The following is a 114,747-nucleotide window of genomic DNA, read 5'->3' on the forward strand; positions in this document are numbered from 1 at the left end:
GGCCGTTTGGGGGGGGGGGGGGGGGGGGGGGGGGGGGGGGGGTGGGGGGGGGGGGGGGGGGGGGGCCCCCGCCCCGGGGGGGGGGGGGGGGCACCGCCGCGACCAACCCCCACATACCCGCAGCCGCCCGCGTGCCGTAGCGGCCCCCTACCTGCAGCGCCCCTCCGGCACCCCGTCCACCAGCGTGTCCAGCAGTCCGCCGAGCACCTCGCGCTGCTCGTCCGTCAGTGGTGCCAGGATCTCCGCGGCGGCGGAGCGGCGCGCCCCGCGCAGCTCGCGCAGCGCCTTGTGGCCGTCGTCCGTGAGCTCGATGCGGATCACCCGGCGGTTGGTCGGATCGGGCACCCGGCGCACCTTGCCGTTCGCCTCCAGACCGTCGACCAGCGAGGTCACGGCACGGGGGACCACCTCCAGGCGCTCGGCGAGATCGGCCATGCGCGGCGGCGAGCCGTAGTGCGCCAGCGTGCGCAGCAGCCGGGACTGGGCCGGGGTGACGCCGAGGCCCGCCTGCTCGATGTGGCGCTTCTGGATCCGGTGCACACGGCGCGTGAGCCGCAGCAACTGCTCGGCGAGCGGGCCGTCGGGATCGGGGGTGGTCATACGGGAACAATATCAGGACCTATTTCATTGTGAGCGTAGGTAACAATGAGCTAAGGTCCGTCAGTCGGCGCCGCATCTCACCGCACCGCGCCGGCCAACGTCGTCGAAACCCGTAGGAGCCCATGCACCCCGACCGTGAACCCAGATGGACACCACCTGCCGACTCCAAGGAACAGCCCCGGCAGGTGCGCCGCATCCTGAAACTCTTCCGCCCGTACCGCGCCCGCCTCGCCGTCGTCGGCCTGCTGGTCGGCGCCTCGTCGCTGGTCTCGGTGGCCACGCCCTTCCTGCTGAAGGCAACGCTCGACGTCGCGATCCCCCAGGGCCGCACCGGTCTGCTCAGCCTGCTCGCGCTCGGCATGATCGTCAGCGCCGTGCTGACCAGCGTCTTCGGCGTCCTGCAGACCCTGATCTCGACGACCGTGGGCCAGCGCGTCATGCACGACCTGCGCACCGCGGTCTACGGCCGCCTGCAGCGCATGTCCCTCGCCTTCTTCACGCGCACGCGTACCGGCGAGGTCCAGTCCCGCATAGCCAACGACATCGGCGGCATGCAGGCCACCGTCACCTCCACCGCCACCTCCCTGGTCTCCAACCTGACCAGCGTGGTCGCCACGATCGTCGCGATGATCGCCCTCGACTGGCGCCTGACCGTCGTATCGCTCCTGCTGCTGCCGGTCTTCGTGTGGATCAGCCGCCGCGTCGGCAGGGAGCGCAAGAAGATCACCACCCAGCGCCAGAAGCAGATGGCCGCGATGGCCGCGACCGTCACCGAGTCGCTCTCCGTCAGCGGCATCCTGCTCGGCCGCACCATGGGCCGCTCCGACTCGCTGACGAAGTCCTTCGCCGAGGAGTCCGAGGGGCTCGTCGACCTCGAGGTCCGGTCCAACATGGCCGGGCGCTGGCGCATGGCCGTCATCACCATCGTCATGGCCGCCATGCCGGCCGTCATCTACTGGACCGCCGGGATGACGCTCCAGATGGGCGGCCCGCAGGTCTCGATCGGCACCATCGTCGCCTTCGTCTCGCTCCAGCAGGGCCTGTTCCGCCCGACCGTCAGCCTGCTGGCGACCGGCGTCCAGATCCAGACCTCGCTCGCGCTCTTCCAGCGCATCTTCGAGTACCTCGACCTGCCGATCGACATCACCGAGCGGGACGACGCGGTCCACCTCGACCGCATCAAGGGCGAAGTCCGCTTGGAGGACGTCGAGTTCCGCTACGACAACAAGGGCGGCCCGATCCTCGACGGCATCGGCATCGAGGTCCCCGCGGGCAGCAGCCTCGCGGTCGTCGGCCCGACCGGCGCCGGCAAGTCGACGCTGGGCTATCTGGTTCCGAGGCTGTACGACGTCACCGGCGGCCGTGTCACCCTCGACGGCGTCGACGTCCGTGACCTCGACTTCGACACCCTCGCGCGCGCGGTCGGCGTCGTCTCCCAGGAGACGTACCTCTTCCACGCCTCCGTCGCGGACAACCTGCGCTTCGCCAAGCCGGACGCCACCGACGAGGAGATCCACCAGGCGGCCAGGGCGGCCCAGATCCACGACCACATCGCGGCCCTGCCCGACGGGTACGACACCGTCGTCGGCGAGCGCGGCCACCGCTTCTCGGGCGGTGAGAAGCAGCGCCTGGCCATCGCCCGCACCATCCTGCGCGACCCGCCGGTGCTGATCCTCGACGAGGCGACCAGCGCCCTGGACACCCGTACCGAAGCGGCCGTCCAGGACGCCATCGACGCCCTGTCGGCCAACCGCACCACCCTCACCATCGCGCACCGTCTGTCCACCGTCCGCGATGCCGACCAGATCGTCGTCCTCGACTCCGGACGCGTGGCCGAACGGGGCACGCACGAGGAACTGCTGGAGCAGGACGGGCGGTACGCGGCCCTCGTACGCCGGGATGCCCAACTGGAACCGACAGGGTGAACATATGCCGTGTTTGTGACGGTGTGCGGGTTACCGTGCCCGCATGTACCAGAACACTCCGCCACGGAGAACGATTCGACTGACGCGCAGGGGCCGGTTCGCCCTCATCGCGACCGGCGCGGTCGTGGCCGGCACCGCCGTGGCGGTGCCGCTGCTGACTCTGGAGAGCGACGGCGACGACCGGCCCTCGTCCCTGGTGATCCCCGAGGGCTGGCGGTCGGGTCAGGTCTACGCCGCCGTCGACAAGGCCCTCGTCCTGCCCGCCGGAACCACCAAGAAGTCCCTCGGCAAGGCCGGGCTGAAACTGCCGAACGACGCCGAGGGCAACCCGGAGGGCTACCTCTTCCCGGCGACGTATCCGCTGGCCGAGAAGACGACCCCCGAGTCCCTGCTGACGTCCATGGTCGACACCGCCAACAAGAAGTTCAACGGCGCCCCGATGGCGGCCGGCGCGCAGCGCAACGCCATGAACGTCTACCAGGCGGTCACCATCGCGAGCATCGTGCAGGCCGAGGCCGCCTCGAAGGCCGACATGGGCAAGGTGGCGCGGGTCGTCTTCAACCGGCTCGAGCGCGGGATGCCGCTGCAGATGGACTCGACCATCAACTACGCCCTGAACCGCGCCACGTTGAAGACGACCGCCGACGACACGAAGCTCGACAGCCCCTACAACTCGTACCAGCGCATGGGCCTGCCGCCGACGCCGATCGACAACCCGGGCGAGGACGCGATGCGTGCCGCGATCAGCCCGACCCCGGGCGACTGGCTGTACTTCGTCACGGTCAAGCCCGGGGACACCCGCTTCACCGCCGACTACGCCGAACACCAGCGCAATGTCGCCGAGTTCAACGCCGTACAGAAGAAGGCGAGTTCGGCCCAGTGACGGGCTGCGGCATCACGCCGCGACCGGCTGGTCGGCGAGCAGTCGCCTGATGTCCCGCACTGCGGCCCGGCCTGCCCGGTTGGCGCCGATGGTGCTGGCCGACGGACCGTAGCCGACCAGATGGATCCGCGGATCGGCGATCGCGCGTGTGCCCTCGACGCGGATGCCGCCGCCCGGCTCGCGCAGCCGCAGCGGCGCCAGGTGGTCGATGGCCGCCCGGAATCCGGTGGCCCAGAGGATGACGTCGGCGTCCACGCGCTGCCCGTCGTTCCACTCCACCCCGTCCGGGGTGATCCGGTCGAACATGGGCCGACGGTCCAGGACCCCGTCCTCGATGCCCTGCCGGATCGCGTCGTTGAGCGGCAGCCCGGTCACCGACACCACACTCCTGGGCGGCAGCCCCTGCCGCACCCGCTCCTCGACGAGCGCGACGGCCGCCCGGCCCACGTCCTCGCTGAAGGGCCCCTCGCGGAAGACCGGCTCCCGGCGGGTGACCCAGGTGGTCTCGGCCGCATACGGGGCGAGCTCCAGCAGCTGCTGAGTGCCTGACGCACCCCCGCCCACCACGACCACCCGCTTCCCGGCGAACTCCTCCGGCCCGGCGTACTGCGCCGTGTGCAACTGCCGCCCCCGGAAGGTCTCCTGGCCCGGATAGCGCGGCCAGAACGGCCGGTCCCAGGTGCCCGTCGCGTTGATCAGCGCCCGAGTCGACCAGGTGCCGTCCGAGGTCTCGACGAGCAGCCGCCCGTCCTCCCCCTCGCGTACCGCACGTACGTCGACGGGCCGCCGTACCCGAAGGTCGAAGGCGCGCTCGTACGCGGCGAAGTACTCGGCGATCACCTCCGACGAGGACCGCGCCGGATCGGCGTCCGTCAGCTCCATGCCCGGCAGCGCGTGCATCCCGTGCACCTTGCCGTACGTCAGCGACGGCCACCGGAACTGCCAGGCACCGCCCGGACCGGGGGAGTGGTCGAGCACCACGAAGTCGCGCTCCGGCTCGAAACCGGTGCGCCGCAGGTGATAGGCGCCGGACAGACCCGCCTGACCGGCGCCTACGACGACCACCTCGACCTCACGCGTGTTGTTCACGCTTCTACCAACCGCGTCGAGACCGTGGATCTTCCCACGTGGTTCCCCGTGATCCCCCCGTGAGACGGGCGTCACCGCCCGGTCGTGTCCTCAGCCCACGGAGGCGCGGGCAGGCGTCGTCGAGGGCGGCAGGTCGCCGTTGTACCGCGTGTCCACGAAGTCCCCGAACCCGACCTTCTTCGGGATCAGCTTCAGCTCGGTGAAGGCGTCGGCGATCTGCTGCTCGGAGGCGATCAGCGGCTTGTCGACGGCGACCGAGATGCGGGTGGCGTTGGTGCGCTTCACCGAGGCCAGTGCCACGTCGTAGGGCAGCCCGGTGTCCTTCGCCCAGACCCTGGCCCACTCCTCCTGGTGGCCGTAGACCCAGGCGGTCGCCCGCCGCAGCCGCTCCAGGTAGTCCTTGATGGCGGCGGCCTTCTTCTTGTCCTGCAGTGCGTTCGGCGCCGCCACCTGGAAGGTGAGCCCGTTGGTGACGCCGTCGCCGGTCGTCAGGATGCTGCCCTGCTTGGCCTGGAGCACCTGCGAGGTGTACGGGTCCCACACCGCCCACGCGTCCACCTTGCCGGAGGTGAACGCGGCGAGTGCGTCGGCCGGCTGGAGGTACTTGACCTTGACGTCGCTCAGGCTCAGCCCGGCTGCCTTGAGGGAGGCGACCAGCTGGTAGTGCGCGGACGAACCCTGGGCCACGGCGACGGACTTGCCCTTGAGCTGCTCGGGCTCGGTCAGCTTCGAGCCCTTCGGTACGAGGATGGCGTCGCCCTTGGAAGTGCCGTGGAAGGCGGCCACCACCGTGATCTTCGAGCCGGCGCCGGCCGCGAAGACCGGCGGTGTGTTGCCGACGCCGCCGATGTCGACGGCCTTGGCGTTGACCGCCTCGAGGAGCGGCGGCCCGGAGGTGAAGGTCGACCATTTGATCTTGTAGTCGAGGTTCTTGAGCTCTCCGGCAGCCCGCAGGATCGCTTCCGAACCGCCCTTCTGGTCACCGACGTTGAGGGTGAGGGAGCCCTTGCCGTCGGTGTCGGTCCCCGTGCCGGCGGATGCGTTTCCGCCGCAGGCGGTGAGCAGGAGGGCGAGGGGGAGGAGCAGTGCGGCGGGGACGAGGCGTCGTCGCATGGCGGATCGGCTTCCGTTCTCTGGAACTGGACTTGGGGTGGGGGGAGTTCAGGCGGCTTCGGCGGCGGTGTCGACGCCGAGGCGTTCCAGCAGGCCGGCGCGGAGCTCGGCGAACCGGGGGTCGGCGATGTCGCGCGGGCGCTCGAGGTCGATGTGCTGCTCGTGCGCGATGACGCCGTCGTCCATGACGAGGACGCGGTCGGCGAGCAGCACGGCCTCCTCGACGTCGTGCGTGACCAGCAGTACCGCGCAGCCGCGGCGCTGCCACAACTCGCCCACCAGGCGCTGGGCCTTGATGCGGGTGAGCGCGTCGAGCGCGCCGAACGGCTCGTCGAGCAGCAGCAGGTCGGGCTCGCGGACCAACGCCCGGGCTAGGGAGGCGCGTTGGGCCTCGCCGCCGGAGAGGGTCTTGGGCCAGGCGTTCGTACGGTGGCCGAGTCCGACCTCCTCCAGCGCCTGGTCGGCGACGGCGCGTTCGGGCTTGCCGGGCAGGCCGAGCAGGACGTTGCGCCAGACCTTCTTCCATGGCATCAGACGCGGGGCCTGGAAGGCGACGGCCTTGCGGCGCGGGACCAGGACGGTGCCCTGGATGTCGCGGTCGAGACCGGCCAGGATGCGCAGCAGGGTGGACTTGCCGCAGCCGCTGCGGCCGAGCAGGGCGACGAACTCGCCCGGCCTGACGTCGAGTTGGAGGTCGTCGATGACGGCACGGCCGTCGAAGGAGCGGGTCAGCCCCTCGACGTGCACCGCGTGAGACGTCTTGGACACCTGCGGGCTCACCGGCCGGTGAACGTCGGTCGCCATTGCAGCAGCAGCCTTTCGAGGGAGCGGACGATGAAGTCGGCCAGCAGACCGAGGAAGGCGTAGACGATGAGGCAGACCACGATCACGTCGGTCCGCAGGAAGTCCCGTGCCTGCACCATGAGGAAGCCGATGCCGGCGTCCGCGTTGATCTGCTCGGCGAAGACCAGCGCGAGCCAGGCGATGCCGAGCGAGTAGCGCAGCCCGGTGAGCGCACCGGGCAGCGCCCCCGGCAGCACGACATGCCGCACCAGGCCCCAGCGGGAGAGCCCGAGGGATTCCCCGGCCTCGATCAACTGGGCGTCCACGCCGCGGATTCCGGCGTAGACGTTGAGGTAGAGCGGGAAGGTCACGCCGAGCGTGATGATGGCGACCTTCGGGGCCTCGCCGATGCCGAACCAGATGATGAACAGCGGGATCAGCCCGACGAACGGCACGGTCCGCAGCATCTGCACCGGCGCGTCCACCAGGTCCTCGCCGATCCTGAACAGTCCGGAGACCAGGGCGAGTCCGGTCCCGATGACGGTCCCGAGCAGCAGCCCGAACGCCACGCGCTGCAGCGAGGTCCCCATGGCCGAGGTCAGCGAACCGTCGGAGATCAGATCCCCGGCGACCTGCGCGATCCGACCGGGCGAGGCGAGCACGTCGGACGTCAACACACCGGTGCCGCTGAGGAGTTGCCACAGGGCGAGCAGCAGCACGGGGCCGGCGGTGCGGCGCAGCCAGCGGGGGACGCGGGTGCGGCGGGAGGAGGCGGGGACGATGGGGGTGAGGTCGAGGGAGGCCGGGTCGAGGGAGTCGGCCTCGTCACCCTTCGACGTGGATATAGGCGAAATATCGGGTTCGGAGGAGCCCGGCGGGGCATGGCTGATGCTCATGGGTGCTCCACGGGAGGAGAGCGGCCGGTGGGGGACAGGAGGACGCGACGCCTCGGCGTCGCCACGTCACGGTCACGGCTGGACGTGCGGGCGCGGCGGAACGCGGGTCAAAAGGGAGGGGGAGAAAGGAGAAAGGCGTCAGCAGCCGCGACGACACGCGGCGGAGGCCACCCGCAGCAGGTCGATGTGACCGCGCGTGGTGAGCATGGCTGAACGCAACATGCGGCTGAAAGTAGCCAGCTGGTCGGTGCACGGTCAATGGCGTCTCGCGGAATGGACCCCTCGTATCAACCGGCGGGCGGCACTTCGCATACGGAACCCGGCGAATGGGTCAGGATGGGGTCATGTCAGATGCCTTCACCACCCGAGTGCTGAACGTCGCCACCGGCTCCACGGAGAGGATCGTCGACCTGACCCGCGACTGCGAGGCCTTCCTGCGGGAGGTGGCCGCCGACCGCGACGGCCTGCTCAACCTCTTCGTCCCGCACGCCACCGCCGGAATCGCGATCATCGAGACGGGCGCCGGCAGCGACGACGACCTCCTGACCGCCCTCCACACACTCCTCCCGGCCGACGACCGCTGGCAACACCGCCACGGCAGCCCCGGCCACGGCCGCGACCACGTACTCCCGGCGATCGTGCCGCCGCACGCGACGCTGCCGGTGCTGGGCGGGCAGCTGGAGTTGGGGACCTGGCAGTCGGTCTGCCTGGTCGACACGAATCGCGACAATCCGGATCGCAAGGTGCGGCTGTCGTTTCTTGCGGGTTCCTGAATCCTTGCGCCCGCGGGGATGGTTCCGGCACTGCGCGCCCGTGTGCGGGCCCCGGGGATCCGCATCCTCGGAACGACCAGGAGTGCGCTCCTGGACATCGGCGTCGTGGACAAGAAGGGCGAGGCGCCGGTCAGCGCATCCTGAACCGGCCGTCACCGGGTGTCCGCTGCTCCCTCCTTCTCGTACACGTTGCCGATCGTCAGCCGAGGTGGAGGGTGGCCAGGGCGGTGGTCCAGTCGGTGACGATCGCCTGCTGTGCGGCCGCGAGGGTGATCCGGCCCTTGCAGACCGCGGTGTGCAGCTTGGTCTCGACCGGGTCCTTCTTGTTGTTGACGCCCGAGCCCGAGCGGTGGCCGGGGTCGGCGGGCTCCACCCACAGATTGCGGTAGTCGTTCGGGTCACCGCCCAGCTGAAGGCTTATCAAGTGGTCGTACTCGGCGTCGCCCATGCGACCGGTGAAGCCGTAGGAAGCCGCGTTCAGCCGCTTCTCCTTGCCCGTCACGTACGCCGACGGCCGGATGTCGGCGGTGTAGCCGCCCTTGCGGCAGATCGTCGACTTCAGGTTCGCCTGTGTGACCGCCGGCGAAATCGCGCCCGGAGTGCACTTGCGGTCCTCGAGCGGCTCCCCGTTCTCGTAGCGGTAGTGGCAGGAGCCCGCGGCCGGCTGCTGCTGCACCGTGTAGTGCCTCTGCGGACCGGCCCCCACGGCTACCTTCCCGGCTGTTGCCGACGGTTCCTCGACCGGACTACGGCTGCTCGATGCCGACCCGGTGCCGAGCGAGACGGAACAGCCGGACAGCAGCAGGCAGGCGAGCACCGCGGATGAAGCGGCAACGCGGCGGGTGGAACCCATGACGACCCCTCACGGTCAGGCAACGGTTGAGCAGATGCTGCCCCACCCGTTCGGCGACCTGTCGGCCGGGGGCCGTATGTGCCGGGCCGAGCCCGCCGCGATCGCCGCACCCCCGGCGGTGAGGCAGGCGGAAAGTGCCGCGGCGGTAGCAATACGGCCGGTCATCATGGTCTTCATATCCACCCGTGCCGCGAGGGCACTGCGGATAACGACAGCAATTGACGCTTTGTCAAATACAGTTATTAGAAAGGCTGTTGATGGTCGGCATGCGAAAGTGAAAGGGCGTACGCACTCCTTTCTCGCCGTGTAACTTCTACCCGTCAGTAAGGGCTTGAGCGAGGGTGGATGTGTGGTTGCCTCTCCGCATACGGAAAAGTTCGCCGCCTACCTTCGGATGCTGAAGGAACGCAGCGGCCGGGGCTACGACCGTCTCGGCAAGGAAGCGGGCGTCAGTGGTTCCAGCCTGCACCGGTACTGCTCCGGCCTCGGCGTTCCGACCGACTACCGGGTGGTGCACGCCTTCGCCAAGGTGTGCGGCGCCAGTGCGGAGGAACTCCGCGAACTCCACCGGCTGTGGGCGCTGGCGGACACCGACCGGGATGCACCGGTCGCGACCGCCAAGGAGAACCCGGAACCGGAGCCGCGATCGGACGAGCCTGCCGCGCCCGCGCCTGAGAGCACCGGACCGGACGACGTGACTCCGTCGGAGATCACCCCTGACGGGACCGACGAGCCGCGACGGTCCCGGATCCCCGAGAAGCTGTCCTCCCGTCTGGCGGTACTGGCCGCCGTGGTCGCCGTGGTGCTGGTGGCCGGCTTCGTGTGGCTGCCCGGCAGCAGCCCCGACGGTGCCTCGCCGGCGGCCGGTGACAGGCTGCTGGAGTCGCCCGCGTGCAAGTCGGTGAGCATGGGGCAGCACGACGACTGCGTGCGCGAGGTCCAGAACCTGTTGGTGCGGGCGAAGGGCAGGCTCGCCGTCGACGGGGACTTCGGGCCGGAGACCCTGCGCCGGCTGACCGCGTTCCAGGTGCTGGCGGGTCTGCCGGCCACCAGCGTGGCCGACGAGGCCACCAAGAAGGCGCTCTACGCGCAGAAAGTGAGCATGACGACCTGGTCGCCGGCCAGGGTGGCGAAGCGGATCCGTGAGGTGTTCGTCGAGGATCCCGACATCGCGGTGGCCATCGCCCGCTGTGCGTCGTTCCTCGACCCGCTGTGGGTGCTGCCCAACACCAACGGCAGCCGCAACTGGGGCGTGTTCCAGATCTCCGACGCCCGCCTGCGGGATCTCGAGGGCACGCCCCTGCGGGCGTTCGACCCGGAGTGGAACATCAAGGCGGCCCACCGTCTGTGGAGCGTCCGGCACGACTTCCACGACTGGCCCTCCTGCGAGGCGGCGCTGAAGAAGGACACACCGAAGAGCTGACACCCCTAGCCCTTGGGCACCGCCGGAGCGGCACCCAAGGGCCCCGGATCCCCGGTCGCGGCGTCAGATCGTGCCGTTCTCCCACCACCAGTCACGGCCGAGGTCGGCCCTGCTGTCGACGTGCTGGTGGTCGACGGTGTAAGTCTCCAGCCCGGAGAACCCGCAGGTCTCCGCCTTCTGGTAGACGGTCTTGTTGGCGACGCCGGGCACGTCGAGGTCGGCGGCGGTGCCGTACAGGTGCATGCTGTCGCTGGCTCCGCCGATCTCGGCGTTGTGCGCGATGCTGCGGAAACCGGAGTTGACCGTGATCGGCTTGTCGCCGAGCTTCTTGCGCAGCGCCTCCAGCTTGTACATGCAGCGGCGGACGTTCTCCTTCACCTGCGCGGCGCTCAGCTTGCCGCCGTTGAACGTGCCGTCCGACTGGTTCACGAACTCGCTCCAGTTGAAGTGGAGCGTGGAGCCGTCCGACTGCTCCAGCGCGTTGAGCTTCGCCTGGGTGTTGGGTCCGGCGCTGGCGTCGGCGGTGAGACCGTACGCCGTCTGGAACCGGCGTACGGCCGCCGCGGTACCGGGACCGAAGTCCCCGTCGATGCTCACCCGGCTGTGACCGGCGCTGTCCGCCGCCCAGCCCGCGACTCTGATCTGCAGTTCGGTCACGTCGGCGCCGGTGTCGCCCTGGTTCAGGGTGCGCGACCAGGAATAGGCCTGGGCGACGCCCGAGAACATCAGCTGACCGAACGCGATGCCGGCGCCGGCGGCCAGCGTGCCACGCAGCATGGTGCGGCGGTCGATGGGACGGAAGGAGGAAGCCATCGTCGTCCTTTCGGAACGTGGGAACGGTGGTGCGGGAGGAAGTCAGTAGGCGATCTGGAACGAGACGTTCTGCGCGTCGGTGTCGTAGGCGTGCACACGCAGGACGAAGTGGGTGCCGTCCTTGACGTCGGTGGCGACGGTTCCCCACTCGGTGCCGTGCGTGGTGTACGCGTCGCCGTTGTTGCACTTGGTGGTGTGGTCGACGAACACCACACAGGCGTCCAGATACACCCCCGGCTCGTCGGTGATGAGCCGCAGGTTGATGTCGTTGCACCGCGAGGACGTGGTGTAGGTGCCGTACTCCTTGGCGGCCGCCTGGTAGTGGTACGTCAGCGGCTTGGCACCGCCGTAGCAGCTGACGGCGGCGGCCGAGGACTGTGCCGAGGCCGGCGCCACGCCCGCTCCCAGCAGTGCGGCCGCGGTGAACAGAGCCGAGGCGATGGTCCTGCTCCGGATCATGGTGGTCTCCGTTCGACGAGGTGGGGTCAGAAGGCGATCTGCATGACGGCGTCGTCGCCCTCCAGGGGCACGCCGACGGGCACCGTGAACTTGCTGCCGTCCAGGACGTCGGTGGCGATGGTCGTCCAGCTCCGGCCGACCTTGGTCCAGCGGTTGCAGGTGCCGGTCTTCGCGAACTTCACGCAGGCGTTGACGTAGTCGGCGGTTCCACCGATGACGCGCATGTTGATGTCGTTGCAGCGGCTCGTGGTCCAGTAGGGGCCGAACTCGAGCGCGTCCCCGTAGCGCACCGTGACCGCCCCGCCGTAGCAGGTCGTTGCCGCGGTGGCTGTGGCGGCCGAGGCGGAGGCGGGCGCCGGGGCGGTGAATCCGAGGGCGGCGAGCAGGGCGACGAGGGACGCGCGTGCGAACCGGGTGGTCATGTGGTCCTCCTTGGTCCGGCGGCGGTCAGCGGTTGGCCAGCCGGTCCAGATCGGCCTGGGTGCCGTTGAACACGTCCGCGGTCGCCGGTGCCTGGATGCCGGGGAAGAGCGCGGCGTCGGTGTACTGCCACATCGCCCAGGTCGTCGAGCCGTTCGGCAGCGGCGGCTGGGTGATCGACTGGCGGTAGTCCGCGAGTTGCAGCGGATACCGTGCGAAGGCGGTGGTCGAACCCAGGCAGTCGTCCAGGAAGGACTTCTGGGTGTAGATGATCGGAGTGCGGCCGAAGGCCGCCTCCACCCGGTCGAGCCAGGCCTTGGCGTCGTCCACCGTGCCGTAGGTGGGACAGCGTCCACTGCCGTCGTCCATGCGCTCCAGGTCGAATACCGGCGGCAGGTCGCCCGCACGCTGCCCGGTGTAGCCGGTCGCCCGCACGGCGGCGATGAACCGGTCGGCCTGTGCGGCACCCGTGTCGGGCGAGGTGCCCGTGTAGAAGTGGTAGGGCGCGACGGCCAGCCCCGCCGTCCTGGCCGCTTCGAGGTCGGTGGCGAGGTATTCGTCGGTGACGTTCGTGCCCCGGGTCGCCTTGACGGTCGCGAACTCGACACCCGAGGCCCGTACGGCCTTCCAGTCGATCGGCGCGCCACCGGGGTGCTGGTACTTGGCCGTGTCCAGGCCGTCGATCGGGTGGCCGGCGGGACGCGGTGGCGTGCAGTACGTGTTGCGGCTGGACCAGTCCACCAGTTTCGCCCAGGTGTTGGGGCCCACGACGCCGTCGGCACTGAGGCCGGCGCAGTTCTGGAGCTCGATGACCCGGCCCTCGGTCCCGCCCCCGAAGTCACCGTCGATCGTCAGCGGTGGATAGTGGAACGGCTCCATGGCCAGGTTCAGACGGCACTGCAGCTCTTTGACCTCAGTGCCCTTCGCGCCCTTGCGCAGGGTCGGACGGGTGTCGGTGTGGCCGCACACGGTCGACTGTGCCGTGGTCGACGTCCCCTGAGTGGCGCAGCTGTGCGGCCCCGCGGCCCAGGTGTTCAGCGCCGCCCAGGTCTGCGGGCCGAGCACACCGTCCACGCCCAGCCCGGCGCACCGCTGGAACTCCTTGACCCGTGTCTCCGTCGCCGGCCCGAACGAGCCGTCCGCCGCGATCGGCGTGTACCGGCTCGGCTTTGTCGCCAGATTGAGCTCGCACTGTGCCTCGACCGCCGAGTCACCGGTCGATCCCCGCTGCAGAGTGGGCTGTGCGCTCGTGTGCCCGCAGACCGCGACCGCGGTGGTCGCGGACTCCGCCGCCTGCACCGCCGTTGGCCCGTACAGGGGCAGGACCGCTGCTGCGGTGAGGGTCAGTCCCCGCAGTAGCGTCGTCCTCTTTCCCATCTGGTGTTCCCCCTCGTGTGAGTGGCCGGGAGCCCCGGCGCCGATCATGCTGGCAGCGGTTGCTCCGGAGGGGGATCCTCTCGCACCGGATTGGGACGCCAGGACAGTCATACGCCTGTGACCTGGGGGGACGGGTCGGCGCTGGGATGCACTTGGGACACCGACGGCGGCTGGGGCACGCGATATGCCGAGAGGGCCGCCGCGGGGTGCGGCGGCCCTCTCGGTGACGGTTCGTCAGGACAGCGTCCACTGCTGGCTGGTGGCACCGGTGCCGGTCAGCTGGACGACGCCGGCGCCCGCTGTGGTGGAGGAGGAGTCCACCCCGATGTTCAGCCCGCTGTTGACATTGACGAGCATGAACTTGGTGCCGGTGAGGCTGCCCACGAGGTCGGCGGCGAACTGCTGGTTGGCACCGCCGTTGCAGGTCCACTGCTGCAACTGGACGTTCTCCGCGGTCGACTTGTTCGGCACGTCCAGACACAGGCCGCTCTTGACGCTGACGAGCGTGTAGACGTTGTCCGCCACCCGGTTCAGCGTCCATTTCTGGTTGTCACCACCGTTGGACTGCCACTGGATGATCTTGGCGCCGGTCGTGGTCGAGCCGCTGGAGACGTCCATCAGCATCGAGCTGCCCGCGTTGGTCAGTGTGTGCACCGCGTTGGTGGGCACACCGGAGTTGGGTGTCCAGGTGCCGGCGGTGGTGTCGAGGGACCAGCTCGGGTACTGGCCGACGTTGACCACGGTGCCGCGGATGGTCATCGGCAGCCAGATCAGCTGGGAGTTGCCGAGGTCGCTGGTGTTCCACCGGTCGCCGGCGTAGATGTACGTGGTGCCGGAACTGCCCTGCACGGTGATGATGTTCGCCGTCTGGCTGTTGTACGTGTGGGTGCCCGGCGCCGCGAAGTTCCGCATCGGCGCCCATGTCCCGCTCAGCGACGTGGCGGTGGTGTAGACGTTGTCGTTGGTGCTCCAGCCGGTCAGGTGGGAGGCGAGGAGGTAGTAGGTGCCGTTGCTCTTCACCATGGCGGGCGCCTCGTAGCTGGCCGAGCCGCTGCTGCCCAGCAGGGCCACGCTGCTGTCCACGGAGAGGTAGTCGGCGGAGAGCTTGTAGATGTGCAGGCCGTTGTTGCGGTCCTCGCTCAGCAGGTAGCCGGTGCCGTCGGTGTCCTGGAAGAGGTTCATGTCACGGCTCAGGTTGCCCATCGGGCGGAAGCTGCCCCGGTAGCTGTAGGGCCCGCAGGGGGTGCTGCTGGTGGCCACCCCGACCCGCGCGTCGCCGTAGTTGGTGCTGTCGATGTGCATGTACATCACGTACGTGCTGGTCGACGCGTTGTAGATGACCTTCGGCCGCTCCACGATCCGGCTCGGACCCAGGTCGCCGCTTGCCTGCTTGGCCAGGGCCACGCCCTGGTAGGTCCAGCTGGAGAGGTCGGTGGAGGAGTAGCAGGGGATGTCCTGGAAGGACGTGTCGGACGAGGTCTCGCCGGTCTTGTCCTCGCCGAAGCCGTACCAGGTGTTGCCGACCTTGATGATGCCCAGGCCGTGCAGCTGGAGCGTGTTGCCGTTCTGGTCGGTCCGGGTGGCGCCCAGGGTGAAGGAGGCGGTGGCGGCACTGGCGGGCGCCGCGGGCAGCAGCACTGCCACGAGGCCTCCGAGCAGGGTGAGGAATGCGGCGGCGGCTGCCCGCAAACGGCCACGCGAGGGTCTGTGGTGGGGTGCTCGATTCGGCATGCTCTGCCTCTCCTTCGAGGTGCTGACATGACCGTCGTCCGTACGACGCGGGTGCCTGACGGTGTGCCGGGGAGTTGAAGCCGTGAAAGGTGACGAACGCGGCGAACGTGCGCAAGCGGCTGCGATGTTCAGTGGGAAATGAGAGCTTCCTGATCGTCGCGGTGTCAATAGAAGCGATCGATTTTGTTCGTTCATGACGGAAAGCCGAGCAAGGTCGTTGTCCGGACTGTTGACCCGTCGTCCCCACTGCCGTACAACTGCCCGATGTCGGTAGGGAACCGTTGGTTACTGTTCGGTTGTGTTGAGTCGAGAGGTGCACCGCCATGCAGGTTCCAGCACGCCCGGTGTCCCGGCGCGGACTGCTCAAGGGCGCGGCCGTAGTCGCCGGCGCCGCTGCTGCCGGGATCGGTACGACGGGCACGGCTGCGGCGGCGGACACCTCGGTCACCGCGACCGCCCCCGACGGCAGTACCACGATCACGATGTCGCTGACCGGCGGCGTACTGACCTGGTCGGCCAAGCGCAGGGGCGCGACCGTCGTCGACACCTCGGCCCTCGGCCTGAGGCTGAGCGACGGGACGATGCTCGGCCGCGGCGGCACGGTCGTCACCAACTACCAGCACTGGACCGTCGACAACACCTGGACCCCGGTCTACGGCCGCAACGCGACCGTCCACGACCGGTACCAGGAGATGCGCTGGAATCTCCAGGACACCGCCACCCTCATCAACTTCGGCGTCCAGATCCGCGCCTACCCCAGCGGTGTCGCCTTGCGGTACGTGCTGCTCGACAAGGGCACCGCTACCATCGCCGACGAGCTGACGACGTTCGTCTTCCCCGACAGCACACTCGTCCACGGTGCCCGGGACGAGGACGTGTACAACCCGGTCGCCCCGGGCGCGATCCCGTCGACCGGGACCTCCGGCACCGACACGGGCCCGCTGACCGACCTCCCGCTGACCGCCACGTACGCGAGCGGCGGTCTGATCGCCTGCATCTGCGAGTCGTCCCGGGTCAACTTCCCGCGGCTGATGCTGAGTTCGGTGTCAGGGCGGCCCAACACGCTGGCCGCGTTCCTGATGGAGCACACCGCCCGCGGGAGCGGGACGGTTCAGGCGGCCTCCACCGTGACCACCCCGTTCGCCACCCCCTGGCGCGCCGTAGTGACCGGCTCCACGCACGCCGAACTGGTCGACAACGCCGAGCTGGTGCTCAACCTCGCTCCCGCAGGCGCGCTGGCCGACACCTCGTGGATCAAGCCCGGCAAGGTCTTCCGCTGCAACCTGACCACCGCCGCCGGCACGGCAGGCGTCGACTTCGCCGCCGCCCGCGGGCTGCAGTACATCGAGTACGACGCCGGCTGGTACGGGCCCGAGGGCAGCACCACCGACGCCACCAGGCCGATCGACGCCATCGACCTGCCGTCGGTGATCTCCTACGCCACGGGCAAGGGCATCGGCGTCATCCTCTACGTCAACCGCATCGCGCTGAGCAGCCCCGACAGCCTCTTCGCCCTCTACCGGAGCTGGGGCGTCGCGGGTGTGAAACTGGGCTTCATCAACGACGGCACGCAGGCCATGACCAACCAGATCACCGGATGGGCGAAGACCGCGGCCGCGCACAGCCTGCTGATCGACATGCATGACGACGTACGGCCGTTCGGCTACGAGCGCACGTACCCCAACTGGGTGAGCCTGGAGGGCGTGCGGGGCAACGAGCACTTCCCGACCGCTTCCCACAACGTCACGCTGCCCTTCACCCGGAACATCGGCGGGCCGATGGACTACACGATCTGCTACGGGCAGTCGCGCGACCAGACCACCAACGTCCACCAGATGGCGATGGCCGCGGTCTACTACCAGCCGCTGAACTTCCTCTACTGGTACGACTCGCCGTCCAAGTACGCCAACACCGCCAACTGGCCCGGCCTGCCGTGGTTCGACGCCATCCCCACCACCTGGGACGAGAGCCGCACCCTCGACGGGGCGATCGGCCAGTACGTCGCGGTCGCCCGCCGCAAGGGCACCACGTGGTACCTGGGCGCGATGACCGACGAGTCGCCCCGGACGCTGTCGCTCCCGCTGTCCTTCCTCGGCGGCGGCAACTGGACGGCGACCGTCTACGCCGACGGCACGCCCGGCACCAACGCCTACCAGACCCCTGTCGTGGTGAGCACTCGGACCGTCACCTCGGCGACCGTGCTCAGTGTCGCCATGGCCCCCTCCGGCGGCCAAGCGGTGGTGCTGAAGCAGAGCTGACGCCGACAGCTCGGTCACCGAAGCGCCAGTCGACCGCGGAAGTTCTCCGGCACCGGTGCGAACCGGAGGGCCATCGTGATCTCCTCCGGCCGATCGACGCTCAACCGGTAGCGGGTGCACAGGAGATGGCACAGGGCCATCAACTGAACCGTGCCGAGATTCGCGCCGATGCACTTCTTCGGTGCCCAGCCGAACGGCACATAACAGCTGCGGTCCGCCGGACCGTGCGGCGCGCCCGGCAGGAAGCGGTCCGGGTCGAAGACGTCGGGCTGCTTCCAGACCCGCTCGTCGCGATGGATCAGATGCGGGCTCAGCAGATACCACTGCCCCGGCTCCAGCCGGGTCCTTCCCAGGTCGAACCCGAACTTGGAGCGCCGCACCAGCAGCAACGGCGGGCTCCACATCCGCAGCACCTCCTTCACGAAACGGTGCGTCTGCGGGGCGACACGGGTGGGCGAGGTACGGAACTCCGCCGGGTCCACGGCGCCCAGTTCGTCCGTGAGCCGGCGCTGCCATTCGGGCTGCCGTACGAACTCGTAGAGCAGGCTTGCCGCGGCGGTGCCGGGCGGGCCTCCGATGGCGGTCAGGACGGCGGTCACCACGTCCAGGGCGCGGTCCATGCCGAGTTCCGGCAGCAGGTCCACGAAGGGGTCGGCGAGGTCCGGCTCGCGCTCGCGCCGGCCGCGGGCGCGCTGCCGCAGGACCCGGCGCACCACGAGCCCCGAACGCACCTGGACGGAGATGAACCGCAGGTGGTGCCAGGTGCTGCCCGGCTCGGGCGAGACCAGCCGCAACAACTTCATCTCGAGGTCCCGGCGCACCAGTTCCGCCTCGGCGGAGGTGAGGCCGGTGAGCGCGACGGGCAGCAGCGACCGCAGCGTCACGTCCTGCATCAGCATGGTCAGATCGACGTCCTGTCCGACCCGCGCGTCCATGACGCGTTCCATGCGTTCGATCAGCCGGCCGTGGTGCTCCTGTGTTGCGAGGGTGTGGAGTTGGCCCAGCCATGCGGAGCGGATCCGGCTCCACCGCATCTCGGGGCTGTGACGCCGGCGCACCATGTCGACGAGGCGGTCGTGCATCACGAACCGGTGCCAGTTGGTGGCGCTGACGTGGCGCGCCGCCTCCGGCTCGAACACGCCGAGCCGTTGGTCGTCGACCCAGAAGATCCCGTCCTCCTGCGCGCTGCGCATCCGCATGAAACGCAGGAAGTCCTCGGGGTGTTGTGGGGTGGTCATCGCGAACGTTCCCCTCGTGCAGCGCGGGGAGCCGACCGACTGGCGCCTCCCCGCGCAGGGCCGGTCAGATGTGGTGGTACAGGTACCAGAAGTATTCGTACTGGCCCCGGATGTTGAGGACCGACTTCGCCTTGAGGTACAGCGCGCGCATGCTGGTTCACCTCCTTTCGGGACGGTCGTCGGGGAGGCTCAGCGTCGCGGTGAAACGCGGCGGAGCCAGCGCCGGGCCCACCTGGGGCCCGCCGCCGTCAGGGGTGACCGACACGCGCCAGTCACGGGACAGAAGACCGACGAGGTCCTCCAGCAGCCGTACGGTGACGGTCGCGCCCGCGCAGGTGTGCGGCCCGTGTCCGAACGGCAGGTAGGCAGCGTCGGGCACCCCCGTGGCCCAGCGCTGCGGGACGAACTCGTCGGGCCGCTCCCAGTGTTCGGGGTGCCGGTGCACCAGATAGCTGCACACCACGAGCCGGTCCTGCGGCGTCACCCGCGTCCCGCCCAGCTCCTGGACCCGGGTCGGTGTGCGGGCGAACAGCCACGCCACCGGCCACAGCCGCAGTGCCTCGCGCACGGTCCAGCTCGGCTCCGCCGCGGCCCGGTCCGGGTGCGTGCCCAGCAGGTGGACCGCCCAGCCCAGCGCGAACCCGATCGACCCGACCACGGCGAAGAGGAAGGACAGGTAGACCTCGACGAGATCCCGCGGATCGGCCGTCGGACCGCCGCCGGCGACGACGACGTCGACCAGGTCGCGCGGTTCGCCGACGCCGCCGAGCTGCCGCAACCGGCTCTGCCGGGAGCACACTTCGGTGTGCAGTGCCCGCAGCGCACGCCGGCGGAAGAGCAGCCGGGAGGGGGCGGGGTGACGCCGTCGCGCACCCGCCAGTACCGCACGGGCGACGATCGCCTCGACGGTCGTGTGCAGGTCGGCCGGCGCGTCCCCGTTCAGCAGGACATCGCGCAGATGCCGCAGGACGAGCAGGTTGCCCGCGTCCGGCCACTCACTGTGCGGTGCGAGTTGCTCGGCGACCAGACCGGGCAAGTCCTGCCGCCGGGCGTCGAGATGACGGCGCATCAGGTCCCGCGCGGCACGGCCGATGGCGACCTGCGCGGAACGCGGCCCGAAGACGCCGTGCCGGCCCTGGAAGAAGTCGGACGTCTCCGCGACGGCGGCGTGCCGGTTGCCCATCACCGCACGGGCCGCCTCGGGATCGGCCACGCACACCGCGCCCATGGCGGAGTGCCACACGTCGTGCACGCCGTCGAACTCCGCCCGCAGCAGGGCCAACGGGTCGCTGTGGTGTTCCTGCGAGGTCGGCGACGACTCCATGGCGCCCTCCGTAGGCGGTGTGCGGTTCATCGAGAGCCGCGCGACGTCGGCGACACGTGCTGCGCGATGGCGCTTCGGCCGACGGGCTCAGCCTGCTGAGGGGGCATCGCCCTGTCGCCCGATGTGCCGCTGAGCGGAACGGCCGAGCCCCGCCGTGACGGCCGACGCCGCGCGGCGAGCTGTGTCGGCGAGGCGTTCCAGGCGGTGGTCCGGGTCGGTCAGGACGCTCAGCGCCGCCACCGGAACGCCGTTCGCCGCATGAATGGGCACGGCGGCGCAGCACACCCCCTCCAGCACCTCCTCCCGGTCGTAGGCGGCCCCGCACTCCCGGATCCGCCCTGCCTCCTCCGGCCAGGTCCGGGGCAGCGGGCCGAGCGGCAGGTCGGGGCGGGCCGAGGCGGCCAGGACCTTGCCGGCCGCCGTGTACCACGGCCAGGTCTGCCGGTCGTCGGGCAAGGGGACTTCCGCGGCGGCCGTCCAGTCCAGGACCAGCGTCTGGCCCTGGTGCAGTACGGCGAGGGCGACCGTCATGCCGGTGACGGTCGCCAGCCGCTGCAGGGGCCGTAGGGCGGCCGAGCGCAGGCCCGGGTACGGCTGCCACCCGTGGCCCAGCCGGAACATGCCCGGGCCGATGCGGTAGCGGCCCGCACTGCGTTCGACGGCCCCCAGCTCCGCGAGTTGGTCGAGCAGCCGGTATGCGGTCGTCTTGGGCAGTCCGCAGGCGGAGGCCAGCCTGGTCACGCCGGCGTCCTCCTCTTGGCGCAGGGCGTTCAGCAGTGCGAAGGCGCCTTCCAGGACACTGCGTCCGGCCAGTGGTCCGTCCGGGCCGGGCAGAGGCGCCGTCGTGAGCGGTCCGGTCCATACGGGCGCCGGTTCCGTCGCGGTCGCCGTGTTCGATCGATGCACGTGTCAACCCCCGTGTTCCCCTGTGGTCGCGTGCCGCGCCGCCGTACCGGCGCGGGCGCCGCTCGCATCAGGGTGGGGGTCGTGGATGGGCCGAGATTTTGCCGAAAGGTTGTCGCCCTGCTCAGGGATGTGAGGAGACTGTGGAGGCAGCGTGAACGGGGGGTGGGGGCGATGCTGCGGCTGTGTCTGTCAGGACCGGTGGAAGTACTGGTGCGGGGAACGCCGGTGGACCTGGGGCCGCCCCAACGCCGGGCAGTGCTGGCCGCGTTGGCCGTGGATGCCGGCCGCCCCGTACCGATCGAGGTGCTCATCGACCGGATCTGGGGCGCCGATCCACCGACAGGCGCGCGCCGCGCCCTCTACGCACACATCGCCCGCCTCCGGCGGCTGGCGGAACGCCTGGACGACGTCGGCGAGGGGCGATTACCGGTGCTGCGCCGGTCCGGCGGGTACCAACTGGACCTCGACCCCGACCGGGTCGATCTGCACCGCTTCCATCGCCTGGTCGCGCTGGCCCGCGACAGCGCACAGCCCGCCCCGAGGCGTGCCGCGCTGCTGCGCGAGGCGCTCGAGCTGTGGCGCGGCGAGCCCTTCGCCGGGCTGCCCGGGACCTGGCCCGCCCGGATGCGCGAGACCTGGCGGCGCCAGCGGGTGGATGCCGCCGTACGACTGGCGGACCTGGAGATCCACAGCGGCGACCCGGCAGCCGTCGTAGGTGAGTTGACCGACCTGCTGGGCGAGTACCCCCTGACGGAGCCCCTGGCGGAAGCCCTCATGCGGGCCCTGCACGCGGCCGGCGACAGCGGTGAGGCGCTGCGCTGCTATGCGCAGACCAGGCGGCGCCTGGTGGAGGAGCTCGGCACGGAACCGGGGCGCCGGCTCTGGCAGTTGCACCAGGAGATCCTCCGGGAGCGGCCCCTCGGAGCCGCCCACGAACACGAGGTACCGCCTGCCACCGTCCCGCCCCCTTCGGGCGGCAGCGCACCCTACGCCGCACCCGCTCAACTCCCCCCAGGCGTACCGGGTTTCACCGGCCGTACCGACGAACTCGCCCGCCTGGACGCGTTGCTGGCGGACACCGGACGGCATCCGGCGGCGGTTGTGGTGTCGGCGCTGTCGGGCATGGGCGGCGTGGGCAAGACCGCCCTGGCGGTGCACTGGGCGCGCCGGATGCGCCCGGCGTTTCCCGACGGGCAGTTGTATGTGAACCTGCGCGGCTTCGACCCGGGCGGTGCGCCCCTCGCGCCGGAGCGGACCGTGCGCGGATTCCTCGACGCGCTGGGCGTTCCCGCCACCCGTGTGCCGGAGTCGCTCGACGCGCAGGTGGGCCTGTATCGCAGCCTGCTGTCCGGCCGCCGGGTCCTGGTGGTCCTCGACAACGCGTGTGACGCCGATCAGGTACGGCCGCTGCTGCCGGGCGCGCCGGGCTGTCTGGCCCTGGTGACAAGTCGTGGCCCGCTGACGGGACTCGCCGCCGCCCAGGGAGCGCACCTGCTCGCGCTCGACCTGCTCACCGCCGAGGAGTGCCGCGATCTGCTCGCCGCCCGCCTGGGTGCCGCGCGGGTGGCCGCCGAGGCCGCCGCGGTCGACGAGATCGTCGTACGCTGTGCCGGGTTGCCGCTCGCGCTCGCAGTCGTCGCCGCCCGCGCCGCCGCCCGTCCCCAGACGCCGCTGGCCGGTTTCGCGGAGGAACTGCGCACCGCCGAGCGGATCCTGGACCCGCTCGACACCGGTGACCCCGCCACCGCCGTACGGACGGTCTTCCACTGGTCGTATCGGACGCTCAGCCCGCAAGCGGCACGTCTGTTCCGGTTCCTGGGCCTGCATCCCGGTCCCGACGCCGACCTGACGGCCCTCGCCGCACTTGCCGGCACGGAGGCGGACCAGGTGCGAGCACCCGTGGGCGAACTGACCGCGGCTCATCTGCTGATCGAGCACGCACCCCGGCGCTACACCCTCCACGACCTGCTGCGCGCCTACGCCGTGGAACTGGTCGCCGACCACGACGACGAACCCACGGTGCGGGCCGCGACCCGGCGCGTTCTCGACCACTACCTGCACACGGCGTACGCGGCCGACGCCCTGTTGACCCGACGGCGCCACCCGATGGCTCTCGCCCCGGCCGAACCCGGCGCCCTGCCCCGCCAACCGGCCGACTGCGACGAGGCGTTGGCATGGCTGATCGACGAACAGGCCGTCCTGCTCTCCGCAGTGGAGCGTCCGCTGCCCGGCTTCGACGGCTACACCTGGCAGTTCGCCGCGACCCTGACGACGTTTCTGGAACGCCAGGGCAACTGGCAGGCCCTGACCGATGTCCACACCGTGGCCCTGCAGGCCGCATCGGACCACGAGGACCTGGCCGGACAGGCGGCCGCCCACCGCGGCCTGGGGCTGGCCCGCTTCCAGCTGCGGGATCCGCAGGGGGCCCGGCACCACTTCACCCGTGCTCTCGCCCTCTTCCGGCGGCTGGACAACCACGCCGGGCAGGCCCGTACATGCCAGAACCTGGCCAAGATGGCCTGGGCGCACGGAGCGCCCCGTGAGGCGCTGCACCACTCGCGCCGCTCGCTGGAGCACTTCCGGCTCGCACACGATCGCGGCGGTCAGGCGGTCGCCCTCAACGACATGGGCTGGTACCTCGCCGAACTCGGCGACCTGCGACAGGCGTTGGCGTACTGCCGGCAGGCGCTGCCGCTCGTCCAGGCGACGGGCGACCTGAGCGGCCAGGCGCACACCTGGGACAGCCTCGGGTACATCCACCGGCACCTGGGCCGCCACGCCATGGCCGTGGAGTGCTACGACCGGGCCCTCGCCCTCTTCCGCAAGACGGGCGACCGCCGCAGCGAGGCCATCGGCCTCACCTACCTCGGCGACACCCACGAGTCGGCGGGCGCGCCCGGCCCTGCGCTCGCCGCCTGGAGCCACGCCCTGGAGCTGTTCGACGAACTCGGCCTCCCCGAGGCGGACGCGCTGCGCACCAAACTCCGTTCGGCCGGTCCTTCAGCCTCTGCGGACGATCTCCAGGGTCGGGGACAACAGCTCCGCTCCGACGACCCTCGCCGCAGTGGCCAGCCGAAGAGTGTGGAGAGAGCGCACATGTCGCAGTGAACCAAGCACAGCGCAGCGAAATGCAAGGAGAGCGATCGACCTGAGACCGGTTTTTGGCAAAAGTGGTCCGCGCTTTGCCGCCCCTTGCGTTGTCCCCTTCACCACGCGCACCTAGCCTCACCTGCGGAACCGTGGGAGGGCTGGAATGCTGAACAGCGTCCGAGAGCAGGCAACGGGACTCACCAAGGACCAGCGCAATGCTTTCGTCGCCGCCTACTTGGGCTGGGCGATGGACGCCTTCGACTACTTCCTGGTCGTACTCGTCTACAGCGAGATCGCCGACGACTTCCATGTCTCCCTCACCGACATGGCCTTCCTCACCACCGCCACGCTGATGATGCGGCCGGTCGGCGCCCTGCTGTTCGGCATGTGGGCGGACCGCCGGGGCCGCCGGCTGCCGCTCATGGTTGACGTCGTCTTCTACTCGATCGTCGGCTTCGCCTGCGCCTTCGCGCCGAACTACACCGTGCTGCTCGTGCTGCGTCTGCTGTACGGCATCGGCATGGGCGGCGAGTGGGGGCTGGGCGCGGCGCTGGCCATGGAGAAGATCCCGGCCGAGCGGCGTGGTTTCTGGTCGGGGCTGCTGCAGAGCGGGTACTCGCTGGGCTATCTGCTCGCCGCCGTGGCGTTCTTCGGCATCGAGCCCGCCTTCGGCTGGCGTGGGCTGTTCGCCTTCAGCCTGGTGCCCGCCCTGGTCGCGCTGTGGGTGCGGACCCGGGTGGAGGAGAGCGAGGTGTGGGAGAAGAGCGTCCGGCTCAACCGCACCCCCGCGTACCAGGTGTTCAAGAACCCGGCGGTGCTGAAGCGCTTCGTGTACCTGGTGGCGCTGATGACCGCCTTCAACTGGATGTCGCACGGCACCCAGGACGTCTACCCGACCTTCGTCAAGAAGGGCCTGGGCCTGTCCCCGGACACCGCCATCGCCATCGCCGTGGTCTACAACATCGGCGCCATCATCGGAGGCGCGCTGCTCGGCGCCTTCTCCGAGAAACTGGGCCGCCGCCGCACGATCATGATCGCGGCTGCCGGGGGCCTGGTCGTGGTGCCCTTCTTCGTGCTGTCCAGCATGGTCGGCTGGCTGATGCTCTCCTCCTTCCTGATGCAGATGTGCGTCCAGGGAGCCTGGGGCGTCATCCCGGCACACCTGACCGAGATGAGCCCGGACGCCATCCGCGGCTTCTACCCGGGCGTCACCTACCAGCTCGGCAACCTCATCGCCGCCCTCAACCTGCCGATCCAGGAGGCCATCGCCGAACGGCACGGCTACCCGTCGGCGATGGCATGGACGGTGATCCCCGCCCTGGCCGCGGTGATCGTGCTGAGCGCCGTCGGCAAGGAGGCCAAGGGCATCCGGTTCGGGGCTACGAGCACGCAGGCGCCGAGCACGGCGGCGGCCGACACGGTGTAGCGCCACACGGCGTGACGGGGGTGTCGCGCCGTTCGCACAGAGCGTGATCACTTGGACGGTCGACGTGATGCGCCGGCGGCCGCTGGGCAACCACGTCGTCCGCGACGGCAGTACGACCGTCCTGATCATCCCCGGCCGGCGGTTCCCGGAGTACCTCGCCGTGACGAGCGGCTGGCGGCCATCGAAGAACAGGCCCGCATCGTCATCGACGACGCACCGCCCGCCGACCGGCCGAACCCCTGACTCATCTCCCGTCGCCCCCCTCCGACCTGCCCACCGGGTGACAGCCGGGTGAAGCCTGAGCCGGTGTCGGCTTCCCGGGGCATGCATGAGGATCCCGGCCGGATCCGGCCGGTCGGCGGACAAGACGCGCTGGAGGCGAGAGTGATGAACGAACGAGTCGATCAGACCGACCACCACACCCTCAGGGTCCCGGTTCTCATCGTCGGCGGCTCCCTGGTCGGCCTGTCGACCTCGTTGTTCCTGGGGCGGCTGGGGGTGCGGCACCTGCTGGTGGAGCGGCACTCCGGCACCTCCATCCACCCCCGCGGCCGCGGCAACAACGTCCGCACGATGGAGCTCTTCCGGGTGGCGGGCGTCGAGCCGGCGATCCATGAGGCCGCTGCCACCCTGGCCGACAACCACGGCATCCTGCAGACACCCACCCTGGTCGGCGACGCGGGCGAGTGGCTGTTCCGGGAGATCGACCCGGGCGGCGGACTGGCCCGCTTCAGCCCCAGCGCCTGGTGTCTGTGCAGCCAGAACGACCTGGAACCGGTCCTGCTCGACCGCGCCCGCGCCCTCGGCGGCGACCTGCGCTTCTCCACCGAGATGATGTCGTTCGAGAGCGACACCACCGGCGTGACCGCAGTGGTCAAGAGCCGTGAGACGGGTGAGCACTCCACCATCCGCGCCGACTACCTCGTCGCCGCCGACGGCCCCCGCAGCCCCGTCCGCGAACAGCTCGGCATCGGCCAGAGCGGCCCCGGCGACCTGTTCCACAACGTCAGCGTCACCTTCCGCTCCCGCCGCCTCGCCGACGTCGTGGGCGACCGCCGCTTCATCGTCTGCTACCTGACCGACCCGGAGGCCGACGGCGCCCTGCTGCCGGTGGACAACCGCGAGAACTGGGTCTTCCACGCCCCCTGGCACCCCGAACACGGCGAAACGCTGGAGGAGTTCACCGACGAGCGGTGCGCCGAGCACATCCGCCGCGCGGTCGGAGTCGCGGACCTCGACGTCGAGATCACCGGCCGCGCCCCCTGGCACGCCGCCCAGCGCGTCGCCCGCGGCTACCGCTCCGGACGCGTCTTCCTGGCCGGCGACTCGGCCCACGAGATGTCCCCCACCGGGGCCTTCGGCTCCAACACCGGCATCCAGGACGCCCACAACCTCGCCTGGAAGCTGGCGGCGGTCCTCGGCGGCTGGGCGGGCGAGGGACTGCTGGAGTCCTACGACGCCGAGCGCCGCCCGGTGGCGGAAGCGACCAGCGCCCGGGCCGCCGTCCGCTCGGCCGAGCACAGCCACCCCGGATTCACCCCGCCGCCCGGCGCCGGCGGCGGCCGCCAGCGCGGCATCCTCAACGTGGCGCTCGGCTATCGCTACCCGCTGGGCGCCGTCCTCGGCACCGACCCCACGGCCCCCGTCGTCCCGGAGAACCTCGACCTGACCGGCGAGCCCGGCAGCCGGGCGCCCCATATGTGGGTACGGCACGGCGACGCGCGGATCTCCACTCTCGACCTCTACGAGCGCTCCCTGGTCCTGCTCAGCGACGCCGGTGACCCGAACGGATGGCACGAGGCCGCCACCCGCCTCGCCGCAGAACTGTCGGTCCCCATCACGTCGTACCGCATGGGCATCGGTCCCTACGCCGAGCTGGTTCCGGACGGCGATGCGGACTGGGCCGAACGCCACGGCACGGCACCCGGAGGTGCCGTCCTCGTCCGGCCGGACGGGTTCGTCGCATGGCGGTCGCCCGGTCCTGACCCGGATGCCGAATCGGCGCTGCGCCACGCCCTGAAGAAGGTCCTGACACTGCCCTGACCCGGGGTCAGCGGCCCCGGCCGAGGCCACCGTCATGTCACCCGGGTGATCCTTCCAAGTGGTGGCGCGTCGGTCCTTGACTGACGGTGGTTCACGTCGGGGCCCGGTCAATTCAGCTGACGAAGCGCCAGCTGCCGGGCCGTGACGGGAAAGGCCATCAGATGCGCTCTGCTCGCATGATCCTGGCTACAGCGGCGGCTTCGGCCGTCCTCGCCATCGGCGCACCCGGCGCGTACGCGGCCGGGGGTGACTGGGACCAAGACGACTCTTCGTACGGCCAAGAGCACGGCGACGAGCACGGCAAGGAACACGGCAAGGAGCACGGCAAGGAGCACGACAACGACTCGGGGCACGGCAAGCCGCACGGCGGGGTGCACACCGGTGGTGGTGCGCTGACCGCGGTGAACGACGGCGACTGGGGCTCCGGCGGGGACCGCAAGCAGGACCCGGACTACTGGAAGGACCGGGACGGCGACCACGAGGAGAACTCCTGGGGCGACCACGACAAGCCCAAGGGCGGTATGCACACCGGAGGCGGAGGGCTCGCCGCGACGTCGGGAGTGACCGCGGGCGGGCTGGCCGTGCTGGCGGTCGCCGCGACCGGACTGTACGCCTCGCGTCGCAAGAGGCCGGCCGGAAGCGCGGCCTGACCCATGCCGGATGCGATAGCGAGGCCGCGGCCGTCACCCTGCCCCGAGTGGCGGCCGCGGCCCGTTCCCCGCCCACCCCCTCCGCCGTGCTGCCGTGCCTGAGCGAGGTGTTCTCCGATGGCAGTTCCCCCTCCTTCACCCACCGACGGCGACCCCGCGACCGCCGGATCGGGATCGTCCCGCTCAGGGGCGATGATGATGTGCGCCGCGGCCCTGATGATCGTGGCCGCCACCCTGGTCGGCGGCCACGACTCGTCGACCGACACGGCCGGCCGGCCCTCTGCCGCACAGGCCCCCCCGTCGGCCCCGTCGGCCGCCGCATCGGCCCCGTCCGCCGGGCAGCCGGCCCACAAGTACCTGCCCCGCTCGAGGCCCGTACGCCTGCGCATCCCGAAGATCTGGGTCGACGCGCCCTTCACCGACCTGTACATCGGCTCCACCGGCCAGTTGGAGCCGCCGCCCGCCGCCGACACCAACCTCGTCGGCTGGTACGCCAAGGGCGCCTCCCCCGGGGAGGCGGGCACCTCGGTCATCGCCGGGCACGTCGACACGAAGACCTCCGCCGCCGTCTTCGCGAACCTCTCCGAGCTCGAGAAGGGGGACGTCTTCTACGTCCTGCGGGCCGACGGACGCAAGGCGACCTTCCGCATCGACAGCGTGGAGACCTTCGACAAGCAGCACTTTCCCAACGCCCGCGTGTACGACGACACCCCCCAGGCCCAGGTGCGGCTCATCACCTGTGCGGGGGACTACGACCGGTCGGTCAAGGACTACACGGACAACCTGGTGGTCTTCGCCCATCTCGTCTGAGGGGTCACCCGCGTAGTTCATACGAGTCGCGCGGTTGCTGGGACGGGCACACGATCGAGGAACGCCGTGGTCGCCTCACCGCGGCCGGCGTTCATCTCCGTCCCGAGAAGGAGTTGTGCACAGGATGACCACCACGTCCGAGCGTGTTTCCGGTTCGCCGAAGCGGCAGGTGTCGCCACGTGTCTCCCAGTCCGTGTTCGACGGCTCCCGGCTGAGGGTCGTCCTGCTGGTGGACGTCTACGACGGGGCCCAGCAGCAGTTCCTGGAGGCCTACGAGCACCTGTGCAACCAGGTCGCGTCCGTCCCCGGGCACGTCAGCGACCAGCTGTGCCAGTCCATCGAGAACCCCTCCCAGTGGCTGATCACCAGCGAGTGGGAGAGCGCCCCGCCGTTTCTCGCCTGGGTCAACAGCGAGGAGCACGTGCGGATGGTGGAGCCGCTGCACAGCTGTGTCCGCGACACCCGGTCCCTGCGCTTCCACATCGTCCGCGAGACCGGCGGCCCGGCGGTCGACGCCGACCCCACGGAGCGCCGGCTCCAGACGTCGCCCAGGATCGGCGACGGCATGATCCGGCACGCCCTCACCTTCACCGTCAAGCCGGGCAGCGAGGAGATGGTCGCCAAGATCCTCGCCGACTACGCCTCGCCCGAGCCGAAGGTCGACGACTCCACCCGGCTGTGCCGCACCTCGCTGTTCATGCACGGCAACCGGGTCGTACGCGCCATCGAGGTGCGCGGCGACCTGCTCGCCGCGCTGCGCCACGTCGCCCGGCAGCCCGAGGTACGGGCCGTCGAGGAGGCCATCAACCCCTACCTCGAGCAGGACCGGGACCTCAACGACCCCGAATCCGCCCGGGTGTTCTTCACGCGCGCCGCACTGCCCGCCGTACACCACGTCACGGCCGAGCAGCAGGAGCCGTCGGCGGAGCGGCACGCGCTGTCCTACCCGGCCCGGCCCGGCTGCGGCATGCGGCTGGCCGAGCTGCTGGCCCGTCAGGACGAGGCGGCGGCCGACGACCCGCGCAGCCCGGTGCTGCGCAGCACGATCTTCCAGCGCGACGACGTCGTCGTACGGCTGATCGACGTGCGCGGTGGCCTGGATGCCGCCGACCCCGCGCTGGCCCTCGGCCTGTCGGACCCGCGGCAGGCGGCCGAACTGACGACTTTCGCCGCGGACGCGTCCGCGCCGAAGGGCGGTGAACTCGCGCGCTGGCTCGAACTCGCGCGCATGGAGCTCGTCACCGACCGCCGGTCGCCCGACGCCTGATCCGCCATCACGTGGGTCGGGGCCCAGCCCACGCCCCCGCCACGTCGGTCCAGCACACCATCGGAGGAACGTCGTGATCACATCCCGTCCCAGAATCGTGGATCTCAGCGAGGTCGAGCCCAACCGCCGCCGCGGCGGCGACCTGCGCGCCATGCTCACGCCGACCACGGTCGGCTCCACCAGCGGTTTCATGGGCGTGGCCCTGATCCGGCCCGGCGAGCGCATCGGCGAGCACTACCACCCGTACTCCGAGGAGTTCGTGTACGTCGTGTGCGGGCAGCTGGAGGTGGACCTGGACGGCGAGCCCCATCCGCTGCGGCCCGAGCAGGGCCTGATGATCCCGATCAACATGCGGCACCGCTTCCGCAACGTGGGCAATGTCGAGGCCCGCATGGTCTTCCACCTCGGTCCGCTCGCCCCGAGCCCGCCGCTCGGCCATGTCGACACCGAGGAGACCGAAGCAGAGGCCGTGGGGGTCGGGGCCGAGGCGGCCGAGCGACGTCAGGTGCGTTCATGAACAGACGGGTGGCGGTCACCGGTATAGGCGTCGTAGCCCCCGGCGGGATCGGTGTCCCGGCGTTCTGGGATCTTCTGGCGGCCGGGCGCACGGCGACGCGGGCCATCACGTTCTTCGACCCGGCCGGCCTGCGCTCGCGGATCGCCGCCGAGTGCGACTTCGACCCGGCGGCCCACGGGCTGGACGCGCGGGACGTCGAACGGTGCGACCGCTACATCCAGTTCGCCCTGGTCGCCGGGGAGGAGGCGGTACGGGACTCCGGTCTCGACCTGCCCGCCGAGAACCCCTGGCGGATCGGCGTCTCGCTCGGCACCGCCGTCGGCGGCACCACCCGACTGGAGCACGACTACGTGCTGGTCAGCCACGGCGGGCAGCGCTGGGACGTGGACCACCGGGAGGCGGCCCCGCAGCTGCACCGCGCGTTCTCGCCCAGCACGCTGGCCTCGACGGTGGCGGAGCGGTTCGGGGCGCGCGGGCCGGTGCAGACCGTCTCCACGGGCTGCACCTCGGGACTCGACGCGGTCGGGTACGCCTTCCACACCGTCGAGGAGGGCCGCGCCGACATATGCATAGCCGGCGCGTCGGACTCGCCGATCTCACCGATCACCATGGCGTGCTTCGACGCGATCAAGGCCACCTCCGCGAACAACGACGACCCCGCGCACGCCTCGCGCCCCTTCGACGCCGACCGGGACGGGTTCGTCATGGGCGAGGGCGGTGCCGTACTCGTCCTGGAGGAACTCGACCACGCCCTGGCCCGCGGAGCGCATGTGTACTGCGAGATCGGCGGCTACGCCACCTTCGGCAACGCCTACCACATGACCGGCCTGACCAGTGAGGGCCTGGAGATGGCACGGGCCATCGAGGAGGCACTCGAGCACGCCCGGCTCGACGCCACGGCGATCGACTACGTCAACGCGCACGGGTCGGGCACCAAGCAGAACGACCGCCACGAGACCGCCGCGGTCAAACGCGTCCTGGGTGGGCACGCCTACGCCACCCCCATGAGCTCCATCAAGTCCATGGTGGGCCACTCCCTCGGCGCGATCGGTGCGATCGAACTCGTCGCCTGCGTACTGGCGCTCGCGAACCAGGTCGTACCGCCGACGGCGAACTACGAGACGCCCGACCCCGAGTGCGACCTGGACTACGTCCCGCGCGTGGCCCGCGAGCGCAAGCTGGCCGGCGTGCTCTCGGTGGGCAGCGGCTTCGGCGGCTTCCAGTCCGCGGTGGTCATGAACCGGCTCAGGGAGAGGACACGATGAGCGAACCCCAGGCACGGCGCGCGGCCGTCACGGGAATCGGCGTGGTCGCGCCCAACGGAGCCAGCACCGACACCTTCTGGAAGGCCACCAAGGAGGGCATCTGCGTCCTGGACCGGATCACCCGCGAGGGCTGTGAACATCTGCCGCTGCGGGTGGCCGGCGAGGTCCGCGACTTCGATCCGGCGGCCGCCATCGAGGAGCGCTTCCTCGTCCAGACCGACCGGTTCACGCACTTCGCCATGGCCGCGGCCGACCTCGCTCTCGACGACGCCCGCCTCGGCCGGCCCGCCACCGACGAGGCGCCGTTCGAGGTGGGCGTGGTCACCGCGGCCGGTTCCGGCGGCGGTGAGTTCGGTCAGCGGGAACTGCAGCAGTTGTGGGGCAAGGGCAGCCGCTTCGTCGGCCCGTACCAGTCCATCGCCTGGTTCTACGCCGCGAGCACCGGCCAGATCTCCATCCGCCGCGGCTTCAAGGGACCCTGCTCGGTCGTCGCCGCCGACGAGGCCGGCGGCCTGGACGCCCTCGGGCACGCGGCGCGGGCCGTGCGGCGCGGCACCGAGGTGATCGTGGCCGGGGCCACCGAGGCGCCCATCGCGCCGTACTCGGTGGTCTGCCAGCTCGGCTACGAGGAGCTCAGCACTGTCGACGACCCGGCCCGCGCCTACCGCCCGTTCACCGCCGCGGCCTGCGGTTTCGTGCCCGCCGAGGGCGGTGCCATGGTCGTGGTGGAGGAGGAGGCCGCGGCCCGCTCGCGCGGCGCCCAGGTACGGGCCTACCTCGCCGGACACGCGGCGACCTTCACCGGCGCCTCCTGCTGGGAGGAGTCCCGCGAAGGGCTCGCTCACGCGATCCGGGGCGCCCTGGACGAGGCCGGCTGCGCCCCCGAGGAGATCGACGTGGTCTTCGCCGACGCCCTCGGTGTACCGGCGGCCGACCGCGCCGAGGCGCTGGCCATCGCCGACGCCCTCGGCGCGCACGGCACCCGTGTGCCCGTCACGGCGCCGAAGACCGGGATCGGCCGGGGCTACTGCGCGGCGCCCCTGACGGACGTTGCGGCGGCGGTGCTCGCCATGGAGCACGGCCTGATACCGCCCACCCCCAACGTCTTCGACATCTGCCATGACCTCGCCCTGGTGACCGGCCGGGCTCGCACCGCCCAGGTGCGCACGGCACTGGTCCTGAGCCGCGGGCTCATGGGGTCGAACTCGGCGCTGGTGCTGCGGCACGGCGCCGACGACGCCTCGTAGCGAGGCGCCTCGAAAGTAGAGGAGAGGACCGATGACTGACCGCATAACCGTGGAGGAGCTGGCCGAGCTCATGAAGAAGTCGGCCGGTGTCACCGTCGCCGCGGACGAACTCCGCCTGAACAATCCGGGGTTCGCCACCCTCGGCGTCGACTCCCTCGGCCTGCTCGGCATCGTGGGCGAGCTGGAGAACCGGTACGGCACGGCGATGCCTCCCGAGGCGGAGCGCTCCAAGACGCCCCGGCAGTTCCTCGACCTCGTCAACAGTGCCCTTATGACAGGAGCGTGAGATGACCGGACACACGCAGAACGAGATCACCATCGAGGCACCGCTGGACCTGGTCTGGGAGATGACCAACGACCTGGAGAACTGGCCGTATCTGTTCAGCGAGTACGCCTCCGTCGAAGTGCTGGAGCAGGAGGGGAAGCGGACCACCTTCCGGCTGACCATGCACCCGGACGAGAACGGCACCGTGTGGAGCTGGGTCTCCCAGCGCGAGCCGGACCCCGAGACGCTCACCGTCAAGGCCCGCCGGGTCGAGACCGGGCCCTTCGACCACATGACCATCCTCTGGCAGTACCAGGAGGTGCCAGGCGGCACCCGGATGGTCTGGACGCAGGACTTCGCGATGAAGCCGGAGGCCCCGGTCGACGACGCCTGGATGACCGACAACATCAACCGGAACTCCAAGGTCCAGATGGCGCTGATCCGCGACCGCATCGAGAAGGCCGCCGCCGAACAAGGGCTCGCGCCCGGCCTGACCGACTGAGCCGACGGAGGACGCTCCCCATGCACCAGGCTCTGATCGTCGCCCGTATGGCCCCGGGATCGGCTCCCGACATCGCCAAGGTGTTCGCGGAGTCCGACCGGGGAGAGCTGCCGCACCTCGTCGGGGTGGTCCGGCGCAGCCTCTTCCAGTTCGGCGACGTGTACATGCACCTGATCGAGTCCGAGCGCGAGCCCGGGCCCGCCATCGCCAAGGTCACGGGACATCCCGAGTTCCGGGACGTCAGCGAGCGGCTTGCCGCGTACGTCAGCGCCTACGACCCCGAGACCTGGCGTTCCCCCAAGGACGCCATGGCGCAGCGCTTCTACCTCTGGGAGCGCGACCCGGCCGGCTGACGCCGCCCGAAAACCCACCGGCCGCCGGGCCCCGCGAAGCTCCCGGCGGCCGGTGTCCTGTGCGGACACGGTTCGATCAGGCGGGCACGTGACAGTCGAACGCGTGCAGATAGGGGTTGACCGGGCGGATGTCGTCGATGACCAGGCCCGCGTCGGTCAGCCGGCCGACCATGCTCTCGGTGGTGTGCTTGGCCCCGCCGACGTTCAGGAGCAGCAGCAGGTCCATCCCGGTGCTGAACCGCATCGAGGGCGTGTCGTCGACGAGGTTCTCGATGACCACCACCCGGGTGCCGGGGCCGCCCGCCTCGCGGACGTTGCGCAGCAACCGGGCCGTGCTCTCGTCGTCCCACTCCAGGATGTTCTTGATGACGTAGACGTCCGCCTGCACCGGGACGGCCACCCGGACGTCGCCGGGCACGATGCGTGTACGGTCCGCGAGGTCGCCGCCCGGGCGCAGCCGCGGCAGCGCGTTCTCCACCACCCGGGGCAGGTCGAGCAGGGCGCCGTGCATCGAGGGGTACTTGTCCAGCAGGCTCGCCACCACGTGCCCCTGGCCGCCGCCGAGGTCGGCGACCGACGAACTCCCCGACAGATCGAGGAACTCGGCGACGTCCCGCGCCGACTGCACGCTGGAGGTCGTCATCGCCCGGTTGAAGACGTCGGCCGACTCCGGAGCGTCCTCGTTGAGATACGGGAAGAACTCCTTGCCGTACAGGTCCTCGATGACGTTGCGGCCGGAGCGCACTGCCTCGTCCAGTTTCGGCCAGGCGTCCCAGGTCCACGGCTCGGTGCACCACAGCGAGATGGCGCGCAGGCTGTTGGGGTCGTCCTCGCGCAGCAGCCGGGAGACGTCGGTGTGCGCGAACGTCCCGTCGGGCTGCTCGGCGAAGACGCCGTAGCAGGACAGGGCGCGCAACAGCCGTCGTAGTGGCCGGGGTTCGGCCTTCACCGCGGCCGCGAGGTCCTCCACGGTCATGGGGCTGTCGCCGAGGGCGTCGGGGACTCCCAGCCGGGCGGCCGCGCGGAGGGCGGCGGCACATGCCGCCGCGAACGCGAGCTCCCTCAGCCGCATGGACGGCGGTGGGGCGGTCTGTGCGGTCGTCATGTGCCGCTTCCTTCCTTCTTGTTTCCTCAGTCGGCAACGGCCGACGGTCGTCAGATGGCTGTGGCCGACGGGTCAGCACAGTCCCGTGGGCTGGGACGCCCGGCAGGTGTTGCCCAGGAAGGTGTTGTCCTTGCCGAGGTCCGAGTTGACCAGGTCCGCGGGGGAGTTGCCCTCGACGACGTTGTCGCTGATGCGGTTGCGGTCGCTGGTGACGCCGACGAAGCTCTTGAACAGCACGATGCCGCCGGACAGCGGGGACTTGCCGACGTTGCCCCGGACCACGTTACCCGTCACCAGGGTGTCGTCGACGCCGGTCAGGACGATGCCGGAGCCCTCGAGCGCATCCAGCCGCGGAGTCTTCGGACACGACTTGTTGTTGTGCGCGATGTAGTTGTCGCGCACGGTCACGGCGCCGGCCTTCGGCTTGTTCTCGTCGCCGACGACGAAGACCGCCGCGCAGTTGCCCGTGAGGTGGTTGCGCCCGACGACCAGGTTCCGCAGCCGCCGTACGGTGACGCCGATCCGGTTGCCCTCCAGCCGGTTGCGCTCGATCACCGTGCCCTCGGTGTCCGTGGCACCCTGCTCCTCCTGGATCGTGTTGGCGAGGAACAGACCCGCATCGCCGTTGTCCCGGGCGAAGTTGTCCAGGAACCGTCCGCGGACCGAGCGCTCCTGGGCGATGCCCCACACGCCGTTCTTCACCGCGGTCACGTTCTGCACGGTCAGCCCGTCGGTCGCCATGGAGAACACGCCGGTCCTGGCGAAGCCGGTGACGGTCACGGAGGTGACGGTGACGCCCTCGACGTTGCGGTCCTTGGTGCCCACGACGCAGATGCCGTTGCCGCCCTCGGCGCACTTGTTGGCGTCCTTCTTCGTGCCGGGCTCGATCACGGTGGCGCGCCCCATGCCCCGCAGGGTCAGCCCGGGCGTGCTGATCTTGACGCTCTGGTGGAAGGTGCCGGGGGCCAGGAGAACGGTGTCCCCGGGTTTGGCGGCGTCCACCGCCTTCTGGATCGACTCGTCCGGCCACACCACATGGACCCCACGGTGGGCAACCGGTGGAGCGGCGGCGCCAAGCCCCGTTGCGGCCACCGTTGCGGTGCACATCAGATACGCGATGCGGTATTTCGTCATATTCCGAACGCTATGACCCGATGTGCCGTTTAGCGGCCAGATGGGCCATCCGGTGGCGTGTCAGACGCTTCCTGACTATGGCCCCGGACACATACCAAACGGTATACAGGCCCAGTCGCGTGTCATGCCCGCGCCTTTGTGCCGGGTCCGCGCGACGTCCGAGTCTCAGGGGGAGGAACGCGATGACGGACGACACGCACGCGGACAGACCGGCGAGACGCCGACGGCGGACGGCCGTGGTGGGGGCGGCGCTCGGCAGCTGTGCTCTGCTCGCCGCCTCGACGACGGCCGCCGCGGCGGACGACGGCAGGCACGGCCGGGACACGGACTACGTGGCACTCGGGGACTCGTACACGGCCGGTCCCCTCATCCCGAAGCAGGTGGACGCCAACTGCGCCCGCTCCGACCACAATTACCCCTCGATCGTCGCGGCGGAGCGAGAGGTGACCGCGTTCAAGGACGTCAGCTGCAGCGGAGCGACGACCGAGAACATGTGGAAACCGCAGGGCACCAACGGCCCCCAACTTGACGCCCTGGGGCGGGACACCGACCTGGTGACGGTCCAGATCGGCGGCAACGACGTCGGTTTCGGCTCCATCATCAGTACGTGCGCCCGCCTCAGCGCCCAGGATCCGACGGGCAATCCGTGCCAGCGCTACTACGGCGCCTCCGGGATCGACCAGTTGACGGTGAACATCGCGCAGACCGCGCCGAAGATCGACCGTGTGCTGCGCGCCGTGCACGCCAAGGCGCCGCACGCCCGGGTCCTCGTCGTCGGCTACCCGGACCTGCTGCCCGACAACGGCAGCGGCTGCTACCCCTCGGTGCCGTTCGCCTCCGGGGACTTCCCGTATCTGCGGGACACCGGCAAGCGGCTGAACCTGATGCTGCGTCTGGTGGCCGGGTGGAACCGTGCGGAGTACGTCGACACCTACGGCCCGACGCGCGGCCACGACATGTGCAAGCCGCCCGCGGACCGCTGGATCGAGCCGCTGCAGCCGGCCTCCCCGGCGGCCCCCGCCCACCCGAACGCCAAGGGCGAGGAGGCCATGGCGCGCGCCGTGCTTGACCGCCTGGCCAAGGGGCGCGGACACGGCTGAGCGGCGGGGCGCCGAGCGGTAACACGCCGTACGGGTGTGACGTGCGCTACGGGGCCGAATGAAAGGTGAGGAAGCGGCAACGTTCCCCCTCATGCCCCGTACGAACCTCCCCTCCCGGGTGGCGCGATGACGGCGGTGACCCGGGCGACCGGGACGCCGCCCGCCATCGCCACCCCGAGCACCGCTTCGCCGCCCGCCGCACTGCCCTCGCTGCCGTCCCTCACCGGTCTGCGGTGGGTGGCCGCGCTGCTGGTCTTCGGGCTGCACGTGCACAACTTCGGCTACTTCGGCGGCACCGCCGGGCGGATAGTGAACTGGGCATTCGGGGCGGGCTCCACCGGGGTGTCGTTCTTCTTCGTGCTGTCCGGGTTCGTACTGATGTGGTCCGCGCGGCCCGGCGACCGCGCGCCCGCCTTCTGGAGACGGCGCATCGCCCGCATCCTGCCGGTGCACCTGGTCACCGCCGCGCTCGCCCTGCTCATGGCGTACACACTGGCCCATCTGGCGAAACCGACGCCGGAACAGGCCGTCGCCAACGTCCTGCTGGTGCACTCCTGGTGGCGGCCTTGGTGGCAGACGCTCGACCCGGTCAGCTGGTCGCTGGCCTGCGAGGCCTTCTTCTACTCCCTCTTCCCGCTGCTGGCACTGCTGCTGCGCCGGCTCGGCGCCCGCGGATCGGCGGCGCTGGCCGGGGTGTCGGTGCTGACGATCCTGGTCCTGGGCTGGGCGGACGCCCACCACTGGACGGAGCAGACGATCTATTCCTTCCCGGCCGCGCGCCTGCCCGAGTTCGTCCTCGGTGTCGCCGTCGCCCGGCTGGTGCTCCTGGCCCGCTGGCGCGGGCCCGGCCTGGAGGCATCGCTCGCCCTCGCGATCATCGGCTACTTCCTGGTGCCGCAGGTCACCCACGGCTACGGGGCCACCACCTGCACCGTCGTCGGTTTCGCGCTGCTCATCCCGGCGGCGGCCGTCGCGGACCTGAAGGGGCTGCCCTCGCTGTGGCGGCACCGGCGGCTGGTACGGCTGGGGGAGCTGTCGTTCGCGTTCTACATGGTCCACCTGCTGGTGGTGCGGGCGGCCACGAACCTGTTCGGTACCTCCCCGCACTTCGGGCTGCCGGCGGGGCTGGCGGCCACTGCCCTCGCGTTCGCGGTGTCGCTCGGACTGGCGTGGGTGCTGTACGAGGCTGTGGAATGTCCTGCGAGACGGTGGTTGCTGAGGGGCCGGGGGTCCCGATGAGTGAGGGGCCGGTGGATCTGGTGAGTGAGGGGTCGGAGGATCTGATGAGTGCGGTCGATGCGGTTCGGTCCTGCCCGCTCGGTGCCGCGACCACGCTCGCCGAGCTCGCCCGGGATCCGCATCCGCGGCTGGCGCTGCTGCGTGCGCACGAGCCCGTGTCCTGGCTGCCCGAGCTGGACGGCTGGCTGGTGACGCGCCGCGATCTCGCGCTGACCGTGATGCGGGACGCCGCAACCTTCACCGTCGACGACCCCCGATTCTCCACCGCACAGGTCGTCGGACCGAGCATGCTGTCCCTGGACGGTGAGGCGCACACCCGCCACCGCGAGCCCTTCAATGCCCCCTTCCGTCCCCGGCAGGTGCACGAGGGCTTCGCCTCGTTCATCGAGCAGGAGACCGACCGGCTGATCACCGCACTGGAGCCGGAGGGCGCCGCAGAACTGCGACGCTCCTTCGCCGGCCCCCTCGCGGTCGCCGTCGTGACCGAGGCCCTCGGACTGGTCGGCACCAGCGCGGACACGGTGCTCTCCTGGTACGACTCCATCGTGCGGACGGTCTCGGACATCACCGCCGGCCACGAGACGGGACCCGACGGCGCCGCGGCCTACGCGCAACTGCGAGCCGCCGTAGAGGCCACGATCGCCGACCCGAGTGGTGCCTCGCTGCTCGTGTCCGCCGCCGGACGGCTGGCGGCGCCCGAGGTGGCGTCGAACGCCGCGGTCCTGATGTTCGGAGGCATCGAGACCGTCGAGGCGATGGTCACCAACGCGCTGCTGCACCTGCTGCAGCGCCCCGACCAACTCGCCCTCGTCCGGGCCGACTTCGACCTGCTGGACGGCGCGATCGAGGAGTCCCTGCGCCTGGAGCCCGGCGCGGCCGTCGTCGACCGCTACGCCACCCGGGACACCGTCCTCGGCCCGGCCACCATCCGCAAGGGCGACCTGGTCACCGTCTCTCTCGCGGGTGCCAACCGCGACCCGGACGTCTTCCCCGACCCCGACCGCTTCGACGTATGCCGCGCGAACGCACGCCTCCAACTGGCCTTCGCCCACGGCCCCCACCACTGCATCGCCGCGCACCTCGCCCGCCTGGAGACCCGCATCGCCCTCCAGCGCCTGCTCGAACGCCTCCCCGCCCTCCGCCTCGACCCGGCCCGCCCCGACGCCCCGTACGGCCTGGTCTTCCGCAAACCACCCACCCTGCACGTGCTGTGGGACGGCCCTGCCGCTACGCCGAACAGACCGCCGTCCGGGCTGAGTTGACGGCCCAGGCGGCCTCGTCCAGGTCGAGGAGGCGGTCCGTCTCCGCTCGCGGCGGCATGACGGGCACGTCGTCCCTGGTGCGCAGCGCGGCCGCGGCCGCCAGATGGCCGAGGCGCAGCCGGCCGCGCTCGTCGCGGTCCTCCAGCAGACCGGCCAGGTAACCGGCGGCGAACGCGTCGCCCGCACCGACCGGTTCGACCACCTCGACGGGTAGCGAGGGCACGAACGTACGCACCCCGCCGGCGTACGAAGTCGCCCCGTACTCGGCGTCCTTGACGACCACGACGGGCACGGAGCCGAGCAGGCCCGCGATGTCGTCCGGGCGGACGGTGCCCCACAGCTCCTCGGCCTCGTCGCGTCCGACGAACACGAGGTCGGCGGCGCGGGCGAGCGAGAGCAGACCGCGGGCGGCGTCCTTGCCGGCCGCCCGCCACAGCGCGGGGCGGTGGTTGACGTCGAAGGAGATGACGGGTCCGCGCACGGTGCGGTCGCGCAGTATCGCCTCCAGCAGCCGGGCGCAGCTGTCGGAGAGGGCCGCGGCGATGCCCGACACGTGCACGACTCGGGCCCGGCGGAGCGCGGGATGCCGGGCCGACTCCGGTCCCATCCCGGTCGCGGCCGATCCTCCGCGGTAGTAGTGCGTACGGGTGTGGTCCGGGCCCGGGTCCTTGAAGTAGACCCCGGTCGGACGCTCCGGATCCGTTTCCACGGCGCTCACGTCCACGCCGTGCGCGGAGAGTTCGGCCAGGATGCGGCGGGCGAACGGGTCGTCGCCCAGGCGGCTGAGCCAGGCGGCGCGGTGCCCGAGTCCGGCCAGCCCGCAGGCGACGTTGGACTCGGCGCCACCGACGGCCAGGCTCAGTGTGGGCTGCTCGGCGAGCGGGCGGTCGTCCGGCGGGCTGAGGACGACCATGGTCTCGCCGACGCACACGACGTCGGCGGCACGGGAAGCAACGGACACCAAGGACTCCTATGCCTCTGCGGCCAGCCGCAGCATGACCTTGCTGCTGCCGCTCCCCGGGTCGGCGGCGACCGCAAGGGCCTCCTCGGCACGCTCCAGCGGGAAGCGGTGGGTGATCAGCGGACGTACGTCGAGACCGTCCCGGAGGGCGCGCAGCGCCTCGTCGATCTCGTCGACGAACCGATAGGAGCCGATCCAGGTGATCTCCCGGGTCACCAGGTCACCCAGGGCGGCGGGCACGGCCGTACCGGGCAGGTTGCCGACCTGGACGACGGTGCCGCCCTTGGCCGTGGCCCGCAGGACGGGCCCGAGCGCGGCCGCGGCACCGGACGCCTCGAAGACGACGTCCATGTCCTCGGGCAGTCCGTCACCGCTCGACAGGTCCCGTGTCTCGTCGGCGCCCATGGCCTTGGCCACGGACAGGGACGAGGACGCGAGGTCGGCCGCGACGATCGTGTCCGCGCCGCCGAGCCGCGCGGCCGCCACGACCAGCGAGCCGATCGGCCCGCAGCCGTTGACCAGGACCGTGCGGCCACGCAGCGAGGGGACCCGGCCGGCGGCGTGCAGGGCGACCGCCAACGGTTCGGCCAGCGCGCCCTGTTCGGTGTCGACGCCCTCGGGCAGCGGCCGGATCTGGGCCGCGGGCACCGCACGGAACTCGCTGAACCCGCCGTCGGTGTGCGGGTCGAAGGCCGCGGAGCCGAAGTAGCGGACGCGCGAGTGGAGGTTGGTGCGGCCGGCGATGCGGTCGGGAAGGACGCCGTCGCCGACCAGTTGGGCCGGATGGACGGTCGCCGCCTGCCCTTCGACGAGCCCGGTGACCCCCTCACCCAGCCCGGCGATCCGGCCCGCCACCTCGTGCCCGAGCACCAGCGGATGCCTGAGTGCGGCGGTGCCGGAAGCCCCCTTCTTCCAGTACGCGATGTCCGATCCGCAGATCCCGCCCCACTCCATGGCCATCAGCACCTCGCCCCGGCCGGGCACCGGCAGCGCGCGTTCGTCGATGCGCAGGTCGCCGGGGCCGTGCACGACCACCGCTTTCATACGGCGTCCTCCAAGCGGACGAGATCGCGTCCGCGTGTCTCGGGTGCCAGCAGCGCGCTGACGAAGGTGATGAGCGAGTAGACGACGAGCATTGCCGCGATGGGCCACCAGCTGCCGGTGACGGCCGTGAGCGTGGCCGCGAGGACCGGGCCGATCGCGGTGGCGAGGATGCCGCCGATCTCCTTGGCGAGGGCCAGCTGGGTGAACCGGGTGCGGGAGCCGAAGAGTTCGGCCATGGTGACGCTCTCCAGGGAGAACAGGCCGAGGACGCCGACGTTCAGGCCGAGGACCATGCCGAGCATCACGGCCGCGGTCGAGCCGGAGGTGATCAGGAACATCACCGGGAAGGCGATGGCGGCGGTCAGCGCCGTGAGCGCGAGGTAGAGCGGGCGGCGTCCGAAGCGGTCGCCCAGCAGTCCGACCATGGGCACCGTCGCGAAGCCCGCCAGCGAGCCGTACACGATGGCGTCCGTCGGGACGGAACGGCCGACCGCCAGGTTGGTGGCGATGTAGCCGACCAAGAACGTCTGCACCAGACCGGAGTTGCCCGCCTGGCCGAAGCGCAGCCCCAGCGCGAGGAAGAACGCCCTGCCCTTGCGCTGCCGGATGCCGGCCGCCAGCACGCTGCCCTCGTGCGCGTCGGCGGTGGCGATCGCCGACTCGACCTCGTCCTTGGCCATCGCCACACCGTCGACCACGTCGGGCCGCTCCTCGAAGACCGGGCTCTCCTTCAGCCCCCGACGCAGCCAGAACGCGAACAGCATCAGCACGAAGCTCAGCAGGAACGGCAACCGCCAGCCCCAGGACAGCAGTTGGTCCTCGCTGAGCACCGAGAGCAGCACGGCCCACAGCCCGGAGGCGGCGAGCGTCCCGGAGTTGGTGCCGAGCGACACCAGGGAGGCGACCAGGCCGCGCCGCTTGACGGGCGCGTACTCGGCCAACAGCACAGTGGCGCCCGCGATTTCGGCACCCGCGCCGAAGCCCTGGATCAACCGCAGCGCGACCAGCAGGATCGGCGCGAGGATGCCGATGGCGGCGTACGTGGGCAGGGCACCGATCAGGGTGGTGGAGGCGCCCATCAGGAGGATGGTCAGGTACAGCACCTTCTTGCGGCCGATACGGTCGCCCATCCGCCCGAAGTAGACGGCGCCGGCGAGCCGGGCGACGTATCCGACGCCGTACGTCGCCATCGCGGCGATCAGCCCCACGGCGGGGCTGACGTCCGGGAAGAAGATCTTGTTGAAGACGATCGCGGCGGCCAGCGAGTACAGCTGGAAGTCCATGAACTCCATCGCCGTGCCGAGCCAGCCCGATACGGCGGCCCGGGCCAGATCGCGTGTGGTTCGCCGGCCTGGGAGCGTCTGCTGAGCGGCTATGACGCTGTCCTTCATCGTGAACTCCGTTGTTCGAGGACGTCGGGGACTGACGTGGGGCGGGGAGGGGGTTCAGATCTCGATGCGGCCGGCGCGCAGGGCGGGCAGCCGGTCCGCGACGGCTGCGGTGAGGGAGTCGTCGCCCGCCAGGTCCGCGGCGCCGAGGCCGCGCAGCAGGGCAGGAACCGCGTCGACTCGCCCGGTGCTCAACACCCAGGCGGCGAGGGCGAGTTCGAGGAACGGGGTGTTCGCACCCCTGGTGCGCAGTTCGCGCAGAGCGGGCAGCCAGCGCTCGGGGATCTTCAGCGGACCGTCGGTGCCGATCTGCCGGAGCAGATGCCGCATGGCGGGGTTGCGGAAACGTACGACGAGATCGTCGGCGTACGACAGCGGATCGGGGCCGCCCGCGGGGAGGGTGGGGGCGAGCTCGGCGCACCATCCTCGCACCAGGCGCTCGCCCCAGTCGGCTGCCAGCGTCTCGGCGATCGTGGTGAGGCCGGCCGCCATGCCGAGGTAGGCCAGTGCCGAGTGGGAGCCGTTCAGCAGTCGCAGCTTGGTGAGTTGATAGGGCGTCACATCCTGGACGAACAGGGCACCGTCGCGCTCCCACGGCGGACGTGCGGCGGCGAAGGAGTCCTGCAGCACCCACTGCCGGTACGGCTCGGCCGTCACGGGCAGGGCGTCACGCACCCCGAGCGCCGCCAGCGCCCCGGCCCGGTCCTCCTCGCCGGTCGCGGGCACGATCCGGTCCACGACGGTCGCCGGAAAGGAGACGGCACGTGTCATCCGGTCCAGGACCCGGTCACGGTCCGGCCAGTCGGAGGCGCGCACGAAGTCGTGCACCACCCTGGCCAGCACAGCCCCGTTGTCCGCCATGTTGTCGCAGGACACGACACTGATCGGCGGGGCCCCCGCGCGCATCCGAGCAGCCAGTCCGGCGGCCAGACGACCGATCACGGTGGTGAGGGGGCCGGCGGGGTCCGCCGTGAGGTCGGCGGCGACGGCTGCGGTGTCCAACCCGCCCGTCGACGGTGACCGTTGATATCCCTTCTCGGTCACGGTCAGCGTCACGACCGTCACCTCGGGATCGACCAACAACGCATCGACGGCCTTGGCATCGGGCCCCAGGGCCAGCGCGTCCACGACCGAGCCCACGACTCGACTCCGATTGCCCTCCGGACGGCGCTCGGTCAGCGAGTACAGGAAGTCCTGCGCGTGCAGGGCCCGCACGGTCTCCGCCGAGCGGGGCGCGACGGCGGTGATGCCCCAGTCCTCACCGGAGAGGGCGGCGGCGTGCTCGGTGTACACCGCCTGGTGTGCCCGATGGAAGGCGCCTAGCCCGAAGTGGACGACACGGGTGCGCAGCCCGGCCGGATCGACGGCCGGGCGGAGTTCGGCGGGGAGTCGGGAGACCGTCGTACGGTTCAGCGGCGCGCTCACCAGTCGTGCACCGAACCGTCGAGACGGCGCGCGACGGGCAGGTAACGCCGCTGGTACGGGAACCGCTCGGCCGCCTTGTCGTCGTACTCGACGCCCAGGCCCGGCTCGTCGGAGGGGTACAGCATGCCGTCGGCGAAGGTGACGCCCGTACGGAACACCTCGGCGGTCTCGTCGGGGTGGCCCATGTACTCCTGGATGCCGAAGTTCGGTACGGCGATGTCGAGATGAACGGCCGCGGCCATGCTGACGGGGGAGAGGTCGGTCGCCCCGTGCGAGCCCGTGCGCACCTGGTAGAGCGCGGCGAGGTCGAAGATCCGGCGCAGGTGCGTGATGCCGCCGGCGTGCACGACGGTCGTACGGACGTAGTCGATGAGCTGCCCGGTGATGAGGTGCTGGACGTCCCAGATCGAGTTCATCACCTCGCCGACCGCGATCGGCGTGGTCGTGTGCTCGCGGATGAGGCGGAACGACTCCTGGTTCTCGGCCGGCGTCGGGTCCTCCATCCAGAACAACCGGCAGCTCTCGACGCTCTTGCCGAAGCGGGCCGCCTCGATCGGGGTCAGCCGGTGGTGGATGTCGTGCAGGAGATGGAAGCCGAAGCCGAAGCGCTCCCGGACCGCCTCCAGATAGGTGGGCGCGAAGCCGAGGTAGGCCTCGGTGTCCCAGGGCTGCTCGTCGGGCAGTTCGGTCGCGGCCGGCTCGTAGACCTTGCCCTTGCGCACCCCGTACGTACCCCCGACGTCGGGCACGGCGGCCTGCGCCCGTACGGCCTTGTAGCCCAGCTCCAGATAGCGCTCGACGTCGTCGAGGAGCGAGGGCACGTCGGTGCCGCTGGCGTGCGAGTAGACCAGCACGCCGTCGCGGGAGCGGCCGCCGAGGAGCTCGTACACCGGCAGGCCGGCCGTCTTGCCCTTGATGTCCCACAGCGCGGTGTCGACGGCGGCGATCGCGGTCATGGTGACGGGGCCGCGTCGCCAGTAGGCGCCCTTGTAGAGGTACTGCCACATGTCCTCGATGCGGGCGGGGTCCTTGCCGATCAGCAGCGGCACCACGTGGTCGCGCAGATAGCTCGCGACGGCCAGCTCCCGCCCATTGAGGGTCGCGTCGCCCAGCCCGGTCACCCCGTCGGTCGTGGTGATGCGCAGCGTGACGAACGTGCGCCCCGGGGAGGCGACGAGCACCTCGGCCCTTTCGATCTTGCTCACTGGCGGCTCCCATCCTGTCGTGCAGTACTTGTATACAAGCACCTGTCGCGCAGCCGGACAAGACCTTTGCCCAGCTGCGAAGGACCTTTGCCCGGCTACGTGGGAGGTGCCCGGCTACGTAGGATGTGCCCATGGCTCAATCGAACGGGCGGCGCACGAGTCGGCGCGACATCTACCTGAAGTTGCGTCAGATGGTGCTGACCCTCGAACTCGCCCCGGGCGCAGCCCTGTCGGAGAACGAACTCGCCGCGTCACTGGGCGTCAGCCGCACCCCGGTGCGGGAGAGCCTGATCATGCTGGCCCAGGAGGGCCTGGTGCAGGTCTTCCCCAAGATCGGGTCGTTCGTGTCGCGGGTGGACCCGGCGCAGGTCGCGGACGCGCAGTTCCTGCGGGAGGCCGTGGAGCTCGCCTCGCTGGAGGATCTGCCCGAGCAGCTGGATGCGGCGGTGGTCGGGGAACTGCGCGACAACCTCGAGCGCCAGCGGCGCGCGGACCTGGACCTGGAGGAGTTCTTCGCGCTGGACGAGGCCTTCCATCACGGCCTGATGCGGCTGAGCGGCCACGGCAACGTCTGGACCACGGTCGCCGCGGCCAAGGGCCACCTCGACCGGGCCCGGCGCCTCGGCCTGCACGAGAACGTGTCCCCGGCCGTGTTCGCCAACCAGCACCACGAGATCTTCGACGCCATCGTCGGCGGGAACATCCCGCTGGCCCGCACCGCCATGCGCACCCACCTGCGCGCCGTCTTCAGCGACATCGAACGCATCCGCGCGCACTCGCCCGAACTCTTCGCCACCGACGCCTCGACGGTGCCGGTGCGGCGGAACGTCGTCGTCTGGGAGTGACGGGCGGCCCCATTGCGGGAATGCTGCGGGCACGGTCGGCGTGAGGTCTCGTGCCGACTCCGCGGGGGGACGGGGGCCGCATGCAATTCATCGAGGTGACCGAGCTGGCGGGGGTCCGCTCCGCGGTCATACGCTTCAGCAAGCCGGGAACGGGGCTCCAATTCCTGCTCTTCCCGATGATCCACCTGGGCGAGGCCGGCTTCTACCGGGAGGTGGCGGACCTGCTGCGGCGCCGCTGCGACCTCGTCGTCGCGGAGGGGGTCGGAGAAGGCTCGTCCGGCGCGAACGCGCTCGTGGACTCGTACGCCCGGCTGGACCGGCACGAGCGGCTGGGGCTCGTCGTGCAGGACATCGACTTCGACACGCTCGGCGTGCCCGTGGTCTGCCCCGACATGGGCGGCCGGGAGTTCGAAGAGGGCTTCCGGCGGCTGCCGTTGAAGGAACGCGCCGTGCTGGCCACGGTCGTGCCTGCCGTCACGGCGGGCATGCGGCTGCTCGGCACCCGCCGCTACCTCGCCCGGCACCTGACGACCGAGGACCTGCTCAGCGAGGCCGAGGAGGCGGCGGCGGATTTCTGGCCCGGCCTGGACGACCTGGTGATGCGGCGCCGGGACAAGCTGCTGACCCGCGCGCTGACGGACTTCCACCGCGCCTCCGCCGACCGCTCGGACTCCTTCACCATCGGTGTCGTCTACGGCGCCGAGCACATGCGAGCGGCGGCCGATGCGCTGGTCGGCCTGGGGTACCACGCGGCGGACGCGGACTGGGTGACGGTGTTCCTGCTGGAACCGCCGGAGGGGTCCCGCGCCCGCTGGGCGTGAGGGTGTTCTAGGTTGCGCATCGGCTACCCCCTGCATGATCAGCGATCCGGCGTCACCCACATGAGCCCGTCCTCCGAAGCCACCAGACCCCCGGGCCGCAGCGGTGCCTCCTCCTCCAACGGGCCGCCCAACACGCCCCGTTCCTGCAGGACCGCGCCCTCCTGGAACACCTGGCGGATGGTGGCGGACTCGAAGAGCGGGTTGCGCAGGCCGTCGGAGGCAGGGAGGCGGCCGACGGCCGTGTCGAGTTCCGTGGCGGACGTCGTCAGGCGGGCGCCCGCCTCGCCGAGTCCGTCGAAGGTGGTGTCGCGGGAGGCGAGACCGCCGACCAGTTCCACGAACGCCTCCAGTTCCGTGCTGCCCACGTTGGTGACCTTGCGTGCCTTCCAGAAGTACGACCGCTCGTCCTGGTGCATGTCGTAGAAGGAGACCAGGAACTCGTAGAACAGGCTGTACTCGTGCCGGTAGCGGGCCTCGAACTCGTCGAAGAGGCGGTTCTCGTCCAGCGTTCCGGCCAGTCCGCTGTTGATGGAGCGGGCGGCGAGGAGGGCGCCGTACGTGGCCAGGTGCACGCCGGAGGACAGGACCGGGTCGACGAAGCAGGCCGCGTCGCCGGCCAGCACCATGCCGGGCCGCCACAGCCGGGTCTTCCAGTACGACCAGTCCTTGCGGACGCGGACCTGGTCGTACGGCGCCTCGGTGGACTGCGGGACTCCGTGCAGGAGGTCGCGGACCTCGGGGCAGGCGTCGATCAGCCGGCGCCAGGCCGCCAGCGGGTCGCGCTGTATCTCGGCGGCCCGCTCCCGGCTCACCACCGCGCCCACGCTGGTGAGTTCGTCGCGGAGCGGGATGTACCAGATCCAGCCCTCGTCGAAGGCGGCGCAGAAGATGTTGCCGTCGTTCGGCTTGGGCAGCCGCCTGCCGCCGGCGAAGTATCCGAACACCGCGATGTTGCGGAAGAAGTCGGAGTACGTCCGCCTGCCGCCGACCTCGCCGTGGATCCTGCTGCCGTTGCCGGAGGCGTCGACCACGTAGCGGGCCCGGGCCTCGCGCGGCTCGCCGCCGGGGCCGGTCCAGCTGACGCCCCGCACCCGCTCCTCGTCGGCGAGCACGCCTTTGACGCGGCAGTTCTCCCGCACCTCCACGCCCACCCGCCGGGCGTTGGCCAGGAGGATCGCGTCGAACCGGGAGCGCTCGACCTGGTAGGCGAACGAGGTCGGGTCGGCCAGCCGGGGTGACAGCGCGAAGGAGAACTGCCACGGGTCCCGGTTGCGGCCCCACCGGAAGGTCCCGCCGCGCTTCAGCTTGAAGCCCGCGCGGGCGACCTCGTCCTCGACGCCGAGGATGCGGCACACGCCGTGCACGGTGGAGGGCAGGAGCGACTCGCCGATCTGGTAGCGGGGGAAGGCCTGTTGTTCCAGCAGCAGCACGCGGTGGCCGCGCAGGGCGACGGCGGTGGCGGCGGTGGCACCGGCCGGGCCGCCGCCCACCACGATCACGTCGTACTCCTCGGCTGCAGTGGGCTCGCCGACGGGATGCGCAACAGTCACTGTTCTCCTTCGAGGGAGTCGAGCCACGCGCGGACGGCCGCCACGGTGGTCGGGGCGTGTTCCTGGAGGAACGAGAAGTGGTCGCCGGGGACGTCGACACACGTGTGCGGCAGCGGCCACGAGGTCCGCCACTCGTCGGGGCCCGCGCCCGCCGCCATCGCGGGAGTGGGCCGCGCGGCGCGCACCAGCAGGGTGGGCGTGTCGACCGGCTCCGGGCGCCGGCCGAGGAACATGCGGGTGTAGGCCCCCAGCGCCGCGACGCCGGTGTCCTCGTCGCCGGTGAACTCGTTGCCGCCCAGGCGCGGGGCGATGACCGCGGGCAAGGACAGCAGCCACTCCTTGTCGCTGTTGCCGTCGTCGATGAGGTACGTGTCCAGCAGTACCTGTCCGAGGGGAGCGGACCCCATGGCTTCGAGCCGCCGGGTCACCGCGTGTGCCACGGCGCCTCCAGTGCTGGCACCGACCACCACGAACGGCCGGTCGCCCACATGCCGCAGCACCGACTCGGCGTGTGTGAGGGCGAGCGTCTCCCGGTCGGCCGGTACCGCACTGCCCGCGCCGATGCCGGGGTGCGGAAACTCGAGCACGTCCAACTCGCCCTGGAGACAGGCGTGGAAGCGGGCGAACTCGCCGCCCGGGGCGGCGAACGGCGGGTGGGTGCCCGTGAACAGGACGAGCACCGGGCCGTCCCCGCGACCGGTGGCGCGCCGCAGTGGTGGAAGGGCGTGGCGCCTGCTGTCGGCCGCGTCGAAGGTCGGGACCGCCCAGGACGCCGTGACCAGCATCTGCATCGCCGCGACCACCTGTCCGGCCTCGCAGACCCGCCGGTAGAGCGAGGCGAGGGTCTGCGCGGGCCGCGGCTCGGGCGTCTGCGGGGTGTCCGGCGGCTGCTCGGCGGCCGGGGCCGTCGCGGGCAGGTCGTCGGCCAGGAGGCCGAGTATGTGGCGGGCCAGGTCCTGTGCCGTCGGATGCTCGAACACCACGGCGGCGGGGAGCCTGAGCCGCAGGGCCATGCTCAGCCGGTTGCGGACCTGCACCGCCATCAGGGAGTCGAAGCCCAACTCGGTGAAGGGCTTGCCGGCCGGGAGCGCGTCCGGGTCCGGGTATCCGAGCACGGCCGCCACGTCGGCGTTCATCAAGTCCGTGAGGGCGTCCTCCCGTTGAGCGGTCGGCAGCTCGGCCAGCACCTTGCGCCAGGCTCCTGGTTGCCACGGCTGCTCCGGACCGTGTTGAGCATGCTCGGCGTCGGGCGTGCGCGGGCGTACCAGTCCGCGCAGGAGCGGCGGGAGGGGCTCTCGGGCGGAACGCAGGGCGGCCCGGTCCAGCAGGACCGGCGCCAGTGCGGGCTCGCCTGCGCGGAGGGCCGCGTCGAACAGGGCCAGGCCCTGTGTCGCGGTGAGCGGCCGGAGGGCGTCCCCCTTCCAGTGCTGTGCGTCGGCCATGCCGCCATCGGACTCCCACGGCCCCCACGCCAACGAGAGTGCAGGCAGCCCCAGGCGGGAGCGGTGGCGGGCCAGGGCGTCCAGAAAGGAGTTCGCCGCCGCGTAGTTGCCCTGGCCGGCGCGGCCCACCAGACCGGACACGGAGGAGAACAGGACGAACGCCGACAGGTCCAATTCCCGTGTCAACTCGTGCAGATGCCAGGCCGCGTCCGCCTTCGGCCGCAGCACCGCGGCCATCCGCTCGGGCGTCAGCGCCGCCAGGACTCCGTCGTCCAGCACCCCGGCGGCATGCACCACACCGGTCAGCGCGGGCTCACAGCCGTCGATCACCTCGGCCAGTGCGGCCCGGTCGGAGGCGTCGCAGGCCACGATCCGCACCTGGGCGCCCAACTCCTCCAGCGCGCCCCGCAGTTCCTCGGCGCCCGGTGCCTCGGGTCCGCGGCGGCCGGTCAGCAGCAGGTGCCGTATGCCGCGGGAAGTGACCAGGTGGCGGGCTAGCTGCGCACCCAGGGCACCGGTGCCGCCGGTGATCAGGACCGTGCCGCCCGGGCGGAAGGTGACGCCCGGACCCGCCGCGGTCGCCGCGGCCAACCGTGGTACCGCCAACTGTCCGGCCCGGATGGCCAGTTGGGGTTCGCCGGTGGCCACCGCCGCGGGCAGCTGCCGCAGCGAGTCGGGCCGTCCGTCCACCTCGACCAGGACGATGCGCCCGGGCAGCTCGGCCTGGGCCGCACGCACCAGCCCCCATACCGCGGCCCCGGCCAGATCCGGCTCCGCCTCCGGTGAGTCGGCGCCCCGCGTGACGACCACCAGGCGCGAGCCGGCCGTCCGCGGATCGTCCTGCCAGTCCTGCAGCGTGCGGAGCACCCGGCCGGTCAGCAGGTGTACGGCCGCCAGAGGGTCGGGTTGCGATGCCGGGCCGACGGCTGTGACGACGACGGTGTCCGGCTCGGGTGGGGCGGAGGCGGCCAGGCCGGAAATCGAACCGCGCAGGTCCAGTTCGTCGTCCAGGAGGAGCCACCGTGCGATGTCGGCCGAGTGGTCGACTTCCACGGGGGTCCACTCGGGGCGGAACAAGGCCCGCCCCGCCAAGTCGTCCGCCTTGGTGGGGAGTTCTCGAGTGGTCAGGGAAGTCACCCGGGCCACCGGGCGTCCCGCCGGGTCGTCGAGGGTCACCGCGACCGAGTCCGCCCCGCCCGGAGTGACCCGCACCCGAAGCTCCGTGGCGCCTGTCGCGTGCAGACGGAACCCGTTCCAGGCGAACGGCACCCGGACCGCGTCGGACCCGGATGCGGGGCCCGCCAGCAGCGGAGCGTGCAGGGCGGCGTCCAGCAGGGCCGGGTGGATCCCGAAACGGTCGGCGCTCGCCGACTCCGGTTCGGGCAGCCGGACTTGCGCGAACACCTCGTCGCCGCGCCGCCACAGCGCCCGTACGCACCGGAAGGCCGGCCCGTAGGCGAGACCGGTGTCCGCGAGGCTGTCGTAGGCGTCGGCGAGGTCGATCCCGGTCGCGTCCCGAGGTGGCCACACCGTTTCCTGCGGTGACGGCCCGGTGGATGCCGGGCCGACCAGACCTGTCGCGTGCCGGGTCCAGACGGGGTCCTGTGCGTCCCGCCCGTCGGGCCGGGCGTGGATTTCGACCGGACGTCGGCCCGACTCGTCCGCCGCGCCGACGACGACCTGGATGCGCACCGCGGTCGCCGCGGGCAGGGTGAGCGGGGTCAGCACCAGCAGCTCGTCGAGCGCCCCGCAGCCGACCTCGCCGCCCGCCCGAACGGCCAGCTCCACGAACACCGTCGCGGGGACGAGAACCGACCCGGCGACCACGTGGTCGGTGAGCCACGGCTGGGCGGTGCGGGAGAGCAGACCGGAGAACACGGTGCGTCCGGTGTCCGGCACGGCGAACCCCGGGCCCAGCAGCGGGTGGCCGTGTGCGGGTGCGGCCGGGTCGGGAGTGTGCGGTGCGTCGAGCCAGTAGCGCCGCCGCTGGAAGGCGTACGTCGGCAGGTCCACCCGCCGGGCCCCGGTGCCCGCGAACACTGCGGGCCAGTGCACGTGTGCCCCGCGCACATGGAGCCGGGCCAGCGCGGACAGGAGAGCCTCAGGCTCGGGCTCGCCGCCACGAACCGAGGCGGCGCACAGTGCGCCGTCGCTCACGCAGTCCTCGGCGGCGGCCGTGAGCCCGGCACCGGGGCCGATCTCCAGAAACGCCGAGACCCCGTTGTCCCCGAGCGAGCGCACGGCGTCGGCGAACCGCACCGGCAGGCGGACGTGCCGCACCCAGTACTCCGGGTCGCACAGCTCCCCGCCCTCGGCCGGACGGCCCGTGACGGCGGAGACCAGTGGGATCCGCGGCGGCCGGAACGTCAGCCCTTCCGCGACCTGGCGGAAGTCGTCGAGCACCGGCTCCATCAACGGCGAGTGGAAGGCATGGCTTACCCGCAGGCGCACGGTCCTGCGGCCGCGCGCCTCGAAGCCGGCCGCGACGGCGAGCACCGTCTCCCGTACGCCCGAGACCACCACCGAGCGCGGTCCGTTGACGGAGGCGATCGCCACGCTCGCGCCGGCGTTCTCGAGCGCGGCGAGGACCTCCTCCTCCGTCGCGTGCAGGGCCACCATCGCCCCGCCGGTGGGCAGGGCCTGCATCAACCGGCCGCGGGCCGCGACGAGTTCGGCCGCGTCGGACAGATCCAGTACGTCCGCGACGTGGGCCGCGGCCAGTTCTCCCACGGAGTGGCCGGCCAGGAAGTCGGGGCGCACACCCCAGGACTCCAGCAGCCGGAACAGGGCCACCTCGAAGGCGAACAGACCGGCCTGGGTGAAGTCGGTACGGTCGAGCAGGGCGGCCTCCGGCGAACCCGGCTCGGCGGACAGCACCGGGGCGAGCGGCCGCTCGAGGTGCTCGTCCAGCTCCCGGCAGACCTCGTCGAAGGCAGCGGCGAAGGTGGGGAACGCGGTGCGCAACTCCGCGCCCATACGGGCGCGTTGGGCGCCCTGTCCAGTGAAGAGGAAGGCCGTACGCAGCTCCGGATCCGCCCGCACCGGGTCGACGCCGTCGCCGCCCTCGGCCAGGGCGTGCAGCGCGGCCGCCATCCGTGCCCGGTCCTCGGCCGGCACCAGCGTCCGGTGGGCGAGCGCCGGCCTCGACACGGCCAGGGAGAACCCGACGTCGGCCGCCGAGAGGTCGGGCCGGGCCCTCAGGTGGTCGGCGAGGCGGCGGGCCTGGGCCCGCAGGGCGCCCTCGTCGGCGCCGGAGAGCAGCCAGGGCACCGCATCGGCCACGGCCTCCGGCCGGGCACCGGGCGGCTGCGGAGTCTCCCCCTTTGGAGCCTCCCCCGTCGGAACCTCCTCCTTCGGAGCCTCTTCCAGGATCACGTGCGCGTTCGTCCCACCGATGCCGAAGGCCGACACACCGGCCCGGCGCGGCCCGGAGTCCGTCGCGGGCCACGGTCGGGCCTCGGTCAGCAGCTCCACCCGGCCCGCGGACCAGTCGACGTGCGGTGTGGGCGTCAGCGCGTGCAGCGTCCGCGGGAGCTCCCCGTGCCGCATCGCCTGCACCATCTTGATGACCCCGGCGACGCCCGCGGCGGCCTGGGTGTGCCCGAGGTTGGACTTGACCGAGCCCAGCCGCAGCGGCGGCCGGTCCGCGGGCCGCCCCTGGCCGTACGTGGCCAGCAGGGCCCGCGCCTCGACGGGGTCGCCGAGCGTGGTGCCGGTGCCGTGCGCCTCCACCGCGTCGACATCGCCCGCGTCGAGTCCCGCGTCGGCCAACGCCCGGGTGATCAGCTGTTGTTGGGCTCGGCTGCTGGGGGCGGTCAGACCGTTGGACGCGCCGTCGGAATTGACTGCGGAGCCACGCAGCACGGCCAGTACGGGGTGGCCGTGGCGGCGGGCGTCGGACAGCCGCTCCAACAGCACCAGTCCCGCGCCCTCGCCCCAGGCGGTGCCGTCCGCCGAGGCCGAGAACGACTTGCAGCGGCCGTCGGGCGCGAGACCGCGCTGGCGGCTGAACGCCGTGAACGCCTTGGGCGTCGCCATCACCGTGACCCCGCCGGCCAGGGCCAGGGAGCACTCGCCGGAGCGCAGCGCCTGCGCCGCCCAGTGCAGCGCCACCAGTGAGGAGGAGCACGCGGTGTCGACCGTGATCGAGGGCCCGCGCAGCCCGTAGACGTACGAGATGCGGCCGGAGGCCACGCTGCCGGTCGAGCCCAGGGCCAGATGGGCCTCCAGCTCGTGCCGGGTCAGGCGGGAGGAGTAGTCGCCGTGCATCACGCCCACGAACACGCCGGTGTCGCTCTCCTGCAGCGTGGCCGGGTCGATTCCGGCCCGCTCCCAGACCTCCCACGAGGTCTCCAGCAGCAGCCGCTGCTGCGGATCCATCGCCAGCGCCTCGCGCGGGGAGATCCCGAACAGGCCCGCGTCGAACTCCGCGGCCCGGTGCAGGAATCCGCCGCTGCGGGTGTAGGAGGTGCCGATCCGGTCGGGGTCCGGATCGTAGAGGCCGGCCAGATCCCAGCCCCGGTCGGTGGGGAAGTCCGAGATCGCGTCCCGTCCCGCCGACACCAACTCCCACAGATCTTCCGGTGAGTTGACATCGCCGGGATAGCGACAGCCCATGGCGACGATCACCACTGGATCGTCCTTGCCGGTGCCGGTGCCGGTGCCGGTGCCGGTGCCGGTGCGCGGCTCGGCCTCGGGCGTCGGGATGAAGAGAGTGCGGTGCACCTGCCGGGCCAGCGCGGCCGGCGTGGGGTGGTCGAAGACCAGCGTCGAGGGCAGCCGCAGACCGGTCGCCTGGCCGAGTCGGTCGGTCAACGTGACGGCGCCCACGGAAGTCAGCCCGAGATCGGTGAACGGGCTGTCCGCGTCGAGCCGTTGGCCCGGGCCGCTGCCGCAGACGGCGGCCGTCTCGGCGAGCACCGCCTCGCGCAGCGCGCGCTCCCGCCCGTCCGGCGGCAGGGACAGCAGACGTCGCCGCAGGGAGTCGTCCTCGGAGGTCGGGCCGGGGCCGGCCGCGGGCGGGACCGCCCCCGTGACGACCGCGTGGCGGGCGATCTTGCCGGACGCCGTGCGCGGGACGGCGCCGATCTGCCGTATCTCGACGGGCAGTTTGAACTCGGCGAGCCGGGCGCGGCACGCGTCCAGAACCTGCCGGGGGTCGATCCCTTCCGGACCCGGTACGACGTAGGCGACCGGCACCTCGCCCAGGACGTCGTGCGGCGCGCCCACCACCACCGCGTCCCGCACTCCGGGAGCGCGCAGCAGAGCCTGCTCGACCTCCGTGGGGTGGATGTTCTCCCCGCCGCGGATGATCAGTTCGCTGACCCGGCCGGTGAGGGTGAGATGACCGTGCTCGACGCGCCGGCCGAGGTCGCCGGTGCGGTACCAGCCGTCCCGCAGCGCGGCCTCGGTCTCCTCGGGCCGGTTGTGGTAGCCGGTCATCAGGCTCGGACCGCGCACCCAGATCTCGCCCTCGGCGCCGTCCGCGACATCGTTGCCGGAACCCGGATCGACGACGCGCACCTCCATGCCCGGGACCGGTGTTCCGCAGGAACCGGCCGGCCGCGGCCCGTCCGGACGGTTCACCGCGATCATGCCGCAGGTCTCGGTGCTGCCGTAGGCGTCGAGGAGTTCGGTCCCCAGCAGGTCCTCCACCGCCCTGCGCAGATCCGGTGCGCTCGGTGCGCCCGCCACGAGGCAGGTCCGCAGCGGCGGCGGTGATTCCGTGTCCGCGGCGGATGCCACGAGTTGGTGGTAGGTGGCGGGCACCCCGGCCAGGACGGTGTAGGGGCCGCCCATGGCTTCATGGGGTGAGCTCAGCTCCCGCAACAGGCCGCCCGGCGGCAGGAGTTCGGCGGTGATCCGGGCGCTCGCACCGACGGCGGCGACGCCCAGGATCGCGAGGGAGTGCCCGAAGCTGTGGAACAGGGGAAGCGGCCACAGCAGCCGGTCCTCGGACGAGAGCCCGAAGATCGGGGCGTAACAGGCCGCGGCCGACCACAGAGCGGCGCGCTGCGTGGACAGGACGCCCTTGGGGCGGTGGGTGGTGCCCGAGGTGTAGAGCATCCAGGCCGGCTCGTCGAGCCCGAGGTCGTCGCGGGGCGCCGGGGCGGGAGAGGCGTCGGCGGCGACGGTGCGGAAGAGGACCGTGTCGTCCGGGGCGTCCTCCGGGACAGGCCCCGGGCCGGTGAGCAGGACGCGCGTACGGCGGTGCACGGGACCGAGGCGGTGCAGCCGGGCGAGGTGCACGGGGTCGGTGACGAGGACCGAGGCGCCGCTGTCCTCGAGGAAGTGGCCGAGTTCGGCGTCGGACGACCGGGGGTTGAGCGGCACACCGACCGCACCCGCCCGGACGACGGCCAGCACGCTCTCGACCATCTCCACGCAGTTGCCCAGGCAGATCGCGACCCGGTCGCCGCGCCGAAGGCCCGTCCGGGCGAGGTACGAGGCTAGCCTGCCGGTGCGCCGCTCCAACTCCTCGTAGCTGACGGCACGCAGATCGTCGGCGTACGCCACACGCCCCGGTGCCAGCTCGGCGTGCGCCCTCAGCAGCTCCGGCAGCGGCCGGATCAGCCGGTCGTACGTCATGTCCCCGCCCCTCCGGCGCGTGCCGGGGCACGGCGGCCGTCAATCTCCTTGCAGCGCAACGGGATTGAGCCTAACCGCCGTACCTTGTCGCAATGTGGTCGAGACCGGCCGGGGTACCTCGTCGGCTCAGACGGGCTTCGTCGCCGTCGCCGCGGTGGCGGTGACCGTGTTGTCGCACTCGGCGAAGACGCCGTCGTCCAGGGCGACCTGGTGGGCCCCGGAGCCGGGCAGGCCGACCACCAGGGTCGGGTACGAGGCGGGCTTGGAGCCGGATTCGCAGTAGCCGTCGGCCTCGCCCTGGACCTGTACGAAGGTCAGCTTGAGCCAGGCCTTGCCGCCCGGTGCCACCTTCACCGGCGTGGCGGAGCCCGTGGGCGTCACCTTCAGCGGGGCGTTGTGCTCCGGGGAGCCGTTGCCCGCCCCGGCCACCGTCGGGTGGCCCTGCAGCAGGCAGGCGCCGGCGGAGGTGTTGGTGAACTCGATGATCGCGGCTCCGGTTCCCGTGCCGTCAGGGCGGTCGGTGGCCTGATAAGCGGCCGCCTTCAGAGCGGTCGCCGTGCACGTCTTCACGGTCGTACCCGTGGATCCGGATATGGGGGAGGCGGTCGCCGTCGGGGCCTTCGACGTCGGCGCGTCGGAGGCCTCCGGGGCCTTCGTGCCCGGTGTCGTGGAAGCGGACGGCGCGCTGCTCGGCGCCTTCGACGGCGATTCGGCCCCCGCCTCGGAGCCGCCGGCCTGACACGCGGTCACCGACAGGGCGGCCAGGAGCGCGGCGATCGCCGGCGCGGCCTTGCGGATGCCGTTCACGTACTGCATGGAGTCCCCCGGGTTCGGATGGTGCGGGGCCGGTCCTCGCCGGCGCCCGCCGATGGAGACAGAGCTGCCTCACCGGGGGTTTCTCCTGTGGATCATCTGTGACAGTTCGGTGACCGGACGGTGCCGACCCGCGGGCCGGCACCGTCCGGTGTGTGAGCCGGGGAGGTCAGGCCGCCGCCGGCGCCTCGTCCTTCGTGAGACCCACCGTCGCGGCCTCGTCGCCCTTGCTGCGCAGGGCGATCACGCTGAGGAGGCAGCAGGCCAGGGCCGCGACGCCGCAGACCACGTAGCCGATCGCGTAGCCGTTGCCGAGAGCCTCCAGGGCGATGGGGACCGCGCCGCCCGGCGGGGACGACGGCGGGACCGAGTTGGAGGCCAGCGGGCCGCCCTCGGCCGCCACCTGTCCCGCGGCCGCCTTGACCTCGGCCGACAGGTTGGAGGTCGCCAGCTTCTGGGTGAACTCGTCCGCGGCGCGGCTCAGGGCGATCGCGCCGATGACCGCCGGGCCGAGCGTGAAGCCGAAGTCGCGCAGGAGGCTCGTCGACGCGCTGGCCATGCCCGCGTAGTGGACCTCCACCGTGTTGACGGCCGTCGCGGTGATCGAGGAGACGGTGAGCGCGAAGCCGATGCCGACCAGACCGATGGGGAGGATGAGGGAGGTCAGGGCGCGGTCGTTGACCGAGAGGGTCGCGGCGATGAAGTCGCCGGTCGCCATGAGCGCCAGGCCGGCGCCGAGCACCCAGCGCGGGCTGACCTTCTCCAGCAGCCGGGAGATCAGCGGCATCAGCAGCAGTGTCCAGGCGTTGAGCAGGATGAAGGCGAACGAGCCGCGCAGCGGACTCTGGTGCTGGACCGGGCCGAGCCGGATGCTGGTCGCGTAAGCGGTGCCGAGGTAGCTGAACATGCCGACCACCGCGACGAACGAGGCCACCGCGAACGCCCGGTTCTTGAACAGGTCGAGGCGCAACAGCGGGGACGCGGCACGCCGTTCGGCCACGATGAACAGTCCGATGAAGACCGCTGCGACGACGTACCCGATGACCACCGGCGTCGCGGTCCAGCCGTCCGCCGGGCCCTGGATCACCGCGTACAGCAGGGCGAACATGCCGATGCCGATGGTGATCTGACCTGCCAGGTCGAGCGAACGGCCCTCCGGGGCACTGGAGTTCTGGGCGAAGAGCTGGCTGAGCAGCGTGCTGATCAAGGCAAGACCCGTGACGACGATGAAGGCCCAGCGCCAGGAGCCGTAGTTGCCGGTGATGCCGCCCAGGACAGGAGCGACGAAGCCGCCGCTGGACAGGGCCGCGGCCCAGATCGTGATGGTGCGGGCGCGGTCGCGGGCCGAGTGGGTGCCCGCGGCGATCATCGCGAGCGAGGTCGGGAACAGCGCCGCCGCGCCCAGACCGGCGATGGCCTGGCCCACCCAGAGCATGTGGATGCCGGTGCTGGCTGCGGCCAGCGCCTCGCCGGCCACCAGCAGTCCGCCGCCGCCGACCAGCAGCCGCTTGCGGCCGAAGAGGTCGCCGAGGACGCCGAAGGTCAGCTCCAGGACGGAGACGGGCAGCAGGAAGGCGTCCGAGATCCAGGTCAGCTGCGAGCCGACGGGGTGCAGGTCCTCCTGGAAGAGCCCGTTGAGGGTGGCCGGCATGGCGAGGGCTATCTGGGCCAGACAGACCGCGAAGCAGCCGGCGACGAGGGTACCGACGGGGAGGCCGCCGGACGACGGTCCGGCGGCGGTGGAATCGGGTTCGATGCGTGTTTCAGTGGACACGTGGGGCTCCCCTTTGAGCGGGTTTGTCGGGGGATGACGAAGCCGAGAAGCGCTGCGAATGTAGGGCAGTTTTTCGACGGCGGTCAATGGGTTGCCCAGTATTGATGGACGGACCTCTCCGCAGGGGGTGGTGCAGGAGGGGTTCTAGGAGGCCGCCACCGTGATCACGTCCAGCGTGCTCGCGGCCTCCCGGCCGGCCAACTCCGCGTAACGGCCCGCGAGTTCACGGAAGAGCTCCTCCGCACGGGCGGCCGGCCAGTCCTCGGGCAGGTGCTCGGCGGGCAGATGCGGATCCTGGCGGACCTGGTCCAGCCAGTCGGTGTGCAGCAGCAGCTGCCGTACGAGCGCCCCGGCCTCGTCCGCCTCCGCGGCGCCGGTGCTCCAGCGGCCCAGGAACGCCTCGTAGCCCTTGGCGACGGACTCCACGTCGAACGCCGTGTGCAGGACCGTGCGGGCGTCGGTCGGGCCGGCGGCCGTCGCCCCCTGGAAGACCCGCAGATACGCGTCGAGGCCCAGCCCCGCGACCACCTCGGGCACGTCCACCGTGCCGGGCGCCACCCACAGGCCGTTCTGCAGCGGGCCGAAACCGCTCCACACCAGCCGGGAGCGCAGGTCGTGGCGCTCACTGCGCCAGGCCTCCGGCAGGGAGAAGCCGACCAGGGTCCAGGTGCCGTCCCAGTCCCGGTTGACCGCGCCGGTGCACCAGATCCGGTCGTGGCCGTCCTGCAGGACGCGGGCGGCGCGCGGGGTCGGCCCGAAGTACGTCCTGCGGCCCCGCCGGTGCCGCTCCAGCAGGCCCCGCTTGACCATGCGGGTCAGCGTGGACCGTACGGCGTCCTCGGTGATCCCGGCCTGCCCGAACACGTCGATCAGACAGCCGGCCGACACCGCGACGTCCCGGCCGAGGGCGTGGATGCCGAAGAAGGTCAGCATCAACGACTGCGGCCGGGGCACGCCACCCGCCTGGTCCGGCTGATCGAAGCTGGTCACGGGGCAAGGGTAGATGCGTCCGGGGACCGATCATTCCCAGGATGCGTTCGCGGCCTCCGCCCCCGCCCGGAGCGCGACTTGCTTCCCCGCCCGGAGTGCGACCTCCGTCCCGGCCCGGAGCGCGGCCACCGGATCGGCCGCCTCGTCCAGTTCGATGAGCACGGTGCCGGCGCCCGGGGTGCGGGACATCGCGTCGGCCCAGCCGCGCCAGTCGACGATGCCCGTGCCCAGCGCGGTCATGTACGGCTGCTGCCGGGCGAAGATCGTGTCGTCGACGGTGAGGTGGACGTCGATCGGTCCGACCGCGTCCTTCCAGTGCGCCAGCGCGATGCGCGGGGAGTGGCGGCGCGCCACGGCAACGGGGTCGCCTCCGCCGAGTGCGATGTGGCAGGAGTCGGGGCACAGCCACACGTAGCGCGGGTCGGTCAGGGCCATGAACAGGTCGATGTCCCGCTCGTACCAGAGCGTGCTGTGCGACTCCGTGTGGAGGGCGAGCTTCACACCGTGCCGGGAGACGGCCTCGCCGACCGCGTGCGCGATGTCGGCCATCCGCGTCATGTAGGCCGCGTCGACGAAGAAGGGCGGACGCGTCCCGAACGTCGTACGCATGGGCAGCCCGGTCACGAGGATCTCCGCGCCGGCTTCGGCGAGGAAGGCCGCGCGGCGCTCGGCGTCGGCGACGATCGCCGGCAGGTTGTCGCCGTGCCGCCAGTTCGGGGCATCGGCGTCGGCGATGAAGGCGCTCACCACCGACAGGCCGCGGGCGGCGAGTTCGCGGCGGAACGAGGCCGCGCTGCCGAAGGCTCGCAGTGCCGAGTCGATGCCGCCGGGCGCGAAGGTCAGCTCGATGCCGGTGACGCCTGTCTCGGCCAGCACGTCCATCACCCGTGCCCAGAAGGTCCTGGGGTTGTCGAGGGCCCACGCGCGCAGGGCGTCGGCGGAGTCGAGCCCCCAGAAGTCCGGGTGGTAGAAGGTCACGACGTCGGTCGCGAACCGCGGTGTCACTCGTCACCTCCGCGGGCGTTGTAGACGGTGACGTCGTCGGCGTCGACGGCCTGCCGATAGGTGCGGAACACGGCAAGGGCCTCGTCCCGGAGCACGTCCCCCGTGACCTTGATGCCGCGTGCCTCGAACTGCTCGGCCCAGTCCGCGCCGAGCGGACCCTCGTCGAAGGTGGTGATCTCCTCCAGCTCCGGGCCCTCGCCGGCGACCACCAGTCCGCGCACGCCGGACCACATGGTGGCGCCGTAACACTGCACGCAGGGACGCCAGTTGACGACCAGCTCGTGCGCCGGCAGCCCCTCGCCGCCGAGGTCCCAGCTGCCGGTCGCCGTCTGGGCCAGGCCGAGCGCGAGGACCTCGGCGTGTGCGCTGGAGACGCCCGAGAGGAGGACGACGTTCACGCCGACCGAGAGGATCCGGCCGGTGTCCTGCTCGGCGACGAGCGCCGCGAACGGGCCGCCGTTTCCCTCGCGCCAGTTGCGGTCGGCGAGACGGTGCACCAGGCGCATCCGGTCCTCCCGGCCGGGGATCACGGCGGGCACGTCGGCCAGCTCGTCGTCGATCCACGCCGGCAGTGCCACGCGGTATTCCCTGGCGATGTCGATCACGATCGGACTTCCTCTCCAAGTGCCGCACGGCGTACGGCAGTTGCGGTGGTGCGTACGGCGACGGCACGCGCGGCCCGGACGGCGGTCACCGCGCCGGTCAGGGTGACGTTGGCGGCCATCGCCGTCGGGATCACGCCGTTGCCGGCGAGGTACAGATTGTCGTGGCCCCACACTCTGCCGTCCGGGTCGCACACGCTGGTGCCGTCGTCGGCGACGCCGGCCCGGACGGTGCCCGTCAGGTGCAGCGAGGAGCCGGGCGGCAGCAACGCGCTCTCGGTCGCCGGGTCGAAGGCTCCGAACTCCTCGGCCAGCGACCGGACTTCGGCCAGTGCTCGCCGTATCAGCGCACGGTCGGTGTCGGAGTAGGCGAACTCGATGCCGATCCGCGGCATCCCCGCGAGATCGGTCTCGGTCGTCGAGAAGACGAGGCGGTTCTCGGGGCGCGACTCGACCGGGGCGTACAGTGAGAGGCCCACGGAGTGCGCGAGAGGGCGGCCGCCCTCGTCGACATAGGTGCGATTCATGATCTGACCGTGGAACGGCTGGGCCGCTCCGTTCTGCGGCAGCCAGAGCGAGTCCGTGCTGAACTCGCCGGGCCGCGGCAGCGGGAGCGCGTCGAGGCCGAGGCCGAACCGGTCGAGGTCGAGCAGCACCCGGGCGGTGATGAACGCGTGCTCGTTGAGGTGACGGCCCAGCGCCCGGGGCCTGATGCCCGAGGCGAACAGCAGCTGCGGTGTGCGCAGCGCGTCGGCGCACACCACCACGGCGTCGGCGTGGAGCTCCGAGGTGGCGCCGTCCGCGACACGCCGCAGCCGGGCACCGGTGACCCGGCCGTCGCCGGACACGAGCAGCCGTGTCGCGAGCGTCCCGGTCACCAGCGTGAACGAGGGGTCCCCGCCCGTCGCGATCGCGGGGAAGACGGTCCCCGGAGCCGTGCGCGGCATGGGGCCCGACGCCGTCGCGGCGACCGCCATGGGCATCGGCTGAGGGCGCCGCTCGTCCGGTCCGACGCCGTCGTAGCGGCGGCGCAGCACTTCGAGCACCAGCCGGCCGACCTCGGTCGGGCCGATCGCGGCGGGCGTGACCGCGAGCACCCGGAGCGCGGTCTCCAGGTCCGCCGCCCAGTCCGCCGGGTCGCCGAAGTCGAAGACCTCGTCCCCGGCGGGCCACGGCGTCGCGGCGGTCCAGTGCACACCCATGCCACCCGCGTTCCACGCGAGCGCGGCCTGAGGCATCGCCTCGGCGTCCTCGCCGAGGGCGAGCGCGTGGTACATGCCGGGCGGCAGACCGGGGAGGCTGTCGGCGACCTCGCGCACCACCTCGGCGCCCGTGTACATGCCCTGGATTCCGGTGGCGACCTGTTCGTTGTAGCGCGACCACAAGGCCGGGTCGTCGAGGTCGTGCAGGTGCAGGCCGGGCGCCTTGCCGATCGCGCTGCCGCCGTCGACCATGGCGATCTCCAGCGCCGGATCGGTCTCGCGCAGCAGCCGGGCCACGACGGATCCCATGATGCCGCTGCCCACGATGAGGACGTCGGCACGGGGTGTACGGGTCACAGTGAGACTCCATGGTGGGTCTGATGGCGTGGGGGGAGTGGGGATCACTCGGCGGGGACGAGCGGGCCGAACAGCTGGGTGTCCATGCGGTCGAGCGCCAGCTTGACGGCGCCGACGAGCGTGGCGTCGCGGCCCAGGCCGGTGGCCCGCAACTCGACCGCGGGGGTGCGGGCGGCGCGCAGCGCGTCCCGCACCCGGGGCAGCAGCACGTCGGCCGCGTCCTCCAGACCGCCGCCGAGCACGATCAGCGAAGGCGCGACCGTCCACGACAGGGTGGTGAGGATCGACGTGATGTTCTCCACGAGCTCGTCGACCTCGGCGAGCGCCGTCGCGTCGCCGGCCCGCGCCGCGTCGAAACGGCCGAGGGCGAGGCGCCGTCGGGCCGGTTCCGGTGAGGTGAGCCAGGCCACCGGGCGGTCCTCGACCGAGCCGGTCGGTATCGACGACGCCTCGACTATCTCGCCCGCGGCACCGTCGAGACCGCGGTGCACGGCGCCCCGGATGAGGATGCCGAGACCGGTCCGGTTGCCGAGAATCGCCCATACGACGGTGTCGTGGCCGCCGGCCACGCCCCGCCAACGCTCCCCGAGCGCACCGAGGTTGGTGTCGTTGTCCGCGAACCAGGGCACCCGGATGCGCCGCCCGAGCTCCTCGGGAAGGTGCACTCCCTGCCATCGCGTGGTGTGCACCAGACTCCGTACCACTCCCTCGTCGTCGATCGAACCGCCGCTCGCGACCGCACCGGCGCGCAGCCGCTCCGGCGACCCGCCCGCGTCGTCGAGCGCCTCCAGCACCACTGCCGCCGCGTCGTCGAGCGTGATCTGCGGATCCTGGTAGGCGCGCAGCGGCCGGTGCGCCCGGCCGACGATACGGCCGCGTACGTCGGCCACCACCGCGGACACGTCCTCGGTGGTGATCTGCACGGCCGACAACAGGGCGTGCTCGGCCCGCAGTTCGTAGCGGCGGGCCGGGCGCCCGGCACAGCCGACGGTCGGCACGCGGTCCAACTCGCTCACCCAGCCCGCCTCGACGAGCGAGTCCAGGATGAGCTCGATGGTGCGGCGGGAGAGGGCCGTCTGCTCGGCGAGCGCGGTCAGCGTCGTCGGCCCGGCGGACACCGCCAACGCCCGCAGGATGACCGAGGTGTTGACCCGTCGGACGGCGCTCTGGTTCATCCCGGACATCAGCACGCCTCCACCACCGCGCCTACGACGGGATCGAACACCCCGGTGGTGTCGGCCGCGAACGGGGCGCCGGGTCGACCGTACTCGCGCGCAGGGTCCCCGAGCGCGCCGGTCGCCCTCGCCCAGGCCGGCTCCTCGCCGCGGACGAACCCGACCAGATCGGCGTGCATCGACATGCCCAGTTCCGCGGGCGGGTCGGTGCCGAGTGCCTCGGTGACGCCGGGTGCGTCGAGGACGTCGTAGAAGAACGGGATGTCGATGCAGTGCGTGGCGCCTCCGGTGGTCGGGGAGGGCCATTCGAAGGAGTACAGCCAGGTGCCGGCTGGGGCGTGTCGGCGGGCTGCCGCCGTGCGTGGACAGGCGGCGCGGAAGAGGGTGTCGGTGAGGCGGGTGCCCGCGGTGCGTGCGGATTCCGGTGCGGTGGGGCCGTCGAACTCGTCGCCCGTCGCGCCGAGCAGCAGCGGTATGTCGTGGCCGTGCACCGCGAGTCCGTCGGCGACCGGTACCGGCAGGACGTCGTCGCCGACGAACGGGCCGAGTACGAGTGCTTCGTCTTCCCGCAACTCCCTTACTTCCCACTGCAGTTGTTCCCTGGTGCAGCGGGCGAATCCGTCCCGCGTCGGAGGCACGGCGAGCCGGTCCCCGAGCCGTTCGAGGAAGTCACGAGTAGTGTCCTCGGCCACCTCGAAGAAGCCGCCGGACAGGCTGACCGCCCGCTGGAAACGGCGTTCTGCGGCCGGTGACGAGAGCAGCGCCAGTACCGCCGCGCCCCCGGCGGACTGCCCGGCGAGGGTGACCCGGCCCGGATCGCCGCCGAACGCGGCGATGTTGTCCCGCACCCAGTCGAGAGCGAGCAGCAGATCGCGCAGCCCGAGATTCGTGGGTACGTCGTCCAGCGGGGCGAACCCCTCGGCGCCCAGGCGGTATGCGACCGTCACGGTGACCACCCCGTCGCGGGCGAAGGAACGGCCGTCGTACCAGGGGCTCGCCGGGCTGCCCGCCAGGAATCCGCCGCCGTGGACCCACACCAGGACCGGGCAGCCTTCCTGATCGACCGGGGCGACGACGCTCACGTTCAGCACGTCGTCGCCCGGCACGGACGGTTCCGGGATCGTGGTCGTCTCGAACAGCGGCACGACCTGGGCCGTGGCGCCGTGCCGTGTCGCCTCGTACGGCTCCGTGAACCGGCCCCGTCGGACCGGTGGCGCGAACCGCCGTGCGCCGACGGGCGGTTCGGCGTACGGGATGCCGAGGAAGCGCCGTACCCGGCCGTCACGGCGGCCGACGATCGTGCCCGCGGGAGCCTGCACCATGTCTGTGGTCATCACGGTCACCGCATTCCCGTCCCGGCGACGCCCTGCACGAAGTAGCGCTGCAGGAACAGGAAGAGCACCAGCACCGGCAGCATGACGACGATCGCGCCGGCCAGCATCAGGCCGTAGTCGGTGACGTGGGCCGCCGCCTGACTGGTGGCGGCGAGGCCAACCGGGAGCGTGTAGGTCGACATGCTCTGGGCGACGATGAGCGGCCAGATGAAGTTGTTCCACGAGTACAGGAACGACATGATCGTGATCGTCGCGACCGCGGGTCCGGCCAGCGGGAGGAAGATCCGGAAGAAGATCCTGAACTCGCCCGCACCGTCGATCCGGGCCGCCTCCAGCAACTCGTCGGGGATCGACAGCGCGTACTGCCGCATGATGAACACCGACAGAGGCAGGGCGACGGAGGGCAGCGCGATACCGGTGAGGGTGTCGGCCAGCCCCAGGTCGACGGTGATCACGAACTGGGTGATGAACACCGAGGTGACCGGCACCATCATCGCCGCCATGACCGCGCCGAACGCGAGCCGTCTGCCCGCGAACTCCAGCTTGGCGAGGGCGTATCCGGCCGCCGACGCGGCGACCACGTTGCCGACGACCACCAGCACCGCGACGACGATGCTGTTGACCAGGAACCGGCCGAAGCCCTGCGTCCGAAACAGCCGGACGAAGTTGTCGAGGGTCACGTGGTGCGGGAGCCAGGCGCCGGGATCGGAGCGGATTTCGTCGAGGCTGCGCAGCGAGCCGCTGAGCACCCAGAGAAATGGCAGCAGCGTGAGCAGCGCGCACAGCAACAGGGCGCCGTACAGGACGGGTTGGGAGACGGAGCGGCGGCGTACTGCGATCCGCTCGGTGGTCGGTTCGGCCTTCTGCAGCGCGGCGACGGCGGTCATGAGCGGGGCCTCAGCAGTCGGAACTGGACGACACTCACCAGGGCGACGAGGACGATCATCACGAAGGACGCGGCCGAGGACACGCCCAACTCGCCCACACCGAACTGGTGGTAGGTGTACAGCGCCACCGACTCGGTGGAGCCGAGCGGGCCGCCGTCGGTGAGCAGGTACGGCTCGTCGAACACCTGGAGGTAGAAGACGGTCAGCAGCACGGAGACCATCAGGGTGGTCGGCAGCAGCAGCGGCAGGGTGATGTGCCTCAACTGCCGCCATTTTCCCGCCCCGTCGAGCGAGGCCGCCTCGTACACGTCCTGCGGGACGGCCTGCAGACCGGCGAGGAACAGCACCATGGCGGTGCCGAAGTTGCGCCAGACGCCGAGCGCGATGACCACGGGCATGGCCAGGTGCGTGTCGTCCAGCCAGTTCGGTCCGGCGAGGCCGACGGCGCCGAGCACCTTGTTGACGGTGCCGTTCTCGTTGAAGGCGTACCGCCAGATCAGCGCGACCGCCACGATGTTCGTGACGACCGGCGCGAAGAAGACCGTACGGAAGGCGCCGCGCAGCCGTCGGATGCCGGAGTTGAGCGCGAGGGCGAGTGCGAACCCGACCCCCATGGTCAGCGGCACGCCGACGGCCACGAAGACCGCCGTGTTGAGGATGTCCCGCAGGAAGCTGTCGTCCTGGAACAGCCGGACGTAGTTGTCCAGGCCGGTGAAGTTCACGGCGAGCGGATGACGCAGGTCCGAGCCCCGCAGATCGGTGAGGCTGAAACCGAGCGCGGAGACGGTCGGGATCGCCGTGAACAGCAGGAACACCACCGTGAACGGTGCAAGGAACAGCCAGGCGACGGCCGTCCGGCGGGTCCTCACTTCGCTCCCGTGCCGAGACTCTCGGCGTACGACTGCACGTTCGCGGCGGCTTTCGCGGCGCTCTGCGTGCCCTTGGCGACGGCCTCCGTCTCCTTGCCCAGCCGGGTGGCGACCTGCTGCCAGGTGGTCACCTGCGGGAACGCCCGCGTGTTCTTGAGCTGGGTGAGGAAGGCGTCGAGCAGCGGCTGCCCCTTGATGGCCTGGTCGTCCCAGGCGGAGACGACGGCCGGCAGTGAGCTGTACGCCTTGTACTGCGCGACCTGTGTGCTCGGCTTGGCGAGGTACCGGACGAACTTCCAGGCCGAGTCCGCGTTCCCGCTGTCGGCGAGCACGCCCCAGCTGCCGCCCGCGGAGAAGGAGACACTGCTCGACGAACCGGCCGGCAGCGGTGCGGTGGCGACGTGGGACGCCGTCCAGCCGTCCTTCTTGGCGGCGGTGTCGAGCTGGCCGATCACCCACGGCCCGGTGATCATCGTGGCCGTCTTCCCGGACACGAAGTACGGCTGCGCGTCCAGGAAGGTCGGGCCGCTGGTGTCGGCGGTCTTGGAGGTGAAGAACGAGGCGTTGTACTTCAGCGCGTCGACCATCGCCGGTGTGTCGAGGGTCCACTTGCCGCCCGAGAGCAGCGAGCCGCCCGCCTGCCAGGCGTACATCGCGACGTCCTGGCCGTTGAAGATGTCCCAGCCGATGTCGGCCCCGAGCCCGTGCCCGGCGCCCGCGCCCTGGAGCGCCTTGAGGAACGGCACCATCTCGTCCCAGGTCGTCGGCGCCTTGACGCCGGCCTTCTTGGCGAGGTCGGAGCGGTAGACGAGCGCGTAGGTGTACGCGTACCAGGGCACGGTGTAGGCGACGTCCCCGGCGACACCGGCGTCCCACAGGCTCTTGAAGAAGCTGTCCGGGTCGACGAGACCGTCCGGCACGGCCCGCAGGACCGAGGAGTCCAGGAACTGCGCCTGCGACTCCGGGAAGAACTGGGCGACGTCCGGTCCCTTGCCCGCAGCGATCGCCGACTGGAGCTTGGTGTAGTACTCGGCGTTCGGGATCAGCGTGAACTTCACGGTGAGCTCGGGGTTCGCGGCCTTGAAGGGCTTGATGACCTTGTTCAGCACGTCGGCGTCGCCCTGGGCGGCCCAGACGTTGAGGGTTCCGGTGGCCGGGCTGTTGCCGATGGGCGTGGCAGAGGTCTTGGCGGCTGCGGTCTCACTGCCACGGCCGCAGCCGGTCAGGGCCGAGGCGCCGAGCAGCGCCAGGCCGGCGGTCAGTTTCAGGGCACCGCGTCTGGAGGGATTGGACACTCGGGGGCTCCTGGGGGATTTCGCGAGAAACCAGCGTTATTGGCTGCCAGCGAAGCTACGAACGCGGTGTTGCGGCGGCGTGGCCGAGCCGTCACGAATAATTTCGGAACTTGTAGCGAAATCGATTGGCGCCACTTTGCGTGAAATCCCCCAATTGCCCCTGCGTCATCTCAATCGGCCTGCGCCACCTCCACCGAGAGGTCGTTGTCGACCGTGTAGTAGGGCCGCACCGCCGTGCCTCCGACGGTGACCGTCGGATAGACGAAGACCTCCTTGCGGTCCGCCACGTCGTCGAGGAGGCGGGCGACTCGGATGAGAGCAGCCTCGGGTGCGGGTCGGACGAAGACGTTCCAGACGCCGCCCCCCGATCCTGTGGCCGCGGCCAACTCCTCGTGGGTGATCGTGAAGGAGAAGGTCCGGTCGTCGTCTCCGACCCGCGGCTCCAGCGTCCGTACGGTGCCGCCGCTCCCGCGCAGCCGCAGGTGCACCGCCGCCCCGTCCTGGAGCGAGGCGCCGTGCAGGCGTGCGGTCACCGTCATCGAGCGGTCGGTGACATCGATGCCGTCGGCCTCAGCGTGGGCGGGGCGCAGCCAGGCCCGGACCGCGAGGTGGCCGTCCTTGGTGACGTAGGGGATGCGGACGGCCAGCGGTGCGGGCCAGTCACGGAGGTGGCCGTCGACGAGGGTCCGCAGGTCGCGCAGGCCCGGGCGCAGCCGCTCCCGCCGGGTCCCTCGCTCCTGCAGCAGGTACACATCCCAGCGGCCCTCCGTGAGGACGGCGTCCGGGCCCAGAACGGCCCGCCGACGACCGTCCTGCGCGGGCTCCAAGTCCAGTACGTGCAGGGACTTTTCGGGCTGCCCCTTCTTCGGGCGCAGCCGCAGCAGCAACTGCTCGCCCTCGGCCGGTCGTGGCGGTACGTCGAAGGTGATCCGGCCGTCCGCATCGACCGCGCAGCCCACCCGGGCTTCCGTGGTCACCGCTGCCCCTTCCGCAGTGCGCGCCGTACGCTGCCCGCCGCGGTGTGCGCGGCGTCGCGGGCGGCGAAGCCGTGGCCGTACAGGAGGCGGTGCACGCGGGTGCGTTCCCGTACGACCCGGTGGCCCGCTCTGCGCGCCGAGACCGCCTCGGATATCAGGCGCTCGGCCTGCCCGACCACCGGCCCGGGAGCGAACCGGCGGGCGTTCTCCAGGGCCGCGCGGCCCGTACGGCGGCGCCGCTCGTCGTCACGGACGAGTTCCAGCAGGGCCGCGCCCAGCGCCTCGCGGTCCCCGACGGGCACCAGTCGGCCGTCGACGCCGTCCGCGATGATCTCGCCGGGGCCGTGGGGGCAGTCGGTGCTCACCACCGGCAGGCCGCACCGCATCGCCTCGACGATCGTCATGCCGAACGGCTCGAAGTTGGAGGCGGCCGCACCGATCGAGCCCTTGACCCACTCCGCCTCCATGGGGGTCGCCGCACCCATCAGGAAAACGTTGTCCCACAGGCCGAGGTCCGCGATGAGCCGGCGCAGCCGGTCGTGCTCCTCGCCCTTGCCGTAGATGCGCAGCCGCCAGTCGGGGTGCTCGGCGGCGACCGCGGCGAAGGCCTCGATGAGCAGGTCGTAGCGCTTGACCGGGACCAGCCGGCCGGCCGCGACGACGACCTTCGCGGTACCGTCCGCGGCCGGCAGCGCCGGGTCCGGCACGCTGTTCGGCAGCGCCTGGACCCGTACGCCGGGCAGCCGCATCTTGCGCCGGTAGGCGGCGGCGTCCGCCTCCGTCACCGTGGTGACCACGTCGAGCCGGCGGTAGGCGCGGCGCAGTGCCGTCCGCAGCCGGGGCGAGTGGTTGTCCAGGGTGAGGTGTTCCTGCCCGATGCGGGCGACGTGCCGCGGAGCCTGGAGCGCGAGATGCACGTTGAGCCCCGGCCGCGTGCCTATCACCGCGTCCGCGTCGATCGCGGCCAGGCACTCGCCGATCCGCCGGTCGGTCAACTCGCTGTACTGCCCATACCGGTACTCGGCGCGCGGGAACACCCGGGCCGGTCTGAGATGTAACGCGTGCCCCTTCTCGTGCCGGAGGTCCACCAGCGGGCGCAGCCTCACCCGCGGGTCCAGCGTGAGGTTGGGGCGCTCCCGGTGCCGTAGGACGGAGACGATCTCCACCTCGTGGCGTTCGGCCAGTGCGTGGGCCAGGTTGAAGGTGGTGGTGATGGTGCCTCCGATCCCGTAGGCGTTGTGCAGTAGGAAAGAGATCTTCATGGTGGGGTGGACCACGGCAACATCCGTACGGTTGCCGCCTGTTACCACTTCGTTTGACTCTTCGTAATTTGCCCGTGGCCTCCTGACGGGGGCTCACCGGGCCGCGGGCGGCTACCCGATGTCGACCACACGAGCCCACGCGGGCGGCGAGTCCGGCACGTAGTCGGGGTCGTCCTCGTCCCAGCCCGCGCCCCGCCGGGGGAACAGACCGACCACCGTCCGGCACGGCGGCCGTGTGCTCGGCCAGGGGGTCTGGCCGTCGGTCAGGACCACGACGACATCGGGGCGGGGCCGGGTGCGCAGCGCCTTGGCGAAGCCCGTGCGCAGATCCGTACCGCCGCCGCCCATCAGCGGGATGCCCTCGGCGCGGGCCAGCGGGTGCGCGATCCTCGCTGCCGCGTCGCACGGCACCACGGTGACCAGGTCGCGGCGTCCGCCCACGGCGCGGGAGATCGCGGCAACCTCCAGGAGAGCGCTGCCCAGTTCGGCGTCGCTGACCGACCCGGAGGTGTCGATGATCACGCTGACCCGGGGCGGTCTGCGCCGCAGGCTCGGCAGGACGGCGCCGGGCACCCCGGCCGAGCGCCGCGAGGGCCGGCCATAGGTGTAGTCCTCGCCCGCGCCCGGCGCCGAGGCCGCCGAACGGACCGCCGCGCCCAGCAACTCCCGCCACGGCTGCGGCGGATGGAACGCCTCCTCCGCCCACCGCTTCCATCCCTCCGGGGCGCGGCCCGGACGGCCCTTGATGCCCTGCGCCACCCGGAACCGGACCGCGTCCCGCTCCTGCGTGCTGAGGCCGTGGGCGCCGTCCGGACCCAGCTCCCACTCCCGGTCCAGCCCGTCGGCACCGCTGCCGCAGTCCAGCCAGGCATGCAGCTCCGTGCGCGGTCCCAGCCGGAACTGGCGCAGGTACTCCTCCATGAGCTGCCCCTCCGGCAGCTGCAACGTCCCCGGCACGACGGCGCCTTCGGGCCGGACCAGCCCCTCGCCGAACGCGTCGTCGTTGATCTCGCAGTCGGCGGCGATGTTCATCCGAAGCCGTTCGCCCGGGCCGGTCAGCCCGCGCTCACGCGCGACCCGGTCGCTGCGGCCGTGGTGGTCGCGGAGCAGGTGCGAGACCTCGTGCCCCCATACGCTCGCGAGCTCCTCGACGGGAGTCCGGTCCACGAACGCCGGTGAGACATAGCAGCGCCAGTGCCGGTCGACGCCCATCGTCGGTACGTGGTTCGACTCGACGGTGTGCAGGGCGAACAGGGCGGTGGCGAGGTAGGGCCGGGCGCGGGCGGCCTGGAGGCGGGCGGCGAAGAGCTTGTCCAGGTCGAGGGTGCCGGGAGTGTGGGCATTGTCGGCGGCCGTCATCGGCGGACCTTCGTGGCGGTCGCGGCGCGGGCCGCCGCCTGGTCCGCCCGCCGGGACAGGGTCACCACTCCGGCGAGCTTCTCGATCGACTCCGGTACGTCCCAGTCCTCGCGGCGCAGTGTGGCGAGGGTGGTCGCGGGGACGACGACCAGGTCGGGGGCGCCGGTCTCCACCGCCCGGACCAGGAGCGTCCATGCCGCGTCCCAGCGGGACCTGTCCGGGCGCAGCCGCACCGCCGCCACCACACCGTCGAGCACGGCCTGGCGCAGATCCCCGCGCTCGGGCAGCTCGGCACCGAGCGGGTCGGCGAGCACGTCCTCGGGGTCCGGGAGATCCATCCGGTCCAGGCTCGCCAGCAGCTCCAGCCCCGGACCGTCCCCCACCGTGCCCCTGACCAGCAGGGAGAGCACGTCCCGGGAGGAGCCGGCCGCGGTCGCGAAGGCGATCAGGCACAGGGTCATCTCCCAGCTGCGGGGCGACGGCCAGGCACCGCCCCGTCGCGTCTCGCTGCTGGGCAGCTGGTGCACGAGCTTGGGACGGGCGCCGAGCAGCCCGCACACCGCGCGGCGGGCGAAGTCCACCGCCTCCGGCAGCTTCTCCGGCGCGAGCCGCGGCAGGGTCGCACGCGGCCAGGTCCCGCCCAGGCCTCGTACGACGACCTCGTGGTCGTGGGTCCAGTGCAGGTGCACGAACCGGTTGGCCAGCGGCGGGCTCAGCTCCCAGCCGTCGGCAGCCGAGGACCGCGGGTTGGCGGCGGCCACGATCCTTACGCCGGGCGGCAGTTGGAGGGAGCCGATCCGCCGCTCCAGCACCAGCCGGAGCAGCGCGGACTGCACGGCCGGCGGCGCGGTGGACAGTTCGTCCAGGAACAGCAGCCCCCGGCCGGCCCGGACCAGACGGACCGCCCAGTCCGGCGGGGCCATCGGGACGCCCTGTTCCGCGGGGTCGTCCCCGACGATCGGCAGCCCCGAGAAGTCGGACGGCTCGTGCACACTGGCGATCACCGTGGTCAGCGGCAGGTCCAGGGCCGCCGCCAGCTGGGTCAGTGCCGCGGTCTTGCCGATCCCCGGCTCACCCCACAGCAGCACGGGCAGATCGGCGGCCACGGCGAGCGTCAGGGCCTCCAGTTGGATGTCGGGGCGCGGTTCGGTGGTCGAGTCGCGCAGCAGGGTCAACAGGTCGTCGGCGACGTCGAGTTGGGAGTCGGCGGCAGGGACGGGCAGGGTGCATGTGGGCATAAGTGATCACCTTTGGGTTCGTGGCGAGCGCGATGGATGTACGCGGAGGCGCGGGAGGAAAGGGGGCCGGGACCCCGGTCAGGCGAAGGTCGTGTGGCGCGGGCGCGTGCGGTGGCTGCGGGGACGGGGAAGGCCAGGACGGATGCGGTCGGGCCCCGGGCCGACCAGACCCGACCGGTACAGCCCGTAGGTGATCCGCCGTTGTGCGGCCGCCTCGAGTTCGTCCCGCAGCGGGCCGTCGCGCAGCACCGCCTCGGGGCCCAGCAGGCCCTCGACGACGGCCAGCGCGCCGGCGATGTCGCCGTGGTCCAGGCGTTCGCGGACACCGGCGAGACAGTCCGGACGGCGGTGCGCCGCGTCGATCGCCTGCAGGCACGGAAGCGGAGTGCCGGTCAGCGCGACCAGCAGTTCCTCCCGCCGGATCTCGGCCGGATCGTGGTCCAGCGGGGCGAGCACCCCGTCGACCAGCCCGATCCGGTGCCGGGCTCCCCGGCACTCCACGAGATGCGGCTGTCCCGGCCCGTCGTCGAGCCCGGGCGGACCGGTCGGCATGCGATCCGGTACGAGAGCGGAGGCGACCAACGGGTGCAGCCGCTCGGCCTCGATCGCACCGCTGCGGAGCAGTTCCAGATCGGGCGGTGTCCAGGTCGCCGCGTCGGGCAGGACGGGCACTGCGCCCGCGCCGCCGTCCGTGGGTGCCGCCGCGATCCGCACCGCCGGCGGCCCGCCGCCGTCCCCGGCCGGCTCCAGGGCCAGCCGAAGCCGGCCCCCGAGCCGCACGAGAACGGCACCGGCGGCCCCCGGGCGCCCCTCGGCCCGTAGCAGCATTCCCGCCTCGGCCGCCCAACGGTCCACGGCACAGCGGTGTCTCTGCGGCACCGACCGCAGCAGCTCCGCGCCCGCCACGACGGGTCGGCCGGCGGCCGGCCGATCCGCCCCGGAGCGGACCCGCAGCTCATCGGTCCTGCGCGCGTCCCACAGGTGACGGTGCAGATCGAGGCGGAAGCGCCGGCTGGGATGCGGGTGCGGATGACGGCAGGCGCCGTGGTCGGCACGGGAGCCGTCCCACAGCGCGAGGCCGATCCGCTGACCGCCGTCGGCCCAGGCCGGCGGGGTCCGCACCACGAGCTGCACCGTGCGCTCGCCGTCCGGTCCCGAGGTGTCGTAGCGGGCCAGAGCGAGGGTCAGGCCCGGTCGCAGCAGCCCGTCCGGAGCGACCCTCGGCATGTGCCAGCGCAGCAGATCGGGCACCAACTGGCGCAGATCCGCCCGGAGTCGGGCGGCGACTTCGCGGCCGTACGCCCGCGCCACGGCGCGCATGTTCAGGTCGACGTCGATGCCCGCGGCGGCGCACGCCCCCGCCCAGTCACCGGCGAGGCGGCGGGCCGTCGCGGTCTCGATCATGGAGGGCGGCACGGCGAACTCGCGCACGCGCAGCCAGAAGGAAAGGCGGGAATCCCCGTTCGCGGTCTCGGTGGGCATCAGCACTCACCTTGCGCGGACGGGACCCCCAATCTGCCAACAGAGTCAGTGGTCATCGCGGTGGAGCGTATCGGCCCACATCGCGAGTCGCCACGTATTTTCTGCCGGACGGCCCGACCGCGGGTCCGGAGGCCGGGTTGCCGAGCCGTCCGCGATCGCGGAGGATCTTTTGCCCCGGCCCGGCACCCACAGGAGCTTCCCGTGACGTACGACATCACCGCCCTCCGCTCCCAATTCCCCGCCCTGAAAGCCGGAATCGCCCACTTCGACGGCCCCGGCGGCACCCAGACCCCCCAACCCGTCATCGCGGCCGTCGCCGACGCGCTGTCCCACCCCCTGTCGAACCGGGGTCACACGGCGGAGGGCGAGCGCAACGCCGAGGCGATCGTCACCGAGACCCGTCGGGCCATGGCGGACCTGCTGGACGCGCAGCCCTCGGGGATCGTGTTCGGCCGCAGTGCCACCCAGCTCGCCTACGACTTCTCCCGCACCCTCGCCAAAACCTGGTTGCCCGGCGACGAGGTGGTCGTCACCCGCCTCGACCACGACGCCAACATCCGCCCCTGGGTGCAGGCCGCGGACCGGGCCGGTGCCACCGTGCGCTGGGCCGACTTCACCCCGGAGACAGGGGAGTTGACGGTCGACGACATCCGCGCGGTGCTCTCCGAACGCACCCGGCTGGTCGCCGTCACCGCCGCCTCCAACCTGATCGGTACGCGTCCCGCGATCGCCGAGATCTCGCGTCTGGCCCACGAGGTGGGCGCGCTGACCTTCGTCGACGGCGTCCATTACGCCGCCCACTCGCCGGTCGCCCTGGAGCAGCTCGGCGCGGACTTCTTCGTCTGCTCGGCCTACAAGTTCCTCGGCCCGCACCACGGGGTCCTCGCCGCCCTGCCGGAGTTGCTGGAGACCCTGCGGCCGGACAAGCTCCTGCCCTCGACCGACGTGGTCCCCGAGCGCTTCGAACTGGGCACCCTGCCCTACGAGTTCCTCGCCGGCACCAGGGCGGCCGTCGACTTCCTGGCCGGCCTCGACCCGAACGCCACCGGAACGCGACGGCAGCGCCTGCTCGCCGCGTACGTCGCACTCGAAGCACACGAACAAACCCTGCGCACACAGCTCGACAAAGGGATCTCCGCGCTCCCGGGTGTCGTGGTCCACTCCAGGGCGGCCGACCGCACTCCGACGCTGCTGCTGACCTTCGACAACCACAGCACGACGGACGCCTACGCCTACCTCGCGGAACGCAAGGTCCATGCGCCGTCCGGCTCCTTCTACGCCGTCGAGGCCTCCCGCCGCCTCGGCCTCGGCGACACCGGCGGCCTGCGCATCGGGCTCGCGCCCTACAACAGCACGGAGGACGTCGACCGGCTGCTCACCGTACTGGGGGAGTTCCTGGCGCTCTGAGAGCCGCAACCGCGCCGCTCCGGCCGTGTGGTTGACTACGGCCGTGTTGCACGAGTCGGTCTTCCGGACCGTGGATCTGCCGGCCGCCGACCGGTTCGAGGCCTGGGTCGAGCGCATGGGCCGCACCCACGCACCCATGCAGCTGGCCAGCAACCGCGCGGCGGACTACCGCGGCGAGCAGCGTGTCATCGGCCTCGGGGACGTGACCGTGTGGCCGGCGACCTTCGACCACCTGGTCTTCCGACGGACACCGAAGCTCGTGCGGCAGTCCGATCCCGAGGCCTACCACCTCTCCCTCCTGCAGCGGGGACAGGGAGCGGCCAGCTGGGGAAGGCAGCAGGCCGCCTACGGGATCAACGACATCCACACCAACAGCTCCTCACAGTCGTGGGAGGTGTCCACCGGACCCGACCCGGTCACCATGATCGGAATCGAGATACCGCGCGCCCTCGTCGCGCTGCCGGCGAACCGGGCGGACCGGATGATCGGGGGCGGGATCTCGGGCCGCGAGGGAATCGGCGCCCTGCTGGCGCAATTCCTCGTCCAGGTCGTCTCCGACACCGGCCCCTACCGGCCGGCGGACGCGCCCCGGTTGGGAACCGTCGTCGCCGACCTGGTGACGGCCGTCTTCGCCCACGCCCTGGACGCCGACCGCCAGTTGCCGCCGGAGACCCGCGCCCGGACGCTGACCCTGCGCATCAAGGCGTTCATCCGCCGGCATCTCGCCGACCCCGAGCTGACACCCGCCCGGATCGCCGCCGCACACCACATCTCACGCAGTTACCTGTACCGCCTCTTCCAGGCCGAAGACACCACCGTGGCCGCATACATTCGCGACCAGCGGCTGGCCAACGCCCGTCGCGACCTCGCCGATCCGGCCCTGGGCGCCACGCCGATCCACGTCGTCGCCGCGCGTTGGGGCTTCCCGCGCGCCGCCGAGTTCACCCGGGCCTTCCGTACGGCCTACGGCGTCCCGCCGAGCGAACACCGCGCACGTACGAATAGTGGACTCTCGGCCAAGTAGCTGTGCACCGTCCGCCAACGACACAACGGTGACCGTCCGCGCATCCTTGTGATCACCGCAGGTGAGCGGACCGGGAGGGGCCAGGACCACGGGGGAGTCCTGGCCCCGCCGAAGTGTGGGCGGTGAGTTAGAGTGGCTGTGTGTTTGAATTCTCAAGCACGTAGTGGTCCCTCACGCCCGGATCGAGGCCGGTTCCCATGCACGTCGTCATCAGCGGTTCCTCAGGATTGATCGGCGGTGCGCTCGCCTCGTCGCTGCTGGCCGACGGGCACCGCGTGACCCGACTCGTCCGGCGGGACCCGCAGACCCGGGCCGACGGCAGCGACGAGGCGCGGTGGGACCCACGGGCCGGCGCGGTCGACCCGGCGGTGCTCGACGGCGCGGACGCGGTGGTCGGGCTGGCCGGCGCCGGGGTCGGCGACCGCCGCTGGACCGTCAGGTACAAGCGAGAGATCCACGACAGCCGGGTGCGCGGCACGACCGCCCTGGCCGCGGCCATCGGCGGCTGCGAGAAGCCGCCGCCGGTGTTCGTGTCGGGTTCCGCGGTCGGCTACTACGGCGAGACGGGCGAGGCCGTGGTCGACGAGTCGGCCGCCCCCGGGGACGACTTCCTGGCCGGGGTGTGCCAGGACTGGGAAGCCGCCGCCGAGGGTGCCCGGGCGGCCGGGACGCGGGTCGTCACCACCCGTTTCGGGATCGTCGTGTCCCCTCGGGGCGGCGCCATGGGCCGCCTGCTGCCGCTGGCCCGCGCCGGCCTCGGCGGGCGGCTGGGCAGCGGACGCCAGTACTGGAGCTACATCTCCCTGCCCGACACGGTCCGCGCCCTGCGGCACCTCATCGACACCGAATCGGTCGGCGGCCCGGTCAACATGACCGCCCCGCACCCCGCGACCAACCGGGACATCACCGCCACCATCGGCAGGACCCTGCACCGCCCCACGATCCTGCCCGTCCCCGGCTTCGCCCTGCGCCTGGTGCTCGGCGAGTTCGCCGACGGCATCCTGATGAGCCAGCGCGTGGTGCCCGGACGCCTCCTGGAATCGGGCTTCGTCTTCGAACACCCCACGTTCGAGGACGCGTTGAGCTCGGCGGTCCACTGACGGGCCGATCCTGATGTACGGCCGCCCGGATGCGCGGCTCAGGCGCGGATGCCTCCGTCGACGCTGAGGACCACGCCGGTCACGAAAGAGGCCCGGTCGCTCAGCAGCCACGCCGCCGCTTCGGCGATCTCCTCCGGTTCTGCGGCGCGGCCCAGCGGGGTCTGCGCCTTGGACTGCTCGACGATGCCGGGCGAGCGCTCCTCCCACTCGTAGATCATCTCGGTGAGGGTGGTGCCGGGCGCGACGGCGTTGACGCGAATGCCCTCCGGGCCGTACGTCGCCGCGGCCGACGCGGTGAGGCTGTTGACCGCCCGCTTCGCCGCTCCGTACGCAGGCAGCCAGGGGTTGGCCATCAGACTGCCGACGCTGGAGTTGTTGACGATGGCCCCGCGCCCGGCAGTGGCACGGATGGCGGCGATCTCGGCGCTCATCGCCAGCCACGGACCCTTGAGGTTCACGGCCATGATGCGGTCGAACTCGGCCTCCGGCAGCTCGTCCAGCGGACCCGGCGCCTGGCCCGTCGCGCCGTTGTTGAAGGCGACGTCGAGCCGGCCGTACAACTCCACGGCCCGGTCGACGGCGGCCCGGACGCTCGCCGGGTCGGCCAGGTCGCAGCGCACGTACTCGGCGGTGCCGCCGGCCGCCCGGATTTCCTCTGTCACCGCCTTGAGCTGGGCCTCCGTGCGGGCCGCGAGCAGCACCCGGGCGCCCTCGCGGGCGAACAGCCGCGCCGCGGCGGCGCCGATGCCGCGACCGGCACCCGTGACGAAGGCGACCTTGCCCGCGAGCAGACCGGGGGACGTGGTGGACGTGATCGATGTGTCGTTCATGGCATCGAGCCTGCGTCCGCCCGCACCCCTCATCCAGGCATCGGCGGTACCTGGCTACGCCCACGGCGCCCGCGCACACTGGACGGGTGGACCGACAAGAGCTGGCCGACTTCCTGCGCAGCCGACGCGAGCGCATCACCCCCGCCGACGTGGGGCTGCCCGCCGGGCCGCGGCGCCGCACCCCGGGGCTGCGGCGCGAGGAGGTGGCGCAGCTGGCGTACATCTCGACCGAGTACTACACCCGTCTGGAACAGGCGCGCGCCCCGCACCCCTCCCGCGAGGTGCTCGCCCAGCTCGCCCGCGCCCTGCGCCTGTCGGACGCCGAACGCGGCCATCTGCACGACCTCGCGGGCACCCCGCAGGGGCCGCCGCCGGGGCCCTCGCGGGAGGTCCGGCAGAGCATCGTCGACCTGCTGCACCGGCTGCCGCAGGCCGCGGCGTTCGTGCTCTCGGCGAGCCACGAGGTCATCGCCTGGAACGACCTGGCCGCCGCCCTGATGGAGGACTTCTCCGCGCTGTCCCGCCGAGACCGCAACCTCGTGCGGCGCGCCTTCCTCGGGCCGCACCGGGAGGGTGGTCGGTTGTACGGCGTCTCGGACGCGGAGGAGTTCGCCCGGTCCTCGGTCCAGCACCTGCGCGCCACCGCGGCCCGCTACCCCGACGACCCCGAGGTGACCGCGCTGGTCGAGGAACTCCGCGCCGGCAGCGAGGAGTTCGCCCGGTTGTGGGCCGCCCACGACGTGACCGCCGTGCCCACCCTCTGCAAGACCTTCGACCACCCCCTCGTCGGCCCGGTCACCGTCAACTGCGACGTCCTCGACATAGCCGACCGCGACCAGCGCGTCGTCATCTACACCGCCGCCCCCGGCTCTCCGTCCGAGGAGGCACTGCGCCTGCTGTCGGTCGTCGGGACGCAGCGCATGGGCGTGGCCGGCTGACGACCTCCTGGCAGGGCTGTGTCAGGACGATGGGGCCTTGGCGTGCGCCGGCCCGCCCGTCATGGCCTGCAGATGACGGAGGAAGGCGAGCGTGGCCGGGTGCGTGGGAGTGCTCGGCCAGGCCATGCGGACCGTCACGGGCGGTACGTCCGTCAGGGGCAGGTAGCGGACGCCTGGGTGCGGATGGCTCTGTTCGGTGGCCTCCGCGGTGACGCCGACCGCCTCTCCCGTGGCGATCACGGTGAGCCATTCGTCGACGTTGGCCACCTCGAACGTGCGGGGGCGCCGCCCCTCGGGCCACAGATCGGCGGTGGTGGCGGCCGTGGCGCACAGCACCACCGAACGGTCGGCGAGGTCCGTCAGCCGCACCGCCGGGCGCCCGGCCAGCGGATCACCGTCCGGTACGGCGGCCATGCGCCCCTCCCGGTACAGCGGCCGCACCTCGAGGCCGGCGCCGGGAGCGGGCTCGGTGCGCAGGAGCGCCGCGTCGATCTCCCCGCGCCGCAGCGCCGCCTCCGGATCGTCACGGCGGTGCACCTGCACCGGGGTCGCGGGATGCGCCTCGCGCCAGGTCCGCAGCAGCGGCACGGTGAGGTCGCCGAGCGCCGCCCACGCGAAACCGATTCGCAGCGGCCGCACCCCCGCGGCGGTCTCCGTCAGCGCGTCGTCCAGCTGACGGAGGATCAAGTGAGCCCGCTCGTACAGCCGTTGACCGGCGTCGGTGAGGGACAGCGTGCGGGTGGTACGGTCCACCAGCCGTACGCCGACCCTGCTCTCCAGCTGCTCCAGGGTGCGCGAGAGGGCGGGCTGGCTGATGTGGAGCACGGCCGCGGCACCGGTGATGGAGCCCTCGTCGCCGATCGCCGCGAGTGCCCGCAGATGCCGTAGCTCCACATTCATAACCATGAAGCATAAGTGCTCACCGGAAGGTATTTCCCTCCCGCCGGGGGCCGGACCTACCGTCGCAGTCATGAAGATTCTGCTCATCGGCGCCACCGGCACGCTCGGCGCGGCCCTCCACAAGGCACTGAACACCCGCGGCCACGAGGTCCTCACCGTGGGCCGCAGCGGCGGCGACCTGCGCCACGACATCACCGACCCGGCGCAGGTCACCGAGCTGTACGACCGCGCCGGCCGGGTGGACGCGGTGGTCAGCGCCGCCGGGCACGTGCCGTACAAGCCGGTCACCGAGATGACCCCCGAGGACTATCTGGCCGCCTTCCACGGCAAGGTGCTCAGCCAGATCGACCTGGTGCGCCAGGGCATCCCGCGCATCGCCGAGCGCGGCTCCTTCACCCTCATCACCGGTGTGCTCGCCCGCGAGCCGATCCCCACCGGCAGCGCGGCCTCCATGGCCAACGGCGCGGTGGAGGCGTTCGTACGCGCCGCCGCCATCGAGATCGCCCCGCAGCGCATCAACGCGGTCAGCCCGACGGTCTTCACCGAGAGCCTCGCCGAGTACGGCGACTACTTCCCGGGCATGCCGCCGGTGGATCTCGCCGACGTCACGCAGGCGTACGTCCGGTCCGTGGAGGGCGCCCAGACCGGGCAGGTCTACGCCCTGTAGGACCTGACTGTGCGGGGTCCTGGAGCGTCACGGTCGTGCCCGTGCCGCCTCGAAGTGGGCCGCTGCCACCACCAGGTCCTCCCAGGCCATGCCCACGCTCTTGAACAACCGCGGCCGGTCCTGAGGGAGTTGGGCCTTGCCCCGCACGAGGTCCGCGAGGCCCACCAGCGCTCGGGCCTCGACGGCTCCCGCCCGGACGGCCTGAACGATGTCGCCGGCCTCCCGCAGCGCCGCCGAAACCGCCTCCACCACCACCGTGGAACGCCCGACCGCCGTCTCGTCGACCTCCCGGGCCTCCGGCTCGTGCGAGCCGACGGCCACCACGGTCGCGTGCGCCGGGAGCAGTGAGCCGTCGAAGACCGGGGTGCGCGCCGTGGTGCAGCAGGCGACGAGGTCCGCGCGCGCCACGTCGTCCGCCATGCCGACCCGCGCCCCGGCCTCCTCGGCGAACGCACGGGTCCGCGCGGCGTTCCGGCCCACGACCACGACGTCCCGGACCGGCCGGACGCACCGCAGAGCCTCCAGATGCGACCGCGCCTGCGGCCCCGTCCCGAACAGCACGAGCCTGCTCGCGTCCGGCGCGGCGAGCGCGTCCGCGGCCACCGCCGACACCGCCGCGGTGCGCACCGAGGTGAGGGCGATCCCGTCCAGCAGGGCCAGCGGGGTCAGGGTCTCGCCGTCCAGCAGCAGATAGTTGCCCTGGATCCGGGGCAGCCCCCGGGACGGGTTGTCCGGCGCGGCGGTCACCACCTTGACCCCGGCGTACGAGCCCCACTGTGCGGGCATGAGCAGCAACTGCCCTCGGGGCACCGGGACGACCGAGCGCGGCGGACCGGCCTCCGGATCGAGCCCATCGAGCAGACTCGAACGCAGGGCGCCGATCGCCGCCTCCATGGACGGCGCGCCCTCCACCACCGTGATCACAGCCGCACTCCTTCTCGCCGGCCGCACCGCCCGGTCGACCTCAGCGCCCGGATGCTCGCCGCCCACACGTCCAGTCCACAGGGGCACGCTAATGGATCGGGTGCAGAACCCGTTCATGGACGTCAGTGGTTGGGGGAGTCACGATGACGGGCAGAAAGCTGATCAGCGTCACGCGACCTCGTCGAGCCGATTCGTCTCATCACTCACTGACAGCCCACGCCGCGCCCCACCCGGCCGAAGCACTTCGGCCCCGGGGCCGGCCTTCGGAAGGGACGGCCCGTTGTCCTCCTCATCCACCTTCCGTTCCGTTCCGCAGACCGCCGACGTCGTGATCATCGGGGGTGGTGTGATGGGTGCCAGTGCCGCGTTCCACCTCGCCGAGGCAGGCGTCACCGACGTCGTCGTGATCGAGCGCGGCGAGCTGGCCTGCGGCAGCTCGGGCAAGCCGATCGGCGGCGTCCGCGCCCAGTTCTCCGACCCGCTCAACATCGAACTGGGCAGCCGGAGCCTGCGCGCCTACCGGGACTTCCCGCAGCGCCCCGGCGCCGACATCCGCCTCGACACCGTGGGCTACCTCTTCCTGCTCACCACCGACCGGCAGGCCGCCGACTTCGAGGCGAGCGTCGAGACCCAGAACGCGCTCGGCGTCCCCACCCGCATGCTCACCCCGCACGAGGCCCGCGAGCTGTGCCCCTACGTCACCACCGGCGGACTCGTGGCCGCCACCTACTCGCCCACCGACGGCCACGCCCGCCCGGGCCTCGTCGTCCACGGTTACGCCGACGCCGCCGCCCGGGCAGGCGTCACCTTCGCCACGCACACCACCGTGACCGGCATCGACACCGCCGGGGACCGGGTCACCGCCGTGCACACCGACCGCGGCCGCATCGACTGCGCGGCCGTCATCTGTACGGCGGGCGCCTGGTCGGGCCAGATCGGCGACATGATCGGCGTCCACCTGCCGGTCACGCCGGTCCGCCGCCAACTCGCCTTCACCGAACCGCTGTCGCCCCCGGCGCCGCGCATCCCCTTCACCATCGACTTCACCTCCTCCGCCTACTTCCACAACAGCGACGACGGCCTGCTCTTCGGCCTCGCCGACCCCCGCCAGCCCGACGGCTTCGACACCACCTGGACCCCGGAGTGGCTGGAGCTGTTCCGGGACGCCGTTCGGCAACGGGCCCCCGATCTGGCCGACATGAAGACCACCGGCGGCTGGGCCGGCCTCTACGAGGTCACTCCCGACCACAACGCCCTCATCGGACGCTCCGGCGAACTCGTCAACTTCCTGTACGCCACCGGGTTCTCGGGCCACGGCTTCCTGCAGGGCCCCGCGGTCGGCGAGATCCTGCGCGACCTGTACCTGGAGCGCGAACCGTTCACCGACATCTCCCCGCTCGGCGCCGACCGCTTCCGAACCGGAACCGAGACCCGCCCGGAAGCCCACGTGGTGTGAATCCCCCCGACCGAAAGGGCCCGTCGATGATCAGCCAGTGGCGCCTGCGCGCCGCCTTCGCCGCCCGGCTTTCCGAGACGTACGGCCGGGAGGTCCCCGCCTAGACCACGCTCGTGGACGTCTCGCGCGAGGTCAACGAGGACGCCCTGCGGGCGCAGGGCGCCGACGCCGAACGCCTGGGCTCCATCGGCCGTGTCACCGCCGAACGCCACGGCGCCATCCGCGTCGGCACGCCCGCCGAACTCCAGCAGGTCGCCCGCGTCTTCGGCGCCCTGGGCATGCGCCCGGTCGGCTTCTACGACCTGCGCGAAGCCGCGGCCAGCGCGGTGCCGGTCGTGTCGACCCGCGTTCCGGCCGGTCGACGGCGAGGAGCTGGCCCGCAACCCCTTCCGCGTCTTCACCTCCATGCTCACCCCGGCCGACCCCCGGTTCTTCGACGCCGATCTGCGCGCCCGCCTCGAGACCTTCCTCGCGAGCCGCGAGCTGTTCCCGCCGGAGCTGCTCGCCCTGGCCGACCGGGCGGAGGCCGAACGCGAACCACCGGAGCAGGATGCCGAGCGATTCCTTCAACTGGCCGTCGCCGCCTTCGAGTTGTCGACCGAGCCGATCGACAGGGCCTGGTACGAGACTCTGGAGAAGGTGTCCGCGGTCGCCGCGGACATCGGCGGCGTACGCGGCACCCACATCAACCACCTCACCCCCCGCGTCCTCGACATCGACGAGCTCTACCGCCGTATGACCGAGCGCGGCATCGAGATGATCGACAACATTCAGGGGCCGCCCAGCTGGAAGGGCCCCGACATCCTGCTGCGCCGGACCTCTTTCCGGGCCCTCGCCGAGCCCCGCGCCCTGCGCACCCCGGACGGCAGCGTGATCAGCGGCGCCCTGCGGGTGCGGTTCGGCCCGCCGTCGTCGCGCCCTCGGCCGACCTCGACCTCGCCGTGCAGGGCATCGTCTTCGCCGCGGCCGGCACGGCGGGCCAGCGCTTCACCACCCTGCGCCGCCTCATCGTCCACCGCGACATCGCCGACACCCTGATCGCCCGCCTGACGGCCGCGTACGCCAAGCTCCCGATCGGCGACCCCTTCGTCGCCCCCGCGACGGCCCGCCGAGGCGAAGCCAGCAGCACCATGTCCTCGCGGGACAGCAGCCGGAGCGTCAGTCCTCGCTGCTATTGCCGGTCGAACGCCACGACGGCCAGGTCGACGGTGCCCTCAGGCAGCGCCTGACGGATGTCGGCCACCGCGGCCTGCCGCAACTGGACCACCACGCCCGGGTGTTCGGCCCGCAGTGCGGCCAGAGCGTGGTGGAGCCCTGCCCAGACCCCCTGCATCATGCCGACGGTCACCCGTCCGCGCAGCTGACCCTTCACGGCGTCGACGGCTCCCCGGGCCAGTTCGGCGGCCCGCAGCGCCGCCCGGGCGGCGGGGACGAACGCGGACCACGTGCAGCCGTCTCGCCGCCGCGGTGAAACCGCCCGCGTCGGCCACCTCGACGACGACCTCCGTCTGTCTCAGATCGATCATCCGCTCCCGATCACGCGGGTCCTGTCCGGTACGGAGCAAACCTCCCCGCCGGGACCGGGAGCCTCCCACAGGCGCAACGGAGCAGCCGCGCGGAGGCCCGGTACGGGTTCCTCCGCGCGGCCGCCGGTGCTGCCCGCCGCCTCGTCAGCCGGTCGCGCGCACCGCGTCGAGGATCAGGTCGGCGACCTTCCTGGGCTGGGAGACGGCGACGGCGTGCGAGGCGCCCTCGAGCTCGACGGTCGTCGCTCCCGCCCGCTTGGCGCCGAAGCGCTCGACCTCGGGGTTGATCGCGTTGTCCGCACCGGCCACCAGCGCCCAGGACGGCTTGGTCGTCCACGCGGCGGCCGAGGCCGGTTCCGTGAACGCCGAGGCGGCCAGGGGGCGTTGTGCCACGGCCAGGGTCTTCGTGACGGCGGCCGGGACGTCGGCGGCGAAGATGTCCGGGAACGCCTCGGCCTTGATGGTGACCTCGACCGCGGGCTCCGCGCCCTCGACGGGGTACGTCCACTCCTTCAGGTTGCTGACCAGCGACGAGAGTGGGAAACGGCCCTGCAGCTCGCCGAGGCTCTCGCCCTGTTCGGGGACGTATGCCGCGATGTAGACCAGCCCGACGACGTTCTCCGCCGTGCCTGCCACGGAGATCACCGCACCGCCGTAGGAGTGGCCGACCAGCACGACCGGGCCGTCGACCTGGGACGCCACGGACGTGATGTACGCGGCGTCGGACGCGAGACCCCGCAGAGGGTTCGGCGGTGCGAGCACCGGGACTCGGTGGTTCTGCAGTTCGGCGATGACACCGGACCAGCTGGTGGCGTCCGCGAAGGCGCCGTGCACGAGAAGGACGGTAGGGGTGGTGGACATGGCAGGCTTCTCCTTCGTTCTCTCAGTGGCCGTGCAGCGCGGTGCGCAGGGTGGCGATCGCCTGGGCGATGGCGGCCTCGGCGGCGTGGGTCCCGCGCAGGGCGTTGAGCATCACGAAGTCGTGGATGATGCCCTGGTAGCGGACCGCGGTGACCGGGACGCCGGCCTCGCGCAGCTTGTTGGCGTACGCCTCGCCCTCGTCGCGCAGGACGTCGGCCTCGCCGGTGACGACCAGGGCCGGCGGCAGGCCGGCGAGCTGCTCGGCGGAGGCGCGCAGCGGCGATGCGGTGATCTGGGCGCGCTCGGCCTCGTCGGTCGTGTACTGGTCCCAGAACCACTGCATGCCGTCCCGGCGCAGGAAGTATCCGGTGGCGAACTGGTGGTAGGAGCCGGTGTCGAAGCTCGCGTCCGTCACCGGATAGAACAGCACCTGCTGGACCAGCGGGACGTCGCCGCGCTCCTTGGCCATCAGGGTCAGGGCCGCGGTCATGTTGCCGCCGACGGAGTCACCGGCCACCGCCAGCCGCGAGCCGTCCAGCTCCTTGGAGGCCCCCTGCTCGACGACCCACTTCGCGACCGCGTAGTTCTGCTCGATGGCGACCGGGTAACGCACCTCGGGGGAGAGGTCGTACTCGGGGAAGACGACCGCGGCACCGGTGCCGACGGCCAGTTCGCGCACCAGGCGGTCGTGGGTGTGGGCGTTGCCGAACACCCAGCCCGCGCCGTGGATGTAGAGGATCACCGGCAGCGTGCCGGTGGCGCCCGCGGGCTTGACGATGCGCGCCCGGACGCTGCCCGTGGGACCGCCCGGGACGGTGATCCACTCCTCGTCGATCGACGGCTTCTCGATCTCGCCGGACTGTACCTCGTCGACCGCCTTGCGGCCCTCGGCGGGCGCCAGGTCGAACAGGTAGGGCGGGTTGGCGGTGGCCTCGACGAAGGCCTGGGCGGCGGGTTCGAGTACCGGCTGCACCGGCTGGGTGGCCTCGGACATGCAGTTCTCCTGGGGTGTCGCGTGGGATGCGCGGGTGCGTCGATCAGCACGCTAGAAGCGGAAAGCCGAAGCGGGTTGCCCGCGAGCGCACCGGCGCTGGTCCCGCAGTGCACGGCGATTTCCGGGTCACGAGAGGGAGTTCGAGAAGGTCGTGCGCACGTCCCCGCCCCGGCCCGCCGAGTCGCGCCACTGGCTGGGGGACATGCCGTACGCGGCACGGAAGACCCGGCTGAAGTGCGTGGCGCTCAGGAAGCCCCAGCGGCCGGCGACCGCGGCGATGGTCTGCTGCCTGCGGATCCGGTGCATCAGGTCGCGCCGGCACTCCTCGAGGCGGCGGCGCTGGATCCACCGTCCCACCGTCGTGCCCTCGTCCTGGAACAGCTTGTGCAGATAACGCACCGAGATGCGGTGGGCCGAGGCGATCACCTCGGGGGAGAGACCGGGGTCGGCCAGATGCCGGTCGATGAACCCCAGGATCCGGGACAGCAGCGGCGACTGCGCATCGGGTGAGCCGGCCGAGTCCTCGCCCAACTGCTGGGTAGCCAGGGTGGCCAGGAGGTTCACGGCGTTCCAGGCGAGCATCTCGCCCACCGGAGGCGGGGACGAGGTGACCGTGTCGGCGAGTTCGGAGAGGAACGGTGACAGCAGTCCGCCCAGCCGGGAGGACCGGCTGACCGGAGTCGCAAGAACCCGCTGTACGTCGCGCTCCTCCAGCCCCAGTGCCGCGCGCGCCACAAGGAACACCTTCAGCCGGGCATGCCCGGGAAGGTCCAGGGACGGCGGACGGTCCGCGTCGTAGAAGCAGATGTCCCCGGGGGCGAGACGGACGTCCTCGGCCCGTTCGACGACGGGTGACTCGCCGCCCCGTACGCCGACGAAGAGGTACTCGCCGTCGGCCCGGGCGGACAGCCGGTGTGCCTGGGGCCGGGGCCACCGCCCTCCGGGCAGTCGTACGGGCGCCGTGTCGGTGACGACGATGTCGAGGCCCATGGGCATCCGGCATACCGTGTTGATGTCAGACGTCATCTGCCGTGCCTCCGAACGGGACCGAACAAAATCACTCACTGCTCTTCGGAGCCTAGGTAGGAGGATGTGTAAAAGAAGTGACAGTGAAGTGATGGCCGGGCTCCGGCCTGTGGCAGTCGTGCTGCTCGCCGAGTTCGGCGGCGAACACGCGCAGCAGGTCGTGCGGGGTGTAGCGACCCGGAGCGTGTTCGGTCAGGAGGTGTGCGTCGGCGAGCTCGTCGAGAGTCAACCGGGCTCTGCGGGCCGGGAGCCCCGCGAGGGCGGCGGCCGCCTCCGCAGTGAGGTCGGGGCCGCGGTGGAGCGGCAGCAGGCGGAACAGCCGGGCGCTCTCGGCCGGCAGACGCCGGTAGGAGCAGGCGAACGCGGTGCGTACGCCGTCGAAGGCGTCGAGGCTCCCCTGGGAGCGACGCAGTCCGGCGGCAACGGCCGCGAGCGGAACATCCGGCCGGCCGACGGCTCGGGCGGCCACGGCGGCCAGAGCCAATGGCAGCCGGCCGCAGCGCTCGACGATCTCGTCGGCCGCCGCGGGCTCGGCGGCCGGCCGCTCCCGGCCGATGCGCAGGGCCAGTGCCTCCCGTGCGTCCGCGGCGGACGGCAGGTCCAGGCGCAGCGGACGGGCACCCGCGGCGACCAGGCCTGCCAGGCCGTGCCGGCTGGTGACCAGCGTCAGGCAGCCGGGCGACGCGGGCAGCAGCGGCCGGACCTGCTCGCTGTCCCAGGCGTCGTCGAGCAGAACGAGCACCCGCCGGCCGGACAGCACGCTCCGGTACAGGCCGGCCAGGGCGTCCAGGCCGCTCGGCAGGCGGCGGTCGGGCACACCGAGCGCGGCGAGGATGCCGCGCAGGGCTTCCGCGGGGTCCAGGGGCGGTCTGAACGGGTCGAAACCCCGTAGTTCCACGTGGAGTTGGCCGTCCGGGAACCGCTCGGCGACCTCGTGCGCGAACCGGATCGCGAGCGTGGTCTTCCCGATGCCCGGCATGCCGCTGATCAGTGTGGTCGCGGGCGCTCCGGCGGAGTCCGGCGCCGCCCCGGCGATCTCCCGCAGTGTGCCGAGTTCGCACCTCCTGCCGGTGAACACCTCGAGATCGGGCGGCAGTTGCCTGGGACGGACGACGAGCTGTGGAGTGCCCGTCGGCCTCGCCCGCTTCCCGGCGCCGGCTGCGGAACGCGTCGGGCGCAGTTCCTGACGGAGCACGCGGGTGTGGGCCGCCGACAGCTCGGCGCCGGGCCCGACGCCCAACTCCCGGGCCAGCAGCAGACGTACGGCTTCGTATGCCGACAGGGCCTCGGCCTGCAGGCCGGAGGCGGCGAGCGTCATGACGAGCCTGGCGTGCAACGGCTCGTTCAATGGCTCCAGTTCGACGGCCCGGCGCAGGTACGGCAGTACGTGTTCCGTCCTGCCGCACAGCAGGGCCGCATCGGCGGCCATCACCGTCGTACCGACCAACTCGCGCTCCACCGCGGCGAACACGGCGCGCTCCCGCACGGCCGAGGGGACACCCGTCGCCACCGGACCCCGCCACTGGCCCAACGCCGGCACGAAGTGCCGCAACGCCACGTCGGGCCGTCCGGTGGCCATCGCCCGCTTGGCCCGCCTGGTCAGGCCGCGGAAGCTCAGGAGATCGACCTCTTCCTCGCCCGCCTCCAGCTGGTACCCGTCGGCACTGCGCAGCAGGCGTCGTCCGGGCGCCCGGGGCGGCAGACCAGGTTCCAGCAGCCGGCGCAGGGAACCGACGTAACGGCGCACCACGTTCATCGCGCTGGCGGGCGGCTGTTCCGGCCACAGCACCTCGACGATCTCGCCGGCCGGCACGGGCCGGCCCGACCGCACCAGCAACAGGCCCAACACGGCGCGCTGCTGCGGGAACCCGAGATCGAGCTCCGTGTCTTCTCGCACCACCCGAAGAGGGCCCAGCACCTCGAACCGCATCAACTCTGCGAACCCGTCCCGCACTCGGTCGGCCCCTGTCATGCGAGATCGCGTCGGTCGCCCTGCTTCGACAGCCGTTCCCGGACCTGCTCGGCGTCAGGGTGACCGAGGGAGGTGAGGAGGGTGAGCGCCTGGTGCCAGGCGGCGTCCGCCTCGTCCGTGGCGCCCGTCGCGAGATGGGTGTCGCCGATGTGCACGAGGGTGCATGCCTCCAGGTACGGCACGCCCAACTCCCGGTACAGGGTCAGCGCGTTGTGGTAGCCGAGCAGGGCGTGCGGGTGGCGGCCCAGGCCGTGCTGGGCGTAGGCGATGCTGTCCCAGGTGGATGCCTGGCCATAGCGGTCGTCCAGGTCCTGGAGCAGGGTGAGGGCCTCGAAGCAGTGGCCCAGCGCCTGCCGGTACTGCCCGAGCAGCGCGTGGTACCAGCCGACCGAGTTGAGGACGCTGGCCTGCGCGGCCCGGTGGCCGCCCGTGCGGAACAGGTCCAGGGCCTGCTGGTTGTGCCGCAGGGCGCCGGGCAGGTCGCCCCGCTGGTCGCAGTCCCAGCCGAGGCTGCGGTGGGTCTCGGCCCGCCCGAAGTCGTCGTCCAGCCCGGTGAAGAGTGCCAGGGCCCTGCGCAGCCGGGGGCGGGAGAGGTCGTGCAGGCCCAGCCGGCCCTCCGCCCGGGCGAGTCCGCGCAGGCCGCGTGCCTCCCAGGCGGGATCGGACAGCCGTAGCGCCGATGCGAGCGCGGTGCGCTGGGCGGCCGCCCAGTCGTGCCAGTGGCCCCGCCGGTCGAAGAAGGGCTCCAGGGACCACGCCAGCAGACAGGCGAGGCGGTCGCGTCCGGAGTTCGCGGCCGCGTCGATCACGGCGAGCAGCACCATGTACTCGGCGCTCAGCCATGCCAGCGCGTGCCGGTCGCCGGCGAGGGGCTCGGCGGCGACACCCTCCGGGGGCTGCCCCGGTGGCAGGGGATCCGCATGCGGGGCGAGGAGCCGGTCGGCGGCGTGGGTGGTGTGCAGGTAGTGCGCGTACAGCCTGTCGGCGGCCGCGGCACGGTCGTCCTCGGGATGCTCGCCCTCGGCGAGTTCGGCGGCGTGGGCGCGGAGCAGGTCGTGCAGGGCGTACCGGCCGGGAGCGTGCTCGCCCACGAGGTGTACGCCGGCGAGTTCGTCCAGGAGCCGGCGCGCCTCCCGCACCGGGACTCTCGCCAGTGCGGCCGCGGCCGGGACCGAGACCTCGGGGCCGGGGTGCAGGCCGAGCAGCCGGAACAGGCGGGCGGCGCCGGGCGAGACGGCGCCCAGCGACCAGGAGAACACCGCCGCGACGTTCGCCGCCGTGTCGGTGCGGCTGAAGGCGTCGAGGCTGCCGTGCGCCGCACGCAGCTCGGCCGCGAGGGCCGACAGCGGGAACTGCGGGTGCGCCGCGGAGCGTGCCGCGACGCAGGCCAGGGCGAGCGGCAGCCCGGCGCACAGAGCGGTGATCTCGGCGACTGCCCGGGACTCGCCCGTGAGCCGCGCCGCACCCAGCCGGCGGGTGAGGAACGCCCTGGCCTGCTCGGAGTCGAGCGGGCGCAGGGTCCGTGCGTGCGCACCGTGTGCGCTGACCAGTCCCGGCAGCTGGCTGCGGCTGGTGACGATGGTGAGGCAGCCGGGTGTCCCCGGCAGCAGCGGTCCCACCTGGTCGGTGTCGCGTGCGTTGTCCAGCAGGATCAGGAGCCGTCGCCCGGCCAACAGGCTGCGGTAGAGGGCGACTTGGGCGTCCAGCCCGTGCGGGACCCGTTCGGGCGGCACACCGAGCGCGTCCAGGAAGAGCCGCACGGCCTCACCCGGGCTCATCACCGCACCAGACGGGTCGAAGCCCCGGAGGTTGACGTACAGCTGTCCGTCGGGAAACCGGTCGGCGACCCGGTGGGCCCAGTGCACGGCGAGGGTGGTCTTGCCGATGCCGGCCATGCCGCCGATGGCGCTGATGACGACCGTCTCGGCGGGACCGTCTGCGTCCGACAACGCCAGGACGTCGTTCAGTTCGGCATCGCGGCCGGTGAACGTGGGCAGATCATGGGGCAGTTGGGCGGGGACCGGGGCAGAGGCGGGCAGGACGCTGTACGTGTCCTGCAGCACGGCGCGGTGGGCGTCGCGCAGTTCCGCCCCCGGATCGATGCCCAACTCTTCGGCGAGCCGGGAGCATACGGCCCGATACACGCCCAGCGCCTCGGTCCGGCGTCCCGTGGCTGCCAGCGCGAGGACCAGCCGGGCCGACAGGGGTTCGTCCAGCGGGTTGTCGGCCGCGGCCTCCCGCAGCCGGGGCAGCACCGCCTCCGGCAGACCGGCGAGGAGCGCGGCGTCGGCGGCTTCCCGTACGGCCGCCAGGCGTTCGCGATCGACGCCCCCGAACCCGGCGCGCTCACGGACCTCTGCGGGGATCTGGGCGGCGACCGGTGCCTGCCACAGGGCCAGTGCCTCGGTGAGCAGTTCCACGGCCCGCGCGGGAGCATCGGACTGCCGGGCCTCCTCCCGCAGCCCGCGGAACCGCAGGAGGTCGAGCGAGCCGGCATCGGCCGCCCACCGGTATCCGCCCGCGTCCCGTGCCAGCCAGCGGCCAGCGGCCCGGGCCGGCAGCCCGGGCTCCACGAGGCGGCGCAGGGACCCGACGTGACGGCGGATCACATTGACGGCGCTGTGGGGCGGCCGCGGCCCCCACAGCACACCGACGATCTCGCTCACCGCGACCGGCTGTCCGGCCCGTACCAGCAGCAGCGCCAGCAGGGCCCTTTCCTGCGGGCCGCCCAGGCCGAGTTCCGCCCCCGACCGCCGCACCCGGACCGGCCCCAGCACCGAGAACTCCACCGGCTCCACCGGCACTTCGCCCCCCCTTGATCCTCTGCCCCCACCCTGACTTTACGTGGCCTGTTGAGTTACCCCGCGTTACATCCCGGCGGTGCCCGGCCGGCGCCGACCACTTTCCGAGGCCCGGTGGACGAGGGCGAGCCCGGAAGGACGGCGCCCAGGACGGTGAGCCCGATCCGGCCTCCGGCGTGGTGGAGGACGGAACCGAGCTGCGAGCCGGCCGCGCCGCCGAGGAAGAACCGCCAAAGGCCTAAGTCGGGTAGCGGGCGGTGACGGCGGCGAGGTACCCCCGCAACATCACCTTGGCCTCGTCCAGGAGCTCGGCGTCCCCCTGCGGGTCCTGCCGGAACGCCTCCTGGGAGAGCGCGTCGGCCGCCAGGACCGAGGCGTGGCAGGCGCGGGCGAGGGCCTCGTCGTCACGGGCGATGCCGAGCGCGAGCAGGACGCGGCGGATTCCGTCGGCCATACGGCGCTTGTGCTCGCGGTCCGCGGCGCGGGTCCGCTCGGTCAGACCGCTGCCGAACCACAAGGCGCGGAAGCCGTGTTCGGTGCGGTAGATCCCGGCGAACGCGTCGACGAGCACGCCCACGGGGTCGTCCCATCCCTGCGCCGCCGCGGCCTCGACGAAGCCGTCCATGGCGGCCTCGAGCTTCGCGAAGTAACCGGCCGCCAGCGCGTCGATGATCGCGTCGCGGTCCGGCAGGTACTGGTACAGCGAGCCCACCGACACCTTCGCCTCCGCCGCGACGCGCGTCGTGGTCAGCGCCTCCACCCCCTCGCCGACCAGGACGCGCTCGGCCGCCTCCAGGACCCGCGCCAACCGGGCCTTGCTGCGCGCCTGTTGGGGCGTACGGCGCAGGGAAGCGGCCCCGCTGACATCCGCGGTCGGCTCACCCACGAAAACCTCCGAACCTGAACGTGACTTTGTTTCACGTTTAGGTTACGGTCCCGCACATGACCGACTCAAGCACGGCGCTCGGGCAGGAGCGGGCCGCCGTGGCGGACGCCTGCCGTCGGCTGGGGGCCGAGGGCCTGCTCATCGGCACGGCCGGGAACGTCAGTGTGCGCGTGGCGGACCGGGTCGCGATCACCGCGACCGGAGCGGTGCTCGCCGAACTCACCGAGGACCAGGTGACGGTGGTCGACCTGGACGGCAAGCTCGTGGCCGGGACGCTCGAACCGACCTCCGAACTGGATCTGCACCTCGGCGTCTACCGCCGCTACGGCACCGGCGCCGTCGTCCACACCCATGCCCCGATGGCCACCGCGCTCTCCCTCGTTCTCGACGAACTGCCCTGTATCCACTACCAGTTGCTCACCCTCGGCGGCACCGTCCGCGTCGCGCCGTACGCCACCTTCGGCACCCCCGAACTCGCCGAGTCGGTGCTCGCCGCGCTGGAGGGCCGCAGCGCCGCCCTGATGGCCAACCACGGCGCGGTCACCCACGCGCCGACGCTCGACAAGGCCGTCGAACACGCCCTGCTGCTGGAGTGGGCCTGCGGCGTCTACCAGCATGCGGCCGCGCTCGGACCGCCCCGCGCCCTCGACGAACAGCAGCAACTCGCGGTCATCGAGGCCGCGATCGCCCGCAACTACGGCACCACCCACCCCGTACCACCCGAGCAGGAGGGCAAGCGATGAAGGTCGTCACGATGGGCGTGCACGTGCTGGACGTACTGGTACGGCCGGTGGAGGAGATACCCGAGGGCCAGGGCGCGACCCTCGTGGACGACATCCGCATGACCGCCGCCGGAACCGCCGGCGGCACCGCACTCACCCTCGCCAAGCTCGGCGCCCGGGTCCGCACCGCCGGCGCGATCGGCACCGACCCGACCGGCGACATGCTCGTCCAGCTGCTCAACAGGGCGGGAATCGACACTGGGTTGCTCGTCCGCCGTATCGACACCTCCACCTCGGCGAGCGTCCTGCCCATCCGCCCCAACGGCGACCGCCCCTCGCTCCACCTCCTCGGTGCCAACATCACCTACGGCCTCGACGACGTGCCCTGGGACGCGGTCGCCGAGGCCACCCATCTGCACCTGGGCGGCCCGGAGTTGATCGGCGCGGACGTGGCGGCACGCATCCTGTCGTACGCCAAGGACCACGACGTGGTCACCTCCGTCGACCTCCTGGCCCCCGGCGAGCTCGGCACCTTCGACCAGATCGAACCGCTGCTCCCGTACGTCGACTTCCTCCTCCCCAACGACGACCAGGTCCTCGGCTTCAGCGAGGAGCAGGACCTCGTGACCGGCGCGAAGAAGCTGCTCGCGGCCGGGGCCGGTCTTGTCGCCGTCACCCGCGGCGGCGACGGCGCGATCCTGGTCACCGCCGAAGGCACCGAGACGGTCCCCGCCTTCGAGGTCGACGTCGTCGACACCACCGGCTGCGGCGACGCGTTCTCCGCCGGCTTCATCCGCGGCGTGAGCCTGAACCGCACCCCGCGCGAGTCCGCGGTGCTCGGCAGCGCCGCGGCGGCACTCGTGGCGCAGGGGCTCGGCAGTGACCACGGGGACTTCGACCTCGCGGAGGCCGACGAGTTCTCCATGACCCGGAAGACCCGCTGACGGCGATCCCGCTGATGGCCCACGTGGTCGCCCCGCCCGCTCGACGCCCTGTTGAGCGGGTCTCCCCAATCGAGTGGTGACGGCCACGGCAGGAGCGTACGGTCGAACAGTGGACGGCACCGTTCACTGACTCCTCGTGAGGGCCCGACCCCCGAGAGTGCGACACCTATGAGCAGCAGCCCGCAGCCGACCTCAGCATCACAGGCCACCACCCGGGAACCGGGCGGCGGCGGAAGCGGCATGGCGCTGCTGGTCATCGCGTCCTGCCAGTTGATGGTGGTCCTCGACATCACCATCGTGAACATCGCGCTGCCGCACATCCAGACCGCGCTGGACTTCTCCACCACCAGCCTGTCCTGGGTGGTCAACGCGTACACGCTGACCTTCGGCGGTCTGCTGCTGCTGGGCGGCCGCACCGGGGACATCCTCGGCCGGCGGCGCATGTTCATCTTCGGCGTGCTGCTGTTCGCGCTCGCCTCCCTGCTCGGCGGGCTCGCGCAGAACTCCGGCCAGCTCCTCGGCGCACGCGCACTCCAGGGTGTCGGCGGCGCCATCGCGTCCCCGACGGCCCTCGCCCTGATCAGCACGACCTTCCGCGAGGGTCCGGAACGCAACCGGGCCTTCGGGGTCTTCGCCGGGGTCTCGGCCGGCGGCGGTGCCATCGGGCTGCTCGCGGGCGGGGTCATCGTCGAGTGGCTGAACTGGCGCTGGGTGCTCTTCGTGAACGTCCCCATCGCGGTGCTCATCGCCCTCGCCACGCCCCGCTGGATCAAGGAGTCCGAACGCCACCCGGGCCACTTCGACCTCGCCGGCGCGCTGACGTCCACGGTGGGCATGGTGCTGCTGGTGTACGGCTTCATCAGAGCGGCGCAGGACGGCTGGCGGGACGCGCTCACGGTGGCTTCCTTCGGTGCGGCCGTCGTCGTCCTCACGGCGTTCATCCTGATCGAGCGGCGTTCCAGCCAGCCGATCACACCGCTGCACATGTTCGCCGACCGCAACCGCGCCGGCACCTACGGCATCATGCTCAGCCTCGCCGCCGCGATCTTCGGCATGTTCTTCTTCCTCACGCTCTTCGTGCAGAACGTGCTGGGTTTCAGCCCACTGGCCACCGGGTTCGCCTTCCTTCCGGTCAGTGTGGTCATCGCCGTCGGTGCCGGTCTGGCCTCGCGGTTCCTGCCCACCTTCGGTCCCAAGCCGTTCATGGTGGTGGGAGCGATCCTCGCGGCGGCCGGTCTGGCCTGGCTGACCCTGACCGACGTCCACTCCACCTATGCGGGCAGCATTCTCGGCCCGATCCTCGTCTTCAGCCTGGGCATGGGCATGGAGTTCGTCTCGCTCACCCTCATGGCGCTCTCCAACGTCTCCGTCGAGGAGACCGGCGCGGCCTCCGGGCTGCTCAACGCCACTCAGCAGGTGGGCGGTTCGCTCGGCCTGTCCATCCTGGTCACCATGTTCGGCACGGCCAGCAACAACGAGGCGGACAAGCAGATCCCGCGCTTCCTCGCCCAGGCGACCCCCGCCGAACGCCTGCACTTCCGCCGCACGGGACAGCTTCCGTCCCCCTGGTCCGACGAGATCCTCACCGCCGGAATCTCCGCCGCGTTCGTCATGGCCGCCATCTTCACCGTCGTCGCCGCCCTGGTCGCCGTGTTCGCCATCCAGGTCCGCCCCTCCGACCTGGAACGGCTCAAGGGCGGGACGGGGCCAGGGGCGGTCTGAGGTCCATCGCTCCAGGTCTTTCCTGCTCCCGATGTCACAGACGTACGGGTCTGTCTCGTCTCTGCACCGAGAGGCATTTCGGGAAGCGGGAAGGTGATCGTTGTGCGGGTGTTCGTGGCAGGCGGGTCCGGGGTTCTCGGGCGGCGGCTGGTGCCGCAGCTCGTGGCCAGGGGCCACCAGGTGACGGCTACGACGACGAGCGCGACCAAGCTGGGTCTGCTGGGCCGACTGGGCGCGGACGGGGTCGTGATGGACGGACTGGACGCGGCCTCGGTCGGCGAGGCGGTCGCCCAGGCCCGGCCGGACGCGATCGTGCACCAGATGACCGCGATCTCCATGGCGCACGCGGGCAAACCCGATCTGAAGCACCCGGACCGCTGGTTCGCGAAGACCAACCGGCTGCGCACCGAGGGCACGGACCACCTGCTGGCCGCCGCCGAGGCGACCGGCGTCTGTCATGTCGTCGCGCAGGGCTACGCAAGCTGGAACGGCATCCGCCGGGGCGGCTGGGTGAAGACCGAGAAGGACCCGCTGGACCTCCTGGAGGGGACGGCCGCGCAGGCGGGCATGGAGGCGATGCGGCACGTCGAGGGCACGGTTCTCGAGTCCGGCGGGGCGGTGCTGCGCTACGGCGCGTTCTACGGACCGGGCGCCATCGACGACCAGGTCGTCCTGGTGCGCAAGCGGCAGTATCCGCTGGTGGGGAGCGCCGCCGGCTACAGCTCGTGGATCCATCTCGACGACGCGGCGAGCGCCACCGTACTGGCCGTGGAACAGAAGGCCAGGGGCGTGTTCAACATCGTCGACGACGAACCGGCCCCGGCGAACGAATGGCTGCCGTACCTGGCCGCGTGCGCGGCGGCCAAGCCGCCGATGCGGGTGCCGAAGTGGCTGGCCCGGCTGCTGGCCGGGGACCAGGCGGTGATCATGATGACCGAGGGCCGCGGCTTCTCCAACGCCAAGGCCAAGCGGGAGCTCGGCTGGCAGCTGCGCTACCCCTCGTGGCGCCAGGGCTTCAAGGAGGAGCTGGCGTGAGTCGCACCGAGGAGTTCGAGGAGCTACGGCCGCTGCTGTTCGCGATCGCCTACCGCATCCTCGGCAGCGTGAGCGAGGCGGAGGACGCCCTCCAGGAGGCCTGGCTGCGCTGGGAGACCACCCCGACCCGGCCCGCCTCGACCAAGGCCTACCTCTCGGCGGTGGTCACCCGGATCTCGGTCGACGTCCTGCGCTCGGCCCGCGTCCGGCGGGAGGCGTACGTCGGCCCGTGGTTCCCCGAGCCGCTGCTGGCCGACCCCTACCAGGACCCGGAGCGCTCGGCGGAGCTGTCCGACTCGCTGTCGATGACGGCCCTGCTGCTGCTCGAGCGGCTGACCCCGCTGGAGCGTGCGGTGTTCGTGCTGCGGGAGGTCTTCGGGTTCGGCTTCCCGGACATCGCGTCGGCCGTGGGGCGCTCGGAGGCGGCCTGCCGCCAGCTCGCCGTACGGGCGCGCCGGCACATGGACGCAGGCCGGCCCCGGTTCGAGGCCGACCGCAAGGAGCGCGAGGAACTCGCCGGGCGGTTCTTCGACGCCTTCCGGGAAGGGGACGTCGACGGACTGCGGGAACTCCTCGCGGCCGACGTCCACATGGCGGGCGACGGCGGCGGCAAGGCCCCGCAGCTGGCGAACGCCGTCATCGGCTCCGAGAAGGTGGCCCGGGTGCTCGCCGAGTTCGCGCCGCAGATCGGCGAGGTCGGTGTCGTACTGGAGCCACATCAGGTCAACGGCCAGCCGGGCGCGGTCTTCCGCGACCGGGACGGAAAGGTCGTGAGCACCATGGTGCTCGACATCCTCGACGGACGCGTCCAGACGATCCGCTCGGTGATCAACCCCGACAAGCTCGGCCACGTGGGCCCGGTGGCCGACGCGTGGGCGCTCCGGCGCGAGGCGGACCGGGTGCGCCGCTTCCAGGCCGACGGGGCGAGCTGACCGAGCGGGTCAGGACACCGACGTGCCGCCCCACTCCTCCGGCGCGACGTCCGCGAGCGACTCGGAGAACGTCCACTGGTGGCCGGCCAGGTCCTCGACGGTGTACTGGCGCTCGCCGTACTCGAAGTCGGTCGGTTCCATGAGGATGCGGGCGCCGTGCTCCCGGGCCCGCTCGCAGTGGGCCCGGGCGTCCGCCACGCGCACCGTCACCGAGTGCGTGACCTCGCCGGGGCGCGGCGGACGGCGGTCCTTGCGGACGTCCCCGACGATCACCGCCCCGTCACCGAAGGCGAGTTGGGCGCGGTGGTCCTCGCCGATCCGCACCCGCTCCTCGAATCCGAAGGCCGCGCCCAGCCAGTCCACCGCCGCACGCACATCGGGGTAGATCAGGACGGGGATGACGGTCGCCGTGGGGATGGAGCGGTTCGGCTTCATGGCTGACTCCGAGCGGTCGCGGACGGTGTCGGGACCAGGCCGAGCCGCTGTGCGCGCAGGACCGTGCTGATGCGGTCTCGGGTGCCCAGTTTGCGGTAGATGTTCTCGACGTGCTTGTGGACCGTGCGGTCGGAGATACCGAGCCTGCGGCCGATGGCCGCCGCCGTCAGGGCGTCCGTGAGCAGGAGCAGGACGGACAGCTCGCGCGGGGTGAGGGCGCAGTCCGCGGCCGGATCGACGGACGGTTCGGTCGAGCGCCGCAGACGCTCCAGGAGTTGCCGCTGCTGCTCGATCCCCGCCAACAGCGGCTGCAGCTTCTGGGCCGCGCGGACGTGGTCGTCCGTGAAGTCCCTGCCGGAGCGGTAGATCATGCAGCCGGTTATGGGGGCGGTCGTCCGCGGCAGCGGAATCGCCAGTACGTGGTCCGCGCCCATCACCTCGCCGATCAGTCGCGCGGTCGGGCTCGTGGACCACGCCCGTCCGGCCCTGCGGCGTGCCGTGAGCGGCGCTCGGTCGGGGCCGGCCGCGTAATGGTGGGCGAAGGGATAGCCGGCGCGCAGGAGGGCCAGGTCCTCGTCGCCCAGTCGTTCGAACGCGGCGGCGACCTCGGACGGCATGCCGACCGTGCCCCCGGCCTCGTTCCAGTCGTCCAGCTTGTAGATCAGGTTCTCGCCACCGCACAGCTCCGGCAGGGCGGACGCCACCAGGGGCCACAGCCGCTCGGGCTCACGTTCGTGGAGTGCCGCGACGGCCACCGACAGCCCGCGTTCGTACACATTGCCCAGCACGTTCTCTCCGCTCGTCCGCCGCGTACGCAGTTGTACCCATACCGGCGACGCCCCGCACTGTCCCAGACTTCAGACGAGCAACAGGGACGTTCTCGGATGTACTCCAGCACATCGTCGCTCCGGCGGCCGTGGCGGGGGAGACCCGGCGGTTCGGTGGGGGGCGGCCGGTGCTTCCTCCTGGCCCCGGATCCCGTGCGGGCCGCCGGCGCGGGGGACCGGCGGCCCGCACGGGATCCGGGCTCCTCAGGCTCCCCGCACCGCGTCCGAGATCGACTTGACGCCGCCGTGCGCGGTGAGGCCGCCGTCCACGGGGATCTCCGCCCCGGTGATGAAGGACGACTCGTCGGACAGCAGGAACACCACGAGCGGGACGATGTCCTCGACCGTGCCGCTGCGGCCGAGCGGCGTCTCCCGGACGGTCGCCTCGACGAAGGTGGGACTGGCGGCGGCCGTCATCTCGGTCTCGATGTAGCCGGGGTGGACGGTGTTCACGCGGATGCCCCGCGGCCCCAGCTCCATCGCCGCGATCTTCGACACCCCGCGCAGCGCCCACTTGCTGGCTGTGTACGCCACCGGGTAGTAGCCGGTGAGCGCGGCGGACGAGCCGACGTTGACGATCGACGAGCCGGGCGGCATCAGCGGGGCGAGGTACTGGATGCCCAGCAGCGGCCCGGTGGTGTTCACCGCCTGGACCTGCGCGAAGTCCTCCGGCCGCACCTCGCCGAGCCGCTCGCGCCGGATGACACCCGCGTTGTTGACCAGGCCGTGGATCTCGCCGTACGACTCCTTCAACTCCGCGGCCAGCTCCGCCCAGTCGCTCTCGCTGCTGACGTCGAGCCGCCGTACGTCACCCTCGGGCCGCACATCGGTGGCGACCACCTGGGCACCCGCCCGCGCCAACTCCGCTGCCTCCGCCGCCCCTTGACCCCGGGCCGCGCCCGTGACGACGACGACCTTCCCGGCCAGACGCTGTGTCCCATTCATGGCGGACAACATAGTGCCGACGTCTGAACTCCTCCCCTCACCCGCACCACCACCTGGCGGACATCCTGCGGAAGGACGGGCTCCAGGCCCAGGAGGAAGGCGGCCGGCAGCAGCGGGGCCACGGCGGCATGGCCGACATCCGCGGCGTGATGATGCACCACACCGCCGGCGCATCCGAGGGCAACTACCCGAGTCTGGCCATCGTGCGGGACGGGGACGCGACCCCATGACGCACGAGCCCGCCCTGGACGTCGCCGACACCGTCACGCTCACTGATCGCCCTGCTGGCGCACCCGCGCGGAGATCCTCGGTCACGTCGCCGAGGGCGGCCGTACGACCACGGAGCCGGCCCGCAGCACGGGCATGACCCCCGCCACCGCCGGCCACCACGCCACGGTCCTCAGGGACGCCGGCCTGCTCAGCACCCACCGGCTCGGCGGCGTCGGCCGGCGGCCTGACGTCACAGCCTGGCGGCTCCCAGCCAGGCGGCCACGGCGGCGAGCACCAGCAGGGCGATGTTCAGCCCGATGACCCGGGATTCACCGCGCGATACGTGGACCACGATGCCCCCGACCTGGATCAGGACGAGACCGATCGCCGCGGCGACGGCGAGCACGGGCGCGATTCCGGTCAGCGGCGGCAGGACCAGGCCCGCCGCACCGAGGACCTCCAGCGTGCCGATGCCCCTGACGACCGGCATGGGGATGCGGTCGACCCACCCCATCATGGGCCGGAGCTGCTCCTGGCTCTGCAGGACCTTCTTGCCTCCGGCATAGAGATAGAACACCGCCAGCAGCACGGCGAGTATCCAGAAGGCGACGTCCACACCGACTCCCAACACGACAGTTACCAGGCGTAAGTTGCCTCATCATGAGTGACTGTCGGGGGGCTTACAAAAGGCACACGCGTGTGCGCTACGCACAGGGGGTTGTCATGTCGCAGCAGTACCAGCACACCTGCATGATCCGGGGCGACGGCGGTCGCAGATCCGCGCCGTGCTCGACCGGATCTGCGACAAGTGGACGCAGCTGATCGTCGCGACCCTCGAACAGGGACGCCTGCGCTTCACCGACCTGCAGCGCCAGGTCCCCGGGATCTCGCAGCGGATGCTCACGCTGACCCTCAAGAACCTGGAGCGCGACGGCCTGGTGTCGAGGACGGCCTACGCGGAGGTCCCGCCACGCGTCGAGTACGAGCTGACCCCCACCGGGCAGAGCCTCATCCCACCGGCGCTCGCCCTCGCCGGCTGGGCGATGGAACACATCGCGGAGATCGAGGCCAGCAGGGCCGCCTACGGCGACCGGGCCGGATGACCCCGCACCCGGGATCATCCGGCAGCACGCCTCACCAGCGCGGCAGTCGGAGCTCGTAGTCCGGCTGGAACCGCTGCATGTAACCGGTGTCGTCGCGCGTGCGCACCCCCGACTCCACATACAGCCGGTGCAGCCGCTCCAGCGCCTCGTGGTCCAGCTCCACGCCCAGCCCGGGACCGGTCGGGACCCTGACCTCGCCGTCACGGAACTCCAGCACCCCGGGGCGGATCACGTCGTCGGCGAAGTTCCACGGGTAGTGCGTGTCGCAGGAGTGGTCGAGGTTGGGGATGGCCGCCGCGACATGGGTCATGGCGGCGAGGCTGATGCCCAGGTGCGAGTTGGAGTGCATGGACAGAGCGAGCCCGAACGCCTCGCAGACGGCGGCCAGTTCACGGGTGCGGCGCAGTCCGCCCCAGTAGTGGTGGTCGGTGAGGAGCACCTGGATCGCGTTCTGCTCGATCGCGGGCTTCAGATGCTCCCAGGCGATCACGCACATGTTGGTGGCGAGGGGGAGCGGCGAGTCCTGCGCCACCTGCGCCATGCCCTCGATTCCCTTGGTCGGGTCCTCCAAGTACTCGAGCACGCCGTCCAGTTCGCGGGCGACGTACTTCGACGTCTGCACCGTCCAGGCCGTGTTGGGGTCGAGCCGCAGCGGCTGGCCGGGGAACGCCTCCGCCAGCGCCCGGATCGCGGCGATCTCCTCGTCCGGCGGGAAGACACCGCCCTTCAGCTTGAACGACCGGAAGCCGCACCGCTGTTGCATCAGCCGGGCCTGCTCCACGATCCCCGCGGGATCCAGCGCCGTGCCCCAGTCGTCGCCGATCGCCGCCCGCCCGTCGAGCGCGGGGTGCTCGGCCCACCTGTAGAAGAGGTACGCGGCGAAGGGCACGGAGTCGCGGACCGTCCCGCCGAGCAGGTCGCTGACCGGGCGCCCGAGCAGCTTGCCCTGCGCGTCGAGGCAGGCCACCTCCACCGCCGAGGTGGTCCAGCCGCGTTCGTGGGAGCTGGGCACGGTCGGCAGCAGGGCGGCGTCGATCGCGCCGCCGATGGCGGTCGTGTCGAAGACGTCCATACCGACGACCACCTTGGCAGCCGCCTCGAGTCGCTCCAGGCGGGGGGTGCCGCCCGGTGACTCGCCGAGGCCCACCGTGCCGTCCTCCAGGACGAGTTGGAGGATGATCCGCAGCGCGAGGGGCTCGTGGACGCCGTTGGAGTTGAGCAGAGGCGGGTCGCGGAAGGCGATCGGGGTGACGATCAGTTCCTTGATACGCGTGGGGTTGCTCATGCTCCCACCACCTCCAGACCGTGGTCGATCAGTTTCGCCGGCCGGGCCACGTGCTCCGGCGTCGGGTCCAGCAGGGGCGCTCGTACGCCGCCGACGTCCAGGCCGCGGATCGTCACCCCGGCCTGGCCGAGTCCGGATTGCTCCGGGTCCACACCTCGAGCGTGTTCGGGTCGCCGGAACCGGCACCGTCGGAACCCGAGCCGCAGGCGGCCGTTCCGAATGCGAGCCCCGCGGCGGCGAGGGCGGCGGCCAGGCGGCGACTTCGTCGGCGATCGCCTGCACGCCGTCCGTTCCATCGAACGGTTGAATCCGATCCGGGTCTTCGGGCGACGCGGAGAGCGGCCCCGCCGGGCAAGACTTGCCGCGGTCGTAAAGGATCACCGAGGAGAGGACCCCCACCATGTCCACGGACTTCAGCAGGCGCCGGCTGCTCGCCGCAGGCGCGGGCGTCGCGCTCGCCGGTGCCGCCGCCGGCACCGCATCGGCCGCACCGGGCGCCGGGAGCTCCGGGACGTCCGCCTTCGGAGTGCGTGAGGAGACGCGCTCGCTCGACGAGCTGTACGAGGCCGCGGTCGCCGAGGGCGGCAAGCTCGTCCTCTACCAGGGCGGCGACGTCGACAGCCAGGCCGCCGGGACGCGGGCCGCATGGGCCCAGCGCTTCCCCGAGGTCGAGCTGACCGCCGTCGTGGACTACAGCAAGTACCACGACGTCCGCGTCGACAACCAGCTGGCGACCGGCACCCTGGTCCCCGACGTCGTACAGCTGCAGACCCTTCAGGACTTCACCCGCTGGAAGCGGGAGGGCAAGCTGCTGCGCTACAAGCCCGCCGGGTTCTCCGAGGTCCACAAGGGGTTCAAGGACCCGGACGGCGCGTGGACGGCGATCCAGGTCATCGCCTTCAGCTTCCTGTACGACGTCGCGGGGGCCGGCTCCAACGCCCCGAAGTCCCCGCAGGACCTGGTCGACTCGCGCTGGAAGGACGCCATCGCCTCGTCCTACCCGCACGACGACGACGCGGTGCTCTACCTCTTCTCGCTCTACCAGAAGACGTACGGCTGGGACTGGGTGGCGAAGTTCGCAGCGCAGAACCCGCAGTTCGCCCGCGGCTCCAACAGCCCGTCCGTCGCGGTGGGCGGCAAGCAGAAGACCATCGGCGTCGGCACCAGCGGCAGCCCGGTGTCCACGTCGACCACGACCAAGTGGGTGCTGCCCGAGGGGCACCCCTTCATGGCGTGGGGCCAGCGGGCCGCGATCCTGAAGCAGGCCGCCCACCCCGCCGCCGGCAAGCTCTACCTCAACTGGGTGCTGTCCGAGGAGCGGCAGAAGGGCAGCTTCAACGGCTGGTCGGTCCGTACGGATGTCACGCCGTCGCCGGGTCTGAAGCCGGTGTGGGAGAACCCGGACGCGCACGTGGACGGCTTCCCCCGGTTCATGGAGGACCGGGCCGCGATCGAGCGGCTGAAGCAGACCTTCGCCCTGTACTTCGGCGAGGTCAAGGGCGACCCGTCGCCGGGCTGGCTCGGACTGCACCCCGGGCGCTGACTCCCGCACGGACAGCAGGTTCCTCGGGGGCTTACAACGGTCACACAGGGCGCGGCATACAATCTGCACACTCTTGTCGCATCCGACCGGCCCGCCCCCAGGGAGCCGCCGCCGTGCCCGCCATCGCCCTCGCCGTCCGTCGGCCGTCCGCCTCGGCACGGCACCTTCCGCACCTGGTCTTCCTGGTCGCCGTCGCCGGCACCCTCGTACGGCTGGTGCAGCTGTACGACGAGCTGTGCTGGTCCATCGCGCCGCCCACCGCCGCACTGGCCCTGCTGTACGCCGCCGGGCTCGCCCGGTGGGACCGGCTGGGCCGCCGGGGGCTGCCGGTCTGGCTCGGGCTGCTGTTGCTGCTGTGGACGTGGGTGGCCTGGAAGCTGCCGGCGCCGCTCGCCTTCGGATACGCGTGGCTGGCCGTGCCGTTGGCCGTCGTCGCCGTACGCATGCCGGGCCGTGCGGTGCGGGCGGCGGCGCTCGGCGTCATCACGGCGCTGTTGGTGGCCTCGCTGGTGCGGATCGGCGGCGGCCCCGACCCCGATGTGCTGGCGCCGCCGGTCGCCGCCGTCTGGGCCACCGTCCTCCTCTACCGCAACCAGCAGCGACTGACGGCCGAACTGGCCGCCACCCGGGGCGAGTTGGCCCAGCGGCAGCGGGAGGCCGGGCGGCTCGCGGAGCGGGCCCGGATCGCCCGGGACCTGCACGACACCCTCGCCCAGGAACTCTCCGGCAGCCGCATGCTCCTCCAGGCCGCCGAGCGCGACTTCAGCCGCAACCCCGACGCCGCCCTGCGGCAGGTGCGAGCGGTCTCCGAGGCCCTCGGCGCGCACCTCGAGGAGACCCGCACCATCATCAGCGACCTCACCCCGCCCGCTCTGGAACGCGACGATCTGGACACGGCGCTGCGCGAGCTCTGCACCCGCCCGCAGCCGACCGCCGCGGCGTCCCGGATCACCTTCCGCACACAGGGCGAGCCGTTCCCGCTGCCCGCCGAACAGGCCGTGACCCTGCTGCGAGTCGCACAGGGCCTGCTGGCCAACGCCTGCGAACACGCCGGGGCCACGCACATCCACGTCATCCTCGCCTACCGGGACGGCACGGCGGCCCTCGAAGTACGCGACGACGGCACGGGCTTCGACCCCCACTCCGCCCTCCCGAACGGCACCGACCGCGGCTTCGGCCTGGCCGCCGCCCGCGACCGGCTGAGCACGCTCGGCGGCACTCTCGTCGTCGACAGCGCACCTGGACGCGGCGCCCGCATCCGTGCGGTCCTCCCCGTCGACGAGCGCATCCTGATCGGCGCACGGTGAGCGACGGCGCCCCGTCGCTACGGGTCATGATCGTGGACGACCACACCGTCGTACGGGCCGGACTGCGCGCCCTGTTGGAGGGCGAGCCCGGCTTCGACGTCATCGAGGAGACCGGCGACGGCAGGCAGGCCGTGCGGCTCGCCGAGCGCCTGCGGCCGGACGTGGTCCTGATGGACCTGCGCCTGACGGACGCCGGCGCCACGGACGACGGCTTCGGGGGCATCGAGGCCACCCGCCGCATCACCGCCGCGGTCCCGGGCGTGAACGTCGTGGTGCTGACGAGCTCCAGCGGCCGGGGCGATGTCGTACGGGCCGTGGAGGCGGGCGCCCGCGGCTACATCCTGAAGGCGGGCCCGCCCGAGGAACTCTTCCGCGCCGTACGGGCCGCAGCCGCGGGGGGCATGGGCCTGGCCCCGGAAGCCGCCGCCCGCCTTGTCGGACAGACCGACCCGGGCCCGGTCCTCAGCGACCGCGAGATCGAGGTCGTACGGCTCCTCGCCCAGGGCCACAGCAACAGGGCCATCGCATCGGCCCTGTTCCTCACGGAGGCCACGGTGAAGACCCACCTGGTGCGGATCTACCGCAAGCTGGGCACCGAGAACCGCGCGGGCACGGTCAGCGAGGTCGTCCGGCTCGGGCTGCTCGAACTCGACGCGTCCTGAGGCTCACCGGATGCCGTGCGTGCGCGCACTCGCGGCCAGTGCGGTTGTGCTCAGTACGGCGACCGCCAGTAGGTAGTACGCCGGTGAGACGCGCGAGCCGGTCGTGGTGACCAGGGCCGCGGCGATCGTCGGGGTGAAGCCGCCGAAGACGGCGACCGTGGTGTTGTAGCTGAAGGACAGGCCGGTCGCCCGCGCCCGCACCGGGAACACGTCGGACATCACCGAGGGCAGCGCCCCGAAGTACGCCGCCTTCAGCAGGCCGAGGGCCGCCATGCACAGGGTGAGGGTCAGGAACGACGGCGAGGTCGTGAGCCACATGAACAGCGGGACCGCCGCGGCCCCGATCAGCAGGGCCGACGGCAGCATGATGCGCAGCCGGCCGTGCCGGTCGGCGAGCAGGCCGACGAGTGGCGTGCCGAGGGTGAGGATCGCGCCGGTGACGAACAGGGCCACGTAGGAGAGGGAGTCGTCCAGGCCCAACTCCCGTATGCCGAAGGTCGGCAGGTACTGGAGGATGAAGTTCAGCGCCGTCGACACGACCAGCACACCGCCCGCGATCAGCAGTCCGCCCCAGTGGTCGCGGAACACCGCGAGGACGGGGGAGCGCGGTTCGGGTTCCTGGTCCAGCGCCGGGGACTCCTCGACGTAGCGGCGCACGAAGTACCCCACCGGCCCGATCAGCAGCCCGAACACGAACGGCACCCGCCAGCCCCACGACGTCATCTGTGCATCCGACAGCACCGTCGTCAGCCCGGCCGCGAAACCCGCCGCCAGCAGGGTCGACAGCCCCTGACTCGCGAACTGGAAACTGCCGAGGAAGCCCTTGCGCGCCGCGTTCTGCTCGACGAGGAAGGACGTCGCCGCGCCGAACTCCCCTCCCGCGGCGAAGCCTTGGAGCAGCCGGGCCAGGACGATGCCGAGCGTCGCGGTGATGCCGAGCGTCCCGTAGCCCGGCATGAACGCCATCAGCAGCGTGCCCGCGACCATCAGCCGGATGGACAGCATCAGCGCCTTCTTGCGGCCGCGACGGTCCGCGTACGCGCCCAGCACCAGCCCGCCGACCGGGCGGATCAGGTACGTCACCCCGAACACCGCGTAGGTCTGGACGAGTTGGACGCCCGGGTCGCCGGACGGGAAGAAGGTGCGGCCGATGTACGTGGCCAGCAGCGCATACAGCGCGAGGTCGAACCACTCGAGCGCGTTGCCGACGGTGGCCGCCGCGATCGCACGCTTCGTGGCCGTCGGCGCGGGTCCGGCGGATGTCGTCGGCGGGGACTGTTCAACGGTCATCGGGGTTCCTTCGGGGGCGCGGGGAGCGGGAGTTCGCGGTTCGGATTGCCGAGGGCGTGGAACAGCGCCGTCGCCAGGACCAGGCCCTCGCGGGCGATCGGCGCGAGCAGGTGCTCGTCGGGGGCGTGCTGCAGACAGCCCGGGTAGGAGTGCGGCAGCCACAGGGCGGGCACGCCGAGCACGTCCGTGAAGACGGAGTGGGGGAGGGAACCGCCGATGTTGGGCAGGACGGTCACCGGCCGCTCGGCCACCCGCTCCAGTGCGGACTTCGCCCAGTCCACCCACGGGTCGTCGAGCGGCGTACGCCCCGCGTCGAACCGCCCGGTCACGGTCACGTCGACCATCGAGTAGCCGTCCTTGGCCAGGTGCTCGGCGAGGATCTCGCCGACCCGGCTCACGTCCGTGCCCGCCACGTACCGGAGTTGGAGCACCGCACGGGCCCGCCCGGGGATCGCGTTGACCGGCCGGTCGACGTCGGCGGCGCCCAGCGACAGCACCTCCAGCGTGTTCCAGCCGTACAGGCGCTCGGCGGCGGTCAGCGAGGTGTCGCCCCAGCGCTCGTCCGGCACCGGGTCACCGGGGCTGCCCGCGACGGTCACCCCGGCCACCGACTCCCTTACGGCGTCCGGGAGTTCGGGCGGCAACAGCTGCGGCACCCGGATCCGGCCGTGCCCGTCCACCAGGCTCGCGATCGCCCCCGCCAGCGTGGTCGCCGGATTGCGCAGCACCCCGCCCCAGTTGCCCGAGTGGTACGAGTCCGGGCGCAGATCCACGTCGAGCACGATCTGCACCCCGCCGCGCGCCCCGAGAAACAGCGTCGGCGTCACCGCGTCCACACGCGGCCCGTCCGAGGCGATCAGGACATCCGCCCGCAGCTCCTCACGGTGCGCGGCGGCGAACTCCGCGAGCCCCGGAGAGCCGATCTCCTCACCCGTCTCGAACAGGAACGTGAGGTTGAATCCGAGTGTGCCCTGCTCGGCCAACAGCAGCCGCAGCGCGGCCAGATTGACCAGGTGCTGGCCCTTGTTGTCGGCCGCGCCGCGCCCGTACCAGCGCTCGCCCTCCGCGGTCAGGGTCCAGGGATCCCGGCCCGCACCCCACCGGCCCTCCTGCCCCTCCACCACGTCCGCGTGCCCGTAGCAGAGCAGGGTCGGCAGCCGGGGCGACTCGACACGCCTGCCGACCAGGAACGGCCCGCCGCGCGGATCGACGTTGTCGTACGTCCGCACACTGCACCCGAGACCGACCAGGGCCGGCGCCAACACCTCGTCCAGGTATGCCGTGACGGCAACGCTCGACTCGGGGCGGGAGCTCTCGGTCCGATAGCCGACCATGGCCGCCAGCTCGGTGAAGAACGCGCCCGAGTCCACGAAATCCCGGGCCTTGCGGAGCAGCTGCGCAGAGAACATGGGCATGGAGCGTAGGGCGGATTGCGGGCGGCGACCATTGCCGTTTGTAGAGCCCTGCGTTCTATTCTCGGCAAACCACGACGGGGGAGCGGAACGCGATGCAACTGGTGCCGGTGAGCCTCACCTACTTCCTGGAGGTCGCGCGGACCGGCTCGGTCAGCGAGGCCGCCCAGACGCTGAACGTCGCCCCGTCGGCGATCAGCCGGCAGATCGCCAAGCTGGAGGCCGGAGTCGGCGTGCCGCTGTTCGTCCGGCATCCGCGCGGGATGACCGTCACCGACGCCGGCTCCCGGCTGCTGGCGCACGCCCGCCGCAGCGAGGCCGAATCGGCCGCGCTCGTCGACGAACTGCGCACCGGGCGCGGGGCGGACGTCCGCAGCGTCACCGTCACCTGCTCGGAGGGGTTCGCCCGGCGCGTCGTACCGGGCGCGATGGCCGACTTCCGGCGGGCACATCCGGACGTCACCTTCCGCCTCGACATCGTGCACCGCCAGGAGGCGACCCGGCGGGTGGCCGAGGGCATCGCCGACGTCGCCGCCACCTATGCGATGGGCCCGCAGCACGACGTACGGGTGGAGTGCGCCGTCGTCATCCCGGTGGCCGCCATCGTCCCGGCAGGGCACGAGCTGGCGGGGCGGGAGCGGATCACCCTGGCCGAGCTGTGCGCCCACCCGCTCGCGCTCGGCTCGGCCGGCACCAGTCAGCGTGAACTCTTCGACATCGGCGCCCAGTTGGAGGGAATCACGGTCCGTCCGGCCCTGGTCTGCGATGCGCTCGCCCCGCTGTACGAGTTCGTGCGCCGCGGCGGTGGCGTCGCCCTCGTCGGCGATCTCGGCGACCTGGACGAGGGCACTGAGGGCGTCGTGCACGTGCGGGTGGACCACCCGGTCTTCCGGCAGCGGGAGGCCCAGGTCCAGACGATGCTCGGCCGCCGACTCCCGTGGGCGGCCTCGCAGTTCACCGAGCTGCTGGTGGCACGGCTCGACCGGCGTGCCTGAAACTCACGCGGGCCGTACGGCGATGCGGATCGCCGCCTCTCCCGCGTTGTGGATCGACTCCTCGCGGATGACCGAACCCGGGCCGGGCGCGTGGATCATCATGCCGTTGCCGGTGTAGAGGCCGACGTGGCTGAAGTTGTCGTGGAAGAAGATCAGGTCCCCGGGACGGCTCTCGGCGAGCGGGATCACCGTGCCGATGCTCGCCTGCTCGGACGTGGACCGCGGCAGGGCGACCCCGGCGGCCTTCCAGGCGGCCTGGGTGAGACCGGCGTTGTCGTACGACTCCGGCCCGACCGCACCCCACAGGCAGGGCCTGCCGATCTGCGCCTGTGCGAAGGCGACGGCCCGGTCGGCCTTCGTGCCGATGGGCGTCTGCGGCGCCGGGACACCGGTGTCGAGGACGGTCAGGTCCTGCGGGCGCCACTCCTGGGCCGCAGGTATGCCCGTGTCGAGCACCGACGGCTGCTGCGAGCGCCAGTCCTGGGTCATGGGTATGCCGGTGTCGAGGACCGTCTGCTCCTGCGGGCGCCACTCCTGGGTCATGGGCACGCCGGTGTCCAGCACCGTCTGCCCCTGCGGGCGCCACTGCTCAGCCATCGGTACGCCCGTGTCGAGCACCGACGGCTGCTGCAGTCGCCACGCCTCGTCGGCCGCACGGCGGGCCTGTTCCTGCGCCACCGGGTCCTGCCAGCCGCCCTGGGGCGGCTGTGCCTGCACCACGGCCTGCTGTGCCGTGGTCGCCCAGGCGGGCTGCGGCTGCTCGATCGCGGCGAGCGGCGCGCTCTGCTGCGCGGCCGTCTGCCAGCTGTCCAGGGCCGGACGCGGGAGTGAGGTCTGCTGGGCGGTGTACCGGTAGAGCAGCTCGCTGGCGGCCGCGATCTTGCGCTGGTTCTCCTGCTTGGACTTCCGCAGCGAGGACTGCTTCGACTCGGGGGCCGCCGCGGGCAGTGCGGCGACGGCCGCCTCCTGACGCGGCGCCGGCACGGCGGGAAGCGCGGCCGTGGGACCGGCGGTCAGTTCGGCGACCGGACGGCGGGCGCCCGCCGCGGGCAGCTCGGGAACGGGCCGCGGGGCTGCCTCCAGCTCACGGCCGGCACGGGCGTCGCCCGCCCACTCCGCCGGACGCGCACGCCGGGTCTCGGCCGGGCGGGCCGGTGTGCGGTCGGACGGCAGCACCGCCGGAACCGTCGGGCCCAGCGATGCCCGTGCCCCGTCGAACCACTGCCTGGTGACGTTGTCGAGATCGGGATCCGAGCGCCTGGCCCGGCCGGCAGGGGTGACGCGACCGCGCTTGGCCGCCTGCTGGACACGGGTCAGGTTGTGTTGGCCGGTGTCGTCCTCGGCCCGGTCGTAGAGGCTGCTCACACGCTGCCGGACGTCCTCGCGGCTGGGTCCCTCGTCCCCCGTGAGCGGTGCGGCGTCGGCGGTCTGCGACAGCAGCGCCACCGAGGTGAGGGCCGCCGTGGCGAGGGCGGAGTTGCGCATACCGGGGAGGCCTGTGCCTCCAGGACGCGACGATCGTTCCGGCGCCATGGGAGCCGTACTCCTTCCGTGCTCCGCCTACCGAGTTAGCTGTCGGGTTCGGGCGGTCGTTCCGGAAGGATTGCCCTACGGCCCTTGCCCCGAAGGGCAGTTGGGCCGATTCACCCCATGATTCGGTTGGGTCCCCGGCTCCGGCTGCCCACAGAGGCGCACCGGACTCGGCGGAGGCCGCGCTTCCCGACGGGGTTCGCCGGAGTGACTCGAGCGGCCTGATGCCAAGCTAGCCAACTTGTGCGGCTCGTGTGAAGGTTGAAGGGCGGAATGTCCGATACGCTTTTGTGACCTTCGTCTTGATGCGCCGTCAGATCGGCCCCTTCATATACGCACGGAGTCCGGGCGGCGACGGACTGTCGCGGCCGCGGACTCGGGACGTCAGGATCGCGGGTGATCGGCGCGCGCCGCGCGCTCGGCGTTGCGCTTCTTGATGCGCGCCCCCTCCTTGCGGACCTCGGCCTGGGTGGCGCGCTCCTTCACCAGCCACTCGGGCTGCTCCTG

At 71.8% G+C, this 114,747-nt stretch carries 99 protein-coding genes, 3 pseudogenes and 1 riboswitch (1 of these 103 only partly in view); of the genes and pseudogenes, 42 read left to right on the plus strand and 60 right to left on the minus strand.

The genetic code is table 11. From position 1 onward, the window contains the following. Positions 1–147: 147 nt before the first annotated feature. The gene (locus ACFY1L_RS36735) at positions 148–600 is read right to left on the minus strand and encodes a MarR family winged helix-turn-helix transcriptional regulator (RefSeq protein ID WP_388834226.1); all 453 of its coding nucleotides are present in this window, start codon (positions 598–600) and stop codon (positions 148–150) included. A 122-nt stretch (positions 601–722) separates the two neighbouring features. On the opposite strand from ACFY1L_RS36735, the gene ACFY1L_RS36740 reads away from it, so the two are divergent. After that, positions 723–2,525, plus strand: coding sequence for an ABC transporter ATP-binding protein (locus ACFY1L_RS36740; RefSeq protein WP_388834229.1), 1,803 nt, complete (start codon positions 723–725; stop codon positions 2,523–2,525). A gap of 43 nt (positions 2,526–2,568) precedes the next feature. After that, positions 2,569–3,408: an endolytic transglycosylase MltG gene (mltG, locus tag ACFY1L_RS36745; RefSeq protein WP_388834232.1), complete on the plus strand. Its 840-nt coding sequence runs from the start codon at positions 2,569–2,571 to the stop codon at positions 3,406–3,408. A gap of 12 nt (positions 3,409–3,420) precedes the next feature. On the opposite strand, the gene ACFY1L_RS36750 is transcribed toward mltG, so the two are convergent. The 5 genes from ACFY1L_RS36750 to ACFY1L_RS36770 form a co-directional block, all read right to left on the minus strand. Continuing rightward, positions 3,421–4,497 (minus strand): NAD(P)-binding domain-containing protein, encoded by a 1,077-nt coding sequence (locus tag ACFY1L_RS36750; protein WP_388834235.1) that lies wholly within the window; start codon positions 4,495–4,497, stop codon positions 3,421–3,423. Positions 4,498–4,587: 90 nt separating this feature from the next. Further along, positions 4,588–5,610 (minus strand): ABC transporter substrate-binding protein, encoded by a 1,023-nt coding sequence (locus ACFY1L_RS36755; protein WP_388834238.1) that lies wholly within the window; start codon positions 5,608–5,610, stop codon positions 4,588–4,590. A 48-nt stretch (positions 5,611–5,658) separates the two neighbouring features. Next, positions 5,659–6,414, minus strand: a complete 756-nt coding sequence (locus tag ACFY1L_RS36760; protein WP_388834241.1) for an ABC transporter ATP-binding protein — start codon at positions 6,412–6,414, stop codon at positions 5,659–5,661. Next, positions 6,387–7,289, minus strand: coding sequence for an ABC transporter permease (locus tag ACFY1L_RS36765; protein ID WP_388834244.1), 903 nt, complete (start codon positions 7,287–7,289; stop codon positions 6,387–6,389). The genes ACFY1L_RS36760 and ACFY1L_RS36765 overlap by 28 nt, the downstream gene beginning before the upstream one ends. A gap of 138 nt (positions 7,290–7,427) precedes the next feature. Further along, positions 7,428–7,511: a putative leader peptide gene (locus tag ACFY1L_RS36770; RefSeq protein ID WP_351276907.1), complete on the minus strand. Its 84-nt coding sequence runs from the start codon at positions 7,509–7,511 to the stop codon at positions 7,428–7,430. Positions 7,512–7,633: 122 nt separating this feature from the next. On the opposite strand from ACFY1L_RS36770, the gene ACFY1L_RS36775 reads away from it, so the two are divergent. Both ACFY1L_RS36775 and ACFY1L_RS36780 read left to right on the plus strand, forming a co-directional pair. Further along, entirely contained in the window at positions 7,634–8,062 is a 429-nt protein-coding gene (locus ACFY1L_RS36775; RefSeq protein ID WP_388834247.1) for a YjbQ family protein, read from the plus strand. A gap of 18 nt (positions 8,063–8,080) precedes the next feature. After that, complete coding sequence (locus ACFY1L_RS36780; RefSeq protein ID WP_388834250.1) at positions 8,081–8,206, plus strand: hypothetical protein; 126 nt, start codon at positions 8,081–8,083, stop codon at positions 8,204–8,206. A gap of 55 nt (positions 8,207–8,261) precedes the next feature. Here the strand turns inward: ACFY1L_RS36780 and ACFY1L_RS36785 are convergent, their stop codons facing one another. After that, complete coding sequence (locus ACFY1L_RS36785) at positions 8,262–8,915, minus strand: hypothetical protein (RefSeq protein ID WP_388834258.1); 654 nt, start codon at positions 8,913–8,915, stop codon at positions 8,262–8,264. 394 nt (positions 8,916–9,309) lie between these two features. On the opposite strand from ACFY1L_RS36785, the gene ACFY1L_RS36790 reads away from it, so the two are divergent. Next, positions 9,310–10,338, plus strand: a complete 1,029-nt coding sequence (locus ACFY1L_RS36790; protein WP_388834261.1) for a helix-turn-helix domain-containing protein — start codon at positions 9,310–9,312, stop codon at positions 10,336–10,338. A 63-nt stretch (positions 10,339–10,401) separates the two neighbouring features. Here the strand turns inward: ACFY1L_RS36790 and ACFY1L_RS36795 are convergent, their stop codons facing one another. From ACFY1L_RS36795 to ACFY1L_RS36815, 5 genes are all read right to left on the minus strand, one after another. Continuing rightward, positions 10,402–11,151, minus strand: coding sequence for a D-Ala-D-Ala carboxypeptidase family metallohydrolase (locus ACFY1L_RS36795; RefSeq protein ID WP_388834265.1), 750 nt, complete (start codon positions 11,149–11,151; stop codon positions 10,402–10,404). 42 nt (positions 11,152–11,193) lie between these two features. Then, positions 11,194–11,610 carry a hypothetical protein gene (locus ACFY1L_RS36800; protein WP_388834268.1) on the minus strand — a complete coding sequence of 139 codons (417 nt, stop codon included), beginning with the start codon at positions 11,608–11,610 and terminating at the stop codon, positions 11,194–11,196. Positions 11,611–11,636: 26 nt separating this feature from the next. After that, complete coding sequence (locus tag ACFY1L_RS36805; protein WP_388834270.1) at positions 11,637–12,032, minus strand: hypothetical protein; 396 nt, start codon at positions 12,030–12,032, stop codon at positions 11,637–11,639. 25 nt (positions 12,033–12,057) lie between these two features. After that, a complete protein-coding gene (locus tag ACFY1L_RS36810) occupies positions 12,058–13,407 on the minus strand; it encodes a GH25 family lysozyme (protein WP_388834272.1) in 1,350 nt (449 codons plus the stop codon). A gap of 234 nt (positions 13,408–13,641) precedes the next feature. Beyond that, complete coding sequence (locus tag ACFY1L_RS36815) at positions 13,642–15,138, minus strand: RICIN domain-containing protein (RefSeq protein WP_388834274.1); 1,497 nt, start codon at positions 15,136–15,138, stop codon at positions 13,642–13,644. Positions 15,139–15,461: 323 nt separating this feature from the next. Here ACFY1L_RS36815 and ACFY1L_RS36820 point away from each other — a divergent pair, with 323 nt between their 5' ends. Further along, complete coding sequence (locus ACFY1L_RS36820; RefSeq protein ID WP_388834276.1) at positions 15,462–17,396, plus strand: glycoside hydrolase family 97 catalytic domain-containing protein; 1,935 nt, start codon at positions 15,462–15,464, stop codon at positions 17,394–17,396. Positions 17,397–17,410: 14 nt separating this feature from the next. Here the strand turns inward: ACFY1L_RS36820 and ACFY1L_RS36825 are convergent, their stop codons facing one another. The 3 genes from ACFY1L_RS36825 to ACFY1L_RS36835 all read right to left on the minus strand — a co-directional run bounded on the left by ACFY1L_RS36825 (position 17,411) and on the right by ACFY1L_RS36835 (position 20,864). Then, the gene (locus ACFY1L_RS36825) at positions 17,411–18,634 is read right to left on the minus strand and encodes a cytochrome P450 (protein ID WP_388834278.1); all 1,224 of its coding nucleotides are present in this window, start codon (positions 18,632–18,634) and stop codon (positions 17,411–17,413) included. A 157-nt stretch (positions 18,635–18,791) separates the two neighbouring features. After that, entirely contained in the window at positions 18,792–19,958 is a 1,167-nt protein-coding gene (locus ACFY1L_RS36830) for a cytochrome P450 (RefSeq protein ID WP_388834280.1), read from the minus strand. A gap of 87 nt (positions 19,959–20,045) precedes the next feature. After that, a complete protein-coding gene (locus ACFY1L_RS36835; RefSeq protein WP_388834283.1) occupies positions 20,046–20,864 on the minus strand; it encodes an IclR family transcriptional regulator in 819 nt (272 codons plus the stop codon). 171 nt (positions 20,865–21,035) lie between these two features. Here ACFY1L_RS36835 and ACFY1L_RS36840 point away from each other — a divergent pair, with 171 nt between their 5' ends. From ACFY1L_RS36840 to ACFY1L_RS36895, 12 genes are all read left to right on the plus strand, one after another. Beyond that, complete coding sequence (locus ACFY1L_RS36840; protein WP_388834286.1) at positions 21,036–23,972, plus strand: BTAD domain-containing putative transcriptional regulator; 2,937 nt, start codon at positions 21,036–21,038, stop codon at positions 23,970–23,972. Positions 23,973–24,117: 145 nt separating this feature from the next. Beyond that, entirely contained in the window at positions 24,118–25,380 is a 1,263-nt protein-coding gene (locus ACFY1L_RS36845) for an MFS transporter (protein ID WP_388834288.1), read from the plus strand. 387 nt (positions 25,381–25,767) lie between these two features. After that, complete coding sequence (locus ACFY1L_RS36850; RefSeq protein ID WP_388834291.1) at positions 25,768–27,423, plus strand: FAD-dependent oxidoreductase; 1,656 nt, start codon at positions 25,768–25,770, stop codon at positions 27,421–27,423. 176 nt (positions 27,424–27,599) lie between these two features. Continuing rightward, entirely contained in the window at positions 27,600–28,073 is a 474-nt protein-coding gene (locus ACFY1L_RS36855; protein ID WP_388834294.1) for a hypothetical protein, read from the plus strand. 117 nt (positions 28,074–28,190) lie between these two features. After that, positions 28,191–28,883 carry a class F sortase gene (locus ACFY1L_RS36860; protein ID WP_388834297.1) on the plus strand — a complete coding sequence of 231 codons (693 nt, stop codon included), beginning with the start codon at positions 28,191–28,193 and terminating at the stop codon, positions 28,881–28,883. 124 nt (positions 28,884–29,007) lie between these two features. Next, positions 29,008–30,150, plus strand: coding sequence for a SchA/CurD-like domain-containing protein (locus ACFY1L_RS36865; protein WP_388834300.1), 1,143 nt, complete (start codon positions 29,008–29,010; stop codon positions 30,148–30,150). 73 nt (positions 30,151–30,223) lie between these two features. Beyond that, on the plus strand, positions 30,224–30,667 hold the full coding sequence (locus tag ACFY1L_RS36870) for a cupin domain-containing protein (RefSeq protein ID WP_388834303.1): 444 nt from the start codon (positions 30,224–30,226) through the stop codon (positions 30,665–30,667). After that, positions 30,664–31,932, plus strand: coding sequence for a beta-ketoacyl-[acyl-carrier-protein] synthase family protein (locus ACFY1L_RS36875; protein ID WP_388834306.1), 1,269 nt, complete (start codon positions 30,664–30,666; stop codon positions 31,930–31,932). The genes ACFY1L_RS36870 and ACFY1L_RS36875 overlap by 4 nt, the downstream gene beginning before the upstream one ends. Further along, complete coding sequence (locus tag ACFY1L_RS36880) at positions 31,929–33,179, plus strand: ketosynthase chain-length factor (RefSeq protein WP_388834308.1); 1,251 nt, start codon at positions 31,929–31,931, stop codon at positions 33,177–33,179. The genes ACFY1L_RS36875 and ACFY1L_RS36880 overlap by 4 nt, the downstream gene beginning before the upstream one ends. A 31-nt stretch (positions 33,180–33,210) precedes the next feature. Continuing rightward, positions 33,211–33,465: an acyl carrier protein gene (locus ACFY1L_RS36885; RefSeq protein WP_388834311.1), complete on the plus strand. Its 255-nt coding sequence runs from the start codon at positions 33,211–33,213 to the stop codon at positions 33,463–33,465. Position 33,466: 1 nt separating this feature from the next. After that, positions 33,467–33,946, plus strand: a complete 480-nt coding sequence (locus tag ACFY1L_RS36890; protein WP_361263129.1) for an SRPBCC family protein — start codon at positions 33,467–33,469, stop codon at positions 33,944–33,946. Between the two features lie 20 nt (positions 33,947–33,966). After that, complete coding sequence (locus ACFY1L_RS36895) at positions 33,967–34,299, plus strand: TcmI family type II polyketide cyclase (protein ID WP_388834314.1); 333 nt, start codon at positions 33,967–33,969, stop codon at positions 34,297–34,299. A gap of 76 nt (positions 34,300–34,375) precedes the next feature. On the opposite strand, the gene ACFY1L_RS36900 is transcribed toward ACFY1L_RS36895, so the two are convergent. Then, complete coding sequence (locus tag ACFY1L_RS36900) at positions 34,376–35,404, minus strand: methyltransferase (RefSeq protein ID WP_388834317.1); 1,029 nt, start codon at positions 35,402–35,404, stop codon at positions 34,376–34,378. A gap of 72 nt (positions 35,405–35,476) precedes the next feature. Next, positions 35,477–36,538: a nitrous oxide reductase family maturation protein NosD gene (locus ACFY1L_RS36905; protein WP_388834320.1), complete on the minus strand. Its 1,062-nt coding sequence runs from the start codon at positions 36,536–36,538 to the stop codon at positions 35,477–35,479. A 182-nt stretch (positions 36,539–36,720) separates the two neighbouring features. Between ACFY1L_RS36905 and ACFY1L_RS36910 the strand changes: the two genes are divergently transcribed. The 3 genes from ACFY1L_RS36910 (at position 36,721) to ACFY1L_RS36920 (ending at position 40,139) form a co-directional block, all read left to right on the plus strand. Continuing rightward, positions 36,721–37,638 carry an SGNH/GDSL hydrolase family protein gene (locus ACFY1L_RS36910; protein ID WP_388834323.1) on the plus strand — a complete coding sequence of 306 codons (918 nt, stop codon included), beginning with the start codon at positions 36,721–36,723 and terminating at the stop codon, positions 37,636–37,638. Between the two features lie 126 nt (positions 37,639–37,764). Then, on the plus strand, positions 37,765–38,877 hold the full coding sequence (locus tag ACFY1L_RS36915; protein WP_388834326.1) for an acyltransferase family protein: 1,113 nt from the start codon (positions 37,765–37,767) through the stop codon (positions 38,875–38,877). A 44-nt stretch (positions 38,878–38,921) separates the two neighbouring features. Further along, complete coding sequence (locus ACFY1L_RS36920; protein WP_388834329.1) at positions 38,922–40,139, plus strand: cytochrome P450; 1,218 nt, start codon at positions 38,922–38,924, stop codon at positions 40,137–40,139. Here the strand turns inward: ACFY1L_RS36920 and ACFY1L_RS36925 are convergent. The 5 genes from ACFY1L_RS36925 to manD are packed head-to-tail and all read right to left on the minus strand — an operon-like array spanning position 40,105 to position 46,162. Then, positions 40,105–41,100 (minus strand): sugar kinase, encoded by a 996-nt coding sequence (locus ACFY1L_RS36925; RefSeq protein ID WP_388834332.1) that lies wholly within the window; start codon positions 41,098–41,100, stop codon positions 40,105–40,107. The genes ACFY1L_RS36920 and ACFY1L_RS36925 overlap by 35 nt on opposite strands. 9 nt (positions 41,101–41,109) lie before the next feature. Continuing rightward, complete coding sequence (locus tag ACFY1L_RS36930; protein WP_388834335.1) at positions 41,110–42,144, minus strand: L-idonate 5-dehydrogenase; 1,035 nt, start codon at positions 42,142–42,144, stop codon at positions 41,110–41,112. Next, positions 42,141–43,535, minus strand: a complete 1,395-nt coding sequence (locus tag ACFY1L_RS36935; protein WP_388834338.1) for an MFS transporter — start codon at positions 43,533–43,535, stop codon at positions 42,141–42,143. Before ACFY1L_RS36935 ends, ACFY1L_RS36930 begins: the two co-directional genes overlap by 4 nt. A 54-nt stretch (positions 43,536–43,589) precedes the next feature. Continuing rightward, a complete protein-coding gene (locus ACFY1L_RS36940) occupies positions 43,590–44,957 on the minus strand; it encodes a mannitol dehydrogenase family protein (protein WP_388834346.1) in 1,368 nt (455 codons plus the stop codon). After that, positions 44,954–46,162: a D-mannonate dehydratase ManD gene (manD, locus tag ACFY1L_RS36945; RefSeq protein ID WP_388834349.1), complete on the minus strand. Its 1,209-nt coding sequence runs from the start codon at positions 46,160–46,162 to the stop codon at positions 44,954–44,956. The genes ACFY1L_RS36940 and manD overlap by 4 nt, the downstream gene beginning before the upstream one ends. A gap of 131 nt (positions 46,163–46,293) precedes the next feature. Here manD and ACFY1L_RS36950 point away from each other — a divergent pair, with 131 nt between their 5' ends. Beyond that, positions 46,294–47,007 (plus strand): GntR family transcriptional regulator, encoded by a 714-nt coding sequence (locus tag ACFY1L_RS36950; RefSeq protein ID WP_388834352.1) that lies wholly within the window; start codon positions 46,294–46,296, stop codon positions 47,005–47,007. 80 nt (positions 47,008–47,087) lie between these two features. Next, positions 47,088–47,828 (plus strand): hypothetical protein, encoded by a 741-nt coding sequence (locus ACFY1L_RS36955; RefSeq protein ID WP_388834355.1) that lies wholly within the window; start codon positions 47,088–47,090, stop codon positions 47,826–47,828. Between the two features lie 38 nt (positions 47,829–47,866). Here the strand turns inward: ACFY1L_RS36955 and ACFY1L_RS36960 are convergent, their stop codons facing one another. From ACFY1L_RS36960 to ACFY1L_RS37045, 18 genes are all read right to left on the minus strand, one after another. After that, positions 47,867–49,378: a tryptophan 7-halogenase gene (locus tag ACFY1L_RS36960; RefSeq protein WP_388834358.1), complete on the minus strand. Its 1,512-nt coding sequence runs from the start codon at positions 49,376–49,378 to the stop codon at positions 47,867–47,869. After that, positions 49,375–57,408, minus strand: coding sequence for an SDR family NAD(P)-dependent oxidoreductase (locus tag ACFY1L_RS36965; RefSeq protein ID WP_388834361.1), 8,034 nt, complete (start codon positions 57,406–57,408; stop codon positions 49,375–49,377). The genes ACFY1L_RS36960 and ACFY1L_RS36965 overlap by 4 nt, the downstream gene beginning before the upstream one ends. A gap of 126 nt (positions 57,409–57,534) precedes the next feature. Next, entirely contained in the window at positions 57,535–58,224 is a 690-nt protein-coding gene (locus ACFY1L_RS36970; RefSeq protein WP_388834364.1) for a DUF4232 domain-containing protein, read from the minus strand. Between the two features lie 166 nt (positions 58,225–58,390). Next, positions 58,391–59,995, minus strand: a complete 1,605-nt coding sequence (locus ACFY1L_RS36975) for an MFS transporter (protein WP_388834367.1) — start codon at positions 59,993–59,995, stop codon at positions 58,391–58,393. A gap of 144 nt (positions 59,996–60,139) precedes the next feature. Continuing rightward, positions 60,140–60,985 carry a PaaX family transcriptional regulator C-terminal domain-containing protein gene (locus ACFY1L_RS36980; protein WP_388834370.1) on the minus strand — a complete coding sequence of 282 codons (846 nt, stop codon included), beginning with the start codon at positions 60,983–60,985 and terminating at the stop codon, positions 60,140–60,142. A 30-nt stretch (positions 60,986–61,015) separates the two neighbouring features. Beyond that, entirely contained in the window at positions 61,016–61,990 is a 975-nt protein-coding gene (locus ACFY1L_RS36985) for a sugar phosphate isomerase/epimerase family protein (protein ID WP_388834373.1), read from the minus strand. Beyond that, entirely contained in the window at positions 61,987–62,595 is a 609-nt protein-coding gene (locus tag ACFY1L_RS36990; RefSeq protein WP_388834376.1) for a nucleoside deaminase, read from the minus strand. Before ACFY1L_RS36990 ends, ACFY1L_RS36985 begins: the two co-directional genes overlap by 4 nt. Further along, positions 62,592–64,151 carry a GMC oxidoreductase gene (locus ACFY1L_RS36995; RefSeq protein WP_388834378.1) on the minus strand — a complete coding sequence of 520 codons (1,560 nt, stop codon included), beginning with the start codon at positions 64,149–64,151 and terminating at the stop codon, positions 62,592–62,594. Before ACFY1L_RS36995 ends, ACFY1L_RS36990 begins: the two co-directional genes overlap by 4 nt. Positions 64,152–64,195: 44 nt before the next feature. Next, entirely contained in the window at positions 64,196–65,326 is a 1,131-nt protein-coding gene (locus ACFY1L_RS37000) for an ROK family protein (protein WP_388834755.1), read from the minus strand. Positions 65,327–65,334: 8 nt separating this feature from the next. After that, positions 65,335–66,660 (minus strand): carboxylesterase family protein, encoded by a 1,326-nt coding sequence (locus ACFY1L_RS37005; RefSeq protein ID WP_388834381.1) that lies wholly within the window; start codon positions 66,658–66,660, stop codon positions 65,335–65,337. Between the two features lie 5 nt (positions 66,661–66,665). Next, a complete protein-coding gene (locus ACFY1L_RS37010) occupies positions 66,666–67,547 on the minus strand; it encodes a carbohydrate ABC transporter permease (protein WP_388834384.1) in 882 nt (293 codons plus the stop codon). Next, positions 67,544–68,416 (minus strand): carbohydrate ABC transporter permease, encoded by an 873-nt coding sequence (locus tag ACFY1L_RS37015; RefSeq protein WP_388834387.1) that lies wholly within the window; start codon positions 68,414–68,416, stop codon positions 67,544–67,546. Before ACFY1L_RS37015 ends, ACFY1L_RS37010 begins: the two co-directional genes overlap by 4 nt. After that, a complete protein-coding gene (locus tag ACFY1L_RS37020; RefSeq protein ID WP_388834390.1) occupies positions 68,413–69,711 on the minus strand; it encodes an extracellular solute-binding protein in 1,299 nt (432 codons plus the stop codon). Before ACFY1L_RS37020 ends, ACFY1L_RS37015 begins: the two co-directional genes overlap by 4 nt. Before the next feature lie 170 nt (positions 69,712–69,881). Then, positions 69,882–70,688: a hypothetical protein gene (locus ACFY1L_RS37025; RefSeq protein WP_388834394.1), complete on the minus strand. Its 807-nt coding sequence runs from the start codon at positions 70,686–70,688 to the stop codon at positions 69,882–69,884. Then, positions 70,685–71,950, minus strand: coding sequence for a glycosyltransferase family 4 protein (locus ACFY1L_RS37030; protein ID WP_388834397.1), 1,266 nt, complete (start codon positions 71,948–71,950; stop codon positions 70,685–70,687). The genes ACFY1L_RS37025 and ACFY1L_RS37030 overlap by 4 nt, the downstream gene beginning before the upstream one ends. Positions 71,951–72,061: 111 nt before the next feature. Continuing rightward, a complete protein-coding gene (locus ACFY1L_RS37035) occupies positions 72,062–73,309 on the minus strand; it encodes a VWA-like domain-containing protein (protein ID WP_388834401.1) in 1,248 nt (415 codons plus the stop codon). Then, positions 73,306–74,547, minus strand: coding sequence for an AAA family ATPase (locus ACFY1L_RS37040; protein WP_388834404.1), 1,242 nt, complete (start codon positions 74,545–74,547; stop codon positions 73,306–73,308). Before ACFY1L_RS37040 ends, ACFY1L_RS37035 begins: the two co-directional genes overlap by 4 nt. A gap of 78 nt (positions 74,548–74,625) precedes the next feature. Next, positions 74,626–76,029, minus strand: coding sequence for a hypothetical protein (locus ACFY1L_RS37045; protein WP_388834407.1), 1,404 nt, complete (start codon positions 76,027–76,029; stop codon positions 74,626–74,628). Positions 76,030–76,230: 201 nt separating this feature from the next. Between ACFY1L_RS37045 and ACFY1L_RS37050 the strand changes: the two genes are divergently transcribed. From ACFY1L_RS37050 to ACFY1L_RS37060, 3 genes are all read left to right on the plus strand, one after another. Beyond that, positions 76,231–77,436 (plus strand): cysteine desulfurase-like protein, encoded by a 1,206-nt coding sequence (locus tag ACFY1L_RS37050; protein WP_388834410.1) that lies wholly within the window; start codon positions 76,231–76,233, stop codon positions 77,434–77,436. 43 nt (positions 77,437–77,479) lie between these two features. Then, positions 77,480–78,460 carry an AraC family transcriptional regulator gene (locus ACFY1L_RS37055; protein WP_388834413.1) on the plus strand — a complete coding sequence of 327 codons (981 nt, stop codon included), beginning with the start codon at positions 77,480–77,482 and terminating at the stop codon, positions 78,458–78,460. Between the two features lie 197 nt (positions 78,461–78,657). Beyond that, on the plus strand, positions 78,658–79,560 hold the full coding sequence (locus tag ACFY1L_RS37060; RefSeq protein ID WP_388834416.1) for a TIGR01777 family oxidoreductase: 903 nt from the start codon (positions 78,658–78,660) through the stop codon (positions 79,558–79,560). A gap of 38 nt (positions 79,561–79,598) precedes the next feature. Here ACFY1L_RS37060 and ACFY1L_RS37065 read toward each other — a convergent pair whose 3' ends face one another. After that, a complete protein-coding gene (locus ACFY1L_RS37065; protein WP_388834418.1) occupies positions 79,599–80,390 on the minus strand; it encodes an SDR family NAD(P)-dependent oxidoreductase in 792 nt (263 codons plus the stop codon). Positions 80,391–80,476: 86 nt separating this feature from the next. On the opposite strand from ACFY1L_RS37065, the gene ACFY1L_RS37070 reads away from it, so the two are divergent. Then, complete coding sequence (locus ACFY1L_RS37070) at positions 80,477–81,328, plus strand: helix-turn-helix transcriptional regulator (RefSeq protein ID WP_388834421.1); 852 nt, start codon at positions 80,477–80,479, stop codon at positions 81,326–81,328. Between the two features lie 21 nt (positions 81,329–81,349). Here ACFY1L_RS37070 and ACFY1L_RS37075 read toward each other — a convergent pair whose 3' ends face one another. After that, a complete protein-coding gene (locus tag ACFY1L_RS37075; protein ID WP_388834424.1) occupies positions 81,350–82,228 on the minus strand; it encodes a LysR family transcriptional regulator in 879 nt (292 codons plus the stop codon). 70 nt (positions 82,229–82,298) lie between these two features. On the opposite strand from ACFY1L_RS37075, the gene ACFY1L_RS37080 reads away from it, so the two are divergent. Then, a complete protein-coding gene (locus ACFY1L_RS37080) occupies positions 82,299–82,895 on the plus strand; it encodes a short chain dehydrogenase (protein WP_388834427.1) in 597 nt (198 codons plus the stop codon). A gap of 27 nt (positions 82,896–82,922) precedes the next feature. Here the strand turns inward: ACFY1L_RS37080 and ACFY1L_RS37085 are convergent, their stop codons facing one another. Next, positions 82,923–83,819, minus strand: coding sequence for an ornithine cyclodeaminase family protein (locus tag ACFY1L_RS37085; RefSeq protein ID WP_388834430.1), 897 nt, complete (start codon positions 83,817–83,819; stop codon positions 82,923–82,925). Between the two features lie 280 nt (positions 83,820–84,099). On the opposite strand from ACFY1L_RS37085, the gene ACFY1L_RS37090 reads away from it, so the two are divergent. The 3 genes and pseudogenes from ACFY1L_RS37090 to ACFY1L_RS37100 all read left to right on the plus strand — a co-directional run. Beyond that, positions 84,100–85,275 carry an NAD(P)/FAD-dependent oxidoreductase gene (locus ACFY1L_RS37090; RefSeq protein WP_388834433.1) on the plus strand — a complete coding sequence of 392 codons (1,176 nt, stop codon included), beginning with the start codon at positions 84,100–84,102 and terminating at the stop codon, positions 85,273–85,275. 26 nt (positions 85,276–85,301) lie between these two features. Beyond that, positions 85,302–86,193 (plus strand): annotated as a pseudogene (locus ACFY1L_RS37095) (2-oxoadipate dioxygenase/decarboxylase family protein); the annotation flags it as partial. After that, a pseudogene (locus ACFY1L_RS37100) lies at positions 86,166–86,363 on the plus strand (aldehyde dehydrogenase family protein); the annotation flags it as partial. The pseudogenes ACFY1L_RS37095 and ACFY1L_RS37100, both read left to right, overlap by 28 nt. 83 nt (positions 86,364–86,446) lie before the next feature. Here the strand turns inward: ACFY1L_RS37100 and ACFY1L_RS37105 are convergent. The 7 genes from ACFY1L_RS37105 to ACFY1L_RS37135 form a co-directional block, all read right to left on the minus strand. Continuing rightward, positions 86,447–86,647: a LysR substrate-binding domain-containing protein gene (locus ACFY1L_RS37105; RefSeq protein ID WP_388834440.1), complete on the minus strand. Its 201-nt coding sequence runs from the start codon at positions 86,645–86,647 to the stop codon at positions 86,447–86,449. A gap of 298 nt (positions 86,648–86,945) precedes the next feature. Then, entirely contained in the window at positions 86,946–87,662 is a 717-nt protein-coding gene (locus ACFY1L_RS37110) for an alpha/beta fold hydrolase (protein WP_388834444.1), read from the minus strand. A 22-nt stretch (positions 87,663–87,684) separates the two neighbouring features. Next, a complete protein-coding gene (locus ACFY1L_RS37115) occupies positions 87,685–88,656 on the minus strand; it encodes an alpha/beta hydrolase (RefSeq protein ID WP_388834446.1) in 972 nt (323 codons plus the stop codon). 126 nt (positions 88,657–88,782) lie between these two features. Further along, positions 88,783–89,682 carry a helix-turn-helix domain-containing protein gene (locus ACFY1L_RS37120; RefSeq protein WP_388834450.1) on the minus strand — a complete coding sequence of 300 codons (900 nt, stop codon included), beginning with the start codon at positions 89,680–89,682 and terminating at the stop codon, positions 88,783–88,785. A 52-nt stretch (positions 89,683–89,734) separates the two neighbouring features. Next, positions 89,735–91,654, minus strand: a complete 1,920-nt coding sequence (locus ACFY1L_RS37125; protein WP_388834453.1) for a BTAD domain-containing putative transcriptional regulator — start codon at positions 91,652–91,654, stop codon at positions 89,735–89,737. Continuing rightward, positions 91,651–94,458, minus strand: coding sequence for a BTAD domain-containing putative transcriptional regulator (locus ACFY1L_RS37130; RefSeq protein WP_388834459.1), 2,808 nt, complete (start codon positions 94,456–94,458; stop codon positions 91,651–91,653). Before ACFY1L_RS37130 ends, ACFY1L_RS37125 begins: the two co-directional genes overlap by 4 nt. 235 nt (positions 94,459–94,693) lie before the next feature. After that, positions 94,694–95,341: a TetR family transcriptional regulator gene (locus tag ACFY1L_RS37135; protein WP_388834462.1), complete on the minus strand. Its 648-nt coding sequence runs from the start codon at positions 95,339–95,341 to the stop codon at positions 94,694–94,696. A gap of 56 nt (positions 95,342–95,397) precedes the next feature. Here ACFY1L_RS37135 and ACFY1L_RS37140 point away from each other — a divergent pair, with 56 nt between their 5' ends. The 5 genes from ACFY1L_RS37140 (at position 95,398) to ACFY1L_RS37160 (ending at position 100,696) form a co-directional block, all read left to right on the plus strand. Continuing rightward, the gene (locus ACFY1L_RS37140) at positions 95,398–96,084 is read left to right on the plus strand and encodes a class II aldolase/adducin family protein (protein WP_388834465.1); all 687 of its coding nucleotides are present in this window, start codon (positions 95,398–95,400) and stop codon (positions 96,082–96,084) included. Further along, positions 96,081–97,007 carry a carbohydrate kinase family protein gene (locus ACFY1L_RS37145; RefSeq protein ID WP_388834468.1) on the plus strand — a complete coding sequence of 309 codons (927 nt, stop codon included), beginning with the start codon at positions 96,081–96,083 and terminating at the stop codon, positions 97,005–97,007. Before ACFY1L_RS37140 ends, ACFY1L_RS37145 begins: the two co-directional genes overlap by 4 nt. A 168-nt stretch (positions 97,008–97,175) precedes the next feature. Next, positions 97,176–98,729: an MFS transporter gene (locus tag ACFY1L_RS37150; protein WP_388834471.1), complete on the plus strand. Its 1,554-nt coding sequence runs from the start codon at positions 97,176–97,178 to the stop codon at positions 98,727–98,729. 93 nt (positions 98,730–98,822) lie between these two features. After that, on the plus strand, positions 98,823–99,764 hold the full coding sequence (locus tag ACFY1L_RS37155; RefSeq protein ID WP_388834475.1) for an NAD-dependent epimerase/dehydratase family protein: 942 nt from the start codon (positions 98,823–98,825) through the stop codon (positions 99,762–99,764). Next, positions 99,761–100,696 (plus strand): RNA polymerase sigma-70 factor, encoded by a 936-nt coding sequence (locus ACFY1L_RS37160; protein ID WP_388834478.1) that lies wholly within the window; start codon positions 99,761–99,763, stop codon positions 100,694–100,696. The genes ACFY1L_RS37155 and ACFY1L_RS37160 overlap by 4 nt, the downstream gene beginning before the upstream one ends. Positions 100,697–100,705: 9 nt before the next feature. Here the strand turns inward: ACFY1L_RS37160 and ACFY1L_RS37165 are convergent, their stop codons facing one another. From ACFY1L_RS37165 to ACFY1L_RS37175, 3 genes are all read right to left on the minus strand, one after another. Continuing rightward, positions 100,706–101,131, minus strand: coding sequence for a VOC family protein (locus tag ACFY1L_RS37165; RefSeq protein WP_388834481.1), 426 nt, complete (start codon positions 101,129–101,131; stop codon positions 100,706–100,708). Next, positions 101,128–101,919, minus strand: coding sequence for a LuxR C-terminal-related transcriptional regulator (locus ACFY1L_RS37170; protein WP_388834484.1), 792 nt, complete (start codon positions 101,917–101,919; stop codon positions 101,128–101,130). Before ACFY1L_RS37170 ends, ACFY1L_RS37165 begins: the two co-directional genes overlap by 4 nt. 243 nt (positions 101,920–102,162) lie before the next feature. After that, on the minus strand, positions 102,163–102,903 hold the full coding sequence (locus tag ACFY1L_RS37175; RefSeq protein WP_388834487.1) for an SDR family NAD(P)-dependent oxidoreductase: 741 nt from the start codon (positions 102,901–102,903) through the stop codon (positions 102,163–102,165). A 303-nt stretch (positions 102,904–103,206) separates the two neighbouring features. On the opposite strand from ACFY1L_RS37175, the gene ACFY1L_RS37180 reads away from it, so the two are divergent. Continuing rightward, the gene (locus ACFY1L_RS37180) at positions 103,207–103,434 is read left to right on the plus strand and encodes an ArsR/SmtB family transcription factor (protein ID WP_388834758.1); all 228 of its coding nucleotides are present in this window, start codon (positions 103,207–103,209) and stop codon (positions 103,432–103,434) included. Here the strand turns inward: ACFY1L_RS37180 and ACFY1L_RS37185 are convergent. Beyond that, entirely contained in the window at positions 103,364–103,729 is a 366-nt protein-coding gene (locus ACFY1L_RS37185; RefSeq protein ID WP_388834490.1) for a DoxX family protein, read from the minus strand. The genes ACFY1L_RS37180 and ACFY1L_RS37185 overlap by 71 nt on opposite strands. Before the next feature lie 169 nt (positions 103,730–103,898). Here ACFY1L_RS37185 and ACFY1L_RS37190 point away from each other — a divergent pair, with 169 nt between their 5' ends. Then, positions 103,899–104,216, plus strand: a complete 318-nt coding sequence (locus tag ACFY1L_RS37190; protein ID WP_388834492.1) for a winged helix-turn-helix transcriptional regulator — start codon at positions 103,899–103,901, stop codon at positions 104,214–104,216. A 31-nt stretch (positions 104,217–104,247) separates the two neighbouring features. Here ACFY1L_RS37190 and ACFY1L_RS37195 read toward each other — a convergent pair whose 3' ends face one another. Then, complete coding sequence (locus tag ACFY1L_RS37195; protein WP_388834494.1) at positions 104,248–105,501, minus strand: glucarate dehydratase family protein; 1,254 nt, start codon at positions 105,499–105,501, stop codon at positions 104,248–104,250. Then, positions 105,498–105,626, minus strand: a pseudogene (locus ACFY1L_RS37200) (5-dehydro-4-deoxyglucarate dehydratase); the annotation flags it as partial. The gene ACFY1L_RS37195 and the pseudogene ACFY1L_RS37200, both read right to left, overlap by 4 nt. A 275-nt stretch (positions 105,627–105,901) precedes the next feature. Here ACFY1L_RS37200 and ACFY1L_RS37205 point away from each other — a divergent pair. The 3 genes from ACFY1L_RS37205 to ACFY1L_RS37215 all read left to right on the plus strand — a co-directional run bounded on the left by ACFY1L_RS37205 (position 105,902) and on the right by ACFY1L_RS37215 (position 109,013). Continuing rightward, positions 105,902–107,044, plus strand: coding sequence for an ABC transporter substrate-binding protein (locus ACFY1L_RS37205; protein ID WP_388834497.1), 1,143 nt, complete (start codon positions 105,902–105,904; stop codon positions 107,042–107,044). 113 nt (positions 107,045–107,157) lie between these two features. Next, positions 107,158–108,351 (plus strand): sensor histidine kinase, encoded by a 1,194-nt coding sequence (locus ACFY1L_RS37210; RefSeq protein ID WP_388834500.1) that lies wholly within the window; start codon positions 107,158–107,160, stop codon positions 108,349–108,351. A gap of 26 nt (positions 108,352–108,377) precedes the next feature. Further along, positions 108,378–109,013 carry a response regulator gene (locus tag ACFY1L_RS37215; RefSeq protein WP_388834762.1) on the plus strand — a complete coding sequence of 212 codons (636 nt, stop codon included), beginning with the start codon at positions 108,378–108,380 and terminating at the stop codon, positions 109,011–109,013. A gap of 3 nt (positions 109,014–109,016) precedes the next feature. Here ACFY1L_RS37215 and ACFY1L_RS37220 read toward each other — a convergent pair whose 3' ends face one another. After that, a complete protein-coding gene (locus tag ACFY1L_RS37220; RefSeq protein WP_388834503.1) occupies positions 109,017–110,303 on the minus strand; it encodes an MFS transporter in 1,287 nt (428 codons plus the stop codon). After that, positions 110,300–111,712: a M20 family metallopeptidase gene (locus ACFY1L_RS37225; RefSeq protein WP_388834505.1), complete on the minus strand. Its 1,413-nt coding sequence runs from the start codon at positions 111,710–111,712 to the stop codon at positions 110,300–110,302. The genes ACFY1L_RS37220 and ACFY1L_RS37225 overlap by 4 nt, the downstream gene beginning before the upstream one ends. A 98-nt stretch (positions 111,713–111,810) precedes the next feature. Between ACFY1L_RS37225 and ACFY1L_RS37230 the strand changes: the two genes are divergently transcribed. Further along, positions 111,811–112,710, plus strand: a complete 900-nt coding sequence (locus ACFY1L_RS37230) for a LysR family transcriptional regulator (protein WP_388834508.1) — start codon at positions 111,811–111,813, stop codon at positions 112,708–112,710. 3 nt (positions 112,711–112,713) lie between these two features. Here the strand turns inward: ACFY1L_RS37230 and ACFY1L_RS37235 are convergent, their stop codons facing one another. After that, complete coding sequence (locus ACFY1L_RS37235; RefSeq protein WP_388834511.1) at positions 112,714–114,243, minus strand: NlpC/P60 family protein; 1,530 nt, start codon at positions 114,241–114,243, stop codon at positions 112,714–112,716. A gap of 8 nt (positions 114,244–114,251) precedes the next feature. Beyond that, positions 114,252–114,426: riboswitch (cyclic di-AMP (ydaO/yuaA leader) on the minus strand. A 198-nt stretch (positions 114,427–114,624) separates the two neighbouring features. After that, on the minus strand, positions 114,625–114,747 hold the final stretch of the coding sequence (locus tag ACFY1L_RS37240) for a DUF5997 family protein (protein WP_388834516.1). 282 nt of this gene lie beyond the right edge of the window; only the last 123 of its 405 coding nucleotides appear in the window; its start codon lies beyond the right edge, outside the window; it ends in the stop codon at positions 114,625–114,627.

Source organism: Streptomyces sp. NPDC001663 (genome assembly GCF_042893105.1).
Taxonomy (GTDB): domain Bacteria; phylum Actinomycetota; class Actinomycetes; order Streptomycetales; family Streptomycetaceae; genus Streptomyces.

Excerpts from the sequence above, each read along its gene's own strand:
- ACFY1L_RS37225 (WP_388834505.1), bottom strand. The coding sequence starts at position 111,712 with ATGTTCTCTGCGCAGCTGCTCCGCAAGGCCCGGGATTTCGTGGACTCG.
- ACFY1L_RS37110 (WP_388834444.1), bottom strand. The coding sequence starts at position 87,662 with ATGTCCACCACCCCTACCGTCCTTCTCGTGCACGGCGCCTTCGCGGAC.
- ACFY1L_RS36875 (WP_388834306.1), top strand. The coding sequence starts at position 30,664 with ATGAACAGACGGGTGGCGGTCACCGGTATAGGCGTCGTAGCCCCCGGC.
- ACFY1L_RS36850 (WP_388834291.1), top strand. The coding sequence starts at position 25,768 with ATGAACGAACGAGTCGATCAGACCGACCACCACACCCTCAGGGTCCCG.
- ACFY1L_RS36920 (WP_388834329.1), top strand. The coding sequence starts at position 38,922 with ATGAGTGCGGTCGATGCGGTTCGGTCCTGCCCGCTCGGTGCCGCGACC.
- ACFY1L_RS37165 (WP_388834481.1), bottom strand. The coding sequence starts at position 101,131 with ATGAAGCCGAACCGCTCCATCCCCACGGCGACCGTCATCCCCGTCCTG.
- ACFY1L_RS37005 (WP_388834381.1), bottom strand. The coding sequence starts at position 66,660 with ATGACCACAGACATGGTGCAGGCTCCCGCGGGCACGATCGTCGGCCGC.
- ACFY1L_RS36780 (WP_388834250.1), top strand. The coding sequence starts at position 8,081 with ATGGTTCCGGCACTGCGCGCCCGTGTGCGGGCCCCGGGGATCCGCATC.
- ACFY1L_RS36830 (WP_388834280.1), bottom strand. The coding sequence starts at position 19,958 with ATGGAGTCGTCGCCGACCTCGCAGGAACACCACAGCGACCCGTTGGCC.
- ACFY1L_RS37145 (WP_388834468.1), top strand. The coding sequence starts at position 96,081 with ATGAAGGTCGTCACGATGGGCGTGCACGTGCTGGACGTACTGGTACGG.
- ACFY1L_RS36825 (WP_388834278.1), bottom strand. The coding sequence starts at position 18,634 with ATGACCACCCCACAACACCCCGAGGACTTCCTGCGTTTCATGCGGATG.
- ACFY1L_RS37045 (WP_388834407.1), bottom strand. The coding sequence starts at position 76,029 with ATGCCCACCGAGACCGCGAACGGGGATTCCCGCCTTTCCTTCTGGCTG.
- ACFY1L_RS37000 (WP_388834755.1), bottom strand. The coding sequence starts at position 65,326 with ATGAACCAGAGCGCCGTCCGACGGGTCAACACCTCGGTCATCCTGCGG.
- ACFY1L_RS37205 (WP_388834497.1), top strand. The coding sequence starts at position 105,902 with ATGTCCACGGACTTCAGCAGGCGCCGGCTGCTCGCCGCAGGCGCGGGC.
- ACFY1L_RS37195 (WP_388834494.1), bottom strand. The coding sequence starts at position 105,501 with ATGAGCAACCCCACGCGTATCAAGGAACTGATCGTCACCCCGATCGCC.
- ACFY1L_RS36740 (WP_388834229.1), top strand. The coding sequence starts at position 723 with ATGCACCCCGACCGTGAACCCAGATGGACACCACCTGCCGACTCCAAG.
- ACFY1L_RS36910 (WP_388834323.1), top strand. The coding sequence starts at position 36,721 with ATGACGGACGACACGCACGCGGACAGACCGGCGAGACGCCGACGGCGG.
- ACFY1L_RS36775 (WP_388834247.1), top strand. The coding sequence starts at position 7,634 with ATGTCAGATGCCTTCACCACCCGAGTGCTGAACGTCGCCACCGGCTCC.
- ACFY1L_RS36760 (WP_388834241.1), bottom strand. The coding sequence starts at position 6,414 with ATGGCGACCGACGTTCACCGGCCGGTGAGCCCGCAGGTGTCCAAGACG.
- ACFY1L_RS36755 (WP_388834238.1), bottom strand. The coding sequence starts at position 5,610 with ATGCGACGACGCCTCGTCCCCGCCGCACTGCTCCTCCCCCTCGCCCTC.
- ACFY1L_RS36840 (WP_388834286.1), top strand. The coding sequence starts at position 21,036 with ATGCTGCGGCTGTGTCTGTCAGGACCGGTGGAAGTACTGGTGCGGGGA.
- ACFY1L_RS36860 (WP_388834297.1), top strand. The coding sequence starts at position 28,191 with ATGGCAGTTCCCCCTCCTTCACCCACCGACGGCGACCCCGCGACCGCC.
- ACFY1L_RS37215 (WP_388834762.1), top strand. The coding sequence starts at position 108,378 with ATGATCGTGGACGACCACACCGTCGTACGGGCCGGACTGCGCGCCCTG.
- ACFY1L_RS36905 (WP_388834320.1), bottom strand. The coding sequence starts at position 36,538 with ATGACGAAATACCGCATCGCGTATCTGATGTGCACCGCAACGGTGGCC.
- ACFY1L_RS37040 (WP_388834404.1), bottom strand. The coding sequence starts at position 74,547 with ATGCCCACATGCACCCTGCCCGTCCCTGCCGCCGACTCCCAACTCGAC.
- ACFY1L_RS36795 (WP_388834265.1), bottom strand. The coding sequence starts at position 11,151 with ATGGCTTCCTCCTTCCGTCCCATCGACCGCCGCACCATGCTGCGTGGC.
- ACFY1L_RS37175 (WP_388834487.1), bottom strand. The coding sequence starts at position 102,903 with ATGAATGGGACACAGCGTCTGGCCGGGAAGGTCGTCGTCGTCACGGGC.
- ACFY1L_RS36880 (WP_388834308.1), top strand. The coding sequence starts at position 31,929 with ATGAGCGAACCCCAGGCACGGCGCGCGGCCGTCACGGGAATCGGCGTG.
- ACFY1L_RS36785 (WP_388834258.1), bottom strand. The coding sequence starts at position 8,915 with ATGGGTTCCACCCGCCGCGTTGCCGCTTCATCCGCGGTGCTCGCCTGC.
- ACFY1L_RS37120 (WP_388834450.1), bottom strand. The coding sequence starts at position 89,682 with ATGACGTCTGACATCAACACGGTATGCCGGATGCCCATGGGCCTCGAC.
- ACFY1L_RS37075 (WP_388834424.1), bottom strand. The coding sequence starts at position 82,228 with ATGAATGTGGAGCTACGGCATCTGCGGGCACTCGCGGCGATCGGCGAC.
- ACFY1L_RS36885 (WP_388834311.1), top strand. The coding sequence starts at position 33,211 with ATGACTGACCGCATAACCGTGGAGGAGCTGGCCGAGCTCATGAAGAAG.
- ACFY1L_RS36735 (WP_388834226.1), bottom strand. The coding sequence starts at position 600 with ATGACCACCCCCGATCCCGACGGCCCGCTCGCCGAGCAGTTGCTGCGG.
- ACFY1L_RS36970 (WP_388834364.1), bottom strand. The coding sequence starts at position 58,224 with ATGCAGTACGTGAACGGCATCCGCAAGGCCGCGCCGGCGATCGCCGCG.
- ACFY1L_RS36770 (WP_351276907.1), bottom strand. The coding sequence starts at position 7,511 with ATGTTGCGTTCAGCCATGCTCACCACGCGCGGTCACATCGACCTGCTG.
- ACFY1L_RS36915 (WP_388834326.1), top strand. The coding sequence starts at position 37,765 with ATGACGGCGGTGACCCGGGCGACCGGGACGCCGCCCGCCATCGCCACC.
- ACFY1L_RS37035 (WP_388834401.1), bottom strand. The coding sequence starts at position 73,309 with ATGACGGCCGCCGACAATGCCCACACTCCCGGCACCCTCGACCTGGAC.
- ACFY1L_RS37115 (WP_388834446.1), bottom strand. The coding sequence starts at position 88,656 with ATGTCCGAGGCCACCCAGCCGGTGCAGCCGGTACTCGAACCCGCCGCC.
- ACFY1L_RS36805 (WP_388834270.1), bottom strand. The coding sequence starts at position 12,032 with ATGACCACCCGGTTCGCACGCGCGTCCCTCGTCGCCCTGCTCGCCGCC.
- mltG (WP_388834232.1), top strand. The coding sequence starts at position 2,569 with ATGTACCAGAACACTCCGCCACGGAGAACGATTCGACTGACGCGCAGG.
- ACFY1L_RS37065 (WP_388834418.1), bottom strand. The coding sequence starts at position 80,390 with ATGAACGACACATCGATCACGTCCACCACGTCCCCCGGTCTGCTCGCG.
- ACFY1L_RS36855 (WP_388834294.1), top strand. The coding sequence starts at position 27,600 with ATGATCCTGGCTACAGCGGCGGCTTCGGCCGTCCTCGCCATCGGCGCA.
- ACFY1L_RS37235 (WP_388834511.1), bottom strand. The coding sequence starts at position 114,243 with ATGGCGCCGGAACGATCGTCGCGTCCTGGAGGCACAGGCCTCCCCGGT.
- ACFY1L_RS37010 (WP_388834384.1), bottom strand. The coding sequence starts at position 67,547 with ATGACCGCCGTCGCCGCGCTGCAGAAGGCCGAACCGACCACCGAGCGG.
- ACFY1L_RS36935 (WP_388834338.1), bottom strand. The coding sequence starts at position 43,535 with ATGAAGGACAGCGTCATAGCCGCTCAGCAGACGCTCCCAGGCCGGCGA.
- ACFY1L_RS36950 (WP_388834352.1), top strand. The coding sequence starts at position 46,294 with ATGGCTCAATCGAACGGGCGGCGCACGAGTCGGCGCGACATCTACCTG.
- ACFY1L_RS36965 (WP_388834361.1), bottom strand. The coding sequence starts at position 57,408 with ATGACGTACGACCGGCTGATCCGGCCGCTGCCGGAGCTGCTGAGGGCG.
- ACFY1L_RS36790 (WP_388834261.1), top strand. The coding sequence starts at position 9,310 with ATGCTGAAGGAACGCAGCGGCCGGGGCTACGACCGTCTCGGCAAGGAA.
- ACFY1L_RS36810 (WP_388834272.1), bottom strand. The coding sequence starts at position 13,407 with ATGGGAAAGAGGACGACGCTACTGCGGGGACTGACCCTCACCGCAGCA.
- ACFY1L_RS37030 (WP_388834397.1), bottom strand. The coding sequence starts at position 71,950 with ATGAAGATCTCTTTCCTACTGCACAACGCCTACGGGATCGGAGGCACC.
- ACFY1L_RS36765 (WP_388834244.1), bottom strand. The coding sequence starts at position 7,289 with ATGAGCATCAGCCATGCCCCGCCGGGCTCCTCCGAACCCGATATTTCG.
- ACFY1L_RS36955 (WP_388834355.1), top strand. The coding sequence starts at position 47,088 with ATGCAATTCATCGAGGTGACCGAGCTGGCGGGGGTCCGCTCCGCGGTC.
- ACFY1L_RS36930 (WP_388834335.1), bottom strand. The coding sequence starts at position 42,144 with ATGAAAGCGGTGGTCGTGCACGGCCCCGGCGACCTGCGCATCGACGAA.
- ACFY1L_RS37150 (WP_388834471.1), top strand. The coding sequence starts at position 97,176 with ATGAGCAGCAGCCCGCAGCCGACCTCAGCATCACAGGCCACCACCCGG.
- ACFY1L_RS37220 (WP_388834503.1), bottom strand. The coding sequence starts at position 110,303 with ATGACCGTTGAACAGTCCCCGCCGACGACATCCGCCGGACCCGCGCCG.
- ACFY1L_RS36815 (WP_388834274.1), bottom strand. The coding sequence starts at position 15,138 with ATGCCGAATCGAGCACCCCACCACAGACCCTCGCGTGGCCGTTTGCGG.
- ACFY1L_RS36865 (WP_388834300.1), top strand. The coding sequence starts at position 29,008 with ATGACCACCACGTCCGAGCGTGTTTCCGGTTCGCCGAAGCGGCAGGTG.
- ACFY1L_RS37230 (WP_388834508.1), top strand. The coding sequence starts at position 111,811 with ATGCAACTGGTGCCGGTGAGCCTCACCTACTTCCTGGAGGTCGCGCGG.
- ACFY1L_RS36845 (WP_388834288.1), top strand. The coding sequence starts at position 24,118 with ATGCTGAACAGCGTCCGAGAGCAGGCAACGGGACTCACCAAGGACCAG.
- ACFY1L_RS36895 (WP_388834314.1), top strand. The coding sequence starts at position 33,967 with ATGCACCAGGCTCTGATCGTCGCCCGTATGGCCCCGGGATCGGCTCCC.
- ACFY1L_RS37080 (WP_388834427.1), top strand. The coding sequence starts at position 82,299 with ATGAAGATTCTGCTCATCGGCGCCACCGGCACGCTCGGCGCGGCCCTC.
- ACFY1L_RS37125 (WP_388834453.1), bottom strand. The coding sequence starts at position 91,654 with ATGACAGGGGCCGACCGAGTGCGGGACGGGTTCGCAGAGTTGATGCGG.
- ACFY1L_RS37060 (WP_388834416.1), top strand. The coding sequence starts at position 78,658 with ATGCACGTCGTCATCAGCGGTTCCTCAGGATTGATCGGCGGTGCGCTC.
- ACFY1L_RS36900 (WP_388834317.1), bottom strand. The coding sequence starts at position 35,404 with ATGACGACCGCACAGACCGCCCCACCGCCGTCCATGCGGCTGAGGGAG.
- ACFY1L_RS36820 (WP_388834276.1), top strand. The coding sequence starts at position 15,462 with ATGCAGGTTCCAGCACGCCCGGTGTCCCGGCGCGGACTGCTCAAGGGC.
- ACFY1L_RS36890 (WP_361263129.1), top strand. The coding sequence starts at position 33,467 with ATGACCGGACACACGCAGAACGAGATCACCATCGAGGCACCGCTGGAC.
- ACFY1L_RS36800 (WP_388834268.1), bottom strand. The coding sequence starts at position 11,610 with ATGATCCGGAGCAGGACCATCGCCTCGGCTCTGTTCACCGCGGCCGCA.
- ACFY1L_RS37140 (WP_388834465.1), top strand. The coding sequence starts at position 95,398 with ATGACCGACTCAAGCACGGCGCTCGGGCAGGAGCGGGCCGCCGTGGCG.